Origin of the sequence: Citrobacter braakii, assembly GCF_002075345.1 — a bacterium.
Classification (GTDB): Bacteria; Pseudomonadota; Gammaproteobacteria; order Enterobacterales; family Enterobacteriaceae; genus Citrobacter; species Citrobacter braakii.
In genome coordinates, this window is record NZ_NAEW01000002.1 from 458,918 (window position 1) to 572,722 (window position 113,805).

Consider the following 113,805-nt stretch of genomic DNA (forward strand, 5'->3'; position numbering starts at 1 on the left):
CACCGCCCACGTTGTGCGCACAGTTCCAGACGGAGACAATGCCCCCACGCTCTTTCTGCGACCACCAGTGCACCATGGTACGACCACACGGCGGCCAACCCATTCCCTGGAACCATCCGCAGAGGAACAGCAGCACAAACATAACCGCAATGCTCGAAGTCGCCCACGGCACAAAGCCCATGAACAACATGACTGCGGCGGCCAGAATCAGACCCGCTGGCAGGAAAACGCGCGGATTCGAGCGATCCGAAACGGACCCCATGATGAATTTCGAAAATCCGTAAGCAATGGAGATACCGGATAACGCAAAACCCAGATCGCCACGCGAGAAACCTTGCTCAACCAGATACGGCATCGCAAGGGCAAAGTTCTTACGTACCAGATAGTACGCGGCATAGCCAAAGAATATCCCCAGAAAGATCTGCCAACGTAATCGACGATATGTCGGGTCGATCTCCGCTGCAGGCAAACGCGCCGTGTGTGACGCTGGTTTAAAAATGCTCAACATAGTGTAGCCTCCGTGGCCGTCTTTCATTCGAAGTAAACACTGCAGTTCGTCATTACTACCCTACCGCTCCCAGTGTGGCCGCGATGTTAAGGAAAGATACATAACAAAAATGTGAAACGCTGCACATATTGTTACAGATTTATGACAAATGTTCATAAAGGCGCACGAAATCACGTTTCATTTTCGAATAATGAGCGATTATGCGCGAAATCAAACAATCCATGTTTTTTATGTGGCTAAATGATAAAAAACGAACTGTGAGGAAAAACAATGAAAATTCGCGACTCGCAAACAAGTGACGTGATTATCATTGGTGGAGGAGCAACAGGTGCAGGGATCGCACGCGATTGTGCGCTGCGCGGGTTGCGCGTCATCTTAGTGGAACGCCACGATATCGCCACAGGGGCGACCGGACGTAACCACGGTCTGCTGCACAGCGGTGCACGCTACGCCGTCACCGACGCTGAATCTGCCCGGGAGTGCATCAGCGAAAACCAAATTCTCAAACGTATCGCCCGTCATTGCGTTGAGCCGACGGATGGTCTGTTTATTACCCTGCCGGAAGATGAACTCTCCTTCCAGGCAACCTTTATTCGCGCCTGTGAAGAGGCCGGTATTCGCGCAGAAGCAATTGACCCTAAGCAGGCGCGCATTATCGAACCTTCCGTCAACCCACAGCTGATTGGCGCGGTAAAAGTGCCGGACGGCACGGTTGATCCTTTCCGCTTAACCGCCGCCAACATGCTGGATGCGCGTGAGCATGGCGCAGTAATCTTAACGGCGCATGAAGTGACGGGACTGATTCGTGAAGGGGCAACGGTTTGCGGCGTGAACGTACGCAATCATCTGACGGGTGAGATGCAGTCTCTGCATGCACCGGTAGTCGTCAACGCCGCCGGGATCTGGGGCCAGCGCATTGCGGAATATGCCGATCTGAGCATCCGTATGTTCCCGGCCAAAGGTTCGCTGCTGATTATGGATCACCGCATTAACCAGCATGTCATCAACCGCTGTCGTAAGCCGTCTGACGCCGATATCCTGGTGCCCGGTGATACCATTTCGCTGATTGGCACCACCTCACAGCACATTGATTACGATGATATCGACAGCAACCGCGTCACCGCAGAAGAGGTCGATATATTGCTGCGTGAAGGCGAAAAACTGGCGCCGATTATGGCGAAAACGCGCATTTTACGCGCCTACTCCGGCGTGCGTCCTCTGGTAGCCAGCGACGACGATCCAAGTGGCCGTAACGTCAGTCGTGGGATTGTACTGTTCGATCACGCCCAGCGTGACGGACTGGACGGGTTTATCACCATTACTGGCGGCAAATTGATGACCTACCGCCTGATGGCAGAGTGGGCCACCGATGCCGTTTGCCGTAAGCTGGGCAATACCCAACCTTGCACAACGGCAGACACGGCGCTGCCTGGCTCACAAGAATCGACCGAGCATACGCTCAAACGCGTGATCTCGTTGCCCGCGCCACTGCGCGGCTCAGCGGTCTACCGTCACGGCGATCGCACCCCTGCGTGGCTTAGCGAAGGTCGTCAGCACCGCAGCCTGGTCTGTGAATGCGAAGCGGTCACTGCAGGTGAAGTGCAGTACGCCGTCGAGAATTTGACCGTCAACAGCCTGCTGGATTTGCGTCGCCGTACCCGTGTTGGAATGGGGACCTGCCAGGGCGAATTGTGTGCCTGCCGCGCCGCAGGTTTGCTGCAACGTTTTAATGTCACCACCGCCGCGCAATCTATCACCCAGCTTTCCGATTTCCTCAATGAACGCTGGAAAGGCGTGCAGCCTATCGCCTGGGGAGATGCGCTGCGCGAAAGCGAATTCACACGCTGGGTCTATCAGGGATTGTGCGGTCTGGAAAAGGAGCACCAGGATGAAATTTGATACCGTCATTATCGGCGGCGGCCTGGCCGGACTGCTGTGCGGCCTGCAACTGCAAAAAAGCGGTTTACGCTGCACGATTGTCACTCGCGGCCAAAGCGCCCTGCATTTCTCCTCCGGCTCACTGGATTTGCTCAGCAACTTACCCGATGGCCAACCGGTGACGGATATAGAAGCAGGCCTGAATGCGCTGCGCACTCAGGCACCCGCGCACCCGTACAGCACCATCGGAACGCACAACGTCCTGGAGCTGGCCCAGCAGGCGCAAAATCTTCTCGAAGAATGCGGAACTCATTTGCAAGGCAAGGTACATCAGTCACATCAACGCATCACCCCGCTGGGAACGCTGCGCTCAACCTGGTTAAGTTCCCCGGAAGTTCCGGTCTGGCCGCTGTCCGCGCAGCGTATCTGCGTTGTAGGTATTAGCGGTTTACTGGATTTTCAGGCACATCTCGCCGCGGCGTCGCTGCGTCAACGCAATCTCAGCGTCGAGACGGCAGAAATCGATCTGCCTGAGCTGGATGTCCTGCGTGATAACCCGACCGAGTTTCGCGCCGTCAATATTGCGCGCCTGCTGGATAACGAAGATAAATGGTCGCTGCTCTATGACGCTTTACTGCCAGTAGCAAAAACCTGCGACATGATAATTATGCCGGCCTGCTTCGGTCTGGCGGATGAACAGCTCTGGCAATGGCTTAACGAGCGCCTCCCCTGCTCGCTGACGCTGTTACCGACTCTCCCGCCTTCGGTACTGGGTATGCGTTTGCATAACAAATTGCAGCGCCAGTTTGTGCGCCAGGGCGGCGTCTGGATGCCGGGTGATGAAGTGAAGAAAATCACCTGTCAGGACGGCGTAGTCAGCGAAATCTGGACCCGTAATCATGCCGATATTCCTTTGCGGCCACGTTTCGCCGTGCTCGCCAGCGGCAGCTTCTTCAGCAGCGGACTGGTCGCCACGCGTGAGGCCATCTACGAACCTATCCTGGGGCTGGATGTACAGCAAACCGCCACCCGCGCCGAGTGGTATGAGCGTGACGTATTCGACCCACAACCGTGGCAGCAGTTTGGCGTTACGACCGATGCCGGGCTGCGCCCGTCGCTGGCGGGACAAACGGTAGAGAACATGTATGCCATCGGTTCCGTTCTCGGCGGATTCGACCCTATCGCCCAGGGTTGCGGAGGCGGCGTGTGCGCTGTTAGCGCCTTACACGCCGCACATCATATTGCGAAACGTGCAGGAGGCCAGCAATGAGCGACACACGTTTTGAAAGTTGTATCAAATGCACGGTGTGCACCACGGCCTGCCCGGTAAGTCGCGTCAATCCGAACTACCCTGGTCCTAAACAGGCCGGACCGGACGGTGAGCGTCTGCGCCTGAAAGATGGCGCGTTATATGACGATGCGCTGAAATACTGCATCAACTGTAAGCGTTGCGAAGTAGCCTGTCCGTCAGATGTGAAGATTGGCGATATCATCCAACGCGCGCGCGCCAAATACGACACAACGCGTCCGTCGCTGCGTAACTTTGTCTTAAGCCATACCGATTTGATGGGTAGCGTGTCCACACCGTTCGCCCCGATAGTGAATACCGCCACCTCACTCAAACCGGTGCGTCAGTTGCTGGATTACGCGCTAAAAATCGACCATCGCCGTACGCTGCCGAAGTACTCTTTCGGCACCTTCCGCCGCTGGTATCGCAGCGTTGCCGCTCAGCAAGCGCAATATCAGGATCAGGTTGCCTTTTTCCACGGCTGTTTTGTGAATTACAACCATCCGCAGCTCGGCAAAGACCTGATCAAAGTGTTGAATGCGATGGGAACCGGGGTGCAACTGCTGAGCAAAGAGAAATGCTGCGGCGTACCGCTGATTGCCAACGGTTTTACCGATAAAGCGCGTAAGCAGGCGGTGAGCAACGTGGCCTCCCTCAGAGAAGCAATTGACGGTAAAGGCATTCCGGTGATCGCCACCTCATCAACCTGCACCTTTGCACTGCGTGATGAATATCCGGAGGTGCTGGACGTCGACAACTCAGGTCTACGCGAACACATTGAACTGGCAACCCGCTGGCTGTGGCGCAAGCTGGATGAAGGCAAAACGCTGCCGCTGAAAACGCTGCCGCTGAAAGTGGTCTACCACACGCCATGCCACATGGAGAAAATGGGCTGGACGCTCTACACGCTGGAACTGCTACGACAAATTCCAGGGCTGGAGCTAACGGTGCTGGACTCGCAATGCTGCGGGATTGCCGGGACATACGGCTTTAAAAAGGAAAACTACCCGACATCGCAGTCCATTGGCGCACCGCTGTTCCGCCAGATTGAAGACAGCGGCGCTGATATCGTCGTCACCGACTGCGAAACCTGTAAATGGCAGATTGAGATGTCGACAAGCAAACGTTGCGAACATCCCATCACCCTGCTTGCCAAAGCGTTAGGTTAATTCTGTTGCCCGGTGGCATTTGCTACCGGGCATTTTTGCGAATGCCGTTGTATATAACTGAATACGTTGCAAGCGGACGTATTTATCTCTGACCCCTCCACGCAAAAAATCAATTCCACGAATGCAGCCCACGTCATCCGTGGGTACCGTCACGCCATCTTCTTCCTCTGGTGACGGACTACCATGGCTAAATCAGCAACATCAACACCGCATGATGCGGTTTTTAAAAAGATAATTTCTTATCCTGAGATGGCTCGCGATTTTCTTGAAATTCACCTTCCCGTCGCATTACGCGAGATATGTGACCTGCAAACGCTGAAGCTGGAGCCTACCAGTTTTATCGAAAAGGATCTCCGTGCTTACTATTCCGACGTATTGTGGTCGTTAAAAACCCGCGAAGGTGAAGGCTACATCTACTGCGTTATCGAACATCAGAGTACAGCGGTACAACACATGGCATTTCGCCTGATGCGTTATGCCACTGCCGCCATGCAATATCACCTGGATGCCGGATACAGAACGCTACCTCTGGTTATCCCCATGCTTTTTTATCACGGGCAACAGAGCCCGTATCCGTGGTCGCTCAACTGGCTGGACGAATTTGATTACCCACAACTGGCGCGCAAGCTTTACTCAGAAGCATTTCCGCTAGTGGACATCACTGTGGTATCTGACGACGAGATTATGCAGCATCGGCGTATCGCTCTACTTGAACTGATGCAAAAACATATCCGCGATCGCGATTTGATGGGACTGGTGGACAGGCTGGTCGCGCTTTTAGTTACTCGTACCGTTAATGACAGCCAGTTGCAAACGCTGTTTAATTATCTGCTACAGCGCGGTGAGGCTTCTCATGTCAGCGAATTTATCCGTGAAATTGCCGGGCGCTCACCCCATAACAAGGAGAAATTGATGACGATCGCAGAGAAACTACGCCAGGAAGGCCATCACAATGGATTGCAGGAAGGCTGGCTAAAAGGAACACGAGAAGAAGCATTACGTATTGCCCGCATGATGCTGGAGCGAGGCATCGATCATGAGACAGTCCTGACCATTACCGGATTTTCTGCTGACGACGTGACAGAACATCACCATTAGGAGCTATTTCAGGCCCGATGGCACTACACCACCGGGCCCGATATTAATAACTGCTTTTCAACGTTTGCGTACTCTGGCCTGGCTTAAACATTGCCAGCCTGCGATCCAGCGCTTCGGTATAAAGCATGGTATCCACGCCTACCGCGACAAAATTTGCTCCCCATTGCAGACATTTCTGCGCCATTGCTGGGTCAACAGCGAGGAAACCGGCTGCTTTTCCGGCTGCGCGGATACGGCGAATGCTTTGCTCAATGATCCGCTGCACCTCCGGGTGTCCGGCATTATCCGGATAGCCCAACGACGCAGAAAGATCCGCCGGGCCAATAAAGACACCGTCAATACCGTCAACGTCCAGAATGGCATCCAGATTATCCAGTGCCGCTTTGCTTTCGACCTGTACCAGCAGGCAGAGTGATTCATTAGCCTGGGCCATATAATTGTCGATACGCCCCCAGCGCGCCGCCCGTGCCACGCTGGCGCCGACACCACGCTCGCCGAGCGGTGGATAACGAGTCGCGGAAACCACCTGAAGCGCCTGCTCTGCGCTGTCGACCATCGGGACAAGCAGCGTCTGCGCGCCAATATCCAGCACCTGCTTGATCAACGCTTTACTGCCCTCCACCGGGCGAACCACAGGCTGGCTGGCATAAGGCGCTACCGCCTGCAGCTGATGGTAAAGATCCTGCACCGTGTTCGGCGCGTGTTCTCCATCAATCAGCAGCCAGTCATAGCCCGACGTCGCGGCAATCTCCGCCATGTAAGAGGTGGTCGAACTAAGCCACAGGCCGACCTGGACTTCCCCTTTGCGTAATCCTTCTTTGAAGGGATTTGATAACAATGCGTTCATAACGATCCTTACAACGTAGATAAGATTAATGATGCGCAGCGCCTGCTTGTGAAACTGAACGGTTCACACTCAGCGTAAAGATGATTAGCGAGCCAATAATCGCGACGCCCGCGAGGACCAGCAGGCCCGCCGCATCGCTGGCAAACACCGTTTCGGCTTTGACGCGCAGAATGGGAGCAATAAAGCCGCCGACGGCACCAAACAGGTTGACGAAGCCGATCCCCGCCGCCAGAGCAGTCCCGGAAAGAAGTTGCGTTGGCATCGTCCAGAACACCGGCTGTACCGCAATGAAACCGACCGCCGCGACGCAGAGCGCCACAATCGCCAGTACCGGTGAAACCAGCCCGGAAAGGCCAATGCCGATTCCTGCCGCCAGCAGCGTCAGCGCGGCAACATTACGCCGGTCGCCGGTGCGATCGGAGTAGCGGGGAATAAGCCAGGTACCAAACAGCGCCGCCACCCACGGTATTGCCGCCACGACCGAAGCCGTAAAGCCCACTTTTGTCCCTAACAACGCAGCAACCTGAGTTGGCAGGAAGAAGATCAGGCCATACACCGCCACCTGGATCGTCAGATAGATAATCGCCAGTTGCCAGACACGGCCATTACGCAGCGCATCCGACAGGCGCGAAGTGACCTTTTTCTCCTCTTCACTCGCCAGTTGGCTAATAAGTAACGCCTTTTCCTCCGCGCTCAGGAAACGTGCCTGCTGCGGGGTATCATCCAGCCAGAAGAAGGTGAAAATACCCGCACCTACCGCCAGTAAACCTTCGATAACGAACATCCAGAACCATCCCGGATGCCCCATAAACCCGTGCATCTCCAGCAGCGCACCGGAAAGCGGCGATCCCAGGGTTAACGCCAGCGGCGCCCCCATGTAGAACAGCCCCATGATGCTGGCGCGGTTACGCTGGGGGAACCACTGGGACGTCAGGTAGATCATACCGGGGAAGAAGCCCGCCTCTGCCGCCCCCAGCAGAGTACGGATAATCAGGAATTTCGATTCAGTATCCGCCCATGCCATCGCCGCAGAGAGGAATCCCCAAAGCAACGTGGTGGTACCAATCCAGGTTCTGGCACCAAATTTACGCATCAACAGGTTGGCAGGAACCCCCAGAAAGGCGTAAACCACAAAGAAAATCCCCGCGCCCAACGCATAAGCTTCGTTGCTCAGACCGGTATCAATCTGATAGGTCTCTTTGGCAAAACCGATGTTCGAGCGGTCAAGAAACGCCAGCACATACAGCGCCAGCATAAAGGGAATCAAACGGGCGCGGTTTTTCTTCACCACACCATCAAGTAACGTGGTACTCATAGCAAGATCCTCAAAGAAATGAGGGCGTTGCCGTGGTATTGGCAACGCACTGGTCATTAGTGGCTATAAGGGCGCTTCAGATTGCAGTCGCGGTTAAGCTCGACGCCAAATCCTGGTTTGTCGAGCACCGACTTATGAATGCGGCCATTGACGGGTACCGGTTCGTCCAGAAGGATCGGATCAAACTGTGGACGCATCGTTGAACAATCCGGGCTGGTCATCAAAAACTCGCTGAACGGGGTATTGGTGAACGTGATCACCGCATGGTGCGAGTAAACCGAGGAACCATGCGGCACCACCAGCTGTCCGCGCGATTTAGCAATAGCGGCAATTTCCACCAGCGTGGTTAACCCACCGCACCAGCCCACATCCGGCTGCATGATATCGATGCCGGTTTCTGAGAGTGTGCGGAAGGACTGCAGCGTCCCGTGGTGTTCACCGCTGGTGACCATCATCCCCGCCGGAGCGTTACGTTTCAGCTCGCGATAACCTTCATACTGCTGCGGCGGCAGACACTCTTCGATCCACTTCAGATTAGACGGTGCGCAGGCATGGGCCAGTTTGGTGGCATAGTTCACGTCCTGACTCATCCAGCAATCGAGCATCAACCAGAAATCCGGACCGCATTTCTCACGCATGTCGGCTACCATTGCCGCATCTTTGCGGATCCCCGCATCCCCGTCATGCGGCCCCCAGTGGGTCGGCATTTTGCCGCCAATAAAGCCCATTTCTTTCGCCAGATCAGGGCGCGCACCGGTCGCGTAGAATTGAATTTCGTCGCGTACCGCGCCACCCAATAGTTTGTAGACCGGTAAACCCACCACCTTGCCAAACAGATCCCACAGCGCCAGATCCACGCACGAGATGGTGTTCATCACCAGACCGCCGGAGCCGGAGTAGTACATCGTTGCGCCCAGCATCTGGTCGTGAATGAGTTTGATATCACTGACGCATTTCCCTTCAATAAAACGATTGAGATGCTTTTCCACAATAAAGCACCCCATCTCCCCTGCCGTGGAAACAGCAAAACCGGTCTGTCCGTTTTCAGCTTCCACTTCAACAATCAGTGTTCCTAATACGTTGATGCCAAAGGACTGGCGCGATTGCTCATATTCACGATATTTGCTCATTGGCGTGGCGATATGATCGTCAATCCAGTGGTTAGCGCCCTGATCGTGATAGTCGCCGCCGCCAGCGCCTTTATCCGCCGTAGCACCACCGGTAAACCAGGCACGAACGTGTTTAATTTTAGGTAGGGTCATGGTGTTCTCCTTTTTATGAAGCGAGTGAGTCGAAGGGACTTTTCCATCCCAACAGGCGTGAAATATCCCTGGCGCAGGCAATCGCTTTACCGGCCAGATAATCACGGTTCTCTTCGTTAATTTGCAGACGAGTGCCGACCACTGAAATCGCGGCGGTCAGTTCATTGTTAGCGTTAAAAACAGGCGCTGCGACGCAACGAACATCGGGATAATCTTCGCCATTATCAAAGCTCCATCCACGCTGTCGAATACGCTCCAGCTCGTCATTCAACTGCTGTGGCCTGGTGATAGTGGTCGGCGTTGCCTGTTCCCATATCAGCTGTTCAATAATGGCTTTTCGTGCGGCTGCCGGTTGCCAGGCCAGCAGGCATTTGCCGATACCCGAGCGATAGAGCGAAAGACTTTTCCCTTCGTGGGAGCGCACGCTGATAGTGGATGACGATTCCACTTTCAGAATGTAATACGCGCTTTCGTGGTCGATGATCCCGAGATGGCAAAGTAACCCTGTCTCATCCATCAGTTGTGTCAGCCGCGGACGCGCCAGTTCACGTAAATCCATCTTGCTCAGCGCATGCCCGGACAACTCAACCAGCTTGGTCCACAGGCAGTAATTTTCCTGATGATCAATGCTAATAAAGCGCTGACGCTTCAGTTCGTTAAGTAACAGGTATGCGGTGCTTTTTGGAATACCCAGTGCCTCTATGATGGTGGCGGCGCTACATGGGCCGATACGCGCAATGAGATTGAGTATTTCGATCGCCCTGGTGAGCGCGGGAACTTTGCTTGATTCCAACATACTGGACTCCAGTCTGAGATACTGGAATCAGTGTGGTAGGTTAAGGGGGTTAAAATTGTGAAGCGCATCAAATCCTCTCGTTCTTCCAGCTGGCTGGAGAAAAAACGAGCATAATTGTGAACTAACGCACGGATTTTTTTACAGAGAGTACAACAGGTTGGACTGATAACGGGAAGGCCAGTATGCCTTCCCATAACAAGCGCGTGAGAGAGTGCAAGTCAGGAAGGCAGCGTCAGGGATTCAACCACTTCTATCCAACCGTGTTCGCTGGCAATATCCTGCCCGTTGAGCCAACGGCGCAGCATATTGAGCGCCATCATTGCGCACACTTCCTGACGCACCGACAAACTATAACGATTAGCGTTCAGCCGTACGCGTAAGGCATGCGTTCCATCAGGCGTTGCCAGCGCAAAGTTAATATGTTCGTTTTCGAAAGCCGATACCGCCAACGCCAGCCCGGCATAATGGTTGCCGCGTCGTTCGGTTATCCAGTGTGCCGTTTGCGCCAGCGTTTCTTCCTGGGGCGGAACCACTTCGCTCGCCAACAGCGGAGCATTCGCGCGCGAAAGCTGCAGCGCCACCAGACCACCAGTGAATTGTTCGCTTAGCGTCAGGCTGTATTGCCGTTCCTGCAACGTGCGGGCGATTTGCGCGGGTAAACCTTCCGTACCTTCGAAAATCATATTCTGCCCGGCAACCCGCTTAACTTCTGGCCACAGCGCCAGCATCGCTTCCCGTTGGGAATCCGGCCCGGTCAGCTTCAGTTCGATAATCGGCATTGACGAGCGGTAGCCCATTGTCACTCCCGGAGGCAATTGCAGCGGATCCAGGCTCTGCGCCAGCTCGCTTTCAGAACGACCAAAGGTGGTTAATCGCAGGCATAGCGGGGGTTGAGACAGCGAAAAACGCTCACGCAAACGCGGCAGGATCTCATGCTCAACCATAACTTTAAATTCTGATGGCACTCCTGGGGTAAAGAACATCAGGCAGCGGTTAAGCTTCAGGGCAAACCCACACGCGGTTCCTACCGGATTATTGATGAATTCCGCGCTGGCAGGTAGCTCAGCCTGTTTGCGGTTACTCGGTGCCATCACGCGTCCACGATCGCGGAAATAACGCGTCATCTCGGCGAGCCATGCTTCATGCAGCACCAGCCCTTCACCTTTTGCCGTGGCCGCCGCCAGCGCGCTCAAGTCATCGCTGGTTGGTCCCAGACCGCCGTTAACGATCAGTACATCGGCATGTTCGCTACGCTCACGCAAAACGGCGACCAAATCGTCAAGATTGTCACCTACCGTGTTGCGACGGGTTAGCGGTAACCCCTGATTAAAGAAAAAATCGGCCAGCCAGGCGGCATTCGTGTCGACGATTTGTCCGTGCAACACTTCATCCCCGGTGGATAGCATCTCCACGTTTAACATCGTGTTCTCCTGCTTTTATGATGAAAACACTATAACGCATGGAGGGGGGAAGGCGCGACTGAACGCCGCGCCGGAAAAATCAGAAACTCGCGTTAACCCCAACGTACGGGCCGTCAGCAATCGCGTTATCGCGGTTACCGTCTTTGCCTGCCAGGTTCAGGTAGCGATAACCGGCTTCAATGCTCAGCGGACGCATAATGGTCAGACGCGCACCTGCATTCGCTTCTTCATAGCTGTCGATACCGCTGGAAAGAGAATCGGGAGAGTAATAATACTCGCCAAACAGGCGGAGGCTGTCGCCAATCGGCCACTGCAAACCGCCACCGACCGCCGCCGCGTAACCCTCGTCACCATCATTCGGGTTAGTATAAATGCCTTTCCCACCGACCGTTGCCAGCAGCGGACCGAGAGGAATATTCAGACCCAGTCCCAGACCGGCCGCATCGCCGTCGTCATCGTTATGCATCCAGTTACCGCTGACGGCCAAACCGGTGGTCTCAGTACCCATACCGAACCCCAGGTTGGTGTAGTCTTCGCCAGCCTGGCCGCTGATGCTAATCGCGCTCGCCGACGCGGAAACAAACAGCATTCCGGCAAAACCCAACATTAAACTTTTTTTCATTTTCTATCCTTTCCAGCAAGAATCAAAACATAGCCCCAAAACCGGTGAATTGTACTGTCAGATCACGAGGAATCAATGCACTAAAAAAGCGATGCAATAACATATTGTAAGCAAATACTACTCACAAGATTTAGATAAGGTTAAATTCTTGTAGCAATTACGCCACTGATGGCAGCAGAACGCCATTTTCTACAAACATCCTGTTTTCCCTGCCAAAGCGGCGTTATTCGTCGATGAAGCGTTTTTTCTACCGCCAGCAAAAGGTAAGATGCGTGCACGATGGAATTTTCTATACCTCCCCCTACAAGGATTCGACTTATGCGCCAAAGAACAATTGTTTGCCCATTAATTCAAAACGATGGCTGTTATTTACTGTGCAAAATGGCTGACGACCGCGGTGTGTTCCCCGGTCAGTGGGCGCTTTCTGGCGGCGGCGTTGAACCGGGTGAACGTATTGAAGAAGCTTTGCGCCGTGAAGTAAGAGAAGAGCTGGGCGAACAACTGGTGTTATCAGATATTACGCCATGGACCTTCAGTGACGATGTTCGCACCAAAACGTACGCCGATGGCAGTCAGGAAGAGATTTATATGATTTATCTCATCTTCGATTGTGTGGCGGCTAATCGTGAAGTGAAGATTAACGAAGAATTCCAGGCATTCGCCTGGGTTAAAGCGGAAGATCTCGGCTCTTACGATTTAAATATCGCCACGCGTAAAACGTTAACCTTGAAAGGGTTACTGTAAATCATCATTTTAATAACGGCATATAATTAGCATTCTTAATAGCGGCATTGCGCTCATCAGTCTGCAGATAACGGCAATGTCGCCCAAACTACTCAAGAACCTACATGATCTTTTTTTCATTAAGATAAATAAAAAACACACTATTCCTCTATCTGTCCCAAACCTTAAACTCTTAAGGATAAATTAACCTTCCGTCATTACCCTTTGAAGCCTGATGAAATAATTAACGACGCCCCTGTTTATCACTAAAAATAAAACGTCGGTGGCGTTAAATGGCTTGAAGGAATAATGATGCCTGACTTTTTGCCTTTCTCTCGCCCGGCAATGGGGGTTGAAGAACTTGCTGCTGTGAAGACGGTTCTGGACTCTGGATGGATAACCACCGGCCCGAAAAATCAACAGCTGGAAGAAGCCTTCTGCCAGCTCACGGGAAATCAACACGCCGTCGCCGTCTGCTCCGCTACGGCAGGAATGCACATCACGCTGATGGCGCTGGACATCGGTGCAGGCGATGAGATTATTACACCGTCAATGACGTGGGTTTCTACCCTCAACATGATTGTCCTGCTGGGTGCGACGCCAGTCATGATCGACGTTGACCGCGATACGCTCATGGTCACACCGGAGCAAATTGAGGCCGCCATCACCCCGCGAACCAAAGCCATTATTCCGGTACATTACGCAGGCGCCCCCGCCGACCTGGACGCGATTTATGCCATTGGCGAACGCTATGGCATTCCGATTATAGAAGATGCGGCCCACGCCGTAGGGACGTTGTATAAAGGTCGTCATGTCGGCGCGCGCGGCACGGCAATATTCTCGTTTCACGCCATCAAAAATATTACCTGCGCCGAAGGCGGGTTGATCGTTACCGACGACAGCCAGCTTGCCCAACGGCTTCGCAGCCTGAAGTTTCATGGTCTGGGCGTTGATGCCTTTGATCGACAAACCTATGGCCGGGCGCCGCAGGCCGAAGTGCTTGCGCCAGGGTACAAGTACAACCTCACGGATATCAACGCCGCCATTGCGTTGGTACAGCTAAATAAACTGGAACACCTGAACTCACGCCGGGCGCAAATTGCCCGCGAGTATCAACAGGCGCTGGCCGATACGCCATTTCAACCACTGAGTCTGCCCCAGTGGGCGCACGTTCACGCCTGGCACCTGTTCATCATTCGCGTTGACGAAGCCCGCTGCGGTGTGAGCAGAGATGCCTTAATGGAAGCGTTAAAGGCCAAAAATATCGGCACCGGTCTGCATTTTCGTGCGGCCCATACGCAAAAATATTACCGCGAACGCTTCACTACCCTTTCGCTCCCCAATACAGAATGGAATAGCGCGCGCATTTGCTCACTGCCGTTATTCCCCGACATGACCGCCGATGACACCCAGCGGGTAATTACGGCACTTCGCGAGATTGCAGGACAATAACCATGTTTGAAGCAGCACCGATCAAAAAAGTCTCGGTGGTCATTCCCGTTTTTAATGAACAGGAAAGCTTGCCAGAGTTAATCAGACGCACCAGCGCTGCCTGCGAAAAATTGGGCAAAGACTATGAAATTCTGCTAATTGATGACGGCAGCAGCGACCATTCCGCTCAGCTGATGATGGACGCTTCCCAGGTACCGAACAGCCATATTGTTTCTATTTTATTGAATCGCAATTACGGGCAACACTCGGCGATTATGGCCGGTTTCAGTCATGTCACCGGCGACGTGATCATCACACTGGATGCCGATTTGCAAAACCCGCCGGAGGAGATCCCACGGCTGGTCGCCACCGCAGATGAAGGCTTCGATGTGGTCGGCACGGTACGTCAGAACCGTCAGGACAGCGTATTTCGTAAGACCGCATCGCGAATGATTAACCATCTGATTCAGCGCACCACCGGTAAAGCGATGGGCGACTACGGTTGCATGTTACGCGCTTATCGCCGCCACATCGTCGATGCCATGCTGCATTGCCAGGAGCGCAGTACCTTTATCCCGATTCTGGCCAACATTTTTGCCCGGCGCGCTACGGAAATCCCGGTACACCATGCAGAGCGAGAATTTGGTGACTCCAAATACAGCTTTATGCGTCTGATCAACCTGATGTATGACCTGGTGACCTGTCTGACCACAACGCCACTTCGTATGTTGAGCCTGTTGGGCAGCGTAATCGCCGCCACTGGCTTTACCTTGTCTATCCTGCTTGTGGTTCTGCGTCTGACGCTCGGTCCACAGTGGGCCGCGGAAGGGGTATTCATGCTGTTTGCCGTCCTGTTTACCTTTATCGGCGCACAGTTTATTGGCATGGGTTTACTCGGCGAATATATCGGTCGCATCTATAACGATGTCCGCGCCCGCCCCCGCTATTTTGTTCAACACGTTATCCGCCCACAAACCACACAGTCAACCGAGGAAAACCGCGCATGAAAGCCATCGTATTTGCCTATCACGATATGGGATGTCAGGGTGTCCAGGCTTTGTTGGATGCAGGTTATGAAATCGCTGCCATTTTCACGCACACCGATAATCCGGGCGAAAAAGCATTTTTTGGATCGGTTTCCCGCCTTGCCGCCAGCGCCGGAATTCCGGTTTACGCCCCGGACGAGGTCAATCATCCCTTGTGGATTGAACGCATTAGCCAACTGGCGCCGGATGTTATCTTCTCGTTCTACTATCGTCATTTACTGAGTGATGAGATCCTCAGTCTTGCACCTGCGGGAGCTTTTAATCTGCACGGTTCGTTGCTGCCGAAATACCGTGGTCGCGCGCCGCTGAACTGGGTATTGGTCAATGGCGAAACCGAAACCGGCGTCACGCTTCACCGCATGGTCAAACGCGCGGATGCTGGTGCCATTATTGCCCAGCAGCGCGTCGCTATTTCGCCGGATGACGTGGCGTTAACGCTGCACCATAAATTGTGCCAGGCTGCGCGTCACCTGCTGGAACAGGCACTGCCCGCGATTAAAACCGGGGATTATGCAGAACGCCCCCAACAGGAAGCAGATGCTACCTGTTTTGGTCGCCGTACACCGGAAGATAGCTTCCTCGACTGGAACACATCTGCCGCGGAGTTGCATAACCAGGTCCGCGCCGTCAGCGATCCGTGGCCGGGCGCATATAGCTATGTCGGTACACAAAAGTTCACCGTCTGGTCATCGCGCGTTTGCGTAAATGACTCAGCGACCCAACCGGGTACCGTCATCTCCGTTTCTCCTTTGCTGATCGCCTGTGGCGATGGCGCCCTGGAAATTATTACCGGACAAGCTGGCGATGGTATTGCAATGCAAGGGTCGCAACTGGCGCAGGTTCTGGGCCTGGTTCCAGGCTCCCGCCTGAACAGTCAATCAGTTACCACCACTAAACGTCGTACACGCGTGCTGATCCTCGGCGTCAATGGCTTCATTGGTAACCATCTGACCGAACGCCTGCTGCAAGAAGATCATTACGAAGTGTATGGGCTCGATATTGGCAGTGACGCCATTGGACGTTTTCTGCAGCATCCGCGATTCCACTTCGTCGAAGGCGACATCAGCATTCACTCCGAATGGATTGAATACCATGTTAAAAAATGCGACGTCGTGCTGCCGCTGGTGGCGATCGCAACGCCAATCGAATATACCCGCAACCCGTTGCGCGTATTTGAGCTCGATTTTGAAGAGAACCTGAAAATCATTCGCTACTGCGTGAAATACCGTAAGCGCATCATTTTCCCGTCAACATCCGAAGTCTACGGCATGTGTACCGACAAAGTCTTCGATGAGGACAGCTCGAATCTGATCGTCGGTCCGGTGAATAAACCACGCTGGATCTACTCCGTTTCCAAGCAGTTGTTAGACCGCGTAATCTGGGCGTACGGCGAAAAAGAGGGATTGCGTTTCACCCTGTTCCGGCCATTTAACTGGATGGGGCCGCGTCTGGACAGCCTTAACGCCGCGCGTATCGGCAGCTCACGCGCCATTACCCAACTGATCCTCAATCTGGTGGAAGGTTCACCGATTAAGCTGATTGAAGGCGGCAAGCAAAAACGCTGCTTTACCGACATTCGGGATGGTATCGAAGCCCTGTACCGCATCATTGAAAACGAAGGCGGACGCTGCGACGGTGAGATTATCAACATCGGTAATCCGCAGAACGAAGCGAGTATTCAGGAACTGGCAGAAATGCTGCTTACCTGCTTTGAAAAACATCCATTGCGTAACCACTTCCCGCCGTTTGCCGGTTTCCGTGACGTCGAAAGCAGCAGCTACTATGGTAAAGGTTATCAAGACGTTGAACATCGTAAGCCCAACATCCGCAATGCGAAACGCTGCCTGAACTGGGAGCCCACCATTGAGATGCAGGAAACGGTAGAAGAGACGCTGGACTTCTTCTTACGCAGTGTGAATATCACGGAACACACATCATGACCCAAGTCGGCTTGCGCATAGATGTCGATACTTTCAGGGGGACGCGCGAAGGCGTACCCCGCCTGCTGGAGACATTGAATCGACATAACGTGCGGGCAAGTTTTTTCTTTAGCGTTGGACCGGACAACATGGGACGCCACCTCTGGCGTCTTGTGAAACCACAATTTCTGTGGAAGATGCTGCGCTCAAACGCCGCATCACTTTACGGATGGGATATATTGCTGGCGGGAACCGCCTGGCCGGGAAAAGAGATCGGCCAGGCCAACGCGGCGATCATTGCGCAAACCGCCCTGATTCATGAAATCGGTTTGCATGCCTGGGATCACCATGCCTGGCAGGCGCGAAGCGGAAACTGGAATGACAAACAGCTGATTGATGATATTTCACGAGGCATCACAGCCCTTGAAACTCTTATCGGACAACCCGTCACCTGCTCTGCCGTTGCCGGATGGCGTGCCGACGATCGCGTCATCCACGCCAAAGAAACGTTCCATCTGCGTTATAACAGCGACTGTCGGGGAACGTCGTTATTCCGTCCGGTGCTGACGTCCGGGAAAACAGGTACGCCGCAAATTCCCGTCACGCTACCCACCTGGGATGAAGTGGTTGGTCAGGAAGTCCAGGCGGTGGACTTCAACGCTTACATTCTTTCCCACATCCAGATGAGCAGAGGAACACCGGTGTATACCATTCATGCGGAAGTTGAAGGCATCGCCTTTCAGCAGAATTTTGACGAGCTGCTTACTCGCGCCGCAGACATGGGGATAACATTTTGCCCGCTCGGCGACCTGTTACCGGACGATGTCAGTTCGCTGCCAACAGGGCAGATCGTGCGTGGCAAAATACCCGGCAGAGAGGGATGGGTCGGCCGCCAACAACCAGTGAGTGTGACAAGATGAAACATACTGTCCGCTACACCCTGGCATTTATCGCTTTTATTGCGCTGTATTTTATTCTCCCCATCAACAGTCGCCTGCTGTGGCAGCCTGATGAAACGCGCTATGCCGAAATCAGTCGGGAAATGCTGACCTCTGGCGACGGGATCGTTCCGCACTTTTTAGGGCTGCGATATTTTGAAAAACCGATTGCCGGATACTGGTTAAACAGCATCGGGCAATGGCTGTTTGGCACCAATAATTTCGGCGTCAGAGCAGGAGCCATTTTTGCCACTTTGCTGACGGCGCTAATGGTAGCCTGGCTAGCCATGCGGTTGTGGCGGGATAAGCGCACCGCCGTACTCTCTTCGGTTATCTTTTTAACGTTTTTTTCGGTTTACAGCATCGGCACCTACGCGGTACTTGATCCCATCATTGCGCTCTGGCTAATGGCGGGCATGTGCTGCTTTTGGGAGGGGATGCAAGCCACCAGCAGAACGCGCAAAATTACCGCCTTTCTGCTGTTAGGGTTAACCTGCGGCATGGGCGTGATGACCAAGGGTTTCCTGGCACTCGCCGTTCCTGTGCTCAGCGTACTGCCGTGGGTTTTCGTACAAAAGCGCTGGAAAGATCTCATTATCTACGGTCTGCTGGCAGTAGTCGGTTGCATCGTGACTGTGCTGCCTTGGGGAATAGCGATTGCCCGGCGTGAGCCGGATTTCTGGCATTACTTCTTCTGGGTTGAACATATTCAACGCTTCGCGCAGGAGGATGCCCAACATAAGGCCCCCGTCTGGTACTACATTCCGGTATTGGTGGCTGGCGCATTACCGTGGCTCGGGCTGCTCCCCGGCGCGCTGCGTACGGGCTGGCGTGAACGGGATGTTCCGCGCAGTGCACTGTACCTGTTAAGCTGGATTATCATGCCAATCCTGTTTTTCAGCATCGCGAAAGGAAAACTGCCGACCTATATTCTTTCCTGCTTCGCGCCGCTGGCAATATTGACGGCGCGTTTCGGCCTGCAGGCCGCGGAAAAAGGCGCAACCGCGTTGCGCGTGAATGGCTGGATCAACGTTCTGTTCGGTGTAACCGGCATTGTCGCCACGTTTATTGTTTCTACACTGGGTCCATTAAAGACGCCGGTCTGGTCGCATATCGAAACGTATAAGGTGTTTTGTGCGTGGGGCATTTTTATCATCTGGACGCTCTTTGGCTGGTATACGCTAAATAACCGCGAGAAGAACTGGACGTTCGCAGCGCTGTGTCCATTAGGCCTGGCACTGTTGTTTGGCTTCTCCATTCCTGACCGGGTGATGGAATCTAAACAGCCACAATTTTTTGTCGAGATGACCAAAGAGTCGCTGGAGTCGAGCCGTTATATTCTCACCGACAGCGTTGGCGTCGCCGCGGGGCTGGCCTGGAGCCTGAAGCGTGACGACATCATAATGTACGGACAAACGGGCGAGTTAAAATATGGCCTTAACTATCCGGATGCCCAGGGGCGTTTTGTCGGTCGGGGGAACTTTGCCGAGTGGTTAGCGCAACATCGTCAGCAAGGAAACATTACGCTCGTGCTTTCAGTCGATAAGGATGAAGATATTAATCGACTTGCTATCCCTCCCGCTGACTATATCGATAATCAGGGGCGTCTGGTCCTGATTCAGTATCGGCCGAAATGATCTGGATAGCCTTAGTTCTCGCCAGCCTGCTCAGCGTCTGCGGTCAGTTATGCCAGAAGCAGGCGTCGCGACCCGTTCCCGTTCGAGCGCGAAAACGCCACATTACGCTATGGATTGGGCTTGCTCTGGCAAGTCTCGGTCTGGCCATGCTGCTATGGCTGGCGGTGCTGCAGAACATTCCGGTCGGCATCGCCTACCCCATGCTGAGTCTTAATTTTGTATGGGTGACTCTGGCTGCCTGGAAAATCTGGCGCGAACCCGTCACCCCGCGCCACTGGCTGGGAGTGGGGTTAATCATCACCGGCATCTTTATTCTTGGGAGTGCGGTGTAATGGGCATCTTTTGGGGATTATGCAGCGTTATTATCACATCAGCCGCCCAGTTGAGTCTCGGCTTTGCGATGGATAATCTGCCGCCAATGCTGCAGCCGCAGCAATTCATTTCCGCCGTATTCTCTCTTAGCGTCGGCGCGTTTGCTCTGTATGCCGGACTGGCAGGGTATTTACTGTCGGTGATTTGCTGGCATAAAGCGCTGCACCAGCTCGCACTGAGCAAAGCGTATGCCCTGCTCAGCCTGAGCTATGTACTGGTGTGGGTTGCATCAATGATCCTGCCCGGCTGGCAGGGAATATTTTCAGCGAAAGCGCTCGCCGGAGTGCTGTGCATCATGGCAGGGCTACTGACGATTTTTTTACCTTCACACCAGCGCCAACCCTGAGATTATTTATCTTCAGACAGTCGTAACAGGCGTTCCCATTCGTCGCACATGTACTGTCTGGCATCAACTATTTTGATTAACCGTGAGGTATCGCGATTAATGCAATACAGTGCATCTTTCAGCGGTGAAAGGAGGTCTCCGGGCTTAACCCACTCGGAAGATTGCGCCTCAGCCAGCATCTTTAGCGAACCGCCGCTATCACAAAGTACGATATAGAGCCTGCCTGCTTTTTTGTGACAGCAAGACTTCTTCACATGCCATTCCATAGCGCACCTTTTGTTAAAAAATTTCACAACAGGTTACACTTTAGCAGATAAACAAAATGACAATAGCGACTCAATGGCGAAAGTGAGAAATGTAATTACTGTTTGCTTAATTTTAACAATGAAGCACTTACCCAATCTGACAGCGCACGACGAGAGATTTTAATCCCTCCGGATTTTAGTTCGGGTGGCAATGTCAGCCAGCATACCGGTTGCTGAAAGCGGGCCAGCTTATCTTTCACCCACTCTGCCAGATTTGTGTCACCCGCATTGGTGTCATACTCAACGACCGCCACCGGGCGATGACCAAACTCTTTGTCTTCTATCGGCACAATGAAGGCTTGCAGAACATGCGGATGTGCAGCAATCACGCGTTCCACCTCTTCCGGCTGTATGCCTTCCCCGCCGCTAAAGAACAGATTGTCCATCCGACCGACAATGGTTAACTTGCCGTCCTTCAACACCCCGCGATCGCGGGTGGCAAACCAGCCTTCCGCATTTACTAAAGGAATCAGCTGCCCGTTACGCCAGTAACCTTGTGCCATGCTGGCGGCACGCAGCCAGACTTCACCATCAACGATTCTGACTTCTCTGCCTGCCAGGGGCGACCCCACATCCGCCAGGCCATCCGCCTCTTTCGCACAGACTGTAGAAGCAAACTCCGTTAAACCGTAACCGCACCAGCAGCGAATCCTTTGCTCGCGCGCCTGTTCCGTCAATTCAACAGGAATTGCCGCGCCACCCAGGAGCACTGCTTTGAGCGTTACCGCCGTTTTGTTGACCAGCAGGCGCCACAGCTGCGTGGGCACCAGCGAAGCATGAGTGCATCCAGCCAGCATTTGCTCCAATGGTTGCTTGTCGCGCACGGTCATTCGTGCCCCGGCAAACAACCAACGCCACAAAATACCCTGGCCGGAAACATGAAACAGCGGCAGCGAGAGCAGCCAGTCATCTTCAGCGTCAAACGGCATTAATGACAACACGCCCTGCGCGCTTGCCAGATGAGCCTGACAGGTATGCACCGCTGCCTTTGGCAATCCGGTAGAACCTGAGGTTAACGTCATCGTGCTCAACCGCTGGGGTAACCACGCGGCGGCATGCTTGCCTGGCACTGCCTGCATCTGCAACGGATGGAGTCCCGTGAGAACATTAGCTGCCTCAAGATCCAGCGCAAAACGCAGCGTTAAGCCCGGGACCAGCGCGTCAAGCAGCGATTGAGGCAGCTGTGGGTTCACAGGTAAAACCCGCGCCCCACATTGCAGCAATGCCAGCCAGGCCAGCAAAGCACGTGGATGATTCCAGGCGCGAAGCAGGACACCATCGCCCTCTTCCACGCCCTGAGCGGCAAAACCGCTGGCCAGATGGTCAACGCGCGTGCAGAGCTCGCTCCAGCTTAATACTTCATCGTTGAGGCGTAGAGCAGGCACCTCTGCACGAACCTGTCGCCAGTGACGCCACGGCCAGTCATCGGGTTGTACCAGGCCCGATATGCTTACGCTATCGGGCATTTCCCGCTGGGTCATAGCAGGCGTTCCAGCGCATCAACATCGATACACGGCAATGCGCTACCCGGCCAGGTGCGTACCTGCTGGCACTGCATCAGGCTCAGGGTATCCAGCCCCGGAATGGTCTGCGGCGTCAGCCAGGCGGCAATTCGCGCCAGTTGGGTTAAGCCCAGGCTCGACTCGATCGACGAACTAATAACAGCGGTGAGACCAAGCGCATGCGCCGCTGCCACCTGTTCGCGCACTTTATCGAGACTGCCCGTCAGCGTAGGTTTGATAACCACTGCCTTGACGCCCTCTTCGGCTTCGAAGATGAAATCCGCTTCACGCAGGCTTTCATCCCAGGCAATGGCAATGCCGGTTTCACGCGCAAAAGCACGAGAGTCATCGCGGGTTTTGCATGGCTCTTCGAGAAAAGCGATGCGCCCGCGGTACTCTGGATTAACGTACTTCGCGAACTGCTGGGCTTTCAACGGCGTCCAGGCTCGGTTGGCGTCAAGTCGCAAATGCAGCTCCGGGATAGCCTCAAGCAGCAGGTTGGCGACCATACCGTCGCGAACCGCTTCATACAGTCCGACCTTGATCTTCGCTACTTTTTCACCCGGCATGTCCGCCAGTTGCAGTACCAGATCATCAGGATCGCCCGTACACAGCGGCGCTGCACGGTAGTCTGCGTCCTCTGGCAATACGCCAGCCAGTTCGGCCAGCGCACAGCTTGCGCCAAAGGCGACCGAAGGCAGCTGCGGTAAGGAAGAATCCCCCTGTAGCCAGCCGTTGACCCAGGCCAGCAGCTCGGTTTGCGCCTCTTCCCAGCTCTCCTGACTGAAGCCCGGCAGCGGGGAGATCTCTCCCCACCCTTCGCGCTCGCCGTCACAAAGGCGAACGTACAGCCCATCACGCGTTTTTAACCGCCTGTCGCGCAGAATCACCCCCGCGTCCATGGGGATCTGCCAGCGGTATACCTGCGCGCTACGCATTACGGATTCCGTTTAAATTTGCTGAAATCCGGCTGACGTTTCTGGTTAAAGGCGTTACGGCCTTCCTGACCTTCTTCCGTCATGTAGAACAGCATGGTGGCGTTACCCGCCAGTTCTTGCAGACCAGCCTGACCATCGCAGTCGGCGTTCAGTGCAGCTTTCAGGCAGCGCAACGCCATCGGGCTGTTTTGCAGCATTTCACGACACCAGCGTACGGTCTCTTTTTCCAGATCGGCCAGCGGAACCACGGTGTTTACCAGGCCCATATCCAGCGCTTGCTTCGCATCGTACTGACGGCACAGGAACCAGATTTCACGCGCTTTTTTCTGACCGACAATACGCGCCATGTAAGAGGCACCCCAACCGCCATCGAAGGAACCAACTTTCGGACCGGTCTGGCCGAAGATGGCGTTTTCAGCCGCAATGGTCAGGTCACACATCATGTGCAGCACATGGCCGCCGCCGATGGAAAAGCCTGCAACCATCGCCACTACCGGCTTCGGACAGGTACGAATCTGGCGCTGGAAGTCCAGTACGTTCAGGTGATGCACACCGGAATCATCCTGGTATCCGCCGTAGTCACCGCGCACTTTCTGATCGCCACCTGCGCAGAACGCTTTGTCGCCAGCACCGGTCAGAATAATCACGCCAATGTTGTCATCGTAGCGAGCATCCGCCAGCGCCTGGATCATCTCTTTCACGGTGACCGGACGGAAGGCATTGCGTACCTGCGGACGATTAATGGTGATTTTTGCGATACCGTCGGTGGATTTCTCGTAGAGAATGTCGGTGTAGCCTTCAGAGCAATCGTGCCATTCTACCGGTGCGTAAAGCATTGTTTCATCAGGATAGATCATAAAATGTCCTATAGTCAGCGATGCAGAATCTGAGCCAGACAGTCCACTACGCCAGCGGGATTGTCCCGATGCGCGTTGTGTCCGGCATTACGAATCACATGGCTTGGTACGGATATTTCCGCCGCCAGAGCGCGGAATTTATCGTCACGTTCACCACATAAATAATAAAACGGAAATGTGCGCGTAGTGAGTTGCGCACGTAAATCAGGTTGTACGGCTAGCGAGGTGGCATCCAGCATCGCTGCCAGCGTATGCCCGTTATTCTGGCTACGCAGTGCGACCAGCGCTTCCCTTTGCGCCGCATTCAGCGAGGAAAAAACCGGCTGTTGATACCAGTCAATAAACACCTCGCACAACGGCTCAGCGCGAAAACGCGCAGCCCAGCGACCATCAGAGAGACGACGCTGAACGCGCGCCTCCTCACTTTGCAAGCCTGGATGTCCACCTTCAACCACCAGACCGCACAGTCCTGGCATCTCCTGACAAGCCGCCATCATCGCGACTCTGCCGCCAAGAGAGTAGCCTACTAGCCAGTATTTAAGTATGTTGTAACTAAGCAACGTGTTACGCAGCAAAGCGCTTACGTCGTCGAATCCGCTCACGCTGATGTCAGCGGAGCCACCATGTCCCGGCAGGTCGATATACAGCCGCGAATAATTCTTAAACGCTTCGCCAACCGTCTGCCATTCCCGACAATCACCGGAAAAACCGTGCAGGAAAACCAGCCAGGGAAATCCCGTCTGGCCCACTTTCGCCTGCGCGTGCAGGATCATAGATGGCTTACCTGCGCCAGCAGTTGCTGCAGGGTTTGCGCCCCATCAGTTTCGTTTACCACCAGCTCAATCACCGTTGCCGCCGGAGTACGCCAGGCGTTAGTCAGCGCGCTCTCCAGTTGCTCCCAGTTTTCCGGGCGCTGGTATTTAAGGTTAAACATGGCGGCAGCATGCTCAAAATGCACGTTCTGCGGCATCAGGTAGAACCGTTCGCGTTCGCTTGCTGGCGTCGGCAACAGGGAAAAAATTTGCCCGCCGTTATTATTGACCACTATCAGGACAAACGGCGCGGAAACCTGGCGCAATAACGCCAGCGCATTGAGGTCATACAGCGCAGATAAATCGCCGACGATAGCCAGCGTCGATTTCGCGCTGGCGCGCTGTACGCCTGCTGCCGTTGACAGCAGGCCGTCAATGCCGCTCGCGCCACGGTTGCTATAGACCGGGTAACCCGCCGGAAGCTGCGACAGCGCATCAATCAGGCGCACCACCAGACTGTTGCCCACGAACAGTTGCCCCTGCTCCGGCAAGTATTCGCGGATACGGTGGGCTAATTGCGCTTCACCAAACGCGTCGCGACGGGCTTCTACCGCCTGCCAGGCCAGTTGCGCCAGGCGTGGGATCTCCACGCACCAGGGCTGACGTTTCTCCGCCGGATGCAACTCCAGCCAGTCGCTAACCGTCGCTACCAGTCTGCGCCCACGATGGTGAGCCGGATCGAGGCGGCCTTCGATATTATCGACAATCCAGTATTCCTGCGGATCGCAGCTGGCCTGCCATTGCAGGAGCCGTTTTCCGGTCAGGCTACTGCCAAGCTGCACCACAATCTGCGCCTGCTGTAATTCAGTGACCGCTTTCGCATTCCCCAGCCACAGGTCGGCGCACGGCAAAGGTTGTCCGGTTTGCGACAGAACATCGCCAATCAGCGGCCAGCCTAGCATCTGCGCCCACTGCGCAACCTTTTTGCCCTCTTCCGCGCTCATGCGGCCTGCAACAACAACGCCGCGTTTTTGTCGCCAGAAAAACCAGTCACGCTGTTTGTCGCTTTCCAGTCGACGCGCTTCACGCAGCCAGGGTTTATCATCCTGCCACCAGTCGCCAAGGCGCTGCTGCCAGTCAATCCCCGTTTCGTCCATGTCGCCATACAGCGGTTCCGCAAATGGGCAATTGATATGAACCGCCCCGCTATGCAGCGCAGCTAAGGCGTTATCAATGGTGGATACCAGCCAACTAGCCGGAATGTTCTGGGTCGGGCGCGGTAAAGAGAGCGTTTGCGATGGATGCGAGGCAAACATTCCGGCCTGACGAATCGCCTGGTTAGCGCCGCAGTCGATAAGCTCAGGAGGTCTGTCAGCCGTGAGTAGAATCAGCTTTTCACCGGTCAGGCCCGCTTCAATCAACGCGGGATACAAATTTGCCACCGCCGTACCGGACGTCACAATCACAGCGACAGGCTGCCGGCTGACTTTTGCCAGACCTAAGGCCAGATGCCCAAGGCCACGCTCATCAAAATGAGTATGGTGAATAAAAGCGGGGTTTTCCGCAGCCGCCAGAGTCAACGGTGTAGAACGAGAGCCAGGGGCAATGCAGACATGCCTGACGCCGTGGCGAGTGAGTGCTTCCAGAATGACCGCCGCCCAGCGTCGGTTAAATGCGCTTACTGACATGAGATTGTCCGGTATCAATATTGCGACACAGTATAAAGAATCGAATAAATGGATTTTTGATATGAGTCGGTAATATACAACTCATTACCCTTCCATCTGTAATAAAGTGCGCAGTCCTGCCGCTTTATTGTCTATTTCTTGCCATTCCTGTTCAGGATCTGAACCACGCACGATCCCTGCCCCGGCATACAGGCGTATCACATTTTCACTAATTTTCGCCGACCGTAATGACACGCAAAACTCGCTTTGGCGCAGAGAAAGGTAACCCGCAGAACCGGCATACCACTCGCGTTCAAACGGTTCATTTTGTTGGATAAATTCACGCGCCAGCTCACGCGGAATACCTGCGACTGCCGCCGTGGGCTGGAGCTGCATCAGACAAAGCGTATCATCAGCCTGATTCAGTTCCGTCCAGATACAGCGGCGCAGGTGCTGCACTTTGCGCAGTCTAAGCACCTGTGGCGGCAGCACATCAAGAGTTTGCGTACAGCCTTGCAGACGCTGGCAAATATCTTCGACCACCAGCATATTCTCGCGCTGGTTTTTATCATCTTTCATTAGCCATTCCCCCAACTGCCAGGCCCGATGATCCTCAGGGTGGTTGGCAACGGTTCCCGCCAGCGCCTCGGTGCGCAGCGCCGTGTCACGCCGCCGATACAGACGTTCAGGGGAAGAACCAAGAAACGCACACTTTGCGGAGAACGCCATAAAGAAATGGTAGCAGTTCAGGTTTAGACGACGACTGGAAGCCATCACGGCCGCGGCGTTAACCGACTGAGAAAACTGTAAATCGGTCGCCCGCGCCAGCACGACCTTATCGAGCTGTTCCCCATTGATCGTTTGCGTGGCGAGCTTTATCAGGTCTGTCCAGCCAGTTTTATCCGGCCAGTTCTGTTCTCCCGTCAAACGCAGACGCAATGCGGGCAGCGGCTTTACGTTGGCGAGCGATGAGATAAACGCCACCGCCTGCGCGGCGTCTTCACGCAGCGACACGTCGCTAAAAAGATGTAAGCGTAAGCTCGCCACCCCCGCGCAACGTCGCCACTCCAGCCGTGGCAATAACAAATGGCCGCGCTGAGGCTCAAAGGCATTCAGGCCCCAGATACGCAGGTCAGGATTATCATTATGCTGATGTAAAAAATGCTGGGCTAATTCGAGCGAGGAAAATGTAGCAACAGCGCCCAGTACGGCGGCTTCTTCATCGCCATTACGCTGTTGCCAGTAAAACTGGGGCCAGACAGGTTGACTGGCCAGCCATCCTAAAGCGTCAAACGCATCATTCAGTGGGAAAGGGATATCGTAAATACGAATTCCAGGTGCTGCTGGTATCTCTTGCGACAAATGACGCATCAGACTTTCCAGCGCAGTAGTAATTGAATGCACGCGGACCTCTCCCTGTTAAAAACCTCACATTATACGGGGTACTGAGCAGAAAAAGCAGTACCCCCAGTTAGGGAGTACGTACAAATGCGCTGACGGAATGGAATTTATCGCCGTGCTAACAATAATCCCATCACTAAACCGACCGTGGCGCCAACGCCGATTCCGCGCCAGGGTTTTTCATGCACATAATCATCCGCCCGGCAAACGGCTTTCTTCGCGCGGTAATAGTAGCTGTCAGAGGCGTGGCTGACGCGATTTCTCACCTCTTCTAACGCCCGCTCTGCCCGCGCTTTTAACTCAAGGTATTTTTGATCGGCTGGATCGCCGGAAGAACGCAGCACCTCCTCCAGCGTTTCACTCAATAATTCCAGATCGTCATCGATACGTGATTCATAAGAATGAAAAGACATTTTATTCTCCCTTTCTATTGACGTACCCGCTAACTATAGACAATCAGGCGTGTTTGCGCCTGTTTACGCCTGATGTGCTTCCCGCGCCATTCCGACGTGTGGAATACCGTCTTCGTCATAAATATCCGTGACCGGCACAAAGCCAAAGCGCGCATAGAATGATTGCAAATGTGCCTGCGCCCCCAGATACAGCGCCTTGTGCGGCCAATGCTGCGTACAGGAGGCCAGCGTCTGAGTCATTAGCTGTTGCCCCAATTTTTCACCCCGCAGCGCTTCGCTTACGATCACCCGCCCAATGACGACCGGCTCAAGCTCATCATCGCTTTTCAGAATCCTCGCATACGCCACCAGTTCATCGTTATGCCAACCCAGAATGTGCCGATTTTCACCACTCAGGTCATCACCATCCACATCCTGATACGGACACCGTTGCTCAACAACAAATACCGCACAGCGAAGCTCAAGAATGGCGTACAGCTGCTGTGTATTGAGCTTTGCATGGTGGAGATCTTGCCAGTGAATCATAGTCTGCCCCTTTGTTGTGATAACCTGAACACCCTGCCTTATTGATGGCGAAAAGTGTAACGCGAAGATGGAATTACTATTTTTAGGCACGTCTGCGGGAGTCCCCACGCGCTCACGCAATGTAACGGCAATTTTACTGAATCTGCAACACCCGACTCAGGCGGGGCTGTGGCTTTTCGATTGTGGTGAAGGAACGCAGCATCAGATGCTGACCACGCCATTTAACCCAGGAAAACTCGAACGTATTTTTATCAGCCATCTACACGGCGATCACCTGTTTGGTTTACCGGGGCTGCTGTGCAGTCGCTCAATGGCCGGGAACGTCCAGCCACTGACGCTTTACGGACCAAAGGGATTGCGAGAGTTTACCGAAACGGCTTTGCGTTTGAGCGGCTCCTGGACCGATTATCCGCTGGATATTGTCGAAATCACCGCGGGTGAAATTGTTGATGACGGCCTGCGTAAAGTAACGGCGTACCCGCTGGAGCATCCGCTGGAGTGCTACGGTTTTCGTGTTGAAGAACACGACAAACCGGGGGCACTTGACGCCAGCGCCTTGAAGGCGGCTGGTGTTAAAGCGGGCCCGTGGTTCCAGGATTTGAAAGCCGGGAAAACCATCGTGCTGGAGGATGGTCGAGCGATTAACGGTGCCGATTTTCTCGCCCCTGCCACCAGAGGAAAATCTGTGGCTATTTTCGGCGACACAGGACCTTGCGCGTCCGCCATTGAACTGGCACGCGGTGTGGATGTGATGGTACATGAAACCACACTGGACTCCTCAATGGAGGAAAAAGCCAACAGCCGCGGTCACAGCTCGACCCGACAAGCCGCCCAGTTGGCGCTTGAGGCCGGAGTGGGACGCCTGATCATGACCCACGTTAGTTCACGCTACGATGAAAAAGGCTGTCAGCGATTACTCGAAGAGTGCAAAGCGATATTTCCAGACACTGAACTGGCTCACGATTTCGCCATTTTCACCGTTTAATGCTCCATTTTTCCGCCTCAGTGCCGATAACAGTGGAAAGGCTGGCTTTCACACTGAGGACAGGATGAACAATTTCCAGAAAGATATTGATGACAGGACAAACCTAACCCTGTCTAACCGTTTTGAACTGCTGCTGTTTCGCCTTGGCAAATCCGTCGAGGAGCAGAAATCAGAACTGTTTGGCATCAACGTATTCAAACTGCGTGAAATCGTACCGATGCCGACCTTTACGCGTCCCGCAGGTATGAAAGCCCCGTTGCTGGGTATGGTTAACATTCGCGATCAGGTGATCCCGGTGATTGATCTGCCTGCCGTCGCGGGCTGTAAGCCAGAGACCGGACTCAACATCCTGTTGATCACGGAATATGCCCGCAGCGTTCAGGCGTTTGCGGTAGAGTCGGTAGAAAACATTATGCGTCTGGACTGGCAACAGGTGCATACCGCCGAGAAAGCCGTCAATGGTCGCTACATTACCAGTATCGCCTGTCTGGACGACAACAAAGAGACTAACAATCTGGCGCTGGTGCTCGATGTCGAACAGATCCTGTACGACATCGTACCGTCGAACCACGACCTGCGCGCAACAGAGCTGAAAACCAATAAGTTCAACATTACGCCGGGTGCGGTGGCGATTGTGGCTGATGATTCCAAAGTGGCTCGCGCGATGCTGGAAAAAGGGCTTAACGCCATGGAGATCCCACACTTGATGCATGTGACGGGCCAGGATGCGTGGGAAAAGATACAACAGCTATCTGAAGAAGCAGAAGCGGAAGGTAAACCAATCAGCGAGAAGATTGCGCTGGTGCTCACCGATCTGGAAATGCCGGAGATGGACGGTTTTACGCTTACCCGTAAGATAAAAACCGACGAACGCCTGAAGAAGATCCCGGTCGTTATCCACTCCTCACTTTCCGGTAGCGCCAATGAAGATCACGTACGCCGAGTGAAAGCTGATGGTTACGTGGCCAAATTCGAAGTCAATGAGCTGTCTTCAGTAATTCAGGAAGTGATGGATCGCACAGCGAAAGGCATCAGCGGCCCGCTGGTGAGCCGTCAACTTTCGGCCTGACGCTCCAGCAACTTGAAGTATGACGAGTATAGACAGGTAAAAAAAAGAGTCTGGACATTGTCCAGACTCTTTTTCGATCACAGCATGATGAATTACATCAGCGGAGCCGCTAACTGCACGATGCTGATCAACGGTTGCGGGTAGATACCCAGCACCAGTACCAGCAGGGCAGAAATCAGCACCACAATACCGCCCGCGCTGTACTGCCAGTTGGACGGCGCATCGCGATTCAACTGCTGCGGTGCGCTCAGGTACAGGCTCACGGCAACGCGCAGGTAGTAGTACAAACCAATCGCGGAACCCACCACCACGGCGGCAACCAGCCACCACAGATTAGCCTGCACACCCACCGCCAGTACGTAGAACTTACCGATAAAGCCCAGCGTCATCGGAATACCCGCCAGAGACAGCATCATCACCGTCATCACCGCCGCGAGGATTGGACGATGCCAGAACAGACCACGGTAGGAGAACAGAGAGTCTGCATCCGGACCGCGGTACGGGCTGGACATCAGGCTGACCACACCGAAAGCACCGAGGCTGCTGAACAGATAACCGGCCAGGTAAACGCCAACCGCTTCCATCGACATCTCGCCGCTCTGCAGGGCAATCAGCGCCACCAGCAGGTAACCGAGGTGAGAGATAGAAGAGTAACCAAGCAGACGTTTGATGTTGGTCTGGCTCAGCGCCATCAGGTTACCGAAGATAATGGAAGCAAAGGCAATCACACCCAGCACGATCCGTACCGCTTCGCTATCACCTACCGGTGCGTACAAGAACAGACGCATCACCACGCCGAAGATAGCGATTTTGCTCGCCGTCGCCAGGAAGGTGGAAACCGGAGCCGGAGCGCCCTGGTATACGTCTGGCGTCCACAGGTGGAATGGAACCAGCGAGAGTTTAAAGCCGAGGCCAACAATCATCAGACCGAAGCCCGCCAGCAGCAGCGGTTCTTGCAGCATACCGTCGCCGAGGCTCTTACCGAGCGCAACAAACGACAGGTTGCCAGACTGCGCGTACACCAGCGCCATACCAAACAGCAGGAAGGAAGACGCTGCGGCAGACAGAATGGTGTATTTGATACTGGCTTCCAGCGAACGTTTCTGACGGAACGCATAGCCAACCAGACCAAACAGCGGCAGAGAGATAAGCTCAATACCAAGGAACAGCGCCGCCAGATGGTTAGCGTTAGCCAGCAGAATACCGCCGAGCGCGGCAATCAGCACCAGCAGATAGAACTCTTCCCGGTTGTCGTCGTAGCCTTCCAGCCACGGGTAAGCGAAGGTACAGGTGGCAAGACTCGCCAGCAGCACCAGCCCGGTGTAGAGCATGGCGAAACCGTCAACCCGCATCAGCGGGGTGACGTCCATAGCGCCCGCCTGGCCAACAAACCAGAGCGAAACCAGTGCGGCGTTAAGCCCAATGACCGACAGCGTGGCATTGAGGAAGTGATTGCGTCGCCACGCAATGGAGAGCATCACAACCACCACCGTCAAGCCGACGATCAGCAGCGGTAGCAGCGCAATCAGGTGTTGTGGAGTTATTGTCATGGCGATTTACGGCCTTGTAGTAGTAACGGAATTAACAAACCACTGCTGGATGTTGCTCATCGCAGAATGCGAGGTATCCAGAATCGGCTGCGGATAGAAGCCAAGCAGTACCAGAAGCACGACCAGCAACAGGATGATAAACAGCTCACGCAGCGACATCCCTGGCAGTTCAACACTGGCAATCTGGCTCTTCGCCTTACCAAAGTAAGCGCGATGCAGCATCGCCAGCGAGTAAACAGAAGCAAACACCAGACCAAATGTCGAGATCACGGTAATAACCGGAACCACCTGGTAGCTGCCGAACAGAATCATAAATTCGCCAACGAAGTTACCTGTACCCGGCATACCCAGCGTACACACTGCAAAGAACATTGACAGCGCAGGCAACCATTTCATTTTGCCCCACAGGCCGCCCATCATACGCATATCACGCGTGTGCAGACGTTCGTACAGCTGACCACACAGGATGAACAGACCGGCTGCGGACAGGCCGTGCGCGATCATCTGAATCACCGCACCCTGGTATGCCAGCTGGCTGCCGGTGTAGATAGCAATCAGAACGAAGCCCATGTGGGATACGGAGGTGTAAGCAATCAGACGTTTGATGTCGTACTGATTAAAGGCCATCCACGCGCCGTAGAAGATGCCGATGACGCCAAGCCACATTGCGATAGGTGCAAACTCCGCTGACGCATTCGGGAACAGCGGCAGGGAGAAGCGCAGCAGACCGTAGGCTGCGGTTTTCAGCAAGATACCTGCCAGGTCAACGGAACCTGCGGTCGGTGCCTGGGAGTGAGCATCCGGCAACCAGCCGTGCAGCGGAACCACCGGCATTTTCACCGCGAAAGCGATGAAGAAGCCCAACATCAGCAGGTATTCCACGCCGTGGGACATCGGAGTATTCAGTAATTCTTCATAGTTGAAAGTCCACACGCCGGTCGCTTTGTAGTGCACAAACACCAGCGCCAGGATGGCAATCAACATCACCAGACCACTCGCCTGGGTATAAATGAAGAACTTGGTTGCTGCCGTGATACGCGTTTTACCGTCAGAGGCTTTATGCCCCCATAGCGCGATCAGGAAGTACATCGGCACCAGCATCATTTCCCAGAAGAAGAAGAACAGGAACATGTCGATGGCAAGGAACACGCCGATTACGCCGCCTAAGATCCACATCAGGTTCAGGTGGAAAAAGCCCTGGTATTTTTCGATTTCATTCCAGGAGCAAAGTACCGCCAGAACACCGAGCAGGCCGGTCAGCACCACCATCAGCAGCGACAGACCGTCGATAGCAAGATGAATCGAGATGCCAAAGCGTGGGATCCACGGCAGGACAAACTCAGACTGCCACTGCGGAATGCCAGTGGATTGCGTCAGTGAATAGCCGCCCTGCAACCAAAGTTGCAGGCCAAGCGCCAGCGTCAGTCCCATGGTAATCAGCGCGATCCAACGCGGCACCTTCACGCCAAAGCGTTCGGTCTGCCAGCACAGGAAGCCACCGATAAAGGGAATCAATATTAGCCAGGGTAGTAACATGGCGATTTTTATTCCTTTTTAAGGCCCCTAATAGAGGCCTGATTTTCAACGAATTTGGATAAAATTCACTTTACGATCAACGCAGTACCATCAACAGAGCCAGCACAACGACGGCACCGATGCTCATTGATGCTACATACCAACGCAGATAGCCGTTCTCGCTTAACAACAGGCCTTTACCTGCAAAGCGGGAAAGGATCGCCGGAATGTTCATCATTGCGTTCAGCGGATCGCGTTTCAGCAGCCATGCAACGCCCAGGAACGGCTTGACGAACACTTTGTCGTACAGCCAGTCGAAGCCCCAGGCGTTATACCACCAGGTACCCAGCAGACGGCCTGGCGCACTGTTGGCAATCGACGTCACCAGAGTACGTTTACCCAGCCACAGCCATGCAGCGATCAGAATGCCTGCAATCGCGACGATACCGGAGGTAATTTCCAGGGTCATCACGCGACCATGCTCAAGCTCGGTCGTCGCAGGCAGTACACCCTGCAGCGGTGGCACAATCAGTGCGCCAACGAAGGTGGACAGGATCATCAGCACAATCAGCGGCAGATGATGTGTAATCCCCTTCCCTGCGTGAGCGTGAATTTGCTCTTTACCGTGGAACACGATGAAAATCATACGGAAGGTGTACAGAGAGGTCATGAACGCACCGACCAGACCTGCAACCATCAGATTAATATGACCGTTCGCCATCGCACCGGCCAGAATCTCATCCTTACTGAAGAAGCCTGCGGTAATCAGCGGCAGAGCCGACAGCGCCGCGCCACCGATCAGGAAGCAGAGATACACCAGCGGAATAGACTTACGCAGACCGCCCATCTTGAAGATGTTCTGTTCGTGGTGACAGGCCAGGATAACCGAGCCGGATGCCAGGAACAGCAGCGCTTTAAAGAAGGCGTGCGTCATCAGGTGGAAAATCGCCGCGTCCCACGCCTGAACCCCGAGAGCCAGGAACATATAACCAATCTGGCTCATGGTGGAGTACGCGAGAACGCGTTTAATGTCGGTCTGTACCAGCGCGGCGAAACCAGCCAGTACCAGAGTGATAGCCCCGATAATCCCCACCAGATGCAGGATTTCCGGCGTCATCAGGAACAAGCCGTGAGTACGTGCAATCAGGTAGACACCGGCGGTAACCATCGTCGCGGCGTGGATCAGCGCGGAGACAGGCGTCGGACCTGCCATCGCGTCAGCAAGCCATGTCTGCAACGGCAACTGCGCGGATTTACCCACCGCACCGCCCAGCAGCATCAGGGTTGCCCACATCAGCATGTTGTTACCATCTGCAAAGTGAGCAGGTGCCAGTTCCACCATTTCGCGGAAGTTCAGCGTGCCCAGCTCGTTGTAAAGGATAAACAATGCGAAGGCGAGGAACACGTCACCCACACGGGTCACCACGAAGGCTTTCATTGCCGCAGCGCCATTCTTCGGATCGGTGTAATAGAAACCGATCAGCAGATAGGAGCACAGGCCCACGCCTTCCCAGCCGAGGTACATCAGCAGCAGGTTATCCGCCAGTACCAGAACCACCATGCTGGCGATAAACAGGTTGGTGTAGGCGAAGAAACGGGAGTATCCCTCTTCACCGCGCATATACCAGGAGGCGAACATGTGGATCAGGAAACCCACACCGGTCACCACACTGAGCATGGTCAGCGACAGGCCGTCCAGCACCAGGTTAAAACCGATATTGAAGTCACCGACAGACATCCACGTCCACAGCGGCTGGCTGTAGGCCTGTTGACCATTAGCAAAGAAGTCAACGCCAACAAACGCGGTCACCAGCGCCGCCAGGCCAATCGACCCGACGCCCACGGTCGCGGACAGATTTTCTGACCAACGACCGCGAGAGAACGCCAGTAATACAAAGCCAATAAATGGCAGAATAATGGTTAAGGCAAGCATGTTCATCCACGCATCTCACTTACTGAATCGATGTTCAGGTTCTGGCGACGGCGATGAAGTTGCAGCAACAGCGCAAGTCCAATGCTCGCTTCAGCAGCCGCAAGGCTGATGGCGAGAATATACATCACCTGACCATCGGTCTGGCCCCAGTAGCTTCCGGCGACCACGAAGGCCAGCGCGGAGGCGTTAATCATGATTTCCAGCCCGATCAGCATAAACAGCAGATTGCGGCGGATAACCAGACCGGTTAGGCCCAGTACGAATAAGACAGCCGCGAGGATCAGTCCATGTTGTAAGGGGATCATGCGTGCTCCTCCGTTTTTCTTTTCGCGCGGTCATCGGTGCGATTGCTCAGCACTTCACCAGAACGCTCTTCGCGCCCTACGTGGAAGGCCACAACCAGACCTGCCAGCAGCAGCATCGAAGCCAGCTCGACCGCCAGTACATACGGTCCGAACAGGGAAATACCGACAGCTTTCGCGCTAATCGGCGTCCCGTCGATGCCCTGATCGTTAACACCCAGAATGGCATAAACAATAACCGCCAGCATGATGGCCGACAGAATCGCCGGTCCAATCCACACCTGCGGTTTCAGCCACTGGCGTTCCTGTTCAATTTCAGAACCACCGAGGTTGAGCATCATGACCACGAACACGAACAACACCATGATGGCGCCCGCGTAGACGATTATTTCCAGCGCCCCCGCGAAGTAAGCACCTAACGAGAAGAACACCCCTGAAATCGCCAGCAGCGAAATAATCAGGTACAGCAGTGCGTGTACCGGATTGGTGTGGGTGATCACCCGCAAGGTTGCGAGAATGGCTATCAGGCCACAGATATAAAAAGCGAACTCCATTGCCCCTCTCCTTACGGTAACAGGCTCTTGACGTCGATAGGCTTGGCTTCGTTCTCTGCTTCGCCCTTATCTTTGCCGTCGATTGCCATACCTGCCATCCGGTAGAAGTTATATTCCGGGTATTTACCCGGACCGGAGATCAGCAGATCCTCTTTCTCGTAAACCAGGTCCTGGCGCTTGTACTCACCCAGCTCGAAATCTGGAGTCAGCTGAATAGCCGTTGTCGGACAGGCTTCTTCGCACAGGCCGCAGAAAATGCAGCGTGAGAAGTTAATGCGGAAAAACTCCGGATACCAGCGGCCATCTTTGGTCTCTGCTTTTTGCAAAGAGATACAGCCTACCGGACACGCTACTGCACACAGGTTACAGGCAACGCAGCGTTCTTCGCCGTCCGGGTCACGGGTCAGAACGATACGACCACGAAAACGGGGCGGTAGATAGACTGGCTCTTCCGGATACATCTGCGTTTCGCGTTTCGCGAACGCATGCAGGCCGATCATCCAGATACTGCGTACCTGGGTGCCGAAACCTACTAACAATTCTTTTAAGGTCATGGTCTTTGTGTCCCTTATTGCGCCTGCCAGAGAATGACAGCCGCCGTTACCAGCAAGTTGACGAGCGTCAGCGGCAGACAGACTTTCCAGCCGAAGGACATTACCTGGTCATAACGAGGACGCGGTAACGACGCACGAATCAAAATGAACATCATCATGAAGAACGCGGTTTTCAGCGCGAACCAGACGAATGGCGGTAAGAACGGACCATGCCAGCCACCGAAGAACAGGGTAACCATCAGTGCAGAAATGGTGACGATGCCGATGTACTCACCCACGAAGAACAGACCGAATTTCATACCGGAGTATTCAATGTGGTAACCGTCGGCCAGTTCCTGCTCGGCTTCTGGCTGGTCAAACGGGTGACGGTGACACACCGCCACGCCCGCGATGGCAAAGGTGACAAAACCAAAGAACTGCGGAATAACGTTCCAGATATCAGCCTGGTTGTTGACGATGTCGGTCATGTTAAATGAACCGGCCTGCGCCACCACGCCCATCAGGGAAAGTCCGAGGAATACTTCGTAGCTCAGCGTCTGCGCAGACGCGCGCATCGCACCGAGCAGCGAGTATTTGTTGTTACTGGACCAGCCTGCGAACAGCACCGCGTATACCGCGAGGCCTGCCATCATCAGGAAGAACAGGATCCCGATGTTCAGGTCAGCAACCACCCAGTTCGGACTCACCGGCACGATGGCGAAAGCCAGCAGCAGCGAGGTGAAGGCGATCATCGGTGCCAGGGTAAAGATGACGCGATCCGAGAATTTCGGGATCCAGTCTTCTTTAAAGAACATCTTGATCATGTCCGCAACCAGCTGGAGCGAACCGCCCCAGCCAACACGGTTCGGTCCGTAACGGTTCTGGAACAGACCGAGCAGACGACGTTCGCCAAAGCTCATGAATGCCCCGCAGGTGACCACCACCAGCAGAATCACGACCGCTTTGAGAACGCTCAGCAGGATCTCAATCAGATCGGGTGTAATCCAACTCATTGTTGTGCCTCCTGCAGATCCTCAAGACGTGCACCAGCCAGAACCGGCGCGATGCCAGGCATACCCATTGGCAAACCAACCTGCCCTGCCGTTAATCCTTCAGCGATTTCAACCGGCAGCGTAACCGTGTTGCCATCGTAGCTAAAAGATACGCGCGTACCGGCATTAACACCCAACTTCGCGGCATCAGCCGGGTTGAGTTTGATGTACGGCTGCGGCATACGGGTCTGGAAGACAGGCGCACGCTGGGACATTTCGTCACTACCAAACAGATGATAGTAAGGCGCGACACGCCACTGACCATCCTGAGCCTGGAAGCTCGCCGGAACGGTTGTGAAGTAATCCAGACCATCTGCAGAAGCTTCGATCAGACGCACGCCCGGATCGCCATGACGCAGTTTACCGCCCACTTCATCCTGGAACTTGTTCCACGCCTGTGGGGAGTTCCAGCCCGGAGCCCAGGCAAACGGAATTTGTGAACGCGGCGCAGACGGCTGGTTGTTCCCTTCCATAGAGAAAGCGAACATGGTGTCTTTGTCCTGCGGCTGGCGCGGTTCGTGGACGCTGATGTTGGCGCGCATTGCGGTACGACCACTGTAGCGGTGCGGTTCACGTGCCAGTTTCTGTCCACGGATACGGAAGCTTGCATCCGGCGCGGCATCTTTAATACCCGCCAACTGCGGTAACTTCTCAACGACCGCGTCGATAACATGGTCGAGCTGCGTCCAGTCCACTTCACGACTCTGCACGGTACTGTGCAGCGAGTGCAGCCAGCGCCAGCTTTCCAGCATTACGGTGTTGCTGTCGTAGTAGGATGGGTCATAGACCTGGAAGAAACGCTGGGCGCGCCCTTCGTTGTTAATTACCGTACCATCGCTTTCGGCGAAGCTAGCGGCGGAAAGCACCAGATGGGCATTTTCCATAATAGCCGTGCGCTGATGGTCAACGACCAGTACCAGCGGCGCTTTCGCCAGCGCGGCGTTCACACGCATTGCTGAAGCATGGCGATGCAGGTCATTTTCCAACACCACAACGGCGTCAGCACGACCTGTTTCCAGTTCGGTCAGCGCGTCGTCGAGGGAACCACCGCCAATCATACCCAGCCCCATACTGTTGACAGAGCGAGCAATCATGGTGATCCCGACGTCTGCGCCACGGCCTTTCAGCGCCTTCGCCACGTTGGCAGCAGCCTGAATCACGTCGGCGCTACCGGCGTTGGTACCGGAAATAATCAGTGGTTTCTTCGCCCCGGCAAGAGCCTGAACGATGACGTCAATTTTGTTTTGCAGGTCACGGTCGATACCGTCAACCGCCGGTGCGTTGTTATCCAGTGCATGGGCGATAGCGAAACCTAAACGCGCCTGATCTTCAACCGGCGCACGGTAGGTCCATGCCGCGATATCATCCAGACGGGTGTTATCGACGTTGGTAACGAACAGCGGATGCTTGGCGCGCTGGCCGATGTTGAGGATTGCCGCAATCTGCCAGTCGGCCACTTTCTGCGCCGCCGCCATTTCACGCGCTTTACCTTTCACCGCCTGACGCACTGCCAGCGCAACGCGCGCGCCGGTTTGGGTGACATCTTCGCCCAGGACCAGAACCGCATCGTATGACTCGATTTCGCGCAGTGCCGGGGTATGAATACCGCCGTCACGCAACACGCTCAGAGCCAGTTGCAGACGTTCCTGCTCGCCCTGGGCAATACCGGTATAGAAGTTATCCGCACCGACCAGTTCACGCAGCGCGAAGTTACTTTCAACGCTGGCACGCGGGGAGCCGATACCAATCACTTTCTTCGACTGACGCAGAATATCTGCCGCGCCCTGCATCGCCTGTTCGGCGTTCAGCGTGATCAGGTCATCGCCACGACGCTGTACCGGCTGACGCGGACGGTCTTTCAGGTTCACGTAACCATAGCCAAAACGACCACGGTCGCAGAGGAAGTAGTGGTTAACGGTACCGTTGTAGCGGTTTTCGATACGACGCAGTTCACCGTAGCGCTCGCCCGGGCTGATGTTACAACCGATAGAACACTGCTGGCAGATGCTCGGCGCAAACTGCATGTCCCATTTACGGTTATAACGCTCGGAGTGCGTTTTATCGGTGAAGACGCCGGTCGGGCAAATTTCCACCAGGTTACCGGAGAATTCGCTTTCGAGCGTACCGTCTTCCGGACGACCAAAGTAGACGTTGTCATGCGCGCCATAGACGCCCAGATCCGCGCCATCGGCGTAATCTTTGTAGTAACGTACGCAGCGATAGCAGGCGATGCAGCGGTTCATTTCGTGAGAGATGAACGGCCCCAGGTCCTGGTTGCGGTGAGTACGCTTCGTGAAGCGGTAGCGACGGAAGCTATGACCGGTCATGACGGTCATATCCTGAAGGTGGCAGTTACCGCCCTCTTCACAGACCGGACAGTCGTGCGGGTGGTTAGTCATCAACCACTCCACTACGCTTTCGCGAAACTGCTTCGCTTCTTCGTCATCAATTGAAATAAAGGTGCCTTCGGTGGCCGGTGTCATACAAGACATCACCAGGCGACCACGCGTGTCTTCCGCGTTTTGATATTGCTTCACCGCACACTGGCGGCAAGCACCGACGCTTCCCAGCGCCGGGTGCCAGCAAAAGTACGGAATATCAAGGCCGAGAGACAGACAAGCTTCCAGCAGGTTGTCCGCTCCGTTGACCTCATATTCTTTGCCGTCTACATGAATCGTAGCCATAGTCAGCATGCTTCCAGTTGGCTCGGTCTAAAACCGAGCGTTAATCGAATTTCTGATCGCGATTCAGGGTTACCCTGCTATTACCAGCGCTCTTTCAGCAGGTTCGGCTGAATACCACCAATCTGATGGGTATTGCTGAAGGACTGCTTGATGCCAGCTTCGAATTCTTCGCGGAAATATTTAATGGCGCTCTGCAGCGGCTCCACCGCACCCGGTGCGTGTGCACAGAAGGTTTTACCCGGGCCGAGGAAACGACACAGTTGCTCAAGCGTCTCGATATCCCCAGGCTGGCCTTCGCCACGCTCCAGCGCGCGCAGAATTTTCACACTCCACGGCAGACCGTCACGGCACGGCGTACACCAGCCGCAGGACTCGCGGGCAAAGAACTCTTCGAGGTTACGCACCAGAGGAACCATGCCAATCTCGTGATCGACGGCCATTGCCAGCGCGGTGCCCAAACGGCTACCGGCTTTACCAATGCTTTCGAATTCCATCGGCAGATCGAGGTGCGCTTCAGTCAGGAAGTCAGTACCCGCGCCGCCCGGCTGCCAGGCTTTGAATTTCAGGCCATCACGCATGCCGCCCGCGTAATCTTCGAGGATCTCGCGCGCGGTAGTACCGAAAGGCAGTTCCCACAGGCCAGGGTTCTTCACGCGACCTGAGAAGCCCATCAGCTTGGTGCCAGCGTCTTTGCTCTGCGAAATGTTCTGGTACCACTCCACGCCGTTCGCGAGGATAGCTGGTACGTTACACAGGGTTTCGACGTTGTTAACGCAGGTCGGCTTACCCCAAGCGCCAGAGCTTGCCGGGAACGGCGGCTTAGAGCGTGGGTTAGCACGACGACCTTCAAGGGAGTTGATCAGCGCCGTCTCTTCACCGCAGATATAGCGCCCTGCCCCGGTGTGGACAAACAGTTCGAAGTCGAAACCGGTGCCCATGATGTTTTTGCCAAGCAAGCCGGCTTCGGTTGCTTCGGCAATCGCGCGACGCAGATGCACAGCCGCTTCGATATATTCACCACGCAGGAAGATGTAACCACGGTACGCTTTCAGCGCAAACGCGGAGATCAGCATGCCTTCCACCAGCAGGTGCGGCAGTTGTTCCATCAGCAGACGGTCTTTATAGGTACCCGGCTCCATTTCATCGGCGTTACACAGCAGGTAACGGATGTTCATGGATTCGTCTTTCGGCATCAGGCTCCACTTCAGACCGGTGGAAAAGCCCGCACCGCCGCGCCCTTTCAGGCCAGCGTCTTTTACCTGATTAACGATTTCGTCCGGTGACAGCCCGGTCAGGGCCTTACGTGCACCTTCGTAGCCGTTCTTGCTACGGTATTCGTCCAGCCAGACCGGCTGTTTGTCATCACGCAGACGCCAGGTCAGCGGATGCGTTTCGGGAGTACGGATAATGTCTTTCATTTATACCGCTCCAGCAGTTCGGGAATGCCTTCCGGGGTCAGGTGAGCATGAGTATCCTCATCGATCATCATGTTCGGCCCTTTATCGCAGTTCCCCAGGCAACAGGTCGGGAGCAGCGTAAAACGACCGTCAAAGGTCGTCTGCCCCGGCTTGATGTTGAGTTTTTTCTCAAGCGCAGCCTGGATCCCCTGATAGCCGTTGATATGGCACACCACGCTGTCGCAATAGCGGATCACGTGGCGACCTACCGGCTGGCGGAAGATCTGGCTATAGAACGTGGCAACACCTTCTACGTCGCTTGCCGGGATCCCCAGCACATCAGCGATCGCATAGATCGCCCCATCCGGCACCCAGCCACGCTGTTTCTGAACGATTTTCAGCGCTTCAATGGACGCCGCACGCGGGTCTTCGTAGTGGTGCTTCTCGTGCTCAATCGCTTCACGCTCAGCCGCACTCAGCTCAAAAGCCTCGGTTTGTGGTTGTTGATTCTCGTGCATAATTAGCGGTCCACATCTGACATAACAAAATCGATACTACCCAAGTGGACGATAAGGTCGGACACCAGGCTGCCACGTACCGCTACCGGGATCTGCTGCAGGTGCGCATAGCTCGGGGTACGGATACGGGTACGGTAACTCATGGTGCTGCCATCGCTGGTCAGGTAGTAACTGTTAATACCCTTGGTCGCTTCCACCATCTGGAAGGACTCGTTTGCCGGCATAACCGGTCCCCACGAAACTTGCAGGAAGTGGGTGATCAGGGTTTCGATATGTTGCAACGTGCGCTCTTTCGGCGGCGGCGTAGTCAGCGGGTGATCCGCTTTGAACGGGCCTTCCGGCATGTTGTTGAGGCACTGCTCAAGGATGCGCAGACTCTGGCGCAGCTCTTCAACTTTCAGCATCACGCGGGTATAGCAGTCGGACACGCCGCCGCCAACCGGGACTTCAAAGTCAAAGTTTTCGTAGCCGGAGTATGGACGCGCTTTACGCACGTCAAAATCAATACCGGTCGCACGCAGCGCAGCACCGGTACAACCCCAGTCCAGCGCTTCTTTCTTACCGTAAGCGGCAACGCCTTGCGAACGGCCTTTCAGGATGGTGTTACGCAGTGCGGCTTTCTCGTAGGAATCCAGACGTTTTGGCATCCAGTCGAGGAAGTCACGCAGCAGTTTGTCCCAACCGCGCGGCAGATCGTGTGCCACACCGCCGATACGGAACCAGGCCGGGTGCATACGGAAACCGGTGATCGCTTCCACTACGTCATAGATTTTCTGACGGTCGGTAAAGGCGAAGAAGACCGGCGTCATCGCGCCGACGTCCTGGATGAACGTGGAGATGTACAGCAGATGGCTGTTGATACGGAACAGTTCAGACAACATAACGCGAATCACGTTGACGCGATCCGGCGTGGTGATGCCAGCCAGTTTCTCAACGGCCAGTACGTAAGGCATTTCGTTAACGCAGCCGCCGAGGTACTCGATACGGTCGGTGTACGGAATGTAGCTGTGCCAGGACTGACGTTCACCCATCTTTTCAGCGCCACGGTGGTGGTAGCCGATGTCAGGCACGCAGTCGACGATTTCTTCGCCATCAAGTTGCAGCACAATACGGAAGGCACCGTGAGAAGACGGGTGGTTAGGACCGAGGTTGAGGAACATGAAGTCCTCGTTTTCGGAACTACGCTTCATGCCCCATTCTTCTGGTTTGAAGGTCAGTGATTCCATTTCCAGATCCTGTTTGGCTTTGGTCAGCTCAAACGGATCGAATTCGGTCGCACGCGCCGGGTAGTCTTTACGCAGCGGATGACCTTCCCAGGTATGCGGCATCAGCAGACGCGTCAGGTGCGGGTGACCTTCGATGTCGATGCCAAACATTTCCCAGGTTTCACGCTCATACCAGTTGGCGTTCGGGAACAGTTTGGTGAACGTCGGTACGCGCAGGTCGTTTTCAGACAATGCCACCTTGAGCATGATATCGCGATTGCGTTCAATGGAGATCAGGTGATAGAAAACGGAAAAATCCGCGGCAGGTAACCCTTCGCGGTGCGTACGCAGACGTTCGTCCATGCCGTGTAAGTCAAACAGCATGACGTAAGGTTTCGGCAGTCTCTTTAAGAAATCGCCAACTTCCAGTAATTGTTCACGCTTGACCCAAACAACAGGTACCCCGGTGCGAGTCGCCTGAACGGTAAAGGCATCCGGCCCAAAACGGTTGCGCAGTTCGCCAATGACCGGGTCATCAAGGTGATCCCGTGTTTGCCATACAGCGTCTTGCGCGGTTAAGTCGGTCATATTGTTCACCATTGCAAATGGTCCGTGGTAGTCGGCAGTGCTTCGCGCTATTTATGTAGTGATAAGCGAAGGAAGTGCTGCTGCCGACAGGCGCAAATTAAATCTCGTCTGGTGTACGAAGATTCGTTACAGCAATACGTTCGCCGCGTTTACGCTCGCGTTCTGACTGCATATTGGCGCGATAAACGCCCTGATCGCCAACCACCCAGGAGAGCGGACGGCGTTCTTTGCCAATGGAATCTTGCAGCAGCATCAGAGCCTGCATATACGCTTCCGGACGCGGCGGGCATCCCGGGATGTACACATCGACCGGAATAAATTTATCAACGCCCTGCACCACAGAATAGATGTCGTACATACCGCCGGAGTTGGCGCATGCGCCCATGGAAATAACCCATTTCGGTTCCAGCATCTGATCGTAGAGGCGCTGAATAACCGGCGCCATTTTGGTAAAGCAGGTTCCGGCGACGACCATCAGGTCAGCCTGACGCGGCGATGCACGCAGTACTTCCGCACCAAAACGGGCCACATCGTGCACAGCGGTAAACGAGGTCACCATCTCAACGTAGCAGCAGGAAAGGCCAAAGTTATATGGCCAAATTGAGTTTTTACGGCCCCAGTTAACCATGTCATGCAGCTTGCCCATGAACACGTTTTTGTTAACTTCTTGCTCCAGGGGGTCGGTTACGATCTCCTGTTTTTGCAGGGGGTAACGGTCGTTCTCACCGTTAGGATCTATGCGGGTGAGCGTATAATCCATCTTAATGCCTCGCGGTTAGCGTTGACGATTAGCGATACTGTTCGTTTCCGGGTTCATACGCTCGCGGCGTGAACGCGCGGGCGTCCAGTCCAGCGCGCCAATACGCACCAGATAAACCAGACCTGCCAGTAACACAAAAATAAAAATTGCAGCTTCCACAAAGCCAATCCAGCCGCTTTCACGGATAGAAGTTGACCATGCGAACAGATACAGCGCTTCAACGTCGAAGATAACGAAGAACATGGCTACCAGATAAAACTTGGCAGACAGGCGCAAGCGGGCGGTGCCGACCGAGTCGATACCTGATTCAAACGGCACGTTTTTAGATCTCGCGCGCGCGCGACCACCTAAAAACCAGCCGCCGACGAGCATCAGGCAGCACAGGCCAATGGCAACAATAAGAAAGATAGCGAATGCCCAGTGATGAGCGATGATTTCAGTGGATGTTGACATACTCATTGCTTACTCATCAAAAGTAGCGCCAAATTCTCTGCTCTTTTCGGCAGATGAACGCCACATCGATTCATGGGGAGGAATAAAAAAAACCTTACAATCACTGTGAAAAACCATTTTATACAGCTAATTGATGGGGTTTTTTACTCCTTTCTATAACCTTTTGTCAACTTTAACAAAAGTTTCCTCACATTATTTTACACCGCTCCAACTTCATTAACATAAAGTGCTATTTAGACCAATTTCGATCGCATCATCGGTCATTTTTAATGTTGTTGAATCGTGTCCGTAGTGAAGTAAAAAAGATAATACTCACCTATTTTGACAGGAATTCACCCAGATGCCTCCCCCTAAATGGGAGTATTTTCTTGATCTGTGACACGCTTTTGTTAATTCACCATAAAAAACAGCAACAATTTCTCTAGTTTTTTAACATGGAAACAATTAGTAACGCTGCTGCTTATTTTTCAGCCAAGTGTCAGGCCGTTTTTTTACCTTCTGATTTTGTTAAGTTTTAGTATAGCAAATGACATAAAGCGGCAATATTTACATAAAAAAAGAGCCGCTGGATGTTTTTTCATCACCAGAGGCTCTTTTTTACACTAACATTTTAAAACGATTTTTTGTGACGGATTACTCAAAGTCGCCTTCAACAATCAGCGAGTCATCTCCCCCTTCCGGGGTAAACTGATTGTATTGCCAAGGATTTTGATACGTTTGCATCGACTTAAAGATAACTTCTGCCAACTCATTTTGCGTGGACGGATCGCAGCACAACAAATACTCAGTATCAGGCAATGGCGGTAATCCGTCGGCGGCGCCCAGTACGCGTAAATCCGGACTCATCATTTCAACAGGCCGTGCAGTGACGCCGAGCCCTGCTTTTACCGCCGCGCGAACCGCAGGTAAGGTTGAAGCAACATAAGCCAGACGCCACGGGATCTGAGCAGCGTTTAATGTCGCCAGCACGATATCGCGAAACGGGCTCGGATCGTCCAGCAGAACCAACGGTACCGGCTCACCTTTTTGCAGAATATATTCGGCAGCACAGTACCAATGCGTTGGCGAGGTACGCAGATTCAGACATTCAAAATCGCCAGGACGGTTGGTAGTCACAACCAAGTCCACTTCTTGCGACTTCAGCATATCCACCATGTAGGCGTTACGCTTGACCCTCACATCCAGCGCAAGCTTCGGATAAACCGAACTTATTCGGTTGAGCAGGAAAGGCAGTATGGTATCGGCTGATTCATCAGAAGCACCGATAGTTAACACTCCCTGAAGATTATTAAACATTAATGATGAGCATGCCTCATCATTAAAGCGCAGTATTTTTCTGGCGTAACCCAACAGTTGTATACCATGTTCGGTCAGTAGTTTGTTGCGTCCATGGCGCGCGAACAACTCTTTCCCCACGAGTTGCTCAAGACGCTGCATTTGCTGACTCACCGCAGACTGAGTTCGACATACCGCAGCTGCCGCAGCCGCAAAGGTATTCAGGTCGGCAACAGCAACGAAGGTTCTCAGCAGATCGAGGTCGAGGTTAATTATCGGACGATTTGCATTTATCATAGTTTTTCACTTACTCGCGGGTCATACCGGGTTAATGCTGTGCATTTGGAATCAAACAACTCCATTTGTAATGTGCCTCCCTCGCAGTTTCGCTTAGTGTAACCAAGTGAAAATAAGGATGTATTTGGTTTAACAAACGAAACAATTCTCTTTCCTGGCTATTTTAATTCCCGTGACATTCATCGGAATATAGCAACGAGAAAGAGCCGAATTTTTAGCTGCTGGATGATTCTGACTTAGGGAAAACATGTAAATTTTGTAAATTTAAAAAAAAGTTAACGAACAATAATTTACACATTAAAAACTAACTTTTCAGTGTGTTAGGAACAACCAACAAACATTTGAATTATCTTAAAATTCAGACTACTTACCATTTCATGAGACTTATCTTAACCTAAAACCACTATATTTATAAGTGTTATCGTGAATAATTCCAGGCTACCAGGTGTTATGTCAGAGCAGCGGTTTTGCTATTATTGGCCCATTCAATTTAATGTCGTTTAAATATTAAATAATAATTAATTAAGAATTCTTCAATTCATTAATTCTGCTTAACAATGAATTCACACCGTATCACGTACGGATCAGGCCGATAACAGGTCCCGCAGTTAAAACCTCAGTATTTTCGAATTACCTCATCCAGCTTAGACACCCGTGACATTTCGCTTTACAGGCTTAACTTTTTTTGACCAAACAATTCACCACAACCAAACCAATAAAACAAAACATACTACCAACAAAACACATCCAGATAGATTATTATCTCATAATATTTACATTATTTAGTTGTTAACAGTTAATTATCACTTCATAGCTTTTCAAAATCTTCTACTAAAGACCCTTCAAAACTCACCGCCGTGGGAGTACATTGTGCTGGGCTGACTTCCATGGCAGGGAGTGGCATTCACAGCTAAAAAGGTCAACGTTCATGTCCCCCATTGAAAAATCCAGCAAATTAGAAAACGTCTGTTATGACATTCGCGGCCCGGTTCTGAAGGAAGCAAAGCGCCTGGAAGAAGAAGGCAATAAGGTTCTGAAACTGAACATCGGCAACCCGGCGCCATTCGGGTTTGAAGCGCCAGATGAAATACTGGTGGATGTGATCCGCAATTTGCCAACAGCGCAAGGATATTGCGACTCCAAAGGCCTTTATTCCGCCCGTAAAGCGATTATGCAGCATTACCAGGCCCGTGGTATGCGCGACGTAACCGTGGAAGATATTTATATCGGCAACGGCGTTTCTGAATTAATTGTGCAGGCTATGCAGGCATTGCTGAACAGTGGGGACGAAATGCTGGTTCCTGCTCCTGATTATCCGCTGTGGACGGCGGCGGTATCGCTCTCCGGCGGTAATGCCGTGCACTACCTGTGTGACGAATCATCAGACTGGTTCCCGGACCTGGATGATATCCGCGCCAAAATCACGCCGCGTACGCGTGGAATCGTCATCATCAACCCAAACAACCCAACCGGCGCTGTTTACTCTAAAGAGCTGCTGATGGAGATTGTTGAGATTGCTCGCCAGAACAACCTCATCATCTTTGCGGATGAGATTTACGACAAAATTCTCTACGACGACGCTGAACACCACTCCATCGCTGCAATGGCGCCGGATCTGCTGACCATCACCTTCAATGGCCTGTCAAAAACCTATCGCGTTGCCGGTTTCCGTCAAGGCTGGATGGTGCTGAACGGGCCGAAGAAACATGCTAAAGGGTATATTGAAGGTCTTGAGATGCTGGCCTCTATGCGTCTGTGTGCCAACGTTCCGGCGCAACATGCCATTCAGACCGCGCTGGGCGGATACCAGAGCATCAGCGAATTTATCATGCCTGGTGGGCGTCTGTATGAACAACGCAACCGCGCCTGGGAACTGCTCAATGACATTCCTGGTGTCTCCTGCGTAAAACCGCGCGGCGCGCTGTATATGTTCCCGAAAATTGATGCTAAACGCTTCAACATTCATGACGACCAGAAGATGGTACTCGACTTCCTGCTGCAGGAAAAAGTACTGCTGGTTCAGGGAACAGCGTTCAACTGGCCGTGGCCGGATCATTTCCGCATCGTCACGCTGCCGCGTATTGACGATATTGAAATGTCGCTGAGTAAATTTGAGCGTTTCCTGTCAGGGTATCACCAGCTGTAATTAAACAAAGGCTGTCGGATGAATGACGAGTATTTGCATCTGACAGCCTTCTCTGCGCAAAATGACTCTTAGGTTGCCATCATATAAGGGTCGTTATGAAGCAGAGCCATTTTTTTGCCCACCTCTCCCGTCTGAAGCTCATTAATCGCTGGCCGCTGATGCGCAACGTGCGCACCGAAAACGTGTCTGAACACAGTCTGCAAGTTGCCATGGTTGCCCATGCGCTGGCCGCGATCAAAAACCGCAAATTTGGTGGTCAGGTTAATGCTGAGCGTATTGCTCTGTTGGCGATGTATCACGATGCGTCAGAAGTGCTGACCGGTGATCTCCCTACCCCGGTGAAATATTTCAACTCGCAGATTGCGCAGGAATATAAAGCGATAGAGAAAATTGCCCAGCAAAAACTGGTCGATATGGTACCTGATGAACTGCGCGATATTTTTGCGCCGCTCATTGATGAACATGCCTTAAGTGAAGAAGAGAGATCGATTGTTAAACAGGCCGATGCCCTGTGCGCGTATCTGAAGTGTCTGGAGGAACTCTCTGCCGGTAATAACGAATTTCTGCTTGCCAAGACGCGTCTGGAAAAAACGCTGGAGTCGCGACGCAGCGAAGAGATGGACTACTTTATGGACGTGTTTGTCCCGAGTTTTCACCTCTCATTAGATGAAATCAGCCAGGATTCTCCGCTATAAACGCATGACCCGGTGGCGGCGAAGATATCTCCGTCGCCATCCGCCAACAAAATCAAAACGGAAACAGCATCGGGATCATCACCACGCACACCGCCATCACAATGATGGTAAACGGTACGCCAATCTTCACGAAATCGCTAAAGCTGTAGTTGCCAGGTCCGAGCACCAGAGTGTTTACCGGGGAAGAGACAGGTGTCATAAAGGCTGCGGATGCTGCCATCGCAATCCCCATCGCAAAAGGATACGGTGAAACGCCCATCGACTTTGCAGCCGCCAGCGCGATTGGCGCCATCAGCACCGCCGTCGCGGTGTTGGAGATAAATAGCCCGATAGTCGCACACAGCACGAACAGGCAGCCCAACATCACATACGGGCCATACCCGCCACCGACATCCATCAGCCCTTTCACCACCAAGTCGACACCGCCGGTTTTTTGTAAAGCCAGCGCGAAGGGCATCATCCCGACAATCAAAATAATGCTTGGCCAGTGAATCGCTTTATAGGCACTTTCGGCATCAATACAGCGAAATTTCCCCATCAGTAGACAGGCGATGATCGCAGCCACCGTATTGGGAATTTCATCAGTGAGCATCAGAGCGACCATCAGCACCAGACAGAAAATCGCATGCGGTGCCTGGCTGTGCGCCGGAGAAGCTTCACTGACTTCCTCGGGCATATTCAGCACGACAAAATCACGCCCTTTTTGTCCCAACAGTGTGATGAGCTTCCAGTTGCCCACCACTAATATGATATCGCCCATCAGCAATGGCTCATCCACCACCGCTCCAGCCAGAGCCGCACCATCGCGCTTCAGCCCAACGACATTCAGCCCGTAGCGGGTACGAAAAGCGATTTCCCGTACCGTTTTGCCGATCAATTCCGATTCAGGGATCAGAGAGATCTCGGCCATCCCCACATCAAGCGCCTGCTCGGAGAAGTATTCGCCGCGCAGTACCATTGGTTCCAGAAACTGTTCACTGCAAAATTCACGCAGGTCGACATCGGCCGCGGACATATCAATCAGCAATACGTCACGGGCGCGAAACTCAGAAACCCCGTTAACGTCGACTATTACGCGACGAAAGCGACGCCAGCGTTCCACGCCAATCACGTTTGCCCCGTAGCGCTCACGCAACTTCAGATCATCCAGACGCTGGCCAATCATAGGAGAACCGGGACGAATCGCCAGCCGACGCGCGCGCCCGGTCAGGCGATATTCTTTAATCAGATCGCGAAAGGTCCGGCGTTTCCAGCCGTCTCCCGGCTGCCTGGAATCTTCCCCCTTGAGCATAAAGCGCATCAGCAGCATATAAATTATGCCGAGAACCAGAACCACCAGCCCCAGCGGGGTAACGCTAAAAAAGCTGAACCCGTTAAGTCCTTCACGTAACAGTTCACTGTTGACGACCAGGTTCGGCGGCGTCGCCACCAGCGTCATCATGCCGCTTATCAAGCCGGCAAAGCTCAGCGGCATCATCAGGCGTGAAGGGGAAATTTCCATGCGCATGGAAACGCTTAAGACCACCGGGATAAAGATGGCGACCACGCCGGTCGAACTCATAAACGCCCCGAGCCCGGCAACGGTAATCATCAGCAACACCAGCATTTTGACTTCACTGCTGCCAGCCACCTTCACCAGCCAGGCACCCATTACCGTCGCCACCCCGGTACGCACCAGGCCGTCGCCGATAATGAATAATGCCGCAATCAAAATAACGTTAGGATCGCTGAATCCGGAAAAGGCTTCTGTGATGCTCAATGTTCCGCTCAGAACAAAGGCAATGATGACCAGCAAAGCGACCGCGTCCATACGCACTCTGCCAGTAACAAACAAGACGACGGCAATCGCCAGCAATGAGAGAACCCATATCAATTCACCGTTCACAACATATCCTTGTTAAATGAGAGGGATGGATCGATTCTGCCATAAAAAAGCCCCAACAATCTGGGGCTAAATCATGTTCAGGTATTTCTTACCACGACCACATTTCCGTTAGGCTGTTTGGTCACAGAAATATGTTCCAGACTGGTCAGCGAAAAATCGACCTCATCCAGACGCGGCGTGTCCACAGGCGCGTTGACCGCTATCACATGACACCCTGCAGCCAGTCCTGAAAGCACCCCAGCGGGCGCATCTTCCACCACCGCGCATTCCTGTGGCGCAAGACCCAGAAGCTGGGCGCCTAACAGATAGGCGTCAGGCTCGGGCTTGCCTCTTTTTACCCGCTCGGCGGTGACAAACACTTCAGGAGCAGGCAGCCCCGCGACACGATGACGCGCTCGTGCGACCGGCATGGATCCGGAGGTCACAATCGCCCATGGAATACCCGCTTTATTGAGGTGGTTGAGTAAATCAACCGCTCCCGGCAGCGCTGTGATCCCCGCGGTTTCCGTCGCTTCGATCTGCTCCAGGCGGGTGAATTCCGCGGCGATCTCAGCCTCAGATTTGCCCACCATAAAGTGTCGCAGGGAGGTAATGGCCTGCTTGCCATGAATAAAGCCGAGCACCTCGGCGTGATCGAGGCCAAAACGATCGGCCCAGTTGCACCACGCGCGTTCTACTGCGGGTAAGGAATCGACCAGCGTTCCATCCAGATCAAACAGAAAACCTTTGCACTGCACGCTCGCCCCCTCAGGCATTAATGATTTGGTTAATTTCATTCGCACTCAGGTGATACTGGCGCGGGCAAGAGTGCCAGACATTCAGCATACGCTGATATTTTTCCCACATCGGGGTCTGGGCGTTGAAGCCATGCGTACCCGCATCAAAGTGGGTATAACGACCTTCTACATTAACCATAAAACGTACGTACCCGAGGTAACGGGCTTCCGTTGCGGCGTCAAAGCCAAGGAAGGTCACGCGACGCTCATCAATTGCCTGCGCGTCCTTAAGATTAGTCCAGGACACATGTAATGCGTGATACATCTCCATAATATCGATAATCGTACGACAGGTTTCTTCCGTCAGCTCACCAAACTCACGATCCAGCTCGCGCATCTGCAAGCCGTAACCGCGTTCAATAATCGTCTGCAAACGACGATAACGCTCGGCGTTAGTGGGATCGAGCATAGTCATCATTTTGTACTGATTAGACAAAATCAGACGTTGAGCGTTGGTCATTTCCATTTGGGACTCCTGTATCACTACTACTGCGATGAAAAAAAAGAAGGCATCTTGTGCCTTCTTTTATATGCGTAATCAGGGGTCAATTACAAATCATCAAGGAAAGTTTTATCCAGTTGTTTGAAGGCGCGCTTAAGCGTGTCAGCCAGCGCCTGATAATCAGGCTTTCCTTCTACCGGAGTGAGCGCCTGCCCGGCTTCTTGCAATTTACCCCGAACTTCGTAGAACCAGTTGAGTATTGAAGGCGGCAGCGGCGTTACAGAACGTTTACCCAGCCACCACATGCCCTGCATCGGCAGGCTGAGCGCAAACAGCGCAGTCGCCACGGCCGGTCCCAACTGCCCCCCTAACGCAATTTGCCAGCATAAGGTGAAGACGGCGATAGGCGGCATAAAACGGATCGCGTAACGCGTCATGCGGATCACGCGGTTCTCTACAAACACAGGTGCGAGGCGCTTTTCCATTGGCCACGTCTTCGCATAGTGCTGCCCCCGGCGAAACAAGCTAAAAAAATTGACGGAACGATTATCCGGTGTCGACATGGCGGTTACCTCAACTTCACATATAAAAATTAAAAAATTTGTGCAAAACAACAACTACAAAGGACATCGTTCAAAACATTTTGTCTTTAATACCCACATTCAGGTATCCTGTGCCGGCCTGTAAGGCCTTTAGTCCAAAATCATTGAGTCGTCAAATTGACACATAGTATGCCATTGGCTGAAAAATACGCAAAATGACATAGACTCAAAGGTATTTATTCCATCGTGCCCAAAAAGACTATGGCGCATGATGTTAATCATAAACGTCGGTGTCATCATGCGCTACGCTCTATGACTTCCTGACGTTTTTTTAGCCACGTATCATAAATAGGTACTTCCATGTCGAGTAAGTTAGTACTGGTTCTGAACTGCGGTAGCTCCTCACTGAAATTTGCCATCATCGATGCAGTAAACGGTGAAGAATACCTCTCTGGTTTAGCCGAATGTTTCCATCTCCCAGAAGCACGTATCAAGTGGAAAATGGACGGCGGTAAACAAGAAGCGGCTTTAGGTGCAGGCGCCGCTCACAGTGAAGCGCTGAATTTTATCGTTAATACTATTCTGGCACAAAAACCAGAACTGTCTGCTCAGCTGACTGCGATTGGTCACCGTGTTGTTCACGGCGGCGAGAAATACACCGGCTCTGTGGTTATCGACGATTCTGTTATTCAGGGTATCAAAGACGCAGCCTCTTTTGCACCGCTGCATAACCCTGCACACCTGATCGGTATCGCAGAAGCGCTGAAATCTTTCCCGAATCTGAAAGACAAAAACGTGGCTGTGTTCGACACCGCGTTCCATCAGACCATGCCGGAAGAGTCTTACCTCTATGCTCTGCCATACAGCCTGTACAAAGAACACGGTGTTCGTCGTTACGGCGCGCACGGTACCAGCCACTTCTTCGTAACTCAGGAAGCGGCAAAAATTCTGAACAAACCGGTTGATGAGCTCAACATCATCACTTGCCACTTGGGCAACGGCGGTTCTGTTTCTGCTATCCGTAACGGTAAATGTGTTGATACCTCCATGGGTCTGACCCCGCTGGAAGGTCTGGTGATGGGTACGCGTTCCGGTGACATCGACCCGGCGATCATCTTCCACCTGCACGACACCCTGGGCATGAGCGTTGACCAGATCAACAAAATGCTGACCAAAGAGTCCGGCCTGCTGGGTCTGACCGAAGTCACCAGCGACTGCCGTTATGTTGAAGATAACTACGCGACTAAAGAAGACGCTAAACGTGCAATGGACGTTTACTGTCACCGTCTGGCGAAATACATCGGTTCTTACACTGCGCTGATGGATGGTCGTCTGGATGCAGTTGTCTTCACCGGTGGTATTGGTGAAAACGCAGCGATGGTTCGTGAACTGTCTCTGGGCAAACTGGGCGTTCTGGGCTTTGAAGTTGACCACGAACGTAACCTGGCCGCACGTTTCGGCAAATCTGGTTTCATCAACAAAGAAGGTACCCGTCCTGCGGTGGTTATCCCAACCAACGAAGAACTGGTTATCGCGCAAGACGCGAGCCGTCTGACTGCCTGATTTCACACCGCCAGCCTAGCTGGCGGTGCTGTTTTGTAACCCGTCTACATCGACGGTAACGAAAGAGGATAAACCGTGTCCCGTATTATTATGCTGATCCCTACCGGAACCAGCGTCGGTCTGACCAGCGTCAGCCTTGGCGTGATCCGCGCAATGGAACGCAAAGGCGTTCGTCTGAGCGTCTTCAAGCCGATCTCTCAACCGCGTGCCGGTGGCGATGCGCCAGACCAGACTACCAGCATCGTCCGTGCTAACTCTTCTCTGCCAGCCGCTGAGCCGCTGAAGATGAGCCACGTTGAATCTCTGTTGTCCAGCAATCAGAAAGATGTGCTGATGGAAGAGATCATCGCGAACTACCACGCGAACACTAAAGACGCTGAAGTTGTACTGGTTGAAGGCCTGGTCCCAACCCGTAAACATCAGTTCGCGCAGTCTCTGAACTACGAAATCGCGAAAACGCTGAACGCAGAAATCGTCTTCGTAATGTCTCAGGGTACCGATACCCCGGAACAGCTGAACGAGCGTATTGAACTGACTCGCAGCAGCTTCGGCGGCGCGAAAAACACCAACATCACCGGCGTAATCGTTAACAAACTGAACGCACCGGTTGATGAGCAGGGCCGTACTCGCCCGGATCTGTCCGAGATTTTCGACGACTCTTCCAAAGCGAAAGTGATCAAAGTTGATCCGGCTAAACTGCAAGAATCCAGCCCGCTGCCGGTTCTGGGCGCGGTGCCATGGAGCTTCGATCTGATCGCAACGCGTGCAATCGATATGGCGCGTCATCTGAACGCCACTATCGTTAACGAAGGTGATATCAATACCCGTCGCGTGAAGTCTGTGACTTTCTGCGCACGCAGCATTCCGCACATGCTGGAGCACTTCCGTGCCGGTTCTCTGCTGGTGACTTCCGCCGATCGTCCTGACGTGCTGGTTGCAGCATGCCTGGCAGCCATGAACGGCGTGGAAATCGGTGCCCTGCTGCTGACTGGCGGCTACGAAATGGACGCGCGTATCACTAAACTGTGCGAACGTGCATTTGAAACCGGCCTGCCGGTATTCATGGTGAACACCAACACCTGGCAGACCTCTCTGAGCCTGCAGAGCTTCAACCTGGAAGTTCCGGTTGACGATCACGAACGTATTGAGAAAGTTCAGGAATACGTTGCTAACTACATCAACGCTGACTGGATTGAATCCCTGACCGCGACCTCTGAGCGCAGCCGTCGTCTGTCTCCGCCAGCGTTCCGTTATCAGCTGACCGAGCTGGCACGTAAAGCCGGCAAGCGCGTTGTTCTGCCGGAAGGTGACGAGCCGCGTACCGTTAAAGCGGCGGCTATCTGTGCTGAACGCGGTATCGCAACCTGCGTACTGCTGGGCAACCCGGATGAGATCACCCGCGTTGCGGCCTCTCAGGGCGTTGAGCTGGGTGCTGGCGTAGAAATCGTTGATCCAGATGTGGTTCGCGAAAGCTACGTTGCTCGCCTGGTCGAACTGCGTAAAAACAAAGGTATGACCGAAACCGTTGCCCGCGAACAGCTGGAAGACAACGTGGTTCTCGGTACCCTGATGCTGGAACAGGACGACGTTGACGGTCTGGTTTCTGGTGCAGTTCATACCACCGCGAACACCATCCGTCCACCGCTGCAGCTGATCAAAACTGCACCGGGTAGTTCCCTGGTGTCTTCCGTGTTCTTCATGCTGCTGCCGGATCAGGTTTACGTATACGGCGACTGCGCGATCAACCCGGATCCGACTGCAGAGCAACTGGCAGAAATCGCGATTCAGTCCGCTGAATCCGCCATTGCTTTCGGTATCGAACCGCGTGTAGCAATGCTCTCCTACTCCACCGGTACTTCTGGTGCAGGTAGCGACGTAGAAAAAGTTCGTGAAGCCACGCGTCTGGCGCAGGAAAAACGTCCTGACCTGATGATCGACGGTCCGCTGCAGTATGACGCCGCCGTTATGGCTGACGTAGCAAAATCCAAAGCGCCGAACTCTCCGGTTGCAGGTCGCGCTACCGTGTTCATCTTCCCGGATCTGAACACCGGTAACACCACCTACAAAGCGGTACAGCGTTCTGCCGACCTGATCTCCATCGGGCCGATGCTGCAGGGTATGCGCAAGCCTGTGAACGACCTGTCTCGTGGCGCGCTGGTTGACGACATCGTCTACACCATCGCTCTGACCGCGATCCAGTCTTCCCAACAGCAGCAGTAATCTGTCAAGTCTGCCGGATGTCTTATCCGGCAACACTTCTGCTTATTAAACCGGAAATAGCTTATATTTCCGGTTTTTTTATACCTGTTTTTCCCGTTGGCATATTCTGAAACATTTGCCAGGATGCGCTGCATCAATGAATAACTATTCTCCTGTTTGCATACTTATCCTCTTTTGCATTGCAACAGGGATAGTCTTTCATGTCAGCAGTAACAGAAACACAGCCAGCTAAAAAATGGGCGATGCCCGATACGTTGGTGATTATTTTTTTCGTTGCCATTTTAACCAGTCTGGCGACATGGGTTGTTCCCGTCGGGATGTTCGACAGTCAGGAAGTGCAGTATCAGGTTGATGGACAAACCAAAACCCGTAAGGTGGTCGACCCCCACTCTTTTCGAATTCTGACCAACGACGCGGGCGAAGAGCAGTATCACCGGGTGCAGTTTTTCACCACCGGTGATGAGCGCCCGGGCCTGATGAATTTTCCGTTTGAAGGGTTAACCTCCGGCTCTAAATTCGGCACTGCCGTCGGCATTATTATGTTTATGCTGGTGATTGGCGGCGCATTCGGCATCGTTATGCGTACCGGTACCATCGATAACGGCATCCTGGCGCTCATCCGCCATACGCGAGGAAACGAAGTCCTGTTTATCCCGGTGCTGTTTGTTCTCTTCTCATTAGGCGGCGCGGTGTTTGGCATGGGGGAAGAGGCGGTCGCCTTTGCCATTATTATCGCACCGTTAATGGTACGGTTAGGTTACGACAGTATCACCACCGTTCTGGTCACCTATATTGCGACTCAAATTGGATTCGCCAGCTCATGGATGAACCCGTTCTGCGTGGTCGTCGCGCAGGGGATTGCGGGCGTGCCGGTGCTCTCTGGTTCCGGTCTGCGTATCATTGTGTGGGTGGTTGCGACCCTGATAGGTCTGACCTTCACGCTGGCCTATGCGGCGCGCATCAAAAAGAATCCGCTTTTGTCCCGGGTACATGAATCCGACCGTTTCTTTCGCGAACAGCAGGACGACGTTGTGGAACGACGCTTCACGCTGGGCGACTGGCTGGTGCTGCTGGTGCTGACCGCGGTAATGATTTGGGTTGTCTGGGGCGTGATCGTCAACGCGTGGTTTATTCCTGAGATCGCCAGTCAGTTCTTCACCATGGGCCTGGTAATTGGCATCATCGGCGTGGTCTTTCGTCTCAACGGCATGACGGTCAACATCATGGCCTCCTCATTCACTGAAGGCGCACGAATGATGATTGCCCCTGCCCTGCTGGTCGGTTTTGCCAAAGGCATATTACTGCTGGTCGGTAATGGAGAGGCGGGTGAAGCCAGCGTGTTGAACACGCTGCTGCACAGCATTGCCAACGGCATCAGCGGGCTGGATAACGCCATCGCGGCGTGGTTTATGCTGCTGTTCCAGGCGGTGTTTAATTTCTTCGTTACTTCCGGCTCTGGTCAGGCTGCATTGACCATGCCGTTATTAGCACCCTTAGGCGATCTGGTTGGCGTAAACCGTCAGGTCACCGTACTGGCCTTCCAGTTTGGCGACGGATTCAGTCATATTATCTATCCTACGTCTGCATCGCTGATGGCAACGTTAGGCGTGTGTCGGGTGGATTTTCGTAACTGGCTGAAGGTAGGCGCCACGCTGTTGGGACTGCTGTTTATTATGTCCAGCGTGGTGGTAATTGGCGCGCAGATAATGGGTTACCATTAAAAAACGATTGCCCGGCCTACACGATTTCTCGACGCTGTAGGCCGGATGAGCAGATTTTACTCAGCCTCTTCCTGCTTTTCGGCTTTCGCCCCTTCATTCTTAGCGTTGCGGGTCATCCACAGCGCCAGGGCTTTCAGTGAGTCCGGCGTAAATTCGTCGCAGCGCGCGGTAATTTCTTCCGGCGTCAGCCAGCAAACTTCACTAACCTCTTCTTCCTGAAGCGCAAACGGTCCGTGGGAAACACAGCTAAACAGCCCACCCCATACGCGACAGTTCTGGTCTTCAAAATAAAACTGCCCATGCTCGGCAAACGGCACGCCCGCAATCCCCAGTTCCTCTTCCGCTTCACGGCGCGCTGAGTCCAGTAGTTGCTCGTCAGCCTGCACAACACCGCCAGCGGTGGCATCCAGCATGCCGGGCAAAAAATCTTTTGTCTCAGTACGACGCTGAACCAGAATTTTGCCCATACCATCATGCACGACGATATACGTTGCACGATGGCGTAAGCGTTGCGCCCGCATTTGTTCCCGGCTGGATTGTGCAATGACTTCGTTGTCTTCATTCACAATATCCACCCATTCCGTACTTGCCAAACGACGCTGTTCCACCATCAGGAAACCTTCTTTTTTCTTGCGCTCTTACGGCGCGTTTATGTTTGTGGGGTAAATTACGGATTAATCTCGACCTGTGCAATAACACTTTGATCATTGAGTGCCATTACGCTGAGAACATTATCATCCAGAATCCCGTAACTTGCCGCAAAGCCCCCTTTCGGGATGCTTACCGAGCCGGGATTGAAGTGGTAAACATCCCCTTGACGCTCAGCCACGGGCAAATGTGTATGCCCATAAACCAGCACATCTCCCACGTTGAGCGCCGGCATATTTTGCGGGCCAAAAAGATGCCCGTGCGTCAAAAAGAGTCGCTGGTTTTCTGTCAGAATTTGCTGCCACGGCGCGGTCATCGGAAAATGCAGAAGCATCTGATCCACTTCGCTGTCACAATTGCCACGCACCGCGATAATCCGCGCTGCCAGCGCATTCAACCGCTCAGCAACCTGCGCAGGCGCATAGCCTTCCGGGAGCGCATTACGCGGTCCGTGGTTTAAAACATCACCCAATATCACCAGCCATTGCGCACCGCTTGCGGCAAACCGTTCAAGTACGCGTTCCGTGGCTGGCAACGAACCATGAATGTCCGATGCGAACATCAGTTTCATCACTCACTCCTCGTTGAAAAGTACCTTGTAATGATACTGGATTACGCCCCGTTTTTCAGCAGGAACGCTTCGCTGAAAGCGCGATAAAACGCTGGACTGAAGCGCGCTGCCACTGGAAGGCGGCATATTCTGCAAGCGCTTCGGGAACCTCATCGCCGTTAAGGACCAGACGATTCAGCATTAGCGCTAAATCGCAGTCGGCAATACACCATTCGCCAAATAAATTCTGCTTCCCGTTGCTCAATAAATGGCTCGCAGTGGCGAACAATTTCTCCGCACTGACTTTTCCCGCTTCGCTTAACGGACCTTTTTTCACGCCAGCAAAAACCACGTCCGTTGAGCGTTCTTCACGGATAGGCATCAGATCGCTGCGGATCCACGCCTGAACCTGGCGCGCCCGCGCGCGCTTTTGCACATCGTGTGGGTAGATACGCTCCCACTGCGGCGGCGCAAAACTCTCTTCCAGGAACTCAGTAATCGCTGATGATTCGCTCAGCTCGAAACCGTCGATTTCAAGCACCGGTACGCGCCGCGTTAACGCATACCCTTGCCATGAAGGTTGCAAGTGTTCGCCGCTGTTGAGATCAACGGTTTTCAGCGTAAAAGGCAGTCCTTTCTCTTGCAGAGCGACATAAACAGACAGCACGTAAGGGGAGAAAAAATTGGTATCTGACCACAGCGTAATTGCAGATTTGCTCATAATGTCCTCTGAAATGTATTGGCTTGCCTTCAAAATATAGAGTCTTTCTCTCACTGTCACTTGATGAAAACTCACGCACGCCAACAGGCTCTATACTTGTTATGACCCGGTTCATGACAAAACGGACGCTGAAAATGATCGATCTCTATTACACTCCATCGCCAAACGGTCACAAAATCACGCTGTTTCTTGAAGAGGCGCAGCTGCAATACCGTCTGATTCATGTCGATATCAGCAAAGGTAGCCAGTTTCACCCTGATTTTCTGCAAATCTCACCAAACAATAAAATCCCGGCCATTATCGACAGTGCCCCGGTAGACGGCGGAAAGCCCATCAGCCTGTTTGAGTCCGGAGAAATTTTACTCTATCTGGCAGAAAAGAGCGGTAAGCTGCTGAGCGGTGAGTTACGTGAACGCCACACTACGCTGCAGTGGTTGTTCTGGCAGGTCAGCGGCCTCGGACCCATGCTGGGTCAGAATCATCATTTTAGCCACTACGCCCCACAAACGATTCCCTACGCCATTGAAAGATACCAGGTTGAAACCCAGCGCCTGTACAACGTGATGAATAAACGTCTGGAAACGTCCCCCTGGCTGGGAGGCGATCACTACAGCATTGCCGACATTGCCTGCTGGCCGTGGATCCACGCCCATCAGCGTCAGCGCATCGACCTCGACAACTACCCGGCGGTCAATAACTGGCATGAACGCATCCGTACGCGTCCCGCAACGGAACGCGCCATGCAACAAGCACAAAGTGAGAAGCGGTGACGCGATTCGGTTCTCGTGTATCATGCAAAGGTTCATACATGGAGGAAACCTGCAATGTCACAACCTGACGCAATTATTCGTATAAAAAACCTTCGTCTGCGCACTTTTATCGGCATCAAAGAAGAGGAGATCCTTAACCGCCAGGATATCGTCATCAACATTGCCATTCACTATCCGGCAGACAAAGCCCGTACCAGCGAAGATATCAACGACGCGCTGAATTATCGCACTATCACCAAGAGCATCATTGCCCACGTGGAGGGTAACCGCTTCTCATTGTTAGAAAAATTAACTCAAGATGTGCTCGATATCGCACGCGAACATCACTGGGTCACTTATGCTCAAGTAGAGATAGATAAACTTCACGCATTACGTTACGCCGACTCAGTCTCTATGACGCTGAGCTGGCAGCGCTAAAACATAACCCGGGAGGCGACATGCAGATTCTGATTACCGGCGGTACTGGCCTGATTGGACGTCATCTGATCCCCCGCTTGCTGGAGCTGGGGCATCAGATAACCGTAGTGACCCGTTCTCCTGATAAGGCCCGTCAGATTCTCGACTCCCGGGTTACGCTGTCCAAAGGGCTGGAAGAGCGGCAAAATCTCAATGACATTGATGCCGTCATTAACCTTGCCGGAGAGCCGATTGCGGACAAGCGCTGGAGTGCCCAGCAAAAGGAACGCCTGTGTCAGAGCCGCTGGGTCATTACGCAGAAGCTAGTCGATTTAATCAATGCCAGCGAGACACCGCCCGCAGTGCTAATTTCCGGTTCCGCTACCGGTTACTACGGCGATTTAGGCGAAGTGGTGGTCACAGAAGAAGAGCCGCCGCATAACGAATTTACCCATAAGCTGTGCGCACGCTGGGAGCAAATTGCCAGCACCGCGCAAAGCGACAAAACCCGCGTGTGTATGCTGCGCACCGGCGTGGTACTGGCCTCTGCTGGCGGCATTCTGGCGAAAATGGTCCCGCCGTTTCGTCTTGGCTTAGGCGGACCAATTGGCAACGGACGCCAGTATATGGCCTGGATCCATATTGATGATATGGTCAACGGAATTCTCTGGCTGCTGGATAACGATCTGCGCGGTCCCTTCAATATGGTTTCACCGTACCCGGTGCACAATGAGCAGTTTGCCCACGCGCTGGGCCACGCCCTGAACCGTCCTGCCATTCTGCGCGTTCCCGCCACCGCAATGCGGTTGCTGATGGGCGAATCTTCAGTGCTGGTTCTCGGCGGGCAGCGAGCGTTGCCAAAACGCCTGGAAGCGTCCGGTTTCGCGTTTCGCTGGTACGATTTAGAAGAAGCGCTGGCGGATGTCATCCGATAACCCCTAAGCGCTATTCACGGTCGCCGTTGTGGTGGTAAGGTTATAGGCCAGATTTCTGCAATGGCGACGTTATGGCGATAATTTCGACTCCCCGACTTACCCTCTCTTTGTTTCAGTTTTCTGACTGGTCATTTTTCCAGAAACTACGTGAATGTCCTGAAGTCATGCGCTATATGGGCAACATCGCCCCGGTGAAAGATACGCGTCTGTTATTCGCCAGACGCCTTGCCGCACAGCACACTTTTGTCATCCGCGAGCACAACAACCCGACGCCGCTCGGCGATATTGGTCTGCAAATCAGCCATCTCTACCCGCACGAAGCCGACCTCGGCTACGCCATCATGCCACAGGCGCAGGGGAAAGGTATTGCCAGCGAAGCCGTACGCGCGGTGTGCCAGTACGCCTTCGAGCACGCGGCGGTCACGGCGATAAATGCTTACGTACTGGCGGATAATAAGGGCTCAATACGGATTCTGGAAAAAACGGGGTTCGTGCGTACGCAGGTGCTGGAAAAGGCGTATGAGATTGATGGTATCGCCTACGACGACTGGGTTTATCGTCTGGAGTGCGACGCGCTAAAATCCCAGGCCCGGAAAGCGTAGCGCCTCCGGGCAGGTGACTTACTTCAACGAACCTTTGAGGAACTGCTGCAAACGCGGACTTTGCGGATTACCAAATACCTGCTCCGGATCGCCCTCTTCTTCAATCTTCCCCTGATGCAGGAAAATCACGTGCGTGGAGACATGACGGGCAAACCCCATTTCGTGGGTCACGACCACCATGGTTTTTCCCTCTTCGGCCAGTTGTTGCATAATGCGCAGCACTTCGCCCACCAGCTCCGGGTCAAGCGCCGACGTGGGTTCATCAAACAGCAACACTTCTGGTTCCATCGCCAGCGCACGAGCAATGGAGACACGCTGCTGCTGACCACCGGACAGATGCACCGGATATTTGCCCTGAGCGCGCTCATCAATACCCACTTTCGCCAGATACTTCACCGCACGTTCGCGAGCTTCCTGCTTGCTCAGCCCCAACACCTGGATCGGCGCTTCCATCACGTTTTCCAGCACCGTCATGTGGCTCCACAGATTAAAGTGCTGAAAGACCATCGTCAGTCGCGTGCGCAGCAAGCGCAGCTGATTTTTGTCTGCAACCTTAAGCTGGCCGTCTTTGTCGCGTACCAGACCAATGTTCTGACCACTGACGACAATCGACCCGGCGCTCGGTTTCTCGAGAAAGTTAATGCAGCGCAGGAAGGTACTTTTACCGGAACCTGACGAGCCAATAATACTGATAACATCACCCGCATTGGCCTGCAGCGATACCCCTTTCAGCACTTCATGTTCACCGTAGTGCTTATGTAAATCGATAACGTTTAATTTATTTTCAGACATCGTGTTACTCGAATCATTTAGAGGATACATGCTGCAACCAGCGTTTTTCCGCTTTACGGAACAGACTGATCAGGACATACGAAATAATCAAATACAGAACAGCGGCAATACCGAAGGCGGTAAACGGCTGATACGTTGCCGAGTTGATATCGCGGGCGATTTTCAACAAATCAGGCACCGTTGCGGTAAATGCCAGCGCCGTGGAGTGCAGCATTAAAATAACTTCATTGCTGTAAGCCGGCAGCGCAATACGCAGCGCGGAAGGCAAAATAATGCAGCGATACAGTTTAAACGACGAGAAACCGTAAGCGCGCGCGGCTTCAATCTCACCATGGGGTACGGAACGAATAGCCCCGGCGAAAATCTCCGTGGTATAGGCGCAGGTATTCAGCGTCAGCGCCAGCACGGTGCAATTTAGCCCACTGCGGAAAAACGCGTTGAGGAAGTCCGTGCCTTTGACTATCTCCAGCGTATACATCCCGGAATAAAACACCAGCAACTGGACGTACAGCGGCGTCCCACGAAAAATATAGGTGAACAGCCAGATAGGAAACTGGATAAATTTATTACTGGAAACACGACCAATTGCCAAAAACAGCGCCAGTATCCCGCCCATCACCACCGACGAAATCAGAAGCCACAGGGTGATAGCCACGCCGGTGTAGCGATATCCGTCGGTCCACAGCAGGGACTTCCAGTATTCCTGAATAATCTCAATCACAGGTCAGCCCTCTTCACACCCACAGAATAGCGGCGCTCAAGGTACAGCAGCACACCATTAGAAACAGTGGTAAACACCAGATAGATGACCCCGCACACTACGGCAAAATAGAACGGCTCCCAGGTACTTTTTCCGGCAAGCTGAGTGGCTTTCACCACGTCTTCCAGGCCGAGCAACGATACCAGCGCCGTGGCCTTAAGAATGACCTGCCAGTTGTTGCCAATTCCCGGTAAGGCATAGCGCATCATCGCCGGGAACATAATGCGGCGAAATATTTGTGAACTGGTAAAACCGAATGCCGTCGCGGCTTCAATATGGCCTTTTGGCACGGCCATAAATGCGCCACGAAATGTTTCGGTAAAATAGGCTCCGTAGATAAACCCGAGCGTAATAATACCCGCGACCATCGGATCGATATCAATCTGGCTGATACCAATTGCATCGGTAAGGGTATTCAGCGCGATTTGTAATCCGTAAAAGATGAGCAGCATTAAGACCAGATCGGGCACGCCGCGGATAAGCGTTGTGTACCCTTCGAAAATAAGCGCCAGCGCCCGGCTTTGCGACAGCTTTGCTGCCGCGCCGACAAGGCCTATCAGAACCGCCAGTACCACCGAGCTAAGTGCCAGCTCCAGCGTAACAATTGCGCCCTGTAAAATAACACCTGAAAAGCCATACAACATGCTGCCTGTCCTGTCGTGTGTGGTGGAGTAATAAGCCTCTTTTGATTTCAGACAAACTGTTAAATGCGGGATGGCGGCTTTGCCTTATCCGGCCTACAAAATCACTGTAGACCGGATACGCGCAGCGCCATCAGGCATAAATTCAACACGTCAAAAATCTACGGGCTTTATCAGCACCTGCGGTGATTAACCGCCATAAACATCAAAATCGAAGTACTTTTTCGCCAGCTTCTCGTAAGTACCGTCAGCTCGCATCTCGGCAAAGGCTTTGTTCAGTGCTTCGCGCAGTTCGTTATCATCTTTGCGCAGCCCCATACCGGTACCCACGCCGAATAACTTCTCATCTTTTACAGATGGGCCGCCGAATTTGTAATCTTTACCGACCGGCTGTTTCAGGAAGCCTTCGCTGGCCGCGACTTCATCCTGGAAAGCAGCATCAATACGCCCGGCAGTCAGGTCAGAATAGATATTGTCTTGCCCCTGATAAGAGACAATTTCAATGCCTTTTGGCGCCCAGTGCTCGTTGCCGAAGGTTTCCTGAGTCGTGCCCTGCAGCACGCCAACACGTTTACCTTTCAGCGACTCAATGGTTGGCTGAATAGCAGAATCTTTAGCGACAACCAGACGCGAGTCGGCTGCATAAAGCTTGTCGGTAAAGGCGATTTCCTGCTGACGTTTTTCAGTGATGGAAAGCGAGGACATAATCGCATCGATTTTCTTCGCTTTTAACGAAGGGATAAGCGCGTCCAGCGGGTTTTCCACGAAGGTACATTGTGTATTGATACGTTTGCACAGCTCTTTAGCCAGATCGATATCAAAACCGACTAATTCACCCTGTGCATTTTTCGATTCGAACGGCGCATAAGTAGGATCGGTACCGATACGAATTTTTTGCGGAATGGCTGCAAATGCTGCGGTAGCACTGGAGAAAGCCAGGACCAGAGAAAGAGACAACACCAGTTTTTTCATAACTATCCTCAACAGACTGTCTTTTATAGGGGATCTTTACAGGACCAGGTGCAGTTATCGTGCCATTAATCGGGCCGACAAGGCAAAGCATTCTACCCTGTCGACGGTATTTATTTGCATGAAAAGCGCTTAAGTATGCACTCATGCTTATTAAGACAGCGACAAAAGCACCAAAACAGTGCACTGAATTTATTATGCACCGTAATGGTTACCCGCAATGGTGCAGTCCATTCCCCGTTGCGCCGTATTAATCGCCGTAGACATTGAAGTTAAAATACTTGCTCGCCATTTTGTCGTAGGTGCCGTCTTTGCGCAGTTCGCCCAGCGCTTTATCGAAAGCAGCTTTCAGCTCTGCATCATCTTTGCGCAAGCCAATCCCGGTGCCGTCACCAAAGTATTTTTTATCTTTCACCGATGGACCAGCAAAAGCGTAGTCCTTACCGGCAGGCTGCTTCAGGAAGCCTTCGCTGGCCGCGACTTCATCCTGCAACGCCGCGTCCAGACGACCCGCTGTCAGGTCAGAATAGATAAGGTCCTGGTTCGCATAGGCCACCACATCTACGCCTTTGCTGCGCCAGTTGTCATTAGCATAGGCTTCCTGAGTCGAGCCTTGCAGTACGCCAACATGTTTACCTTTGAGGGAATCCAGAGTTGGTTGAATTGGGGAACCTTTCGCGGCGATCAGACGTGAGTCTGCTGCGTAAAGCTTGTCTGAGAACGCAATCTCTTGCTGACGCTTCTCAGTGATTGAAAGCGAGGAGATGATGGCATCAATCTTTTTCGCTTTCAGCGACGGGATCAGCGCGTCAAAGTCGCTGGCTACCCAGGTACATTTGATCTGCATGCGCTTACACATCTCATTTCCCAGATCGATATCAAAGCCGACAAAGTCGCCTTTGGCATCTTTAGAGGAAAAAGGTGCGTACGTTGTATCTGTACCAATACGAACCGTCTGCGGAAGTGCTGCGTAGCTGGCCGCGGTGGCGGAGAGTCCTACCAGCAAAGACAAAGCAAGAACCGTCTTCTTCATACATAACCCTCAAGTGGCGTAATTTTATTATGTTTTACGTTGTGTTGTGTGTTTGCAGACTTTTTCATGCAGGTCTTATGCCATTTTCGCGTCGATGAGGATATTCGACGTTAAATATGTTAATAAAACGTTGCAATAATGTCCTGATTTTGAAGATAGCAGGTCTGACGGTTGAACCGCAGCGTTTCGTTGAGTTTTAACGAATTAAATGTTGAGGATATGATCGCGGTTACAAAATTGCCCTGAAACAGGGCAACGGATGTTTCTTTGCACGCTGATGGAACGGTTTTACGCCCCTTGCCAGCGGGTGAACAGATCCTGTGGAAGGGAGATATCAAACTGGTCGAGTACGCGGTTAACTGTTTGATTAATCACATCATCTAGCGTTTGCGGGCGATGATAGAATGCCGGGACTGGCGGCATAATCACCGCGCCAATTTCTGCCGCCTGCGTCATCAGCCGCAGATGCCCCAGATGCAGGGGCGTTTCACGCACGCACAGCACCAGCGGGCGGCGTTCTTTCAACACCACGTCTGCCGCACGGGTAAGCAGCCCATCGGTGTAACTGTGGACGATGCCTGAAAGCGTTTTGATTGAACAAGGTAATATTACCATTCCGGCGGTCTGAAAAGAGCCGGAAGAGATACTGGCGGCGATATCGCGCGTATCGTGATTTACATTCGCCAGTGCCTGCACGTCGCGTACAGAGAGGTCTGTTTCCAGCGCCAGCGTCTGTCGGGCAGCAGCACTCATCACCAGATGGGTTTCCACATCAGTAACGTCACGCAAAACCTGCAGCAGGCGCACGCCATAAATCGCGCCACTGGCACCGCTAATCCCTACAATGAGTCGTTTCATTTTTTCGCCCTTACTTGCTTCAGGGCTGACTTTGCAGGTTTTTATGCGCAGTTGCAAGTCAGTCCACTCTATGTGTCCTGACCTGCAACAGAACATTACCCTTCGTTATGCATCTCGAGGTTTTCCGCTTCGTTCTGACGCAAAATTGCTTTGGCATCGTCATTACGCAGGGAGTCAAGGAAATCGAGATATTGCTGGTCGACGTCTTTGGTGACGTACACGCCATTAAACACTGAACATTCAAACTGCTGAATGTCCGGGTTCTCAGCGCGGACCGCTTCAATCAGATCGTTCAGATCCTGGAAGATAAGACCGTCTGCACCGATTATCTGGCGAATCTCGTCCACTTCGCGACCATGAGCAATCAGCTCCGTCGCCGTAGGCATATCGATACCATAAACGTTCGGGAAGCGAATTTCCGGGGCTGCAGAGGCAAGATACACTTTCTTCGCTCCGGCTTCACGCGCCATCTCGATAATCTGTTCCGAGGTGGTACCGCGCACGATGGAGTCATCCACCAGCAGCACGTTTTTATCACGGAATTCCGCACGGTTGGCGTTCAGCTTACGGCGCACGGATTTACGGCGCAGCTGCTGGCCGGGCATGATAAAGGTACGTCCCACGTAGCGGTTTTTCACAAAACCCTGACGGTACGGCTTACCGAGAATACGGGCAATTTCCAGCGCGATATCGCAGGAGGTTTCCGGAATCGGGATCACCACGTCAATGTCCAGATCTTCCCACTCGCGAGCAATTTTTTCGCCAAGCTTGGTACCCATATTTACACGGGCGCTGTAAACGGAAATCTTGTCGATAAAGGAGTCAGGACGTGCGAAGTAAACGTATTCAAACAGGCACGGATTGCTGACCGGGTTATCGGCACACTGGCGAGTAAACAGCTGACCTTTTTCGGTGATATACACCGCTTCGCCAGGTGCAACATCGCGCAGGAATTCAAAGCCCAGCGTATCCAGCGCCACGCTCTCGGAGGCTACCATATACTCGGTACGACCATCCCCGATATCGCGTTTACCCAGTACCAGCGGACGGATACCGTTAGGATCGCGGAAGGCAACCATACCGTGGCCGATAATCATCGCCACGCAGGCATAGGCGCCGCGGATCTGGCGGTTGGTTGCCGCAATAGCAGCAAAAATATTATCGGCTTCCAGCGGATAATGGCGGAAGTTATCCAGCTCGCTGGCGAAAATATTCAGCAGAATTTCAGAGTCTGAAGTGGTATTGATGTGGCGGCGCTTTTCTTCAAACAGCTTTTTACGCAGCTCATGCGCATTGGTCAGGTTGCCATTATGGGCAAGCGTGATGCCATACGGTGAGTTGACGTAAAAAGGTTGAGCTTCGGAGGCGCTGGAGCTGCCAGCCGTTGGGTAACGCACATGACCGATGCCCATATTGCCCTGCAAACGCTGCATATGGCGCGCTTCAAAAATATCGCTCACCATTCCGTTTGCTTTACGCAAGCGGAAGCAGTTGTTGGCATCAATGGTGATGATGCCTGCGGCATCCTGACCACGATGCTGGAGCACCGTTAACGCGTCATAAATCGACTGGTTTACCGGCATAACACCGGCGATACCGACAATACCGCACATACGTCTTTTCCTCGTTCAGCAACAACCCAAAGTTTATACTTTGGGCAAGAAACTTGACGAGCTTTGCAGATAGTCAAAGAACCATCTGATGATGAAACTGAACTGCGGGATCAGCTGCGACTTGCTCCAGTCTTCACTTTTCGACAGACCTGTAAAGGTATCGAGAAAGAACAGTATGGCGGCGACGATCAGCGCTCCTCGCAGAGCACCAAAGCAGATCCCCAACACCCTGTCGGTACCCGACAGGCCTGTTTTCTCTACCAGTTGGCCTATCACAAAGTTAACGATAGCGCCGACGATAAGTGTCGCGATAAACAGTATCGCGATAGCAATCCCATTTCGAACGAGTTCGTCTTCAAAGCCCGTAAACCAGACAGACAGGTAAGTGTAGTAATGGCTGGCGACAAAGAAAGCACAACCCCAAGTCACCAACGATAATGCTTCACGAACAAAGCCACGGATCAGGCTAACCAGACAGGAAAAACCAATCACCGCGATAATGGCGTAATCAATCCAGACCATAAGTGTCCCACGATTTAACGCCCTGTCGTCCTGTTCGGGGCGCATTCTAACAGAAAAAGAAAACGTTTGCGTAGGGATTTCCTTTCCACGCGTAAATAAAAATGGCGCTGAAAAAATCTTCAACGCCATACCGTTTTATGCCTCTTCGGGCACTGCCGGATAGCGGTAAAAACGCCCTATCCGGCCTGAATTAAGAGCAGCGCCGTGAACAGCGCAATCCCTTAATTAGGGGTGTACCCCATCACTACGCCACTCAGACCGGAGATCTTCTGCAGCTCGCCCAGCGAGTTCTTCAGCTTATCTTTGGAGGCGTCAGGTCCTACGAGAATACGGGTTATTTTACCCTGCACCGGCGTTGACGGGGAAGTATATACCCGGAAGCCCGCGCCACGAAGTTTACCCACGATCTCATTGACCTTATCCGCATTTTTCAGCGCACCGAGCTGTACAACGTACGCTTTGCCGGTTGGAGCTGGCGGTTCCACCGCGGCCGGTTTCGGCGCTGGAGCCGGTGCTGGCGTCGGAGCGACGGCAACCGGCTGCGGCTTCGGTTTGGGTTTCGGCTGTTCTACAGGCGCGGGGACAGGATCTAACTCCGCGCTGTTTGCCGTCGTCAAACGTGACGGATCCAACGATGGCGCGGCAGCATCGCCCGCGCGCACCTCTTCAGCCGCCCCTTCCGGTGGCTGCGTCGGCAGCGCCTGCGTGGCTGCAGGCATCATGTCTGGTTCATCGCGATCGCCGGGTTTCGGCACCAGCGGGATCGCCGCAAACTCATCCTGATAATGCTTTTTCTGCCCGTCAAGCAGCCCGGGGAGCACAATCACCCCCAGCGCGACCAGCACAATTGTGCCGACTAATCGATTCTGAAACTTACTCGCCACCGCTTCTCCCCACGTCTATCACTTCCATGACATGTGCGACAGTGTGAAACGATCCACACACCAACACGGTATCTTCTGGCTTCGCCTCAGCTAGCGCCGCAGACCATGCCTGCGCCACGCTGTCATAGGCGTAGCCTTTGCCCAGATGCTCCAGCAGTTGTTCTGCAGTAGCACCACGCGGCCCTTCCAGGGGCGCACAGTACCAGGCGTCAACCACGCTTTTTAACCAGGCTAACGTACCGGCAATATCTTTATCATGTAGCATACCGATAACCGCAAGTACACGCCCGCTTTTCACTAATTTTTTCAGACGGCCGGTCAGATACTCCGCCGCATGCGGGTTATGGGCAACATCAAAAATCACCCGCGGCGACTCGCTCACAATCTGGAAGCGCCCCGGTAAAATCGCCTGTTCAATACCGTCACGAATGGCCTGCTCGCTGACGTTCAGCCCGCTTGCGCGCAGTGCTGCCAGTGCGGTCGCGGCGTTAGGTTGTGGGACCTGCGGCAACGGCAGGTGCGCCAACGTGCCGTGATCGTCCGTAAAGGACCAGTCGTTCTCCGTGACCACATAGCGCCAGTCCACGCCGCAGCGTTGCAAAATCGCCCCGCTCTCTTGCGCAACATCGGCGATGGTGTAGGGCATTTCCGGCTCGCCGACGATAGCCGGTTTCTCTGCACGGAAAATTCCCGCCTTCTCACGACCAATGCTTTCGCGATCCGGGCCCAGCCAGTCAGTATGGTCAAGCGCAATGCTGGTGACCACCGCAACATCGGCATCCACGATATTGGTCGCGTCAAGGCGACCGCCTAACCCAACTTCCAGGATGACGACATCCAGTTGGGCCTGTTTAAACAGCCAGAGCGCCGATAACGTGCCGTATTCAAAGTAGGTCAGGGAAATATCGCCACGCGCGTCTTCAATCTCAGCAAACGAGGCGGTATGCGCTGATTCCGGCAGTTCACGTCCCTGCACGCGTACGCGTTCCGTGTAGCGTACCAGATGCGGCGAACTGTAAACGCCAACTTTATAACCTGCTGCGGTCAGCACAGATTCCAGCGTACGGCAGGTTGTGCCTTTCCCGTTGGTTCCCGCCACCGTAAAAACAAATGGCGCGGGTTTCAACACACCCAGTTTGCGCGCCACCTGACTTACGCGTTCCAGGCCGAGATCGATGGTTTTACTGTGCAGGTTTTCCAGATAAGAAAGCCACGATGCCAGGGGCGACGCGGCTTGAGGAATACGTTTATTGTCCATGATGGCTGTAGATTCTTTACGTTGAGAAAAGCAAAAGGGCAGCACCAACCGGCCTGCCCTTTTTTACACGTTGTTTTTCACATTGCAGATGCGTTGGCTGTGCTCGCTCACCCGAATCACTTACCTGTGTAAGCTCATCGGGATCAACTCTCTTATCGCCTGCCTGCAACCCGAAACCCATAGAGTAAACTATCAGGCCTCTGATTCCTGATCGGGAACCGGAGGTACCACCTCGCCTTCACGCGGCTCATCCGGATTCGGCGTAGGAAGATTCATCAGCTTCGCCAGAATGCTTGCCAGTTTCAGGCGCATTTCCGGACGGCGGACGATCATATCGATAGCGCCTTTTTCAATCAGGAACTCGCTACGCTGGAATCCCGGCGGCAGTTTCTCACGTACGGTTTGCTCGATAACACGCGGACCAGCAAAGCCGATCAGTGCTTTCGGTTCTGCAATATTGAGATCGCCCAGCATCGCGAAGCTAGCAGAAACACCGCCCATTGTTGGGTCGGTCAGTACAGAAATATACGGTAAACCGCGTTCCTGCATTTTCGCCAGCGCAGCAGAGGTTTTCGCCATCTGCATCAGAGACATCAGCGCTTCCTGCATACGCGCCCCGCCAGAAGCGGAGAAGCAGATCAGCGGACAGTTATCTTCCAGCGCCTGCTCAACGGCACGGACAAAACGCGCGCCGACCACAGAGCCCATGGAGCCGCCCATAAACGCGAACTCGAATGCAGCAGCAACGACCGGCATACCGTGCAGCGTGCCTTTCATTACCACCAGCGCATCTTTCTCGCCAGTTTCTTTCTGCGCAGAAGCCAGTCTGTCTTTGTACTTTTTGGAGTCACGAAACTTCAGCACATCTTTCGGCTCAAGCTCGCTACCCAGTTCCACAAGAGAACCTTCATCTAACAGGCTATGCAGGCGATTGCGCGCCGACATGCGCATATGATGGTCACACTTCGGACAGACCTCAAGATTACGTTCCAGCTCAGCACGGTATAAAACCTGACCGCAGCTATCACACTTGGTCCACACCCCTTCAGGAATGCTTGCCTTGCGGGTGGGAGTAATGTTGCTTTTAATTCGTTCAATCCAGCTCATTGGTGACCTTTCTGCCTGAACCCTAGTCAGCTTTGTTATAAGGGGCGCATAATGCCATTTTTGCCCCTAACAGACCATGAATGTTGCACATTAAAACATAACAGCCCGAAACTTTGGATAAAAAAGTGGTCGAACCGCTGAGTTACTTTCTATTTTGCAGCCCGTGACGCAGCGCGTTTATGGCGAATCACTTCAATTATGCCCGGCAATACGGAAAGGACGATGATCGCCACAATCAGTAATTTCAGGTTTTCCTGAACGATCGGCAGATCGCCGAACAGATAGCCTGCATAGGTGAACAGCAATACCCACAGCAGCGCGCCTGCGACGTTATACATCGCAAAATGACGGTAGGACATGTGCCCCATACCGGCAACAAACGGTGCAAATGTACGCACAATAGGTACGAAACGCGCGAGGATAATCGTTTTGCCGCCATGACGCTCGTAGAACGCATGGGTTTTATCCAGGTAACTGCGACGGAAAATTTTAGAGTTCGGGTTACTGAAGAGTTTTTCACCGAACAAACGGCCAATCGTGTAGTTCACCGCATCGCCGATAATCGCCGCCACAATCATCAACATCACCATCAGATGAACATTGAGATCGTTAGTTGGCAGCGCAGAAAGCGCGCCAGCGACAAACAGCAGCGAGTCTCCCGGCAGGAACGGCGTCACCACCAGCCCGGTTTCGCAGAACAGGATCAGAAACAGAATCGCGTATACCCAGATACCGTATTCCGCAACCAGCTCCGCCAGATGCACATCAATGTGCAGGATAAAATCGATAAGAAAGTAAATCAGGTCCATAGTTTTGCCTTTATACGACTCAAATTAGTCCGCCAGAAATAGCGGGCCCATAGGCGGTTTTGGCAGGTCGAACCGTTCCGGGTAATCTACTGCAACCAGATACAATCCTTCCGCTTTCGCCGTTGCCGCTGCCAGCGTTCTGTCCTTCGCCGCTAGCAGTTCTGCTATCCAGCTCTCCGGCTGGTTGTTGGCACCTACTTCCATCAGGCTGCCGACAATATTCCTGACCATATGATGTACAAAGGCATTCGCTTTAATATCCACCACCACATATGCACCAAAACGTTCAACGTTAATGTGCATCACGTTACGCCACGGTGTGCGCGACTGACACTGCACCGCCCGAAACGAAGTAAAATCATTTTCGCCAATCAAACACTGGGCCGCACGATGCATACGCTCAGCGTCCAGCGGTTCATAGTAATGGGTTACCCCTTTACCTAAAACCGCAGGGCGCAACCGATGATTGTAGATGATGTAGCGATAACGGCGAGCCGTGGCGCTAAATCGGGCATGGAAATCATCGGGTACAGCTTTCACCCAGCGCACAGCAATGTCACCAGGTAAATTCGCATTTACCCCCAGTGTCCAGGCTGCATCTTTACGCTGGGCAGTCGTTTCAAAGTGCACGACCTGCCCTGTGCCATGAACGCCCGCATCCGTGCGTCCCGCACAAAAGACAGTGATGCGTTCATTCGCCACCTGAGAGAGCGCTTTTTCCAGTTTTTCCTGAACGCTACGCACTTCGTTCTGGCGCTGCCAGCCATAATATTTGCTGCCGTCATACTCAATGCCCAGCGCAATTTTATGGGTTGACGGCTGTTGCAGGTCAGACATTAGTACAGGTACTCCTGCACCAGTTTTTCCGCAATTTTTACCGCCATCAACGCACCGCCAAAGCGTACGTTGTCTGCCACAGACCAGAACTGAACCTGTTCCGGCATCCCATAATCGTTATGCACACAGCCAACTGAAAGGTGCGGAGTACCTGACGCATCGCCAACCTGCGTCGGGATATAGGTCTCTTCTGACAACACTACGTCCTCACCGCGTGAAAACGCATCGCGTGCTTCTTCCGCCGCCAACGGACGCAGAGCTTCAAAATTCACCATCTGTGCGTGGCCATAAAATACCGGCGACTGCACGATGCTGGCGGAGATAAGTAGCCCGTCGTCCTGCATAATTTTGCGCACTTCATCGACGATACGGCGCTCTTCGCGCACGCTACCTTCGCGATCCGGCAGCAGCGGCAGCATGTTGAACGCCAGCTGACGGCCAAAGAAATCGTCATCGTCAATCGGGATGCCGTTCAGTAGTTTCGCGCTCTGTCCGGCAAGCGCATCTACGGCTTTTTTACCGTGAGCGGAAGCGGAAATAATATTGGTCACCGTAATACGTGACAGCCCGCCGTCATCAATTAGCGGCTTCAGCGCAGACAGCAGTTGGCTGGTCAGGCTGGAAGGGACCGCAATCACATTGCGGTTGCGGTAATCCGCCAGTACGAACGGGTTAACGTCCGGAACCACCAGCGGAACGTCCGGCTCAAGCGCGAACAGGCCACTGCTGTCGATAACCAGGCAACCGGCATTGGTCGCTTCTTCCACCCATGCGGCGGTGGCTTCAGCGCCCGCAACAAAAAATGCCAGTTGCGCCTGCGTCCAGTCAAAGTCTACAACGTCCTGAACAAGGACCGATTTACCGTTAAAACGCAGATGCTCACCTGCGCTTTCATTACGCGCCAGCGCATAAATTTCACCGACCGGGAACTGGCGTTCAGCCAGCGTATCGAGCAGGGCTTCGCCTACGGCGCCCGTTGCGCCCAGAATGGCAATATTCCAGCCTTCAGACATGGTGATTTACTCCAGAAATACGTAAGCGTCCCTGTCGCATTATTCGACAGGGAGCATTAAGAAGACATTAATGTGCCGGGTGATAAACAGCGTTAAAACCCAGCTTACACAGCAAGGCAGCAGCCGTTGCGTCGTCACACATCACGTATAAAGACGACCATTCACGGCGCTCAAGATAATTTTTACGCAGCTTATCAAACTCACCCGGAATTCCAGCGACTTTACGCAGCGGCGCATCATCGCGGCGCACATCATACACTAAATGCACCAGCCTTTTCAGCGTTGGCTGATCTAACGGGCCATGCAGAGTGATACGACCAAATTCCGGCGCAGGTAACAGGGTATTGAGCGCAACGTGTTGTTCGCGACCAATAAACTTGCTAAAAGCCTCAAAGACCTGCGTGGTGCCGCGCGCTTTTCCTTCCAGGGTATACCCGGCAATGTGCGCCGTGCCGATATCGGCTTTCTCCAGCAATGCCACATTGAGATCCGGCTCCCCTTCCCAGACATCCAGCACGACGCTCAGCGACTGCCCGGCATTCAATCGGTTCAGCAATGCCGTATTGTCGATGACCGGCCCGCGGCAGGCGTTGATCACAATGGTGCCCGGCTTCAGCCGGCTAATCAGCGCATCATCTGCCAGGTGCAGCGTTTTGTACGGTCCGTCTTTAAACAGCGGCGTATGGAAAGTCAACACATCGGCTTGCTCTACCAGTTCGTCCAGCGAGCGGAAATCTCCCTCGTCACCGCGATCGGCTCGCGGCGGATCGCACAGCAGCGTGCGGATCCCCAGTGCTTCCAGACGTGCCTGCAAACGGCCGCCCACATTGCCCACGCCTACGATGCCTACGGTACGATCACGTAACGCAAACCCGTCGCGCTCCGCCAGCATCAGCAACGCTGAAAAAACATATTCTACGACCGCAATCGCGTTACAGCCGGGCGCTGCGGAAAAGCCGATCTTCGACTGCGCAAGCCAGGCTTCATCCACATGGTCCGTGCCTGCGGTTGCCGTGCCGACAAATTGAACCGGTTTTCCGCTAAGCAGTGATTCATTTACTTTCGTCACCGAGCGCACCATTAAGGCATCCGCATCATCCAGTTCGGCAACGGGAATCGGGCGACCGGGAACCGCTTTGACCTCCCCCAAACGACTGAACAGTTCGCGGGCATAGGGCATATTTTCATCAACGAGGATTTTCACGTCTTTCGCACCTGTTTGAGAACGAGAGTTAACCGGGCAAGTGTGCCATAATCTCGCCGCCAGGCATACTGCGAGACCTGGTCAGCACAGATTTAAGGAACAGAGATGATGCAGCCCATTTCAGGTACACCCGCACGCCCTCCCGGCGAAGGCCAAAATGCCCCTTCTGCTGCGGGTGAACAACCGTTATCCACACAACAACGTACCGTGCTGGAACGACTGATTACCCGTCTGATTTCACTCACCCAACAGCAAAGCGCCGAGGTGTGGGCCGGAATGAAGCACGATCTGGGCGTCAAAAGTGATACGCCGCTGCAATCACGTCACTTTCCTGCCGCGGAGCAAAACCTGAATCAGCGGCTGGGTGTTGCTCAGCAAAATCATGCTAATCGTCAGGTTCTCTCACAGCTCACTGAATTACTGAGTCAGGGAAATAACCGCCAGGCGGTAAGTGATTTTATCCGTCAGCAGTATGGGCAAACGGCGCTCAGCCAGCTCACGCCTGAGCAGTTGAAGAACGTGCTCACGCTGCTGCAACAAGGGCAGCTTTCTATACCGCAACCGCAACAGCGCCCGGCCACCGATCGTCCGTTATTACCCGCAGAGCACAATACGCTGAACCAGTTGGTTACCAAACTGGCGGCGGCTACGGGAGAGTCAGGTAAGATGATCTGGCAGTCAATGTTAGAGCTGTCTGGCGTAAAAAGCGGTGAGCTGATCCCCGCCAAACAGTTTACTCATCTGGTCACCTGGCTGCAGGCGCGCCAGACGCTCAGCCTGCAAAGCGCCCCGACGCTACAAACGCTCCAGGCGGCCCTGAAGCTGCCATTAGAGCCGAATGAGCTGACGGCAATAAAAGAGTACGCGCAGCAGACGTATCAGATCCAACCGCAAACGATTCTGACCACAGTGCAAGTGCAGGACTTGCTGAATCAAATCTTCCTGCGCCGCGTAGAACGGGAACGCGAGCTTAACGATCCGCGCCATCTTCAGCCTATTTACAGCCCGTTCGCGCCGATGATTGAAACGGTAAAATCTCTGTCGGCACGACCGGGACTGCTGTTTGTCGCGTTAATGATCGCATTAGCCATTTTCTGGCTGGCCGCTTAACCTTTGCGCAGCGTAAGCAGCGTCACGACAATCCCCACCACGGCGGATATCGCTCCGGCAAGGAATACCGAGGGATAACCGTACGCGGTGGCCAGCACCCCGGCGACCGGGCCGCTTATGCCGTAGGAGATATCCTGAAACGCGGCGTAACCGCCCAGCGCCGTACCGCGAACCTGCGCGGGCACTCGCTTCACAACCTCTACGCCCAATGCCGGGAAGATAAGCGAACACCCTGCCCCGGTTAGTGCCGCCCCGAGCAGCGCAATCCATGCTGATGGGGCCTGCCACAGCAGAATCAGTCCCGCGGTTTCAACCAGTAAGGAGACAACGGCTACCTTCACGCCTCCGAACCGATCCGGCATCCAGCCAAACAGAATGCGCATCAACACAAACGCCCCGCCAAACGCGGTCAGGGTGAACCCCGCCATCGTCCAGCCGTTGCTGACAAAATAGAGTGAAATAAACGTACCGATCACCGCAAAGCCAACGCCCTGCAGCGCCAGGCCCAGGCCCGGTTTCCAGATAAGCCCTACCACGCTCCATAACGAAGGGCGTTCTCCTGCATGAGCAGGCACTTTGCGAACGGTGCCGTTGAATGCCCATGCCAGCAGCGGTAATACCATTGTCGTTCCCGCCAGCGCCGCGAAGCCAAAGTGGCTATGGATCAGCAAGCCCAGCGGCGCACCGGCGGCCAGCGCACCGTAAATCGCCATCCCGTTCCACGACATCACCTTACCCGAGCGTGTTGGACCGACCAGCCCAAGCCCCCAGGTCAGCGTTCCGGTGAGCAGTTGGCTTTCGCCAAAACCAAGGATCAAACGCCCGACGATTAACAATGCAAATTTTACAGGGACAGAAACAGGCAATAGCGCGGCTAACAGCCACGCCGCGCCCGCCAACCCACAGGCAAACATCCCCTGTAGCGCCGAACGTTTGGCGCCATATTGATCGGCTAAGCGCCCAGCGTAGCCGCGCGTTAATACCGTTGCCAGAAACTGTACGCCTACGGCGATACCAACCATGGTGTTGCCATAGCCCAGCTCCTGATGCACAAACAGAGGAATAACGGGCAAAGGTAGACCGACCGTCATATAGGTCAGGAAAACTGCAAAAGCGATACGAAACAGCGAAAAGTTCGCCGAAGGTGTTTTTTCTTGTTGGGTTACAGCTGTCATGCGTTACTCCAAAATGCAGAGTAAGGCGAGGAATGTCCACGCCCCCTCTACCTGACTTTCAGGATTAAGGTGCGTTGGATAACGTTAAACGCTTACGCATTATCAGATAGATAATGTTGAGTGCGAAGTCTGCCTGTGAGCCACTAAATTTGTCAACCCTGAAATCTCACCAGGTTGGTTCACGGTAAAGACGACTTTTCGTCTTTACCGTGAACCAACCTTTTGCCATTAATTTCTTTCCTTTCTGCCTGTGGAATAAAAAATTTTTCCTTTTGCGCGAAATTTCAGTTTTATTCTGGCAATATTCCAGTGACAAAAAAGAAAGTTACGTTATTTTGTTACTCTGGTTTATACCCTGAAAAAAAATATCGGCACCGATAACACATTAACTTAGGTTTACAGAATGGAACACAAAAGCCAAGACTGGCATCGTGCAGATATTGAAAGTGCACTGGAAAAAAAGAATCACGCTCAGAGATCTTTCTCGTGCGGCTGGATTATCACCCGATTCACTGCGCAATGTATTTACACGAAGCTGGCCCAGAGCGGAACAGTTCATTGCGCAGGCGCTCGAAACCTCGCCAGACGTGATTTGGCCATCACGCTATCCACGCCAGCAGCCAGAGGATAAAACAAGTAATACTGAATATTAAATAGATCACTCGTAATTTATCGAGCATATAAATCAATAAATATCCCAGCTTAATATATTGAGAATATTAATAGCACTATTTGCCATTTCCAATTGCGTAAATACTGTTAAAGCATCACGTAATTGTTATTACGTATGTTATTAACAGGAGTCGTTATGAGTTGGGATAAAAAGGTGGCGGTCAATTACACCAAATCGCACGCGAGTTCATATTCACAAGGGCGCGGTGCGGAATATACCTGCAAAGCCGTCATACACCATTTACAGGAAGAAGTAATGAAAGCCTTTCCACTGATTGTTCTCATCCTGCTGATTTGTGGCTGTACCCCTTCTCACCGTGACAGCACGCAGGATGTGAAACAGTTCTATCTTTCGTGGATGAAGAACTACACTCAGGATCCGGATACGCCCCGCGAAACATCAGCATTACTGCAACGCTATGTCGCAAAAGAGGTTATCGGGCGTCTGGCGCTGATTGATACGCTTTATGAGCAGGAGATCGTGCAAGCGGACTACTTTATGTATGTGCAGGATTACGCACCGGCATGGATCCCGCTGTTGCGGGTTGGACAGGCGCAGCCATTCCTCGGCGGTGAAAAACTGAACCTGCAGTTAGGCACTGAGTCAGCCCCTATTCAACTGGAGGTATATACCCGTTGGGAGGAAGGACGGTGGAAAATTTATCGTGTCCGGGACGCGGGTCGTCATTACGAGCAGCCTATTTACAATGCCGGAGAGATTACGCGAGCCAGAGCATGGTCCGCTGAGATCGCGCCGGAATACGAAAAAATGCCGAAGTAAACACAGTAAAAAGGGAGCCTGTTGGCTCCCTTTTTTCGTATTCAAGCTGAGACTTACGCCTTCAGCTTACGCATAACCAGCGTAGCGTTGGTGCCGCCAAAGCCGAAGCTGTTGGACATCACGGTGGTCAGCGCCTGCTCGGTCGGTTTGGTCACGATGTTCAGACCTGCCGCCTGCTCATCCAGCTCTTCAATGTTGATGCTTGGCGCGATAAAGCCATGTTCCAGCATCAGCAGAGAGTAGATAGCTTCCTGCACGCCAGCCGCGCCCAGTGAGTGACCGGTCATCGCTTTGGTTGCGGAGATTGCCGGGCTGTTGTTGCCAAACACTTCGCGGATTGCGCCCAGTTCTTTCACGTCGCCAACCGGAGTCGAGGTACCGTGAGAGTTCAGGTAGTCGATCGGCGTGTCTACACCGTGCATCGCCATCTGCATGCAACGTACTGCGCCTTCGCCAGACGGAGCAACCATGTCTGCGCCATCGGACGTTGCGCCGTAACCGACGATTTCCGCATAGATGTGCGCGCCACGTGCCAGAGCGTGCTCCAGTTCTTCAACCACGACCATACCGCCGCCGCCAGCAATAACGAAACCGTCGCGGTTTGCGTCATAGGTACGGGAAGCTTTTGACGGATCGTCGTTGTATTTGGTAGACAGCGCACCCATGGCATCGAATTCACACGCCATTTCCCAGCAGAGCTCTTCGCCGCCGCCAGCAAAAACGATGTCCTGTTTGCCCAGCTGAATTTGTTCTACCGCGTTGCCGATGCAGTGCGCAGATGTCGCACAGGCAGAACTGATGGAGTAGTTTACGCCGTGGATTTTGAACGGCGTTGCGAGGCAGGCAGAAACGCCGGACGCCATCGCTTTGGTGACCACATACGGGCCAACCGCTTTCAGACCACGTGGGCTACGCATTGCGTCAGCGCCGAACACCTGAAAACGTGGGGAGCCGCCGCCGGAACCTGCAATCAGGCCAACGCGCGGGTTGTTCTGGTAATCTTCTGCAGCAAGGCCGGCATCAGCCACTGCCTGCTCCATTGATAGGAATGCATAGATGGATGCGTCGCTCATGAAGCGCACTACTTTGCGGTCAATGAGGCCAGTGGTATCCAGTTTTACGTTGCCCCAAACGTGGCTACGCATGCCGGAGTCCTTCAGCTCCTGAGAGAAAGTGATCCCTGAACGTCCTTCACGCAGAGATGCCAGGACTTCCTGCTGGTTATTACCGATGCTGGAAACGATGCCCAAGCCAGTAATCACTGCACGTTTCATTCAATACCTCTGTAAGTCGCACTATTTTAAAGTTTCGAGTGGCACAATAGCGTACACTTGTACGCCGAACAAGTCCGATCAGCCATTTTATGTGGAAATTTGCGCAGCCAGGCACTCATCGCTAAGATCGGGGCACAGCCTGTCAGACGAGTAACTTACGTGAAACAATACGCTATACAACCTGCCAACCTTGAATTCAACGCTGAGGGTACACCTGTTTCCCGAGATTTTGACGATGTCTATTTTTCTAATGATAACGGGCTGGAAGAGACACGTTACGTCTTTCTCGGCGGTAACCATCTCGCACAACGATTCCCTGCGCATTCACGTCCCCTCTTCGTGGTGGCAGAAAGCGGGTTTGGCACTGGACTTAACTTCCTCACGCTCTGGCAGGCATTTGCCGATTTTCGCGATACCCACCCTGAAGCTACCCTGGAAAGATTACATTTCATCAGCTTTGAAAAATATCCGCTGACGCGTGAAGATCTCACCTTAGCCCACCAGCACTGGCCAGAACTTGCCCCGTGGGCCACGGCACTGCAAGAACAATGGCCGATGCCGCTGGCGGGATGTCATCGCCTGCTGCTTGATGATGGGCGCGTCACGCTGGATCTGTGGTTTGGCGATATTAACGAACTGACCAGTACGCTGGATGACTCTCTGAATCAAAAGGTGGACGCCTGGTTCCTGGACGGTTTCGCACCGGCAAAAAACCCGGATATGTGGACGCCAACGCTGTTTAACGCGATGGCCCGACTGGCTCGTCCCGGCGGGACGCTGGCAACCTTTACATCGGCAGGCTTTGTACGTCGGGGGTTGCAAGAAGCCGGATTTACAATGCAAAAATGCAAAGGCTTTGGGCGCAAACGCGAAATGCTCTGTGGCGTGATGGAACAGACTCAGACGCTCACGTCCTCGGCGCCATGGTTTGTGCGTACGGGAACAGATAAGCGCGAAGCCGCCATTATTGGTGGAGGAATTGCCAGCGCATTGCTGTCACTGGCGTTATTGCGCCGCGGCTGGCAGGTCACGCTGTATTGCGCCGACGATAAACCTGCCGGGGGCGCATCCGGTAATCGCCAGGGGGCGCTCTACCCCCTACTTAGCAAACATGACGCAGCCATTAATCTCTTTTTCCCCACTGCGTTTACCTTCGCCCGTCGACTGTATGACGCCCTCCCCGTTGAGTTCGCGCATGACTGGTGCGGCGTGACGCAACTCGCGTGGGATGAGAAAAGCCAGCAAAAAATCACCCAGATGCTGTCCCTTGAACTGCCCGCTGCGCTCGCCGTCGGGGTTGACGCACAGCAGGTTTTACAAACAACAGGTGTGGAAACCGGATGCGGCGGGATTCAGTATCCGGCCGGAGGATGGCTGTACCCGGCGCAGTTAACCGCCGCGGTACTGGACTATGCAACAACCCTGGGATTACGCACCCGCTACCAACATACGCTGGCCTCACTGACTCGCCAGACAGCAAGCTGGCAATTGCAGTTTTCCAGTGGAGAAACCGCCTCTCACGCAGCAGTCGTTCTGGCTAACGGTCATCTCATTAGCCGCTTTGAGCAAACGCAGCCGCTACCGGTGTACTCCGTGGGCGGTCAGGTGAGTCATATCCCCACCACACCTGCACTTTCAGCGCTACGTCAGGTGCTGTGCTATGACGGCTACCTCACGCCGCACAACCCGCAAAATCAGCAGCACTGCATTGGCGCCAGCTATCATCGTGGGAGTGAAGAGGCAGCATATCGCGAGGACGATCAGCAACAAAACCGCCAACGCTTAATCGACTGCTTCCCGAACGCTGTGTGGGCAAAAGAGGTAGACGTTAGTGACAATGCCGCCCGCTGCGGGGTGCGCTGCGCCACGCGCGATCACATGCCAATGGTCGGCAACGTCGCGGACTATGACGCCACGCTCAGCCAGTACACCACACTTGCTGCAGACAAAGAGCACGCCGTAAGCGCGCCGGTTTATTCCGATTTATTTATGCTGGGCGCGCTGGGATCGCGCGGGCTGTGTACTGCCCCGCTGTGTGCAGAAATTCTGGCTTCGCAAATGAGCAATGAACCGATTCCCATGGATGCCAGCACGCTGGCGGCGCTAAATCCAAATCGTCTGTGGGTCAGGAAGTTATTGAAGGGTAAAGCGGTGAAATAAAAGAATGGCCTGATGACGCTACGCTGACCAGGCCTACAAACACCCCAACAAGGTAGGCCGGATAAGACACCAGAGCGTCGCCATCCGGCACAATTTACCGCAATTATTGTGCAGTAGCCTTCTGGAACAGAGTGTCCCACATTTCTTTCACTAACGCCTGGTCACGCGGCGATAGTTCGCCTGCGCTGATGGCTTTTTCCAGGCTGCTGGTCACATTGGCGTACAATGCCTCAGCGGAATGGTCCTCGCCAGCGTCCAGTTCGGCCACGGCCAGCGTCAGGTGTCCACGCAAATAGCCACTGGCAAACAACTCATCATCGCTGGCGTGCTCTACCATATCGTCGATTAATGCCAGAATGCGTGATTCAAACTCTGCGATCATCTTCTTTCCTCATTGTAAACGTGGCAGCGACTTCAGTTGAGCGCCTCGGGCCACGGGAATTGTTCCGCCTTAAGTTCAGGCGTGTGATAATAATTCTGTAACGCGTTAATGAAGCGCGCCGGACGTTCAGGGATCCCCTTTTCCAGGTACTCCATCACCTGAGCATGAACACGGCGCTGGAATACCACGCGATCCGGTTCAAAGTCCCCTTCAAGGTTGTCGCAACTGACGTTAAACGGGTAGCCCGCCGCCATGCAAAACAGCCAGTCAAACGCCTGCGGCTTCACTTCCACATCTTCAAACTGGCATTGCGTCTTCGCGTCGCGTCCGTCCGGACAGTACCAGTAACCGAAGTCGACCAGTTCACGCCGCGCCTTACCGGCGATGCACCAGTGTGAAATTTCGTGTAACGCGCTGGCGTAATAGCCATGCGCAAAAACAATACGGTGATACGGTAATTCCGCATCTGCAGGAAGATAGATCGGTTCGTCATCGCCTTTAATCAGACGGGTATTAAATTCATCGGCAAAGCAGCCGTTAAAAATCTCAATTAACTGTTCGTAGTGATGGGTATTATTCATTAGTTCATCCCCAGCCAGTGGAGAATCTCCTGTCCATGATTATCATAAAGTAGCTTGGCGCTCATCACGGCGGAGACAATGACGATCATTGGCCGAATGAGTTTTTGTCCTTTACTGAGCACCAGCCGTGAGCCCATCCGTGCGCCAATAAACTGGCCAATGAGCATCACAAATCCGGTCGCCCAAATCACTTTGCCGCCGAGGGCAAACAGCAACAGCCCGCCGATATTCGATGTGGCATTTAATACTTTGGCGTGGGCCGTCGATTTCGCCAGGTTGTAGCCGCACAGCATGACAAAAGCCAGCGCGTAGAACGACCCCGCAGCCGGACCAAAAAAGCCATCGTAAAAGCCGACGCAGCCCCCGGCCACCAGCGCGAAAGGCAACCCATGCAACCGACGCTGTCGGTCCTCCTCCCCCACTTTCGGCATCAACAGAAAGTAAAGGCCAATACAGATAACCAGAACCGGCAGGATCTGGCGCAGAATATCTGACTGCACGTGCTGAACCAACAGCGCGCCGCTCATTGAGCCGATAAAAGTCATGAAGATATTGAGCTTCTGATCCGCCAGATTAACCACGCCCCGGCGAATAAAATAGAGGGAGGAAGAGATAGATCCTCCACAGGCCTGTAGCTTATTGGTGGCCAGCGCTTGCGCGGGTGGCATCCCGGCCGCCATCAATGCCGGGATAGTGAGTAAACCACCGCCTCCGGCCAGAGAATCAATAAAACCTGCCAGCATCGCCACGAAAAAAAGCACACCTAACAGCAGTGGCGACACCATAAACAGAGAGGCAAAATGATCCATTAGAGTACATGCTCGTCCAGTAGCGCCTGGCAGGAAGGCGGCAACGGCGGCGGTGTCTTCTTCTCAGGCTTGGTGGTTCCAGGTTTCGGAGGTTCGAACCAGCTTTGCAGCTCCGCGCCGCAGCCGTCACCCGGTGGTGGTAACGGTTGATCTTCGCACTCAAGACTGTCGGCAGGACAACGCAACCGTACGTGCATATGCGCACGATGCTGGAACCATGGCCGCACTTTACGCAACCAGTCCCTGTCGGTCCCTGCATCCAGACAAAGTTGCTGCTTAATCGCCGGATTCACGAAAATACGCGTGACTTCATTATCTTTTGCCGCCAGCCTGATCAGGCTGAAAATCTCCGGCTTCCAGAGTGACGGCACGACACGTTTGCCATCCTGTGAGACCAGATCTAACGCCTGCGGCCGCAGCAGTTGCGACTGGGTCCAGCGGGTTTTCGGCAGTTGCAGGAAAATATCTACATCCAGTCCCGTCTGGTGGCTGGCGTGACCGCCATTGAATCGCCCACCGGCCGGCATGCCCATATCGCCGATTAACACCGTACCCAGCCCCAGATTGTTGGCCTGATTACTCAGACGCTGGATAAACATCACCAGATCCGGATGGCCAAAGTAACGGCGCTGATCGGTGCGCATCACCTGATAGTGTTCTGACTGTACAGGCAGCGTATCTGCGCCAACAATACAGCCGTTGGAGAACGCGCCAATAGACTGCGCGCTGCCTGCAACCGGATGGGTAATTTTCTGCCAGGGCGTCGCCGCCAGACAGGCGGTGCTGGCAAAAAGAGCCAGCGCCGCAAGTGCCGTTTTTTTCATCTCTTACCAGCGTGGAATATCGGTCTTCACGTCCGCATTTTGCGCCCGCTGACGCAGCAGGTGATCCATCAACACGATCGCCAGCATCGCTTCGGCGATTGGCACGGCGCGGATCCCAACACACGGATCGTGACGACCTTTGGTGATCATTTCGACTTCTTCACCAAAGCGATTAATAGTGCGCCCTGGAACGGTAATACTCGAGGTCGGTTTCAGCGCCATATGAGCAATGATTTGTTGCCCACTGCTGATCCCACCAAGAATGCCGCCCGCATGATTACTCTGGAAACCTTCTTTGGTGATTTCATCACGGTTCTGGCTGCCGCGCAGTGCAACAACGTCAAAACCGTCGCCAATCTCAACGCCTTTAACGGCGTTAATGCTCATCAGCGCGTGAGCGATATCAGCATCCAGGCGGTCAAATACAGGTTCGCCGAGACCCGCTGGTACGCCGCTTGCAACCACGGTCACCTTCGCCCCGATGGAGTCGCCCTCTTTCTTCAGCCCACGCATCAGTTCGTCCAGCGCCTCGAGTTTATCCGGATCTGGACAAAAGAACGGGTTAAGTTCCACCTGGGACCAGTCTTTGATCTCCAGCGGAATATCACCCATCTGCGTCAGACAGCCGCGAATTTCAACGCCGAACTTTTCCGCCAGATATTTTTTGGCAATCGCTCCGGCCGCAACGCGCATCGCCGTTTCACGTGCGGATGAGCGTCCGCCGCCACGGTAGTCACGCAGGCCATATTTCTGCTCATAGGTATAGTCGGCGTGTCCTGGACGAAAAACGTCCTTAATCGCGCCGTAATCCTGTGAACGCTGATCGGTATTTTCGATCAACAGGCCAATACTGGTGCCGGTGGTAACGCCCTCGAACACACCGGAGAGGATTTTCACCTGATCCGGCTCACGACGCTGCGTAGTGTAGCGCGATGTGCCCGGACGGCGTCTGTCGAGATCGTGCTGCAGGTCAGCTTCTGTCAGAGAAATGCCCGGCGGAACACCATCGACAATACAACCGAGCGCCAGCCCGTGTGATTCACCGAAAGTGGTTACGCGAAAGAGTTGCCCAATTGTGTTTCCTGCCATCACGGCTCCGTTATGAGTGTTGTGTATGTGCGCGTGTATTTAGTCTTTATAAATGCTGAAGTGCTCGCGAGCAGCAACTAACTGCTCTTTGGTCAGCATGAATACACCGTCACCGCCGTTGTCGAACTCCAGCCAGGTGAACGGTACATCCGGGTATTGCTCTATCAGATGTACCATGCTGTTTCCGACTTCACAAATCAGAATACCGTTATCTGACAGGTAGTCCGGAGCGTTACCCAGAATGCGACGGGTAAGTTTTAGTCCATCGCTGCCGGACGCCAGACCCAGCTCAGGTTCATGACGATATTCGTTTGGCAGATCGGACATATCTTCCGCATCGACATACGGCGGATTGGTCACAATCAGGTCATACTGGACTTTCAGCAGATCGCGGAACAGATCGGAACGGATCGGCGTAACATGATGGATCAGGCCGTGCTCTTCAATATTGTGTTCGGTCACCGCCAGCGCGTCGGTGGAAATATCCACCGCATCCACTTCGGCCTCCGGGAAAGCATAGGCGCAGGCAATGGCAATACAGCCGCTGCCGGTACACATATCCAGGATATGCTGCGGCTGCTCATTAATAAGGCCCGCAAAGCGGTTATTAATAAGCTCGCCAATCGGCGAACGTGGCACCAGCACGCGTTCATCAACATAAAACTCATGCCCGCAGAACCAGGCTTTGTTGGTCAAATAAGCGACCGGAATGCGCTCGTTGACGCGGCGAATCACGCGTTCAACAATGCGATGGCGCTCGCTGGAAGTCAGACGCGCGGTACGCATATCTTCTGGAATATCCAGCGGCAGATAAAGTGACGGCAGCACCAGTTGTACGGCCTCGTCCCATGGGTTATCCGTGCCATGGCCATACCAGATGTTCGCCGCGCTAAAACGGCTGACCGCCCAACGCAACATGTCCTGAATGGTATGCAGTTCACTCACTGCTTCATCGACGAAAATTTTATCCACGTATTCCTCCAGGGCATGCTCGTATTAATTTCGGCGGCTAGTTTGCCACGAAGACGGCGATAAATCAGCATTCACACAGGGCCTGAGCGCGAAAATTGCGTTTTAAGCGATCGGATGCCCTCCGAGTCGGGTTAAACTAACGAAAAATAAAAGATGAGACTCTCGAATGAAAAAGAAAACATCGCTCAGCGAGGAGGATCAGACGCTGTTTCGCCAGCTGATGACCGGCACGCGTAAAATTAAACAGGACACCATTGTTCACCGACCGCTACGTAAAAAAATTACCGAGGTTCCGGTTAAAAGGCTGCTGCAGGAACAAGCTGATGCCAGTCACTATTTCTCGGACGAGTTTCAGCCGCTGCTGAATACGGACGGCCCGGTAAGATATCTGCGTGCCGACGTCAGCCATTTCGAACTGAAGAAAATGCGCCGTGGCGATTACTCCCCGGAGCTGTTTCTCGATCTGCACGGGCTGACCCAGCAGCAGGCCAAACAGGAGTTAGGCGCGCTGATTGCCGCCTGTCGTCGTGAGCATGTGTTTTGCGCTTGCGTAATGCATGGTCACGGAAAACATATTCTTAAGCAGCAAACGCCGCTCTGGCTGGCGCAGCATCCGCACGTGATGGCCTTTCATCAAGCGCCAAAAGAGTACGGTGGCGACGCCGCGCTGCTGCTGCTGATTGAAGTGGAAGAGTGGCAACCGCCCGAACTTCCCTGATGCAGAAAAACAGAAAGAGCCGCATTTGCGGCTCTTTGATTTTCCGGATGACGGCTGTGCCTTATCCGATTCCAGGCTTTTTAAATCGCTTTTGCCATTTTCAGGTTACACGGGCTCATCTGCCAGTTAAAAGTACCCTTCCCGCTCTCATCAAGCGTTACGCTGGCAATCGCTGATGTGGTAAACATCGGCGGTGTTTCGCCTGGGCAAAGTTCAGACACCAGATACCCCACTAAAGGTAAGTGAGAGATGACCAGCGCCGTGGCTATACCTTCATTGGCCAGAGCCTGTAAATAGGCGCTGACCAGACCGACATCGCCGCAGGGAGTCAGCTCCGGCAAAACATCCACACCGGTTGGCAGGTTCATACACTCCCCCACCACATCCAGCGTTTGTTCGGCTCGTAGGAACGGGCTCACCAGAACACGTTCGATATCCACTTTTTGACCTTTCAGCCAGTTCGCCATCAGGCGAGATTCGTCACAACCACAGGAGGTTAAGGGACGAACCGAATCACTGGCGGCATCGAGGGCTGCGTCGCCGTGACGCATGATAAAAACTTGCATATTGCACCGCTTTTGTTAACCAGAATCACCGACACCTTTATCCACAGCCCCTATTGACCGTGGTAACGATGTGGTGGCCGGCATTGTGCCTTATCCATTCACCGAATGAAACGCTGTTTTTTACCTCAACGGCGTAAGTATAGTCAATCTCTGTTTACATTTTGAGCGCGACCCATACATTCAGTGCGGATTCATCCTACCTTTGACCTCATGAATTCAGGTCAGTTTCCCCATTACTCCAGAATCTTTCACCGCGTTCCGCCATCTGCAATAACTGCTCACACGGCGTAAACCGCGAGCCGTATTGCGTGGTCAGTCGTTGCAGAGCAGCAACCACTTCACCCGCGCCGAGCGAATCCATATACCGGAACGGGCCGCCGAGGAAGGGCGGAAAACCAATACCAAATACAGCGCCGATATCACCATCACGCGCGCTGCGGATAATCCTCTCATCAAAACAGCGTGCTGCTTCATTGAGCATTAACATGACGCACCGCTCGGCTATCTGCGCGGCGGTGAGTCGGCCCTGCCCCTGGACGCCAATAAGCGTATAAATTGCAGGGTCGACCTGTTTTTTGCTTTTACGCCCTTTCGCTCCATAAAGATAGAAACCCCGACCATTTTTTCTACCTTTGCGATCGTCATTCAAAATTGAAGCAACAACATTTGCAGGCGCGCTAAAACGTTCTCCATATGCAGCCTCAAGCACTGGTATAATTTTAGTGCCCGTATCAATTCCGACCTCATCCAAAAGTTGGATTGGCCCGACCGGAAAACCAAACTTAACCAGCGCGGCGTCAATGGCTTCAACCCGCTCGCCTTCGGTCAGCATACGAATAGCTTCGTTAATGTATGGCGCTAAAATGCGGTTAACATAAAATCCGGCCTTATCTCTGACCACTATCGGCGTTTTGCCCTGCTTTTTCGCCAGTTTAACGGTTGTGGCAATTGTCTGCTCAGAGGTCGTGGCATGCGGGATAACCTCGACCAGCGGCATTTTTTCCACCGGGCTAAAGAAGTGCAAACCTATTACTTGTTGAGGCCTGGCAGCGTTCGCCGCAATATCGCCAATCGGCAAAGATGAGGTGTTAGAGGCAAAAATGGTATGAGATGCGCAATTTTGCTCAACTTCTGCCACCATCTGTTGTTTTAACGCCAGATCTTCAAATACGGCTTCAATAACCAGATCGCGATGAGCGAAGCCACGGTAATCGGTTGATCCCGAAATCAGCGCCAGCTGTTTATCACGCTCGCTGGCTTTGATATGACGGCGGCGAACCTTCGTTTCAAGCTGATCCCAGCTGTACTTCAGCGCGTGGTTGATTCCCTTGGCATTTATATCTTTGATACGCACTGGCAAGCCGCCTTTACAGGCCGTCACATAGGCAATACCGCCCCCCATCAGACCGCCGCCCAAAATGCCTACACTGTTTAGCGGGCCGGGCTTCACATCACTTCCGGGATCCTTTTTCACATCGGTGTTGGCAAAAAAGATGTGCCGCAGCGCCTGAGACTGAGATGTCATCGCCAGTTCGCCAAACGCGCGGGCTTCGGCGTCGTAACCGCTGCTGCTGCCTTGCGCCAGGCCGGTTTCGATGACCTCAAGGATACGTTCTGTTGCAGGGTAGTTGCCCTGCGTTTTTTGCGCCGTCTTTTTACTGGCCATGCGGAATAACAGCGCCCGCCCCAGCGGCCCCGCTAGCACACGCTCTCGCACCGGCAGAGTTCGGTGTGCGGGACTGTCCTTTTTGGCCAGTTCTACGGCCGCTTCCAGCAAAATGGTATGCGGTACAACTTCATCCACTAAACCCACTTTCAGCGCCTGTTTTGCGCGTAGTTGTTTTCCGGTGAGGATCATATCCAGCGCGGTACTGACGCCAATCAGACGGGGCAACCGCTGGGTACCGCCAGAGCCAGGCAGCAGACCAAGCTGCACTTCCGGTAAACCCAGTACGGTTTTAGCATCATCGGTACAAATACGATTGTGGCACGCCAGCGCCATCTCCAGGCCACCGCCGAGACAGGCGCCATGAATTGCGGCGATAACGGGGATCGGCAAGGCATTAATTTCCGCCATAATCTGCTGCCCCTGGCGTGCCAGCGTTTCAGCTTCCTGCGCGCTGCGACAGCGACCAATCATGTTGATATCCGCCCCGGCAATGAAGTTATCGGGTTTCGCCGAAATGAACACCACGCCGCGTAATGCTTTGTTATCGCGAATTTGTTTCAGAATGACCCGAACCTGGGAGGCAAATTCCGCCTTCAGGGTATTCATTTTCTCTCCGGGCACATCAATGGTGACAACAGCGACGTTATCCAGACGTACGTTTAGCGTAAAAGCCGATGCCATTTCCATTATTCCGCCTCCAGAACCATTGCCGCACCCAGACCACCTGCTGCACAGGCTGTCACTAAACCAAAACCACCACCACGACGTCGTAACTCATGGAGAGTTTGGGTGATCATGCGAGCACCGGTGGCGGCGAAGGGGTGTCCATAGGCAATCGATCCGCCCAGCACATTAAATTTACTGTCATCGACCTCGCCCGTGGCATGCGCCCTGCCCAGCACTTCGCGGGCAAAACGTTCGCTACCCAGCAGTTGAAGATTCGCCAGCGTTTGTGCGGCAAATGCTTCATGCATATCGATCAGGGTTAAATCAGCCATGGTCAGACCCGCTCTCTCCAGGGCAAGCGGCGTTGACCACGCAGGCCCCAACAGCATGTCCTGCCAGACATCGATGGCGGTAAAGGCAAAACTACGCAGGTATCCCAGCGGCACCAGCCCCAACTCTTTCGCACGCGATTCCGTCATCATAATTACGGCGGCTGCGCCGTCCGTTAGCGGGGTACTGTTCGCCGCGGTAACGGTGCCGTGCTTTCGGTCAAAAGCCGGACGCAGTTTGGCGTAATCGGCCAGCGTAGAGTTACCGCGAATATTGTTATCTTCTGAAAAAGGATCTTTGAAAGGTGGCGCGTAGGTGGTCATCACCTCATCTGCCAGTTTGCCTTCAGACCACGCCTGAGCGGCGCGCTGATGAGAACGGTGCGCCAGGGCATCCTGTTGCTCTCGCGTAATCCCATAAGTTTTGGCCATTTGCTCGGCCGTATCCCCCATGCGTAAACCGGTGGAATACTCGGCGACGGCTGGCGGTACGGGCATCAGGTCACGTAAGCGCAGTCGGGAGAAAAGCTTAAGACGCTGACCGGTGGTCCGGGCCTTATTGACATCCACCAGCACCCGCGCCAGCTTTTTGCTAACGCCAATAGGCAGAACTGACGAGGAGTCCGCACCGCCGGCAATTCCTGCGCGAATAGTCCCCGCCATCAGGCTTTCCGCAACATTCGCCACCGCCTGGAAGCTGGTGGCGCAGGCTCGGCTTACGCTGTAGGCATCCGTGTGCACATTCATCCCGGTTCCCAGCACGATTTCACGAGCAATATTTGGGGCTTCGGGCATTTGCACCACCTGGCCAAAGACCAGTTGCTCAATCACATCAGCAGAAATTTCGCTGCGCGCCAGCAGCTCGCCAACGACCATTTTCCCCAAATCTACGGCGGGAATGCCATGAAACGCGGTTGCCTGGCGGGCAAATGGCGTACGCAATCCGCTTACGATGGCGATGCGATCGCCCTGGCGGGTAACCAGCGGTAAAGCCTGACTCATAACACTCCCCTGTAAAAAATAAAAATAAGTGGTCTGACCTGATCACAGTCTTAACCAATTTTTTACATTTAGCCAAGCAGGGAGAAAAGAAAGTGGGAGCTAAGACACAGTGAATAATCACTGACAGTGACGAAAAAGCCCTTGCTACCGGGTAACAAGGGCTTTTAAAGAAGGGATTAACGCAGACCCAGTTGGAAGATCAGCGTTTCAGCTTCACAGGCAAAAACAAAGTCGATATCCAGACGCACACCTTCAGACTCTTCAGTAAAGGTCGAGGTGATTTGGCAAGGCTCAGATTCCACGCCACGCGCCTTCTCAGTCAGAGCGGCCAGCGTTTCTTCTGCCTCTGCACGATTCGCGAACACACGGCTGTATGACGCGGTGCAATCGGAGTTGTCCATGATGGTGCCAACATCCATACAGCAGCAAACCGGGGTTTCATCAGCACTGCATTTACTCATTGTAGATTTCCTCTGTATTCGCACCTGTGGTGCCAGATAAACGATGGGGATATTTTACGCTCCCATTATTCGCCTCTCCAGTCGTTAATTGTATGAAATGGGATAAGTGACCGAAATCACACTTAAAAATGATCTAAAACAAAAATCACCCAAACAGGTGAGTGTGCATACCCGCAATTTTGCCAGCTGGATCGCGTTTCTGAGATCAGAATTGAAAATATTTATAAACATACTTGCAACATTTCATCTGGTCAGACCTATACTCTCGGCACTGGTCTGATTTCTAAGTTGTACCTCAGACCCTACACTTCGCGCTCCTGTTACGGTATGTAACATTGTTTGTATAAAAATAAATCAATGAGGTTATGGTCATGAGCCAGAAAACCCTGTTTACAAAGTCTGCTCTCGCAGTCGCAGTGGCAATTATCTCCACACAGGCCTGGTCTGCAGGCTTTCAGTTAAACGAATTTTCTTCCTCTGGCCTTGGCCGGGCATATTCGGGTGAAGGCGCTATTGCAGATGATGCAGGTAACGCCAGTCGTAACCCGGCGCTGATTATGATGTTTGACCGCCCTACTTTTTCAGCGGGTGCGGTGTATATCGATCCAGACGTGAATATTTCCGGTAAATCGCCATACACCGGTCGCAGCACCGATGCGGACAACATCGCGCCTACGGCGTGGGTTCCCAATGCTCACTTCGTGATGCCGATCAATGAACAGTTTGGTTGGGGGGCTTCTGTCACGTCAAACTATGGCCTGGCAACCGAATTTAACGACAGCTACATCGTCGGCGAATACGGCGGGAAGACCGATCTTAAAACGGTCAACCTGAACCTGAGCGGTGCCTACCGTCTGAATGATAGCTGGAGCTTTGGCGTTGGTTTTAATGCCGTCTATGCCGATGCAAAAATTGAGCGTTATTCCGGTGAACAAACTGCTGCATTGCCAAAAGTCAGCCAGAAAATTGCCAGCCTGAAAGGCGACGAATGGGGTTACGGCTGGAACGCCGGTATTTTGTACGAGCTGGATAAAAATAACCGCTACGGTTTAACGTATCGGTCTGAAGTCAAAATCGACTTCGATGGCGATTACAAGAGCGGCATCCGCACCCAGGCCAACGCGTTACCTGGCGCAGGCACGGTGTTCCCTTGGGGAACCACCAACGCCACCGTCCCAGGTTCTCTGACGCTTAACCTGCCGGAAATGTGGGAACTGTCGGGTTACAACCGCGTTGCACCACAGTGGGCTATTCACTACAGCATGGCTTACACCAGTTGGAGTCAGTTCCAGGAGCTGAAAGCAACCGGCACCAACGGGCAGACGCTGTTCTATAAAGAAGAAGGGTTCAAAGATTCTTACCGCATCGCGCTGGGTACGACTTATTACATGGATAAAAGCTGGACCTTCCGTACCGGTATCGCCTATGACGATAGCCCGGTTCCTGCGAGCAAGCGTTCCATCTCCATTCCGGACCAGGACCGTCTGTGGCTGAGTGCGGGTACCACTTACGCCTTCAATGATGACGCGTCCATTGACGTAGGCGTTTCTTATATGCACGGCCAGAAAGTGACCGTCAAAGAAGGCCCATATACTTTCGATTCTGAAGGTAAAGCCTGGCTGTTCGGTACCAACTTCAACTACGCATTCTGATTTTCTTCAGATATAAAAAAGGTGAGCTTTTTAGCTCACCTTTTTATTTTCATCCTTCCTTACTCGGAATCGATCTCTTTTAAATCGTCCTGAATATCTTTCGCGTTCGGGTTTTCTTCTGGTTTGAGTTTCCCACCGTTCGCAATAAAGTCATGACGCTGGAAGTAAGCTTCTCGCACCATGATGTAAGGGTCGGAAGACTGACGCAGCAGACCGTCGGAATCAAGCAGTTGCGCGCGGGTTTCAATCCCTTCAACCGTCCATTTACCTATCGACAACGGCCAGGTCAGCCAGGACAGTACCGGATACAGCGTATCCACCATGTCGCCGCCATCATCACGCAGCGTGAAGCTGCCGTAGAATGGAAGCTGCATATACGGTCCGTAACCAACGTCATAGTGGCCTAACGTACTACCAAAACGGTGTGGTTCAACGCGCTGTAACTTCGGATTAGCCATACCCGCCACGTCGATAAATCCGCCCATACCTAACAGGGTGTTCAGGAAGAAACGGGTGAAGTGCACCATCCCCTGATAGGGGTCGCCTTGCAGGAAGTAGTTGACCATCACGGCCGGCTCTTCAAGGTTGCCGGTAAAATTGCTCAAACCGTTACGCGCCGGCTGCGGGACATAATCACGCCAGGCAACTGCCACCGGTCGAACAACGTATGGATCTAAAACATTAAAGTTGAAGTTGTACATGGTGCGGTTGAACCCTTCAAATGGGTCCGAACGCCCCTGCTGTTCAGTACCAGAGCTCGCACACCCCACCAAAAGTGTGGTTCCCAGCGCAAGCGCCGACAGGCGAAGCTTCATAAGTGTCTCCCTGTGTATTATGGCTATCGCTGATTGCCATCCATGACGGAACGATGACGTATCCGCCTGTTTAGATGTGAGCGATTGTAACAGCACGTCAAATGATGTCTATATACCCTGTGTTACTGATTTGATCATAGCCTGGTAATGCGTACTCCGCGGCGGCTCTATTCTAGCTACCCCAATAAAAACAAACGTTACCATTTTTGCTATCTCAGACTTTCTCCCGCTGATTTTCGGACAAAAGCCGCTACGCTTTAGCAATACGTGCTAATTCAGGATTCGGCTATGAATGACATTGAGAACGAAAAGATTGATCGGCACAGCGACGAACTCCAGGTCGACAGTGACGAAAAGCTAGAGGGTAAAAAGATTGAGGTCGATGAGGACAGACTCCCCTCCCGCGCCATGGCGATCCATGAACATATCCGCCAGGATGGGGAGAAAGAAATGGAGCGCGACGCGATGGCGCTACTGTGGTCAGCCATCGCTGCGGGACTCTCGATGGGCGCCTCGCTACTGGCTAAAGGAATTTTTCATGTGCAACTGGAAGGTGTGCCTGGGGGATTTTTGCTGGAGAACCTCGGTTATACCTTCGGCTTTATAATTGTCATTATGGCCCGCCAGCAACTGTTTACCGAAAATACCGTCACCGCCGTCCTGCCGGTAATGCAAAACCCTACGCTCGGCAATTTTGGCCTGCTGATGCGCCTGTGGAGCGTGGTTCTGCTGGGTAATATTATTGGCACCGGGGTTGCCGCATGGGCGTTTGAGCATATGCCGATTTTTGATGAAGAAACCCGCGATGCTTTTGTCAAAATCGGCATGGATGTGATGAAAAACACGCCAACGGAGATGTTTTCCAACGCCATCATTTCTGGCTGGTTAATTGCCACAATGGTATGGATGTTTCCCGCCGCCGGTGCGGCAAAGATTGTGGTTATTATTCTGATGACCTGGCTGATTGCGCTGGGCGATACCACGCACATCGTCGTCGGTTCGGTGGAAATTCTCTATCTGGTCTTTAATGGCACGCTGCACTGGAGTGATTTTTTCTGGCCCTTTGCGCTACCAACGCTCGCCGGAAATATCTGTGGCGGAACGTTTATCTTCGCGCTGATGAGCCACGCGCAAATCCGCAATGATATGAGCAATAAACGCAAAGAAGAAGCCAGGTTGCAAGCCAGGCGGGATGAGCAAAAGCAGAAAAACCAGAAAAAACAGGCTTGAATGGTGACGGTTTGAGCAGTTGGGCGGCCTGAGGCTTACCGTTGTGAGTAAAAAACGCTATACTCGTGCCGCTTCGTCCCCTTAGTTAAATGGATATAACGAGCCCCTCCTAAGGGCTAGTTGCAGGTTCGATTCCTGCAGGGGACACTTTTAATTAAATGCATCCGGCTAAATCCTTTCATTTACCTGTCAGTTCATCCCTGAGCCAGGCGATAAAACGGCACATTCCTCACCGTTGCAGTAAGATTATCGGACACCATTGTCTGCTCAGTAGCTATCCGCATCCCTGATTTTCTCAGCCTCAGTACGTCAGCAGCAATACGTTGGCTGCCAAACCAGAAAAGCCCGTCCAAAGCAGTGACATCAAGGCCTGATTCCAGTGCCAGCTTCAGACGCTCACGCGGTGCTTTCACCGTTTTAGCAATTTGCTGATATGGCGCTTCGCTTGAACCTGCACGATTAATGCGTCGAATACGATGCGACAGGCGGTACTGAAATTCATCCGGTATCCCGCAGAGACTCGCTTTCAGGCTGTAAACACAACCAAAGCGTTTGCCGTTAAAGATTACGTTTTTCTGACTAAGCTGTAGCTCTTCACGAACGCTGGCAATCAGTTGCGGGGTACGGAGTAATAACAAACGGAAAGGCAGCTCAAAGCTGGTCACATAGTCCACATTCAATAAAGCAATACGCAGACGCTCTTCCGGACCCGCCTTCATTTCCCGACATTCAGCAATAACATCAGCCCACTGGCCAGCCAGACGGGAACTTTCAGTCGCCTCAGTAAAGCTGTATTTTTCAGTCTGATAATCAATACGTTCGGTCACTCGGAATTCCCTTCTGGCCACATCTCGGTATTGGTTGCTCACTTTACCAGCGACAGACTGCAACCGGAAGCCTGCGAGTATGGTCAGTGGAATGATAGAAACTTCTGCGGAAACGCTTCATTTATTGATAAATCAATCATTAAAAATATATTTTGACTAAAATCAATTAACCAAAATTATGGTTATTGAAGTATAGCCATGATTAATCTTTAGCCAGTTTGTCAGGAATAAGTTCTCCATAAACAGGCTGATTAATACCGGTAATGAGAAACATTATCGGAAATGATTCATCACTCAGAAAAAAGGAATTTATTCATATGTTCAGAATCAAGACCAGTATCGCTACTTTGACCCTTTGTACCTTACTGACAGCTCCCGCATGGGGAGACGCGCAATCGCCGATAAGGCTGGTGATCCATGGTGGTGCCGGTACCATTACAAAAGATACCATCACACCAGAACAGGAAAAGCAGTATACAGAAAAACTCACTGAAGCTCTGAATGCAGGTTATACGGTTCTGAATAAAGGCGGTAGCAGCCTGGAAGCCGTTCAGAAAGCGATTAATGTGATGGAAGATTCTCCTCTCTTCAATGCAGGTAAAGGTGCCGTGTTTACCCACGATGGCCGCAATGAACTGGATGCGTCCATTATGGATGGGAAAACCCGAAAAGCCGGTGCCGTTGCCGGTGTAACCACGGTTAAAAACCCAATTAATGCGGCGTATGCCGTTATGACTCAAAGCCCGCACGTACTCATGGTCTCGACAGGCGCGGATAGCTTTGCAAAAGAACAGGGACTCGCAACCGTTGATCCTGCTTATTTCAAAACAGATTTTCGCTGGCAGCAATTACAGAATGCAATCAAAAAAGAAAAAGTGCTCCTTGATCACGATGGAAAGAGCGCTGCCCTGTTCGCTGATCCAATGATGTATGACTATAAATATGGCACTGTCGGCGCTGTTGCTCTGGATAAAGACGGTAATCTCGCTGCCGGAACGTCTACAGGCGGAATGACCAACAAACGTTACGGACGTGTGGGGGATTCACCTATCATTGGCGCAGGAAATTATGCCGACAATGAAACCGTGGCGGTATCCGCAACCGGCTCAGGAGAAATGTTTATCCGCACGCTGACCGCGTATAACATTGCAGCCCAGGTGAAATACCGCAATACCCCTTTAAAAGACGCAGCGCAGAATGCTCTGGATGAAGTTAAGGCGCTGAATGGCAGCGGTGGAGTAATTGTGCTTGATAAAGCCGGTAATTACACCATGTCCTTCAACTCTGAAGGTATGTACCGGGGAACCATAGGCGATGACGGAAAACCCGTTGTAGCCATTTATCGTTAATACTATTTCCCCGCCAGGGGATGAACCGACCCGGTATGTTGTCCGGGTCGGTTAAACGGCGTCAGGTCAGACAACAAAACGATTGACCAGATCCTTCATGGTGACAGACAGATTGTCCAGGCGCTGGCTGTCGCTTGCGGCCTGAGAAACCAACGCCGCGTTTTGCTGCGTGACCTGCTCCATAGGTCGCAGTGCCAGGTTAATCTGAGTTACCCCTTGCGATTGTTCCGTCGCTACACGAGCGATATCCGCAATATATTGCTTCATGCTGGTGGTATTGTCCGCCGCGGCTTCTAGCGCGGTAGCGGACGCCGTAACCCGCTCAACACCCTCACTAATTTTTACCATATTCTGCGCGACCAGCTCGCGGATCTGATTAGCTTCTTTGGCACAACGCTGCGAAAGATTCCGCACTTCACTGGCCACAACCGCAAACCCCCTGCCCATCTCTCCTGCCCGTGCAGCTTCCACTGCCGCATTCAGCGCCAGCAAGTTAGTCTGAAACGAAATATCGTCTATCGAGGTCACAATATTCGAGATTTTCTCACTGGAAGAACGAATATCCCCCATGCTCTGATTTGCCGCACTGGCGACGTTACTGGCCTGGCGGACCTCTTTTTCCAGCCTGATTGTCAGATGCTCCGCTTCGCGGGCATTGTCCGCCGTTTGCGTAATCGTCGTGGAGAGCTGTTCCATACTGGCCACCGCTTGTACTATTGATGCTGCCTGTTCATCCGTGCGTTGGGCCAGGTCCTGATTACCCGCCGTAATACTGCTGCTGGCATCGGATAAAACCACGGAGCCTTGTTTAATCTCCTGGACGATATGCTGAATACTTTCCAGCATCGTGTTATAGGCGCGATTAAGTGAGGAAAGCTCATCTTTCCCCGGGGTCGCCAGTCGTTGAGTCAGATCGCCGTTCATACCCGCAATCTTGCGGAGCGTGTCACTAAATTGACGATGCATATTGATAGCGATTGCCCCTGCGAACGCCAATGATGCCAGGAGCGCTAACAAGCTGACAATCATATATATTTGCCAGTTTTTTCGTGCATCCTGCGCGAGTTTTTCCGCATTCGCTAACAGAAGATTCGCCGTCACATCTTCTATCTGCCGCATCACTTCAATACGCTGGGTTTGAACCTTGAACCAGACAGTAGGATCGACATCAAATCCACCGTTCGCGGCATGACTAAACGCGGTTTCGCGTAATGAGAGGGCTTTTGACGCTTCTGTGGACTGTAAGCGGCTTTCCAGCATGGCCGCCTGTTCCGGAGGGCTCAGACGCAACGATTGTGCCAGCCAGACGTTCTGTTTACTGACGACATCACTGAGTTGATGTAACTGCCCCTCGGCGAAATGACCGGAGGAAAAGATATTTGACAGCAGCGCGCGTTCAATACCTGCTTGTTCTTTCAAATTCAGCAAGTTGTAGTAGGCGGCGAATGCGTTCGCCATCTCGCCTGAATCCGTCAACTGTCCCAACCTGCCCACAAAACTCAGCACATCAGCAATGACATTAGTATAAAACTTAACGACATCGGAGGCCGGAAGCCCCAATCGCGTGACGTTTTCCCGGATGGTGGCAAGCGACAGAATGTTTTTCTTGAACGTGGTGACAGAATTGGCGGCATCCCCTTCTGGCAATGCAGTATCGGACAGTGAACGCACAAAGACCTCGATCTCGCGATCGGTTAAAGCCCGCTGTGCGGTTAACTCATCTTTGAACGTCTTCCCTTCAGCCCCCAGAAATCCGACGCTCATTCCCCGTTCTTTTTGCAGCTCATGCACCACATTTCCGGCACTACGCGCGAGCGCTGTCAGTTGAGCAATATTCTCCATCTGCCGTTCTGTCTCAATGCGCGTCAATATTCCTGAACCAGCAAACCAACATAACGCCAATAATAGTGGTTGTAGCGCGATTATTAACTTCATTTTCATCGGCATTCGATAAACCCACCACATGCCACTTCCCTCCATTGTCCATATTTTCATTATGGTTATCGGCGCAATGAGGCTGCACTTTAAATTTGATCAAGAGACAACTGATTGTTTTTTAGATTAAATACCTGCCAAAATAACTCTATTTGATTATGATAATCAGGATAAATCACTGAAATATTTATTTTTATGATATCTATTCTCAAGATAGTTAAATCATTCAGCATATTATTTCTTATTAAAAAACGAGTTAACTATCAACACGATTCGGAAAGGGAGTAAGACACAGAACGGTGACGCCTACTGGAGATAACCGTCGTGGCACGGCCATTTTCTGGCATCCCGCCGAACGTTAAGGTTATAATCCTGACAACGATTTTATTGGATTAGAAGCGACGATGACAAAACTTACCCTACAAGAACAGATGCTTAAGGCAGGTCTGGTCAGCAGCAAAAAAATGGCCAAAGTGCAAAGAACGGCGAAGAAATCGCGCGTTCAGGCTCGCGAAGCCAGAGAAGCGGTTGAAGAGAATAAAAAAGCGCAAATTGAGCGCGACAAGCAGCTCAGCGAACAGCAGAAACAGGCCGCGCTGTCTAAAGAATATAAAGCCCAGATCAAGCAACTGATTGAAATGAATAAAATCACCATTACCCGTGGCGATATTGGTTACAACTTTACTGATAATAACCTGATCAAAAAAGTCTATGTTGATAAGGTGACTCAGTCTCAGCTGATCAAGGGCCGTCTGGCCATTGCCCGACTCACGGCTGAAAGCGGCAACGATAGCGAATACGCCATTATCCCGGCTGTCGTCGCCGACAAGATTGCGCAGCGCGATGCAAGTTATATTGTTTTAAATTGCGAGCTGAGCCAGGAAGCGAAGGACGAAGACGATCCGTATGCTGATTTTGTCATCCCTGATGATTTGATGTGGTAAGAAAAACAACCAGATAATCACCCGGACTTCCGTTGCCTATTTCGGTGAACGCCAACGCCGCCACCGAAATACTCTCGACGTCCCTTCTCCCCCAATCCTGGCGACTAAAACTTATAGTGTTCTTTGCTCAGCCCGTATTTTCTCATGCGTAAATACAATTTTTTACGCGGGATTTGTAAATACTCCGCCACTTCATTAATGCGCCCCTGATGAATATTTAGCGCTTCAGTAATGATCTGTCGCTCGTACTCTTCAACCCGCCGATCGAGCGGTGTTGGTTCAGGCAGATGCAGCTGCGGATTCGCGGTTTCAGCCAGCGGGAGTAGCCCAACGGCAAAAAGCTCGGCGGCATTCGCCAGTTCTCGAACATTACTTAACCACACGCGACGCCGCATGCCTTTCAGTAACTCCCCTTCAACCTCGGGCACGGGATGGTTCAGGCGCAGACAGGCTTTCTGCAGGTAATGACGAAACAGCGGCTCAATATCATCCGGACGCTGTGACAGCGGCTGACAACCGATTTGCGTCATCGCAAAACAGTAGTAGAGTTCGGCCACAATCTGGTTGGTTGCCGCCAGTTCCACTAACGATGTGTCACCAATGCCTATCAGACGAAACGGACGCCGCTCCTGACTTTGCAGATGCACCAGATGGTGCTGCTGTTCACGTGTCAGGCACTCAATATGGCTCAGGACCAGCGTTCCTCCTTGCGCCTGTGCAATAAGGTCATTGAGTAGTCCCGCGTTCCCGGGCGTTAGTTCACCGCGGATAAACGGCCCATCAGCGCTGCGCCCAAGCTGATGCAAATACCGGGCTCCGGTCATACGTCCTGTCCCCGGCTCGCCATAAAACCAGACGGCAATATCCGTTTCCGCCAGGTGTTGCAGACGTTGACGATACTGATTGACCCAGTCACTGTAGCCGAGCAGTTCAACCTGAAGCTTTTGCTGGCAATAATGGCGACGGGCAATCACGGATTGTCTCTGACGCAGCGCATCCTCTACCAGCGACAGCAGTTTGCCGGGGTCGACCGGTTTTTGCAGAAAGTCCCATGCGCCTTTCTTTACTGCCTCCACCGCCATCGGGACATCGCCATGCCCGGTGATAAGCAGGATTGGCAACTGATTATCATCCTGATGAAACAACGTCATCAGGTCTATTCCATTGCAGCCAGGCATACACACATCGCTCAGAACAATCCCCGGCCAGTCGGCCTGCAGCCAGTTTCGGGCATCAAAAGGGTTATTGCATGCGTAGACGCGGTACCCCTCTTGTTCAAGCAACAGAGTGTAAGCGTCGAGAACATCGGCATCATCATCAATCAGCAGAACAGAATAGTCATCACACAACATCTTTTACATCCGTCAGATTAAATTGCAGAACGACGCAGGCATTACGCCCCGGTGTCGACGCCAGGCGCAGTTCGCCGTTCATTTGCCCCATTAACGATACACAAATCGATAAGCCAATACCGAGCCCCACATCCTTACTGGTGGTAAACGGCTTTAACAGTGATGGCAATAACGCCTCAGGCCAGCCGGGGCCGTTATCGCAGACAAAGACGCACAATCGGCTGCCCTCAGCCTGCCAGTGAACCTCTATTTGCGCGCCAGTCGGACTGGCATCCAGCGCATTTGCCAGTACGTTTACCAGCACCTGCTGAATACGCACTTCATCACCTGTCACCCATACACTCTGGGCTGGAAGCGTCAGCGTACCTTGCTGTGGCTTATGCCGCATGGCCAACAGTTCCCAGGCGGCGCTGAATGTTTGTCGCAGATCGACCGGATGCAAAGGCGCGCCCGGCTCAGCCCGACGTGCAAACTGACGCAGCGAACGGATAATGGCATCAATACGGGTAATCAGCCCCTCCGCTTTGGTTAACGTACTTCTGGCCTGAGCGGATTGTCCTTGTTCAATTGCCCTTCCCGCCGTAAACAGGTACATCGACAGCGCATTCAGCGGTTGGTTAATCTCGTGCGCCAGCGTGGTCATGGTCTGTCCAACCACTGCCAGTTTTGCCGTCTGGATCAGTTCATCCTGCGTTGCCCGGAGATCGGACTCTATCTCCTTGCGCTCTGTCACTTCCTGCTCCAGCTGATTTTTTTGCGCACTCAACTGGCCCAGAGTATGGCGCAGCAATCCTGCGATGCGCCCGAGCTCATCGCGCCCATAAACCGGGATGGTGGCATCCGTTCTGCCAAGACCAATTTGCACCACGGCCTGGTTGAGTGCGGTAAAACGCTTTACCAGACGCGAACGAATAAAGTAATGGTTGAGCCCCCAGGCGAGAAGTAGCGCCAGCAGCGTCGCCAGCAGAATAAGTCCACCGCTGACGCGAACAATTTGTTCCAGTCGCTGGTTAAACATCTGCATTTGCTGATGGCTACTCCCCAACTGCGCCTCAAGCAGTGTCCGAAAGCGCCCGAGCGTTGCCTCTCTGGCATGGTTAGCATCAACGAGCGCTTTTTGCGCGGCGACATAATCGCGCATGGTATCGGGCATTTTATTTTTCATCATCCCGATTTCCAGTAACTCATCAATGGTTTGCCGCAGGGTGATAGTACTGGGCCAGTCATCGAGGGTACGGATATTTTCATCCGCCGTTTTCTTCAGGTTCTCCAGATAGCGGATATGATTCTCCACCAGCATCCCGTCGTCGCTACCCGACTTCAGTTCATTGAGCCTGTCGCGTAAATCATCCACGATCTGATTTTCAATTCTTGCCAGGGTGTAGACCTGCTGCTGCTCGTTTTGTACCTCTCTGGCACGTTTGAGATACTGCGCCGCATCGCCGTTTTTGGCCTCAATTTGATCCAGCAACGTCCCCTGCTGCCAGGTAAAATCCTGCACCAGCGAATTCAGCTCGGTAGTAAAATCATCATGTAGCCAGTCGATGCGCGCGGAGAGTTCACTCACCTTTTCGCGCACGAGGAACATGTTGTAGAGCACCCGGTCCAGCTCCGCCATCAGCGCCCGACTGTCTTGCAAAATCACCGCCAACTGCTGTTGTTCTGCCGATTGTAATCCCCGGCTCAGCACCTCAATTTTGTCCAGATGAGAAATAATTTGATTGCGCAGTTGCAGCCTCACCGTGGTGTTGGGGGCCAACAGGAATTCATTAAGCTGATCCACAACCAGGTTGAGATTTCCTTCTATCAAAAAAGCGGAATGTACGCGCGGGAAGTAATCATCAAGTGAATAGCGTATCTGCGAGCTCTGCTCATGCCAGGAGTACAAACTGACGCAGCTTACGCTCAACGTCAGTAATGCGCCCGTCAGAAACGCTCCCCGCAGGCTGCTGCTGATGCTGAGCTGGCGCAGGCGTTGCAGTATCGAACCACCTTTCATTTTAACTCTTCCAGTTTGGATATCGCCTGACGCTGATTTTTAAGAAACCAGAGCTGCCACTCCATCATCTGCTGTTCGGCTACGCTTTTATTCTCAAATTGCGCAAGCCAGGCCTCATCTTCACTACTTCTGGCATCTATCGGGACGCTGGTCAGTAATGCTCTGATTTCGGGTAGCGGGCGTTTCAGGCGCGCTTCCGCACTGTATAGCGCCCGCCAGGCATCTTTCAGCTGCGCGAGTCGAAAACTGATGGCGGTATCAAACATCCGCTGCACCAGCTGTTGCCGCTTAAGGATCAGCCGATAATTAAGCGCGGGCTGGCTCATCAAAATAGCCTGCTGAGCGGCGCGCGGGTTATCAGGCGCGAGCTGCGTGACCGGATATTTCCCCGTGTTCGCATCCGCAAGGATCCGCTGTCCTTCCGGGCTTAACAGATAGCGGATAAAGCGACGCGCTTCGTTGGGGTGCTGGCTATTCTTGAGTACGGCAACATAGGTGGGTGACACCGCCGAGCGAGGGAAATAGGTAAAAGTAAGGTGCGGATCGTTAAGCAACAGGTTGGCATAGTTATCAATAACCGGCCCCGCCACGCCCAGACCGCTCTTAATTTTGTCGGCCACGCCAAAACTGCGTGATGAAATCGTTACCAGATTACCGGCGCTGGCCAACAGCGTCGCCCAGCCCTCTTCCCACCCTTTCTGTTGCAGCAGCGACTCAACCATCAGGTGGTTGGTATCGGAACGCGACGGGCTACTCATCAACAGCGCGTTCTGATATTTAGGCTGCGTTAAATCCCCCCAGTCGGCAGGCGGCGGAAGATGCCGCGCCGCCAGCGCAGAACGATTAATCAACAGGCCAAACCCTGATATCGCCACAGCCACGGAGGTCGAGCGAATCGAGTCTGGCACCAGCCGCTGGCTTTCAGGCAGCGCATTATCGAAAGGCGCCAGCTTCTGGTGCTCCTGAAGATGCTGCAACAGCATGGGTGATGAGGTCAAAATCAGATCGACGTTTTCTGCATTCGCAGTATCCAGCAACTGTTCCAGCGAACCGCTGGTCCGGTTTAACGTGCGAATCATCACTGACCCTGGCTCCGTCTGCCAGCGCTGGATAATCCAGGCTGTGGCCCCTGGGGAAAAGGTGGTCGCCATCACCAGCTCTTTACCCAGGACCTGGCAGCTCACCGACAGCGACATAAAACAGAGCAAGAATGCCCAAAAACGCCCCCGGCCCAACAGTCTGTTTGTGATCCCGTTCATAAATACCAACATGTACTAAAAATAATATTGAGACAAAACTTACCCGTTTATCACCGCTGGGGGGAAGAATAAGGTTATTCGTAGAATAACCAAACGGAAAGTGACGACATCAGTAAAGAATACCCGAAAATGCAGCCTGAATTTGTTAATACCCGCACACGCCGATGATAAAAATTCCCGTGAAAGAATAGAATTGAAAATCCATTATTAAAAAAGAGTCAAAATCTGCCACGCCGCCCGAAAATTGAGTCAATAGTGACACATTTCATCAACTTGAGTTTCTTCGCCGTCTATTTCACTCTTCACTGCGAAAAATCCTGATATTCACATCAATAAAAAATTAGGTGATGATATGTTATCAATATTTAAGGCAGGACCAGCGGCGAATAAAGTCCCGGCGGAGAAAGTCCAGGCAACTTATGGCCGATACCGCATTCAGGCATTACTCAGCGTATTTCTTGGCTATCTTGCGTACTATATTGTGCGCAATAACTTCACGCTTTCGACTCCATACCTGAAGGAGCATCTGGATCTCAGCGCTACGCAGATTGGTTTACTCAGCAGCTGCATGCTTATTGCCTATGGGATCAGTAAAGGCATTATGAGCAGTCTGGCAGACAAGGCCAGCCCGAAAGTCTTCATGGCATGCGGCCTGATCCTGTGCGCTATCGTCAACGTAGGCCTGGGGTTCAGTACCGGATTCTGGATATTTGCCGCGCTGGTCGTTTTCAACGGTTTGTTTCAGGGGATGGGCGTTGGCCCTTCATTTATTACCATCGCTAACTGGTTTCCACGTAAAGAACGTGGACGCGTTGGCGCATTCTGGAATATCTCACACAACGTTGGCGGTGGTATTGTCGCCCCGATTGTTGGCGCCGCTTTTGCCATTTTGGGGAGCGAACACTGGCAAAGCGCCAGCTATATTGTTCCGGCCTGTGTTGCCGTACTGTTTGCTTTTATTGTGCTGATGCTGGGGAAAGGTTCACCGCGTCAGGAGGGCTTACCGGCTCTGGAACAAATGATGCCGGAAGAAAAAGTCGTATTAAATTCCCGACACGTTGTCCAGGCGCCAGAAAATATGAGTGCCTTCCAGATCTTCTGCACCTATGTATTGCGTAATAAGAATGCCTGGTATGTTTCACTGGTAGACGTCTTTGTCTATATGGTGCGTTTTGGTATGATTAGCTGGCTGCCAATTTATTTATTAACCGAAAAACATTTCTCGAAAGAGCAAATGAGCATAGCTTTTCTGTTTTTTGAATGGGCGGCAATTCCTTCCACATTACTGGCGGGTTGGCTCACCGATAAACTGTTTAAAGGCCGTCGCATGCCGCTGGCCATGATCTGTATGGCGCTGATTTTCGTCTGCCTGATCGGTTACTGGAAAAGTGAATCGCTGCTGATGGTCACTATTTTTGCCGCCATCGTGGGCTGCCTGATTTATGTTCCGCAGTTCCTGGCCTCCGTTCAGACCATGGAAATCGTCCCCAGCTTCGCAGTAGGTTCTGCGGTAGGGTTACGCGGATTCATGAGCTACATTTTTGGCGCATCGCTGGGAACCAGCCTGTTTGGCGTGATGGTCGATAAAATGGGATGGCATGGCGGCTTCTATCTGTTGATGGGTGGGATTGTCTGCTGCATCCTGTTCTGCTACCTCTCCCATCGCGGCGCGCTGGAACTCGAACAACAACGGAAAAACGCTCAGCAAGAGGAAGCGTCACTCCAGTTGGCTGATGCCCGGTAACCGATTTGAGTCTCGCAAAAAGTGCCAGCGATGCTGGCACTTCAATACATTCAGATAAAGAATAAATAGCTCAACGTGATAGTTTATTGCTTACCGTAACCCACCATAAAGCGGATGATCAAACCGCATGCTGGGGCAAGAAAAAGGAATAATCCGGTAACCATCTCGTTACCATTGGTCAACTGCATAGTAAAAACGTAAATTAATGCCGTGAGTATGGCCATGCCGATAAAAGCACTTATTGACGCCGCAGCCCCCATAACCTGCCAGATATAGCAACTGACGCTCAGAATGCTCAACGCGAGAAAGATCCAAAAATAGAACATAGCGATACCTCCTGTTTGCCGTAAAAATTTACGTAAGTCCTTACACTCCCTTGAGTTTATATTCTAAGACAATTCCCAATAGTTCGCAATTTAAGCAACATTTTCGTTACAAAAATCACTCAATCGCTGACTAATAATTTATTCGACTGCCGTTTATTTAATCGTCATAAAAACAACGCATTATATATCGACTCATTTTTGACCTTAATCGCCGTAAAAACATTTACGCATCTTGAGTAATTATTTCTGGCTGACATTAATATTCGGGTGTACATTGAGCGTCCGATCATTCATGCCCCTTCCTGGTTTTGTCCTGACTCAGTTTTACACTCTTTACAGGAACCAATGTCGTTCATGGCGGCCTAACGATCAGTACAGACTGTAAAGCGGCAGACTAAAGAATCTTCGCGATACACCTATTTCGTATCAACAACAGGTGCTTATGTTCCCCCAATGTAAATTTTCACGCGCGTTTTTGCATCCGCGCTACTGGCTCACATGGTTTGGCGTCGGTGTGCTCTGGTTACTGGTACAGCTTCCCTATCCGGTATTGTGTTTTCTTGGTACCCGTACAGGAACGCTGGCTCGTCCATTTTTAAAGCGCCGTGAATCTATTGCTCATAAAAATCTCGAACTCTGTTTCCCAAATCTGTCGCAAGAAGAAAGAGACAAACTGGTCGATGAGAACTTCCGTTCACTCGGCATGGCCCTGCTTGAAACGGGTATGGCCTGGTTCTGGCCGGATCGCCGGGTACGCAAATGGTTTGATGTAGAAGGGCTGGACAACCTGCAACGCGCACAGATGCAAAACCGTGGCGTGATGGTGGTAGGCGTACACTTTATGTCACTCGAATTGGGTGGTCGCGTAATGGGACTTTGCCAACCGATGATGGCAACCTATCGCCCGCACAACAATAAGTTGATGGAGTGGATCCAAACCCGCGGTCGTATGCGCTCCAACAAGGCCATGATCGGCAGAAATAATCTGCGAGGTATTGTCGGCGCCCTGAAAAAAGGGGAAGCGGTATGGTTTGCCCCCGATCAGGACTACGGTCGTAAAGGGAGTTCATTCGCCCCCTTCTTCGCAGTCAAAAACGTCGCGACCACCAACGGTACTTACGTGCTGTCACGCTTATCGGGCGCAGCGATGCTGACCGTAACCATGGTGAGAAAAGCAGATAACTCCGGTTACCGCCTGTACATCACGCCAGAAATGGAAGGTTATCCAACAGATGAAAGCCAGGCAGCGGCGTATATGAACAAAATTATCGAAAAAGAGATCATGCGCGCACCCGAGCAGTATCTCTGGATCCACCGTCGCTTCAAAACTCGCCCGATGGGTGAAGCCTCGTTATATATCTAAAAAGAAAGGCCGAAAGGCCTTTTTTTTTTCTGCGCCTGAATTACTTCACGCCCCACTTGTTCTGTAATTCAGCCATTCGCTCATTGTAGTTACGGGCTATACACGCTGGCTTATCCTGATCTTTCCAGCATTCGTTACGCCCTTTCACCCAGCCGCGTTGCTCTGCTTTGAGCGTCGGGTTATTACTCGATTTCACCAGCGCCTGCTTGTAGGCCCCGTTCATTGCCAAATCCATGGCTGAGAGCGAAGGACTTTGACAGATAACCTCTTCGATACTGCCCTTTGCTACCGCAGAACAGGAAAAAGAAGGCCCGTTGCTGGTCGATTTCTTTGCCCCTGAAAAGTCGATATTGTCTTCAGGCAGGCAAATCCCGTGCTTACGATTAGGCCCGGTCCAGGAAACGTCCGGATTCCCGTCATCTTTACGGGAGATAGACACGGTATTGTTACCGCTTTTTGCTTCCCAGTAATTTTCATTGAAGGCCTTTACCGTCGCCTTAGTGCCATCAATCCAGATATTGCCTTTACCATCACTATTCACACCACCAATACTTGCGCAGCTGAAATTGAATGCCATCGGCGAGGCCGCCATCGACGTCACTGGCGTAAGAACGAGTGCTAACATCATTAATCTGGTCATTTTTAACCTTTTCATAATCTCATTCCGCGAAAAATTAACCGCATTAACATCATGGAGATATGAGAATTCTCCGAGTAAACATTTCGTCGCTCAATAGCAATTTATTACCGACAGAAATTAAACTGTCGCCGAATCACGACACTTGTAAGTTATTAAAATTAAATAAAAAAATGCCTCTTGTTTCACCTCATTTTTAGGCGTACATTAGCGCCGTCTGGAGCATAAAAGCTCAGAATTCTGAGGTGATGCAGACAAGCAAACGAAGGGAATTCTCCATTTCGTTTACGCGTGCATCAGCTCTCTGTCAGGTTAGCATATGTTCATTTAGACGTACCTCAGGTACGCGGAGAGATGAAAAGTGAAATATTTCTTTATGGGCATTTCTTTTATGGTCATCGTTTGGGCCGGTACTTTCGCCCTGATGATCTAAATTAAAAGACGCAGCAATAAATATCCTCCGGCATAGCCGGAGGTTTTTCGGATGCGCCTATAAGGCTCTGTTACCAGCCGCGCCCTAACAGGCGCATACGATCTGACATTTGCATCAGACTTCGTTACTTACGGCCCGTAAA

Annotated in this window: 106 protein-coding genes, 1 tRNA gene and 2 pseudogenes (1 of these 109 running past the window's edge); 37 read left to right on the forward strand and 72 right to left on the reverse strand. The window is 53.0% G+C overall.

Going from position 1 to position 113,805, the window contains the following annotated elements:
• On the reverse strand, nucleotides 1-508 hold the 5' portion of the coding sequence (gene glpT, locus BZK42_RS06635) for a glycerol-3-phosphate transporter (RefSeq protein WP_016153802.1). 851 nt of this gene lie to the left of the window's left edge; 508 of the gene's 1,359 nt are visible here — the first part of the coding sequence; the start codon lies at nucleotides 506-508; the stop codon falls past the left edge of the window.
• Nucleotides 509-778: 270 nt separating this feature from the next.
• On the opposite strand from glpT, the gene glpA reads away from it, so the two are divergent.
• From glpA to BZK42_RS06655, 4 genes are all read left to right on the forward strand, one after another.
• The gene (glpA, locus tag BZK42_RS06640; protein WP_016157025.1) at nucleotides 779-2,407 is read left to right on the forward strand and encodes an anaerobic glycerol-3-phosphate dehydrogenase subunit A; all 1,629 of its coding nucleotides are present in this window, start codon (nucleotides 779-781) and stop codon (nucleotides 2,405-2,407) included.
• On the forward strand, nucleotides 2,397-3,656 hold the full coding sequence (glpB, locus tag BZK42_RS06645) for a glycerol-3-phosphate dehydrogenase subunit GlpB (protein ID WP_080858927.1): 1,260 nt from the start codon (nucleotides 2,397-2,399) through the stop codon (nucleotides 3,654-3,656). The genes glpA and glpB overlap by 11 nt, the downstream gene beginning before the upstream one ends.
• Nucleotides 3,653-4,843 carry an anaerobic glycerol-3-phosphate dehydrogenase subunit GlpC gene (gene glpC, locus BZK42_RS06650; RefSeq protein WP_016153805.1) on the forward strand — a complete coding sequence of 397 codons (1,191 nt, stop codon included), beginning with the start codon at nucleotides 3,653-3,655 and terminating at the stop codon, nucleotides 4,841-4,843. The genes glpB and glpC overlap by 4 nt, the downstream gene beginning before the upstream one ends.
• A gap of 183 nt (nucleotides 4,844-5,026) precedes the next feature.
• The gene (locus BZK42_RS06655) at nucleotides 5,027-5,941 is read left to right on the forward strand and encodes an Rpn family recombination-promoting nuclease/putative transposase (RefSeq protein WP_016153806.1); all 915 of its coding nucleotides are present in this window, start codon (nucleotides 5,027-5,029) and stop codon (nucleotides 5,939-5,941) included.
• Nucleotides 5,942-5,984: 43 nt separating this feature from the next.
• Here BZK42_RS06655 and yfaU read toward each other — a convergent pair whose 3' ends face one another.
• The 6 genes from yfaU to BZK42_RS06685 all read right to left on the reverse strand — a co-directional run bounded on the left by yfaU (nucleotide 5,985) and on the right by BZK42_RS06685 (nucleotide 12,204).
• Nucleotides 5,985-6,788: a 2-keto-3-deoxy-L-rhamnonate aldolase gene (gene yfaU / locus BZK42_RS06660; protein WP_080858928.1), complete on the reverse strand. Its 804-nt coding sequence runs from the start codon at nucleotides 6,786-6,788 to the stop codon at nucleotides 5,985-5,987.
• 25 nt (nucleotides 6,789-6,813) lie between these two features.
• On the reverse strand, nucleotides 6,814-8,103 hold the full coding sequence (locus BZK42_RS06665; protein WP_047359210.1) for an MFS transporter: 1,290 nt from the start codon (nucleotides 8,101-8,103) through the stop codon (nucleotides 6,814-6,816).
• 56 nt (nucleotides 8,104-8,159) lie between these two features.
• Nucleotides 8,160-9,365, reverse strand: coding sequence for an L-rhamnonate dehydratase (gene rhmD / locus BZK42_RS06670; protein ID WP_016153809.1), 1,206 nt, complete (start codon nucleotides 9,363-9,365; stop codon nucleotides 8,160-8,162).
• A 13-nt stretch (nucleotides 9,366-9,378) separates the two neighbouring features.
• Entirely contained in the window at nucleotides 9,379-10,161 is a 783-nt protein-coding gene (locus tag BZK42_RS06675) for an IclR family transcriptional regulator (RefSeq protein WP_016153810.1), read from the reverse strand.
• A 218-nt stretch (nucleotides 10,162-10,379) separates the two neighbouring features.
• The gene (locus BZK42_RS06680) at nucleotides 10,380-11,582 is read right to left on the reverse strand and encodes a nicotinamide mononucleotide deamidase-related protein YfaY (protein ID WP_080858929.1); all 1,203 of its coding nucleotides are present in this window, start codon (nucleotides 11,580-11,582) and stop codon (nucleotides 10,380-10,382) included.
• 79 nt (nucleotides 11,583-11,661) lie between these two features.
• Nucleotides 11,662-12,204, reverse strand: coding sequence for a YfaZ family outer membrane protein (locus BZK42_RS06685; RefSeq protein ID WP_016153812.1), 543 nt, complete (start codon nucleotides 12,202-12,204; stop codon nucleotides 11,662-11,664).
• 318 nt (nucleotides 12,205-12,522) lie between these two features.
• Between BZK42_RS06685 and nudI the strand changes: the two genes are divergently transcribed.
• The 8 genes from nudI (at nucleotide 12,523) to arnF (ending at nucleotide 20,616) form a co-directional block, all read left to right on the forward strand.
• On the forward strand, nucleotides 12,523-12,948 hold the full coding sequence (nudI, locus tag BZK42_RS06690; RefSeq protein WP_016153813.1) for a nucleoside triphosphatase NudI: 426 nt from the start codon (nucleotides 12,523-12,525) through the stop codon (nucleotides 12,946-12,948).
• 291 nt (nucleotides 12,949-13,239) lie between these two features.
• On the forward strand, nucleotides 13,240-14,379 hold the full coding sequence (arnB, locus tag BZK42_RS06695) for a UDP-4-amino-4-deoxy-L-arabinose aminotransferase (protein ID WP_080858930.1): 1,140 nt from the start codon (nucleotides 13,240-13,242) through the stop codon (nucleotides 14,377-14,379).
• Nucleotides 14,380-14,381: 2 nt separating this feature from the next.
• Nucleotides 14,382-15,365 (forward strand): undecaprenyl-phosphate 4-deoxy-4-formamido-L-arabinose transferase, encoded by a 984-nt coding sequence (gene arnC / locus BZK42_RS06700; protein ID WP_080858931.1) that lies wholly within the window; start codon nucleotides 14,382-14,384, stop codon nucleotides 15,363-15,365.
• On the forward strand, nucleotides 15,362-17,344 hold the full coding sequence (arnA, locus tag BZK42_RS06705) for a bifunctional UDP-4-amino-4-deoxy-L-arabinose formyltransferase/UDP-glucuronic acid oxidase ArnA (protein ID WP_080858932.1): 1,983 nt from the start codon (nucleotides 15,362-15,364) through the stop codon (nucleotides 17,342-17,344). Before arnC ends, arnA begins: the two co-directional genes overlap by 4 nt.
• On the forward strand, nucleotides 17,341-18,243 hold the full coding sequence (arnD, locus tag BZK42_RS06710; RefSeq protein WP_080858933.1) for a 4-deoxy-4-formamido-L-arabinose-phosphoundecaprenol deformylase: 903 nt from the start codon (nucleotides 17,341-17,343) through the stop codon (nucleotides 18,241-18,243). Before arnA ends, arnD begins: the two co-directional genes overlap by 4 nt.
• Nucleotides 18,240-19,898, forward strand: a complete 1,659-nt coding sequence (arnT, locus tag BZK42_RS06715; protein WP_080858934.1) for a lipid IV(A) 4-amino-4-deoxy-L-arabinosyltransferase — start codon at nucleotides 18,240-18,242, stop codon at nucleotides 19,896-19,898. Before arnD ends, arnT begins: the two co-directional genes overlap by 4 nt.
• The gene (arnE, locus tag BZK42_RS06720) at nucleotides 19,895-20,230 is read left to right on the forward strand and encodes a 4-amino-4-deoxy-L-arabinose-phosphoundecaprenol flippase subunit ArnE (RefSeq protein WP_016153819.1); all 336 of its coding nucleotides are present in this window, start codon (nucleotides 19,895-19,897) and stop codon (nucleotides 20,228-20,230) included. The genes arnT and arnE overlap by 4 nt, the downstream gene beginning before the upstream one ends.
• Nucleotides 20,230-20,616, forward strand: a complete 387-nt coding sequence (gene arnF / locus BZK42_RS06725; RefSeq protein ID WP_016153820.1) for a 4-amino-4-deoxy-L-arabinose-phosphoundecaprenol flippase subunit ArnF — start codon at nucleotides 20,230-20,232, stop codon at nucleotides 20,614-20,616. Before arnE ends, arnF begins: the two co-directional genes overlap by 1 nt.
• 2 nt (nucleotides 20,617-20,618) lie before the next feature.
• Here the strand turns inward: arnF and pmrD are convergent, their stop codons facing one another.
• The 9 genes from pmrD to BZK42_RS06770 all read right to left on the reverse strand — a co-directional run bounded on the left by pmrD (nucleotide 20,619) and on the right by BZK42_RS06770 (nucleotide 28,976).
• The gene (gene pmrD / locus BZK42_RS06730) at nucleotides 20,619-20,882 is read right to left on the reverse strand and encodes a signal transduction protein PmrD (RefSeq protein ID WP_016153821.1); all 264 of its coding nucleotides are present in this window, start codon (nucleotides 20,880-20,882) and stop codon (nucleotides 20,619-20,621) included.
• A 95-nt stretch (nucleotides 20,883-20,977) separates the two neighbouring features.
• Nucleotides 20,978-22,402: an o-succinylbenzoate--CoA ligase gene (gene menE / locus BZK42_RS06735; protein WP_046275932.1), complete on the reverse strand. Its 1,425-nt coding sequence runs from the start codon at nucleotides 22,400-22,402 to the stop codon at nucleotides 20,978-20,980.
• Complete coding sequence (menC, locus tag BZK42_RS06740; RefSeq protein WP_016153823.1) at nucleotides 22,399-23,361, reverse strand: o-succinylbenzoate synthase; 963 nt, start codon at nucleotides 23,359-23,361, stop codon at nucleotides 22,399-22,401. Before menC ends, menE begins: the two co-directional genes overlap by 4 nt.
• Nucleotides 23,361-24,218, reverse strand: a complete 858-nt coding sequence (gene menB / locus BZK42_RS06745; RefSeq protein ID WP_003027671.1) for a 1,4-dihydroxy-2-naphthoyl-CoA synthase — start codon at nucleotides 24,216-24,218, stop codon at nucleotides 23,361-23,363. The genes menC and menB overlap by 1 nt, the downstream gene beginning before the upstream one ends.
• Before the next feature lie 14 nt (nucleotides 24,219-24,232).
• Entirely contained in the window at nucleotides 24,233-24,991 is a 759-nt protein-coding gene (gene menH / locus BZK42_RS06750) for a 2-succinyl-6-hydroxy-2,4-cyclohexadiene-1-carboxylate synthase (RefSeq protein WP_075847724.1), read from the reverse strand.
• Nucleotides 24,988-26,658 (reverse strand): 2-succinyl-5-enolpyruvyl-6-hydroxy-3-cyclohexene-1-carboxylic-acid synthase, encoded by a 1,671-nt coding sequence (gene menD / locus BZK42_RS06755; RefSeq protein ID WP_080858935.1) that lies wholly within the window; start codon nucleotides 26,656-26,658, stop codon nucleotides 24,988-24,990. Before menD ends, menH begins: the two co-directional genes overlap by 4 nt.
• Nucleotides 26,659-26,742: 84 nt before the next feature.
• Nucleotides 26,743-28,041 (reverse strand): isochorismate synthase MenF, encoded by a 1,299-nt coding sequence (gene menF, locus BZK42_RS06760; protein ID WP_080858936.1) that lies wholly within the window; start codon nucleotides 28,039-28,041, stop codon nucleotides 26,743-26,745.
• Nucleotides 28,042-28,145: 104 nt separating this feature from the next.
• A complete protein-coding gene (gene elaB, locus BZK42_RS06765) occupies nucleotides 28,146-28,451 on the reverse strand; it encodes a stress response protein ElaB (protein WP_003027683.1) in 306 nt (101 codons plus the stop codon).
• 63 nt (nucleotides 28,452-28,514) lie between these two features.
• A complete protein-coding gene (locus tag BZK42_RS06770; RefSeq protein WP_016153827.1) occupies nucleotides 28,515-28,976 on the reverse strand; it encodes a GNAT family N-acetyltransferase in 462 nt (153 codons plus the stop codon).
• Between the two features lie 67 nt (nucleotides 28,977-29,043).
• Here BZK42_RS06770 and rbn point away from each other — a divergent pair, with 67 nt between their 5' ends.
• A complete protein-coding gene (rbn, locus tag BZK42_RS06775; RefSeq protein WP_047359224.1) occupies nucleotides 29,044-29,961 on the forward strand; it encodes a ribonuclease BN in 918 nt (305 codons plus the stop codon).
• Nucleotides 29,962-30,025: 64 nt separating this feature from the next.
• On the forward strand, nucleotides 30,026-31,030 hold the full coding sequence (locus BZK42_RS06780; protein WP_016157041.1) for a chemotaxis protein: 1,005 nt from the start codon (nucleotides 30,026-30,028) through the stop codon (nucleotides 31,028-31,030).
• Between the two features lie 92 nt (nucleotides 31,031-31,122).
• Here BZK42_RS06780 and nuoN read toward each other — a convergent pair whose 3' ends face one another.
• The 14 genes from nuoN to lrhA form a co-directional block, all read right to left on the reverse strand.
• Nucleotides 31,123-32,580, reverse strand: coding sequence for an NADH-quinone oxidoreductase subunit NuoN (gene nuoN / locus BZK42_RS06785; RefSeq protein WP_016153830.1), 1,458 nt, complete (start codon nucleotides 32,578-32,580; stop codon nucleotides 31,123-31,125).
• 6 nt (nucleotides 32,581-32,586) lie between these two features.
• A complete protein-coding gene (gene nuoM, locus BZK42_RS06790; RefSeq protein WP_016153831.1) occupies nucleotides 32,587-34,116 on the reverse strand; it encodes an NADH-quinone oxidoreductase subunit M in 1,530 nt (509 codons plus the stop codon).
• Between the two features lie 76 nt (nucleotides 34,117-34,192).
• The gene (gene nuoL / locus BZK42_RS06795; RefSeq protein WP_016153832.1) at nucleotides 34,193-36,034 is read right to left on the reverse strand and encodes an NADH-quinone oxidoreductase subunit L; all 1,842 of its coding nucleotides are present in this window, start codon (nucleotides 36,032-36,034) and stop codon (nucleotides 34,193-34,195) included.
• On the reverse strand, nucleotides 36,031-36,333 hold the full coding sequence (gene nuoK / locus BZK42_RS06800; protein WP_006683663.1) for an NADH-quinone oxidoreductase subunit NuoK: 303 nt from the start codon (nucleotides 36,331-36,333) through the stop codon (nucleotides 36,031-36,033). Before nuoK ends, nuoL begins: the two co-directional genes overlap by 4 nt.
• The gene (gene nuoJ, locus BZK42_RS06805) at nucleotides 36,330-36,884 is read right to left on the reverse strand and encodes an NADH-quinone oxidoreductase subunit J (protein ID WP_016153833.1); all 555 of its coding nucleotides are present in this window, start codon (nucleotides 36,882-36,884) and stop codon (nucleotides 36,330-36,332) included. Before nuoJ ends, nuoK begins: the two co-directional genes overlap by 4 nt.
• 11 nt (nucleotides 36,885-36,895) lie before the next feature.
• On the reverse strand, nucleotides 36,896-37,438 hold the full coding sequence (gene nuoI / locus BZK42_RS06810; protein WP_005129470.1) for an NADH-quinone oxidoreductase subunit NuoI: 543 nt from the start codon (nucleotides 37,436-37,438) through the stop codon (nucleotides 36,896-36,898).
• Nucleotides 37,439-37,452: 14 nt separating this feature from the next.
• On the reverse strand, nucleotides 37,453-38,430 hold the full coding sequence (nuoH, locus tag BZK42_RS06815) for an NADH-quinone oxidoreductase subunit NuoH (protein WP_016153834.1): 978 nt from the start codon (nucleotides 38,428-38,430) through the stop codon (nucleotides 37,453-37,455).
• Nucleotides 38,427-41,153, reverse strand: coding sequence for an NADH-quinone oxidoreductase subunit NuoG (gene nuoG / locus BZK42_RS06820; protein WP_046275945.1), 2,727 nt, complete (start codon nucleotides 41,151-41,153; stop codon nucleotides 38,427-38,429). Before nuoG ends, nuoH begins: the two co-directional genes overlap by 4 nt.
• 80 nt (nucleotides 41,154-41,233) lie before the next feature.
• Nucleotides 41,234-42,571, reverse strand: a complete 1,338-nt coding sequence (gene nuoF / locus BZK42_RS06825) for an NADH-quinone oxidoreductase subunit NuoF (RefSeq protein ID WP_016153836.1) — start codon at nucleotides 42,569-42,571, stop codon at nucleotides 41,234-41,236.
• Nucleotides 42,568-43,068 (reverse strand): NADH-quinone oxidoreductase subunit NuoE, encoded by a 501-nt coding sequence (gene nuoE / locus BZK42_RS06830; RefSeq protein ID WP_003028069.1) that lies wholly within the window; start codon nucleotides 43,066-43,068, stop codon nucleotides 42,568-42,570. Before nuoE ends, nuoF begins: the two co-directional genes overlap by 4 nt.
• A gap of 2 nt (nucleotides 43,069-43,070) precedes the next feature.
• A complete protein-coding gene (gene nuoC, locus BZK42_RS06835; protein WP_016153837.1) occupies nucleotides 43,071-44,873 on the reverse strand; it encodes an NADH-quinone oxidoreductase subunit C/D in 1,803 nt (600 codons plus the stop codon).
• Between the two features lie 85 nt (nucleotides 44,874-44,958).
• On the reverse strand, nucleotides 44,959-45,621 hold the full coding sequence (gene nuoB, locus BZK42_RS06840; protein ID WP_003028075.1) for an NADH-quinone oxidoreductase subunit NuoB: 663 nt from the start codon (nucleotides 45,619-45,621) through the stop codon (nucleotides 44,959-44,961).
• 15 nt (nucleotides 45,622-45,636) lie between these two features.
• Complete coding sequence (gene nuoA, locus BZK42_RS06845) at nucleotides 45,637-46,080, reverse strand: NADH-quinone oxidoreductase subunit NuoA (protein ID WP_003028077.1); 444 nt, start codon at nucleotides 46,078-46,080, stop codon at nucleotides 45,637-45,639.
• Nucleotides 46,081-46,707: 627 nt separating this feature from the next.
• Complete coding sequence (gene lrhA, locus BZK42_RS06850; RefSeq protein WP_016153838.1) at nucleotides 46,708-47,646, reverse strand: transcriptional regulator LrhA; 939 nt, start codon at nucleotides 47,644-47,646, stop codon at nucleotides 46,708-46,710.
• A 928-nt stretch (nucleotides 47,647-48,574) separates the two neighbouring features.
• Here lrhA and alaA point away from each other — a divergent pair.
• Both alaA and yfbR read left to right on the forward strand, forming a co-directional pair.
• Nucleotides 48,575-49,792, forward strand: coding sequence for an alanine transaminase AlaA (gene alaA / locus BZK42_RS06855; RefSeq protein ID WP_005129483.1), 1,218 nt, complete (start codon nucleotides 48,575-48,577; stop codon nucleotides 49,790-49,792).
• 95 nt (nucleotides 49,793-49,887) lie between these two features.
• On the forward strand, nucleotides 49,888-50,487 hold the full coding sequence (gene yfbR, locus BZK42_RS06860; RefSeq protein WP_003028083.1) for a 5'-deoxynucleotidase: 600 nt from the start codon (nucleotides 49,888-49,890) through the stop codon (nucleotides 50,485-50,487).
• Nucleotides 50,488-50,539: 52 nt separating this feature from the next.
• On the opposite strand, the gene BZK42_RS06865 is transcribed toward yfbR, so the two are convergent.
• The 4 genes from BZK42_RS06865 to yfbV form a co-directional block, all read right to left on the reverse strand.
• Nucleotides 50,540-52,372 (reverse strand): SLC13 family permease, encoded by a 1,833-nt coding sequence (locus BZK42_RS06865; RefSeq protein ID WP_019077293.1) that lies wholly within the window; start codon nucleotides 52,370-52,372, stop codon nucleotides 50,540-50,542.
• A gap of 77 nt (nucleotides 52,373-52,449) precedes the next feature.
• Nucleotides 52,450-53,127: a sugar phosphatase gene (locus BZK42_RS06870; RefSeq protein WP_085951065.1), complete on the reverse strand. Its 678-nt coding sequence runs from the start codon at nucleotides 53,125-53,127 to the stop codon at nucleotides 52,450-52,452.
• A complete protein-coding gene (locus BZK42_RS06875; protein WP_016153841.1) occupies nucleotides 53,120-53,614 on the reverse strand; it encodes a YfbU family protein in 495 nt (164 codons plus the stop codon). Before BZK42_RS06875 ends, BZK42_RS06870 begins: the two co-directional genes overlap by 8 nt.
• A gap of 83 nt (nucleotides 53,615-53,697) precedes the next feature.
• Entirely contained in the window at nucleotides 53,698-54,153 is a 456-nt protein-coding gene (gene yfbV, locus BZK42_RS06880) for a terminus macrodomain insulation protein YfbV (RefSeq protein WP_016153842.1), read from the reverse strand.
• Nucleotides 54,154-54,492: 339 nt separating this feature from the next.
• Between yfbV and ackA the strand changes: the two genes are divergently transcribed.
• The 3 genes from ackA to yfcC all read left to right on the forward strand — a co-directional run bounded on the left by ackA (nucleotide 54,493) and on the right by yfcC (nucleotide 59,636).
• Complete coding sequence (gene ackA / locus BZK42_RS06885; RefSeq protein WP_016153843.1) at nucleotides 54,493-55,695, forward strand: acetate kinase; 1,203 nt, start codon at nucleotides 54,493-54,495, stop codon at nucleotides 55,693-55,695.
• A 75-nt stretch (nucleotides 55,696-55,770) separates the two neighbouring features.
• A complete protein-coding gene (gene pta / locus BZK42_RS06890; protein WP_016153844.1) occupies nucleotides 55,771-57,915 on the forward strand; it encodes a phosphate acetyltransferase in 2,145 nt (714 codons plus the stop codon).
• 200 nt (nucleotides 57,916-58,115) lie between these two features.
• Entirely contained in the window at nucleotides 58,116-59,636 is a 1,521-nt protein-coding gene (gene yfcC, locus BZK42_RS06895; RefSeq protein ID WP_016157044.1) for a putative basic amino acid antiporter YfcC, read from the forward strand.
• Between the two features lie 56 nt (nucleotides 59,637-59,692).
• On the opposite strand, the gene yfcD is transcribed toward yfcC, so the two are convergent.
• From yfcD to yfcF, 3 genes are read right to left on the reverse strand one after another with little or no spacing between them, the layout of a single operon-like run.
• Nucleotides 59,693-60,247: an NUDIX hydrolase YfcD gene (gene yfcD, locus BZK42_RS06900; protein WP_006683645.1), complete on the reverse strand. Its 555-nt coding sequence runs from the start codon at nucleotides 60,245-60,247 to the stop codon at nucleotides 59,693-59,695.
• Nucleotides 60,248-60,303: 56 nt separating this feature from the next.
• Entirely contained in the window at nucleotides 60,304-60,855 is a 552-nt protein-coding gene (gene yfcE / locus BZK42_RS06905; RefSeq protein WP_016153846.1) for a phosphodiesterase, read from the reverse strand.
• 55 nt (nucleotides 60,856-60,910) lie between these two features.
• On the reverse strand, nucleotides 60,911-61,555 hold the full coding sequence (gene yfcF, locus BZK42_RS06910) for a glutathione transferase (protein ID WP_080858937.1): 645 nt from the start codon (nucleotides 61,553-61,555) through the stop codon (nucleotides 60,911-60,913).
• 134 nt (nucleotides 61,556-61,689) lie between these two features.
• Between yfcF and yfcG the strand changes: the two genes are divergently transcribed.
• The 4 genes from yfcG to BZK42_RS06930 all read left to right on the forward strand — a co-directional run bounded on the left by yfcG (nucleotide 61,690) and on the right by BZK42_RS06930 (nucleotide 64,258).
• Nucleotides 61,690-62,325 carry a GSH-dependent disulfide bond oxidoreductase gene (gene yfcG, locus BZK42_RS06915; RefSeq protein ID WP_016153848.1) on the forward strand — a complete coding sequence of 212 codons (636 nt, stop codon included), beginning with the start codon at nucleotides 61,690-61,692 and terminating at the stop codon, nucleotides 62,323-62,325.
• 54 nt (nucleotides 62,326-62,379) lie between these two features.
• Nucleotides 62,380-62,742: a dihydroneopterin triphosphate 2'-epimerase gene (gene folX, locus BZK42_RS06920; RefSeq protein WP_016153849.1), complete on the forward strand. Its 363-nt coding sequence runs from the start codon at nucleotides 62,380-62,382 to the stop codon at nucleotides 62,740-62,742.
• A gap of 20 nt (nucleotides 62,743-62,762) precedes the next feature.
• Nucleotides 62,763-63,656 carry a TIGR01777 family oxidoreductase gene (locus BZK42_RS06925; protein WP_016153850.1) on the forward strand — a complete coding sequence of 298 codons (894 nt, stop codon included), beginning with the start codon at nucleotides 62,763-62,765 and terminating at the stop codon, nucleotides 63,654-63,656.
• Between the two features lie 71 nt (nucleotides 63,657-63,727).
• Nucleotides 63,728-64,258, forward strand: a complete 531-nt coding sequence (locus BZK42_RS06930; protein WP_072161057.1) for a GNAT family N-acetyltransferase — start codon at nucleotides 63,728-63,730, stop codon at nucleotides 64,256-64,258.
• An 18-nt stretch (nucleotides 64,259-64,276) separates the two neighbouring features.
• Here BZK42_RS06930 and hisP read toward each other — a convergent pair whose 3' ends face one another.
• The 15 genes from hisP to pdxB form a co-directional block, all read right to left on the reverse strand.
• On the reverse strand, nucleotides 64,277-65,050 hold the full coding sequence (gene hisP / locus BZK42_RS06935; RefSeq protein WP_043017062.1) for a histidine ABC transporter ATP-binding protein HisP: 774 nt from the start codon (nucleotides 65,048-65,050) through the stop codon (nucleotides 64,277-64,279).
• A gap of 13 nt (nucleotides 65,051-65,063) precedes the next feature.
• A complete protein-coding gene (hisM, locus tag BZK42_RS06940) occupies nucleotides 65,064-65,771 on the reverse strand; it encodes a histidine ABC transporter permease HisM (RefSeq protein ID WP_003028116.1) in 708 nt (235 codons plus the stop codon).
• Nucleotides 65,768-66,454: a histidine ABC transporter permease HisQ gene (locus BZK42_RS06945; protein WP_016153853.1), complete on the reverse strand. Its 687-nt coding sequence runs from the start codon at nucleotides 66,452-66,454 to the stop codon at nucleotides 65,768-65,770. Before BZK42_RS06945 ends, hisM begins: the two co-directional genes overlap by 4 nt.
• A 186-nt stretch (nucleotides 66,455-66,640) precedes the next feature.
• Nucleotides 66,641-67,423 carry a histidine ABC transporter substrate-binding protein HisJ gene (gene hisJ, locus BZK42_RS06950; protein WP_003028120.1) on the reverse strand — a complete coding sequence of 261 codons (783 nt, stop codon included), beginning with the start codon at nucleotides 67,421-67,423 and terminating at the stop codon, nucleotides 66,641-66,643.
• Between the two features lie 247 nt (nucleotides 67,424-67,670).
• Nucleotides 67,671-68,453 carry a lysine/arginine/ornithine ABC transporter substrate-binding protein ArgT gene (argT, locus tag BZK42_RS06955; protein ID WP_006683634.1) on the reverse strand — a complete coding sequence of 261 codons (783 nt, stop codon included), beginning with the start codon at nucleotides 68,451-68,453 and terminating at the stop codon, nucleotides 67,671-67,673.
• A 288-nt stretch (nucleotides 68,454-68,741) separates the two neighbouring features.
• Nucleotides 68,742-69,311 (reverse strand): UbiX family flavin prenyltransferase, encoded by a 570-nt coding sequence (locus BZK42_RS06965; RefSeq protein ID WP_019077299.1) that lies wholly within the window; start codon nucleotides 69,309-69,311, stop codon nucleotides 68,742-68,744.
• A 95-nt stretch (nucleotides 69,312-69,406) separates the two neighbouring features.
• Entirely contained in the window at nucleotides 69,407-70,924 is a 1,518-nt protein-coding gene (purF, locus tag BZK42_RS06970; RefSeq protein ID WP_005129677.1) for an amidophosphoribosyltransferase, read from the reverse strand.
• 33 nt (nucleotides 70,925-70,957) lie between these two features.
• On the reverse strand, nucleotides 70,958-71,446 hold the full coding sequence (cvpA, locus tag BZK42_RS06975; protein WP_005129678.1) for a colicin V production protein: 489 nt from the start codon (nucleotides 71,444-71,446) through the stop codon (nucleotides 70,958-70,960).
• Between the two features lie 221 nt (nucleotides 71,447-71,667).
• Nucleotides 71,668-72,330: a cell division protein DedD gene (gene dedD / locus BZK42_RS06980; RefSeq protein ID WP_016153857.1), complete on the reverse strand. Its 663-nt coding sequence runs from the start codon at nucleotides 72,328-72,330 to the stop codon at nucleotides 71,668-71,670.
• Nucleotides 72,320-73,588 carry a bifunctional tetrahydrofolate synthase/dihydrofolate synthase gene (gene folC / locus BZK42_RS06985; protein ID WP_032931705.1) on the reverse strand — a complete coding sequence of 423 codons (1,269 nt, stop codon included), beginning with the start codon at nucleotides 73,586-73,588 and terminating at the stop codon, nucleotides 72,320-72,322. Before folC ends, dedD begins: the two co-directional genes overlap by 11 nt.
• 192 nt (nucleotides 73,589-73,780) lie before the next feature.
• A complete protein-coding gene (gene accD, locus BZK42_RS06990; protein ID WP_016153859.1) occupies nucleotides 73,781-74,695 on the reverse strand; it encodes an acetyl-CoA carboxylase, carboxyltransferase subunit beta in 915 nt (304 codons plus the stop codon).
• Between the two features lie 149 nt (nucleotides 74,696-74,844).
• A complete protein-coding gene (locus tag BZK42_RS06995) occupies nucleotides 74,845-75,504 on the reverse strand; it encodes a DedA family protein (RefSeq protein WP_016153860.1) in 660 nt (219 codons plus the stop codon).
• Nucleotides 75,505-75,528: 24 nt separating this feature from the next.
• Nucleotides 75,529-76,341 (reverse strand): tRNA pseudouridine(38-40) synthase TruA, encoded by an 813-nt coding sequence (gene truA, locus BZK42_RS07000; protein ID WP_016157050.1) that lies wholly within the window; start codon nucleotides 76,339-76,341, stop codon nucleotides 75,529-75,531.
• Nucleotides 76,341-77,354: an aspartate-semialdehyde dehydrogenase gene (locus tag BZK42_RS07005; protein ID WP_016157051.1), complete on the reverse strand. Its 1,014-nt coding sequence runs from the start codon at nucleotides 77,352-77,354 to the stop codon at nucleotides 76,341-76,343. Before BZK42_RS07005 ends, truA begins: the two co-directional genes overlap by 1 nt.
• Nucleotides 77,355-77,421: 67 nt before the next feature.
• Entirely contained in the window at nucleotides 77,422-78,558 is a 1,137-nt protein-coding gene (pdxB, locus tag BZK42_RS07010; RefSeq protein ID WP_016153863.1) for a 4-phosphoerythronate dehydrogenase PdxB, read from the reverse strand.
• A 108-nt stretch (nucleotides 78,559-78,666) separates the two neighbouring features.
• Between pdxB and flk the strand changes: the two genes are divergently transcribed.
• Nucleotides 78,667-79,668, forward strand: a complete 1,002-nt coding sequence (gene flk / locus BZK42_RS07015) for a flagella biosynthesis regulator Flk (RefSeq protein WP_053389555.1) — start codon at nucleotides 78,667-78,669, stop codon at nucleotides 79,666-79,668.
• On the opposite strand, the gene BZK42_RS07020 is transcribed toward flk, so the two are convergent.
• A complete protein-coding gene (locus tag BZK42_RS07020; protein WP_016153865.1) occupies nucleotides 79,665-80,843 on the reverse strand; it encodes an MFS transporter in 1,179 nt (392 codons plus the stop codon). The genes flk and BZK42_RS07020 overlap by 4 nt on opposite strands.
• Before the next feature lie 403 nt (nucleotides 80,844-81,246).
• Between BZK42_RS07020 and BZK42_RS07025 the strand changes: the two are divergent.
• The 3 genes and pseudogenes from BZK42_RS07025 (at nucleotide 81,247) to BZK42_RS07030 (ending at nucleotide 82,296) form a co-directional block, all read left to right on the forward strand.
• A pseudogene (locus BZK42_RS07025) lies at nucleotides 81,247-81,496 on the forward strand (helix-turn-helix domain-containing protein).
• 155 nt (nucleotides 81,497-81,651) lie between these two features.
• Nucleotides 81,652-81,747, forward strand: a pseudogene (locus BZK42_RS29565) (hypothetical protein); the annotation flags it as partial.
• Nucleotides 81,748-81,771: 24 nt separating this feature from the next.
• On the forward strand, nucleotides 81,772-82,296 hold the full coding sequence (locus tag BZK42_RS07030; RefSeq protein WP_019077303.1) for a YqhG/Tai3 family protein: 525 nt from the start codon (nucleotides 81,772-81,774) through the stop codon (nucleotides 82,294-82,296).
• A gap of 53 nt (nucleotides 82,297-82,349) precedes the next feature.
• Here BZK42_RS07030 and fabB read toward each other — a convergent pair whose 3' ends face one another.
• Nucleotides 82,350-83,570, reverse strand: coding sequence for a beta-ketoacyl-ACP synthase I (gene fabB / locus BZK42_RS07035; RefSeq protein ID WP_016157055.1), 1,221 nt, complete (start codon nucleotides 83,568-83,570; stop codon nucleotides 82,350-82,352).
• Between the two features lie 159 nt (nucleotides 83,571-83,729).
• Between fabB and mnmC the strand changes: the two genes are divergently transcribed.
• On the forward strand, nucleotides 83,730-85,730 hold the full coding sequence (mnmC, locus tag BZK42_RS07040; RefSeq protein WP_080858938.1) for a bifunctional tRNA (5-methylaminomethyl-2-thiouridine)(34)-methyltransferase MnmC2/FAD-dependent 5-carboxymethylaminomethyl-2-thiouridine(34) oxidoreductase MnmC1: 2,001 nt from the start codon (nucleotides 83,730-83,732) through the stop codon (nucleotides 85,728-85,730).
• 103 nt (nucleotides 85,731-85,833) lie between these two features.
• On the opposite strand, the gene BZK42_RS07045 is transcribed toward mnmC, so the two are convergent.
• Genes BZK42_RS07045 through prmB form a run of 6 tightly spaced genes read right to left on the reverse strand, consistent with a single transcriptional unit; the run spans nucleotide 85,834 to nucleotide 90,387 of the window.
• The gene (locus BZK42_RS07045; protein ID WP_016157057.1) at nucleotides 85,834-86,112 is read right to left on the reverse strand and encodes a YfcL family protein; all 279 of its coding nucleotides are present in this window, start codon (nucleotides 86,110-86,112) and stop codon (nucleotides 85,834-85,836) included.
• Between the two features lie 32 nt (nucleotides 86,113-86,144).
• Nucleotides 86,145-86,693 (reverse strand): elongation factor P hydroxylase, encoded by a 549-nt coding sequence (locus tag BZK42_RS07050; protein ID WP_016153873.1) that lies wholly within the window; start codon nucleotides 86,691-86,693, stop codon nucleotides 86,145-86,147.
• A complete protein-coding gene (locus tag BZK42_RS07055; protein WP_016153874.1) occupies nucleotides 86,693-87,502 on the reverse strand; it encodes a sulfite exporter TauE/SafE family protein in 810 nt (269 codons plus the stop codon). The genes BZK42_RS07050 and BZK42_RS07055 overlap by 1 nt, the downstream gene beginning before the upstream one ends.
• Complete coding sequence (gene mepA / locus BZK42_RS07060) at nucleotides 87,502-88,326, reverse strand: penicillin-insensitive murein endopeptidase (RefSeq protein ID WP_016153875.1); 825 nt, start codon at nucleotides 88,324-88,326, stop codon at nucleotides 87,502-87,504. Before mepA ends, BZK42_RS07055 begins: the two co-directional genes overlap by 1 nt.
• A 3-nt stretch (nucleotides 88,327-88,329) precedes the next feature.
• A complete protein-coding gene (gene aroC / locus BZK42_RS07065) occupies nucleotides 88,330-89,415 on the reverse strand; it encodes a chorismate synthase (RefSeq protein ID WP_003028170.1) in 1,086 nt (361 codons plus the stop codon).
• A 39-nt stretch (nucleotides 89,416-89,454) separates the two neighbouring features.
• The gene (gene prmB / locus BZK42_RS07070; protein WP_003028173.1) at nucleotides 89,455-90,387 is read right to left on the reverse strand and encodes a 50S ribosomal protein L3 N(5)-glutamine methyltransferase; all 933 of its coding nucleotides are present in this window, start codon (nucleotides 90,385-90,387) and stop codon (nucleotides 89,455-89,457) included.
• A gap of 166 nt (nucleotides 90,388-90,553) precedes the next feature.
• Between prmB and smrB the strand changes: the two genes are divergently transcribed.
• Nucleotides 90,554-91,105 carry an endonuclease SmrB gene (smrB, locus tag BZK42_RS07075; RefSeq protein ID WP_016157059.1) on the forward strand — a complete coding sequence of 184 codons (552 nt, stop codon included), beginning with the start codon at nucleotides 90,554-90,556 and terminating at the stop codon, nucleotides 91,103-91,105.
• 80 nt (nucleotides 91,106-91,185) lie between these two features.
• Here the strand turns inward: smrB and sixA are convergent, their stop codons facing one another.
• The 4 genes from sixA to BZK42_RS07095 all read right to left on the reverse strand — a co-directional run bounded on the left by sixA (nucleotide 91,186) and on the right by BZK42_RS07095 (nucleotide 95,798).
• On the reverse strand, nucleotides 91,186-91,671 hold the full coding sequence (sixA, locus tag BZK42_RS07080; protein WP_003028179.1) for a phosphohistidine phosphatase SixA: 486 nt from the start codon (nucleotides 91,669-91,671) through the stop codon (nucleotides 91,186-91,188).
• Nucleotides 91,672-91,879: 208 nt separating this feature from the next.
• Nucleotides 91,880-94,027 (reverse strand): fatty acid oxidation complex subunit alpha FadJ, encoded by a 2,148-nt coding sequence (fadJ, locus tag BZK42_RS07085; protein WP_049268954.1) that lies wholly within the window; start codon nucleotides 94,025-94,027, stop codon nucleotides 91,880-91,882.
• On the reverse strand, nucleotides 94,027-95,337 hold the full coding sequence (gene fadI / locus BZK42_RS07090; RefSeq protein WP_016153879.1) for an acetyl-CoA C-acyltransferase FadI: 1,311 nt from the start codon (nucleotides 95,335-95,337) through the stop codon (nucleotides 94,027-94,029). The genes fadJ and fadI overlap by 1 nt, the downstream gene beginning before the upstream one ends.
• A 176-nt stretch (nucleotides 95,338-95,513) precedes the next feature.
• A complete protein-coding gene (locus BZK42_RS07095; RefSeq protein ID WP_003834838.1) occupies nucleotides 95,514-95,798 on the reverse strand; it encodes a YfcZ/YiiS family protein in 285 nt (94 codons plus the stop codon).
• 371 nt (nucleotides 95,799-96,169) lie between these two features.
• Between BZK42_RS07095 and fadL the strand changes: the two genes are divergently transcribed.
• Nucleotides 96,170-97,450, forward strand: a complete 1,281-nt coding sequence (fadL, locus tag BZK42_RS07100; protein ID WP_053389553.1) for a long-chain fatty acid transporter FadL — start codon at nucleotides 96,170-96,172, stop codon at nucleotides 97,448-97,450.
• A gap of 59 nt (nucleotides 97,451-97,509) precedes the next feature.
• Here the strand turns inward: fadL and mlaA are convergent, their stop codons facing one another.
• Nucleotides 97,510-98,265 (reverse strand): phospholipid-binding lipoprotein MlaA, encoded by a 756-nt coding sequence (gene mlaA, locus BZK42_RS07105; protein ID WP_003028190.1) that lies wholly within the window; start codon nucleotides 98,263-98,265, stop codon nucleotides 97,510-97,512.
• Nucleotides 98,266-98,553: 288 nt separating this feature from the next.
• Between mlaA and BZK42_RS07110 the strand changes: the two genes are divergently transcribed.
• Nucleotides 98,554-99,495, forward strand: coding sequence for a formate/nitrite transporter family protein (locus BZK42_RS07110; protein WP_047416338.1), 942 nt, complete (start codon nucleotides 98,554-98,556; stop codon nucleotides 99,493-99,495).
• Nucleotides 99,496-99,570: 75 nt separating this feature from the next.
• A tRNA-Arg gene (locus BZK42_RS07115) sits at nucleotides 99,571-99,642 on the forward strand.
• Nucleotides 99,643-99,689: 47 nt separating this feature from the next.
• On the opposite strand, the gene BZK42_RS07120 is transcribed toward BZK42_RS07115, so the two are convergent.
• Nucleotides 99,690-100,322 (reverse strand): ECs1377 family protein, encoded by a 633-nt coding sequence (locus tag BZK42_RS07120; RefSeq protein ID WP_080858939.1) that lies wholly within the window; start codon nucleotides 100,320-100,322, stop codon nucleotides 99,690-99,692.
• A 317-nt stretch (nucleotides 100,323-100,639) separates the two neighbouring features.
• On the opposite strand from BZK42_RS07120, the gene BZK42_RS07125 reads away from it, so the two are divergent.
• Nucleotides 100,640-101,671, forward strand: a complete 1,032-nt coding sequence (locus tag BZK42_RS07125) for an isoaspartyl peptidase/L-asparaginase family protein (protein WP_080858940.1) — start codon at nucleotides 100,640-100,642, stop codon at nucleotides 101,669-101,671.
• Nucleotides 101,672-101,737: 66 nt separating this feature from the next.
• Here the strand turns inward: BZK42_RS07125 and BZK42_RS07130 are convergent, their stop codons facing one another.
• Complete coding sequence (locus tag BZK42_RS07130) at nucleotides 101,738-103,636, reverse strand: methyl-accepting chemotaxis protein (RefSeq protein ID WP_016153885.1); 1,899 nt, start codon at nucleotides 103,634-103,636, stop codon at nucleotides 101,738-101,740.
• Between the two features lie 374 nt (nucleotides 103,637-104,010).
• On the opposite strand from BZK42_RS07130, the gene BZK42_RS07135 reads away from it, so the two are divergent.
• Nucleotides 104,011-104,550 carry a DUF2058 domain-containing protein gene (locus BZK42_RS07135; protein ID WP_016153886.1) on the forward strand — a complete coding sequence of 180 codons (540 nt, stop codon included), beginning with the start codon at nucleotides 104,011-104,013 and terminating at the stop codon, nucleotides 104,548-104,550.
• 104 nt (nucleotides 104,551-104,654) lie between these two features.
• Here the strand turns inward: BZK42_RS07135 and pgtA are convergent, their stop codons facing one another.
• Genes pgtA through pgtC form a run of 3 tightly spaced genes read right to left on the reverse strand, consistent with a single transcriptional unit; the run spans nucleotide 104,655 to nucleotide 109,097 of the window.
• Complete coding sequence (pgtA, locus tag BZK42_RS07140) at nucleotides 104,655-105,902, reverse strand: two-component system response regulator PgtA (RefSeq protein ID WP_016153887.1); 1,248 nt, start codon at nucleotides 105,900-105,902, stop codon at nucleotides 104,655-104,657.
• On the reverse strand, nucleotides 105,892-107,886 hold the full coding sequence (gene pgtB, locus BZK42_RS07145) for a two-component system sensor histidine kinase PgtB (protein ID WP_172864456.1): 1,995 nt from the start codon (nucleotides 107,884-107,886) through the stop codon (nucleotides 105,892-105,894). Before pgtB ends, pgtA begins: the two co-directional genes overlap by 11 nt.
• A gap of 11 nt (nucleotides 107,887-107,897) precedes the next feature.
• Nucleotides 107,898-109,097, reverse strand: a complete 1,200-nt coding sequence (gene pgtC / locus BZK42_RS07150) for a phosphoglycerate transport regulator PgtC (protein ID WP_141244110.1) — start codon at nucleotides 109,095-109,097, stop codon at nucleotides 107,898-107,900.
• A 415-nt stretch (nucleotides 109,098-109,512) separates the two neighbouring features.
• Between pgtC and pgtP the strand changes: the two genes are divergently transcribed.
• Nucleotides 109,513-110,904 (forward strand): phosphoglycerate transporter PgtP, encoded by a 1,392-nt coding sequence (gene pgtP, locus BZK42_RS07160; RefSeq protein ID WP_080858942.1) that lies wholly within the window; start codon nucleotides 109,513-109,515, stop codon nucleotides 110,902-110,904.
• 83 nt (nucleotides 110,905-110,987) lie between these two features.
• On the opposite strand, the gene BZK42_RS07165 is transcribed toward pgtP, so the two are convergent.
• The gene (locus tag BZK42_RS07165; protein WP_016153891.1) at nucleotides 110,988-111,230 is read right to left on the reverse strand and encodes a DUF2545 family protein; all 243 of its coding nucleotides are present in this window, start codon (nucleotides 111,228-111,230) and stop codon (nucleotides 110,988-110,990) included.
• A gap of 442 nt (nucleotides 111,231-111,672) precedes the next feature.
• Between BZK42_RS07165 and lpxP the strand changes: the two genes are divergently transcribed.
• Nucleotides 111,673-112,593, forward strand: a complete 921-nt coding sequence (gene lpxP, locus BZK42_RS07170) for a kdo(2)-lipid IV(A) palmitoleoyltransferase (RefSeq protein ID WP_047358777.1) — start codon at nucleotides 111,673-111,675, stop codon at nucleotides 112,591-112,593.
• Between the two features lie 40 nt (nucleotides 112,594-112,633).
• Here the strand turns inward: lpxP and BZK42_RS07175 are convergent, their stop codons facing one another.
• Nucleotides 112,634-113,248, reverse strand: a complete 615-nt coding sequence (locus BZK42_RS07175; protein WP_080858943.1) for a lysozyme inhibitor LprI family protein — start codon at nucleotides 113,246-113,248, stop codon at nucleotides 112,634-112,636.
• A gap of 343 nt (nucleotides 113,249-113,591) precedes the next feature.
• On the opposite strand from BZK42_RS07175, the gene ypdK reads away from it, so the two are divergent.
• On the forward strand, nucleotides 113,592-113,663 hold the full coding sequence (gene ypdK, locus BZK42_RS28250; protein ID WP_010723117.1) for a membrane protein YpdK: 72 nt from the start codon (nucleotides 113,592-113,594) through the stop codon (nucleotides 113,661-113,663).
• Nucleotides 113,664-113,805 lie beyond the last annotated feature (142 nt).

What these genes read in the sequence shown, in the direction of transcription:
- glpA (WP_016157025.1), top strand. Translation starts at nt 779, where the DNA reads ATGAAAATTCGCGACTCGCAAACAAGTGACGTGATTATCATTGGTGGA.
- glpB (WP_080858927.1), top strand. Translation starts at nt 2,397, where the DNA reads ATGAAATTTGATACCGTCATTATCGGCGGCGGCCTGGCCGGACTGCTG.
- glpC (WP_016153805.1), top strand. Translation starts at nt 3,653, where the DNA reads ATGAGCGACACACGTTTTGAAAGTTGTATCAAATGCACGGTGTGCACC.
- BZK42_RS06655 (WP_016153806.1), top strand. Translation starts at nt 5,027, where the DNA reads ATGGCTAAATCAGCAACATCAACACCGCATGATGCGGTTTTTAAAAAG.
- yfaU (WP_080858928.1), bottom strand. Translation starts at nt 6,788, where the DNA reads ATGAACGCATTGTTATCAAATCCCTTCAAAGAAGGATTACGCAAAGGG.
- BZK42_RS06665 (WP_047359210.1), bottom strand. Translation starts at nt 8,103, where the DNA reads ATGAGTACCACGTTACTTGATGGTGTGGTGAAGAAAAACCGCGCCCGT.
- rhmD (WP_016153809.1), bottom strand. Translation starts at nt 9,365, where the DNA reads ATGACCCTACCTAAAATTAAACACGTTCGTGCCTGGTTTACCGGTGGT.
- BZK42_RS06675 (WP_016153810.1), bottom strand. Translation starts at nt 10,161, where the DNA reads ATGTTGGAATCAAGCAAAGTTCCCGCGCTCACCAGGGCGATCGAAATA.
- BZK42_RS06680 (WP_080858929.1), bottom strand. Translation starts at nt 11,582, where the DNA reads ATGTTAAACGTGGAGATGCTATCCACCGGGGATGAAGTGTTGCACGGA.
- BZK42_RS06685 (WP_016153812.1), bottom strand. Translation starts at nt 12,204, where the DNA reads ATGAAAAAAAGTTTAATGTTGGGTTTTGCCGGAATGCTGTTTGTTTCC.
- nudI (WP_016153813.1), top strand. Translation starts at nt 12,523, where the DNA reads ATGCGCCAAAGAACAATTGTTTGCCCATTAATTCAAAACGATGGCTGT.
- arnB (WP_080858930.1), top strand. Translation starts at nt 13,240, where the DNA reads ATGCCTGACTTTTTGCCTTTCTCTCGCCCGGCAATGGGGGTTGAAGAA.
- arnC (WP_080858931.1), top strand. Translation starts at nt 14,382, where the DNA reads ATGTTTGAAGCAGCACCGATCAAAAAAGTCTCGGTGGTCATTCCCGTT.
- arnA (WP_080858932.1), top strand. Translation starts at nt 15,362, where the DNA reads ATGAAAGCCATCGTATTTGCCTATCACGATATGGGATGTCAGGGTGTC.
- arnD (WP_080858933.1), top strand. Translation starts at nt 17,341, where the DNA reads ATGACCCAAGTCGGCTTGCGCATAGATGTCGATACTTTCAGGGGGACG.
- arnT (WP_080858934.1), top strand. Translation starts at nt 18,240, where the DNA reads ATGAAACATACTGTCCGCTACACCCTGGCATTTATCGCTTTTATTGCG.
- arnE (WP_016153819.1), top strand. Translation starts at nt 19,895, where the DNA reads ATGATCTGGATAGCCTTAGTTCTCGCCAGCCTGCTCAGCGTCTGCGGT.
- arnF (WP_016153820.1), top strand. Translation starts at nt 20,230, where the DNA reads ATGGGCATCTTTTGGGGATTATGCAGCGTTATTATCACATCAGCCGCC.
- pmrD (WP_016153821.1), bottom strand. Translation starts at nt 20,882, where the DNA reads ATGGAATGGCATGTGAAGAAGTCTTGCTGTCACAAAAAAGCAGGCAGG.
- menE (WP_046275932.1), bottom strand. Translation starts at nt 22,402, where the DNA reads ATGACCCAGCGGGAAATGCCCGATAGCGTAAGCATATCGGGCCTGGTA.
- menC (WP_016153823.1), bottom strand. Translation starts at nt 23,361, where the DNA reads ATGCGTAGCGCGCAGGTATACCGCTGGCAGATCCCCATGGACGCGGGG.
- menB (WP_003027671.1), bottom strand. Translation starts at nt 24,218, where the DNA reads ATGATCTATCCTGATGAAACAATGCTTTACGCACCGGTAGAATGGCAC.
- menH (WP_075847724.1), bottom strand. Translation starts at nt 24,991, where the DNA reads ATGATCCTGCACGCGCAGGCGAAAGTGGGCCAGACGGGATTTCCCTGG.
- menD (WP_080858935.1), bottom strand. Translation starts at nt 26,658, where the DNA reads ATGTCAGTAAGCGCATTTAACCGACGCTGGGCGGCGGTCATTCTGGAA.
- elaB (WP_003027683.1), bottom strand. Translation starts at nt 28,451, where the DNA reads ATGTCTTTTCATTCTTATGAATCACGTATCGATGACGATCTGGAATTA.
- BZK42_RS06770 (WP_016153827.1), bottom strand. Translation starts at nt 28,976, where the DNA reads ATGATTCACTGGCAAGATCTCCACCATGCAAAGCTCAATACACAGCAG.
- rbn (WP_047359224.1), top strand. Translation starts at nt 29,044, where the DNA reads ATGGAATTACTATTTTTAGGCACGTCTGCGGGAGTCCCCACGCGCTCA.
- BZK42_RS06780 (WP_016157041.1), top strand. Translation starts at nt 30,026, where the DNA reads ATGAACAATTTCCAGAAAGATATTGATGACAGGACAAACCTAACCCTG.
- nuoN (WP_016153830.1), bottom strand. Translation starts at nt 32,580, where the DNA reads ATGACAATAACTCCACAACACCTGATTGCGCTGCTACCGCTGCTGATC.
- nuoM (WP_016153831.1), bottom strand. Translation starts at nt 34,116, where the DNA reads ATGTTACTACCCTGGCTAATATTGATTCCCTTTATCGGTGGCTTCCTG.
- nuoL (WP_016153832.1), bottom strand. Translation starts at nt 36,034, where the DNA reads ATGAACATGCTTGCCTTAACCATTATTCTGCCATTTATTGGCTTTGTA.
- nuoK (WP_006683663.1), bottom strand. Translation starts at nt 36,333, where the DNA reads ATGATCCCCTTACAACATGGACTGATCCTCGCGGCTGTCTTATTCGTA.
- nuoJ (WP_016153833.1), bottom strand. Translation starts at nt 36,884, where the DNA reads ATGGAGTTCGCTTTTTATATCTGTGGCCTGATAGCCATTCTCGCAACC.
- nuoI (WP_005129470.1), bottom strand. Translation starts at nt 37,438, where the DNA reads ATGACCTTAAAAGAATTGTTAGTAGGTTTCGGCACCCAGGTACGCAGT.
- nuoH (WP_016153834.1), bottom strand. Translation starts at nt 38,430, where the DNA reads ATGAGTTGGATTACACCCGATCTGATTGAGATCCTGCTGAGCGTTCTC.
- nuoG (WP_046275945.1), bottom strand. Translation starts at nt 41,153, where the DNA reads ATGGCTACGATTCATGTAGACGGCAAAGAATATGAGGTCAACGGAGCG.
- nuoF (WP_016153836.1), bottom strand. Translation starts at nt 42,571, where the DNA reads ATGAAAGACATTATCCGTACTCCCGAAACGCATCCGCTGACCTGGCGT.
- nuoE (WP_003028069.1), bottom strand. Translation starts at nt 43,068, where the DNA reads ATGCACGAGAATCAACAACCACAAACCGAGGCTTTTGAGCTGAGTGCG.
- nuoC (WP_016153837.1), bottom strand. Translation starts at nt 44,873, where the DNA reads ATGGTGAACAATATGACCGACTTAACCGCGCAAGACGCTGTATGGCAA.
- nuoB (WP_003028075.1), bottom strand. Translation starts at nt 45,621, where the DNA reads ATGGATTATACGCTCACCCGCATAGATCCTAACGGTGAGAACGACCGT.
- nuoA (WP_003028077.1), bottom strand. Translation starts at nt 46,080, where the DNA reads ATGAGTATGTCAACATCCACTGAAATCATCGCTCATCACTGGGCATTC.
- lrhA (WP_016153838.1), bottom strand. Translation starts at nt 47,646, where the DNA reads ATGATAAATGCAAATCGTCCGATAATTAACCTCGACCTCGATCTGCTG.
- alaA (WP_005129483.1), top strand. Translation starts at nt 48,575, where the DNA reads ATGTCCCCCATTGAAAAATCCAGCAAATTAGAAAACGTCTGTTATGAC.
- yfbR (WP_003028083.1), top strand. Translation starts at nt 49,888, where the DNA reads ATGAAGCAGAGCCATTTTTTTGCCCACCTCTCCCGTCTGAAGCTCATT.
- BZK42_RS06870 (WP_085951065.1), bottom strand. Translation starts at nt 53,127, where the DNA reads ATGCCTGAGGGGGCGAGCGTGCAGTGCAAAGGTTTTCTGTTTGATCTG.
- BZK42_RS06875 (WP_016153841.1), bottom strand. Translation starts at nt 53,614, where the DNA reads ATGGAAATGACCAACGCTCAACGTCTGATTTTGTCTAATCAGTACAAA.
- yfbV (WP_016153842.1), bottom strand. Translation starts at nt 54,153, where the DNA reads ATGTCGACACCGGATAATCGTTCCGTCAATTTTTTTAGCTTGTTTCGC.
- ackA (WP_016153843.1), top strand. Translation starts at nt 54,493, where the DNA reads ATGTCGAGTAAGTTAGTACTGGTTCTGAACTGCGGTAGCTCCTCACTG.
- yfcC (WP_016157044.1), top strand. Translation starts at nt 58,116, where the DNA reads ATGTCAGCAGTAACAGAAACACAGCCAGCTAAAAAATGGGCGATGCCC.
- yfcD (WP_006683645.1), bottom strand. Translation starts at nt 60,247, where the DNA reads ATGGTGGAACAGCGTCGTTTGGCAAGTACGGAATGGGTGGATATTGTG.
- yfcE (WP_016153846.1), bottom strand. Translation starts at nt 60,855, where the DNA reads ATGAAACTGATGTTCGCATCGGACATTCATGGTTCGTTGCCAGCCACG.
- yfcF (WP_080858937.1), bottom strand. Translation starts at nt 61,555, where the DNA reads ATGAGCAAATCTGCAATTACGCTGTGGTCAGATACCAATTTTTTCTCC.
- yfcG (WP_016153848.1), top strand. Translation starts at nt 61,690, where the DNA reads ATGATCGATCTCTATTACACTCCATCGCCAAACGGTCACAAAATCACG.
- folX (WP_016153849.1), top strand. Translation starts at nt 62,380, where the DNA reads ATGTCACAACCTGACGCAATTATTCGTATAAAAAACCTTCGTCTGCGC.
- BZK42_RS06925 (WP_016153850.1), top strand. Translation starts at nt 62,763, where the DNA reads ATGCAGATTCTGATTACCGGCGGTACTGGCCTGATTGGACGTCATCTG.
- BZK42_RS06930 (WP_072161057.1), top strand. Translation starts at nt 63,728, where the DNA reads ATGGCGATAATTTCGACTCCCCGACTTACCCTCTCTTTGTTTCAGTTT.
- hisP (WP_043017062.1), bottom strand. Translation starts at nt 65,050, where the DNA reads ATGTCTGAAAATAAATTAAACGTTATCGATTTACATAAGCACTACGGT.
- BZK42_RS06945 (WP_016153853.1), bottom strand. Translation starts at nt 66,454, where the DNA reads ATGTTGTATGGCTTTTCAGGTGTTATTTTACAGGGCGCAATTGTTACG.
- hisJ (WP_003028120.1), bottom strand. Translation starts at nt 67,423, where the DNA reads ATGAAAAAACTGGTGTTGTCTCTTTCTCTGGTCCTGGCTTTCTCCAGT.
- argT (WP_006683634.1), bottom strand. Translation starts at nt 68,453, where the DNA reads ATGAAGAAGACGGTTCTTGCTTTGTCTTTGCTGGTAGGACTCTCCGCC.
- BZK42_RS06965 (WP_019077299.1), bottom strand. Translation starts at nt 69,311, where the DNA reads ATGAAACGACTCATTGTAGGGATTAGCGGTGCCAGTGGCGCGATTTAT.
- purF (WP_005129677.1), bottom strand. Translation starts at nt 70,924, where the DNA reads ATGTGCGGTATTGTCGGTATCGCCGGTGTTATGCCGGTAAACCAGTCG.
- cvpA (WP_005129678.1), bottom strand. Translation starts at nt 71,446, where the DNA reads ATGGTCTGGATTGATTACGCCATTATCGCGGTGATTGGTTTTTCCTGT.
- folC (WP_032931705.1), bottom strand. Translation starts at nt 73,588, where the DNA reads ATGGACAATAAACGTATTCCTCAAGCCGCGTCGCCCCTGGCATCGTGG.
- accD (WP_016153859.1), bottom strand. Translation starts at nt 74,695, where the DNA reads ATGAGCTGGATTGAACGAATTAAAAGCAACATTACTCCCACCCGCAAG.
- BZK42_RS06995 (WP_016153860.1), bottom strand. Translation starts at nt 75,504, where the DNA reads ATGGACCTGATTTACTTTCTTATCGATTTTATCCTGCACATTGATGTG.
- truA (WP_016157050.1), bottom strand. Translation starts at nt 76,341, where the DNA reads ATGTCTGACCTGCAACAGCCGTCAACCCATAAAATTGCGCTGGGCATT.
- BZK42_RS07005 (WP_016157051.1), bottom strand. Translation starts at nt 77,354, where the DNA reads ATGTCTGAAGGCTGGAATATTGCCATTCTGGGCGCAACGGGCGCCGTA.
- flk (WP_053389555.1), top strand. Translation starts at nt 78,667, where the DNA reads ATGCAGCCCATTTCAGGTACACCCGCACGCCCTCCCGGCGAAGGCCAA.
- BZK42_RS07020 (WP_016153865.1), bottom strand. Translation starts at nt 80,843, where the DNA reads ATGACAGCTGTAACCCAACAAGAAAAAACACCTTCGGCGAACTTTTCG.
- BZK42_RS07030 (WP_019077303.1), top strand. Translation starts at nt 81,772, where the DNA reads ATGAAAGCCTTTCCACTGATTGTTCTCATCCTGCTGATTTGTGGCTGT.
- fabB (WP_016157055.1), bottom strand. Translation starts at nt 83,570, where the DNA reads ATGAAACGTGCAGTGATTACTGGCTTGGGCATCGTTTCCAGCATCGGT.
- BZK42_RS07045 (WP_016157057.1), bottom strand. Translation starts at nt 86,112, where the DNA reads ATGATCGCAGAGTTTGAATCACGCATTCTGGCATTAATCGACGATATG.
- BZK42_RS07050 (WP_016153873.1), bottom strand. Translation starts at nt 86,693, where the DNA reads ATGAATAATACCCATCACTACGAACAGTTAATTGAGATTTTTAACGGC.
- BZK42_RS07055 (WP_016153874.1), bottom strand. Translation starts at nt 87,502, where the DNA reads ATGGATCATTTTGCCTCTCTGTTTATGGTGTCGCCACTGCTGTTAGGT.
- mepA (WP_016153875.1), bottom strand. Translation starts at nt 88,326, where the DNA reads ATGAAAAAAACGGCACTTGCGGCGCTGGCTCTTTTTGCCAGCACCGCC.
- aroC (WP_003028170.1), bottom strand. Translation starts at nt 89,415, where the DNA reads ATGGCAGGAAACACAATTGGGCAACTCTTTCGCGTAACCACTTTCGGT.
- smrB (WP_016157059.1), top strand. Translation starts at nt 90,554, where the DNA reads ATGAAAAAGAAAACATCGCTCAGCGAGGAGGATCAGACGCTGTTTCGC.
- sixA (WP_003028179.1), bottom strand. Translation starts at nt 91,671, where the DNA reads ATGCAAGTTTTTATCATGCGTCACGGCGACGCAGCCCTCGATGCCGCC.
- fadJ (WP_049268954.1), bottom strand. Translation starts at nt 94,027, where the DNA reads ATGGAAATGGCATCGGCTTTTACGCTAAACGTACGTCTGGATAACGTC.
- fadI (WP_016153879.1), bottom strand. Translation starts at nt 95,337, where the DNA reads ATGAGTCAGGCTTTACCGCTGGTTACCCGCCAGGGCGATCGCATCGCC.
- BZK42_RS07095 (WP_003834838.1), bottom strand. Translation starts at nt 95,798, where the DNA reads ATGAGTAAATGCAGTGCTGATGAAACCCCGGTTTGCTGCTGTATGGAT.
- fadL (WP_053389553.1), top strand. Translation starts at nt 96,170, where the DNA reads ATGAGCCAGAAAACCCTGTTTACAAAGTCTGCTCTCGCAGTCGCAGTG.
- mlaA (WP_003028190.1), bottom strand. Translation starts at nt 98,265, where the DNA reads ATGAAGCTTCGCCTGTCGGCGCTTGCGCTGGGAACCACACTTTTGGTG.
- BZK42_RS07110 (WP_047416338.1), top strand. Translation starts at nt 98,554, where the DNA reads ATGAATGACATTGAGAACGAAAAGATTGATCGGCACAGCGACGAACTC.
- BZK42_RS07125 (WP_080858940.1), top strand. Translation starts at nt 100,640, where the DNA reads ATGTTCAGAATCAAGACCAGTATCGCTACTTTGACCCTTTGTACCTTA.
- BZK42_RS07130 (WP_016153885.1), bottom strand. Translation starts at nt 103,636, where the DNA reads ATGTGGTGGGTTTATCGAATGCCGATGAAAATGAAGTTAATAATCGCG.
- BZK42_RS07135 (WP_016153886.1), top strand. Translation starts at nt 104,011, where the DNA reads ATGACAAAACTTACCCTACAAGAACAGATGCTTAAGGCAGGTCTGGTC.
- pgtA (WP_016153887.1), bottom strand. Translation starts at nt 105,902, where the DNA reads ATGTTGTGTGATGACTATTCTGTTCTGCTGATTGATGATGATGCCGAT.
- pgtC (WP_141244110.1), bottom strand. Translation starts at nt 109,097, where the DNA reads ATGTCGCTGTCGGTGAGCTGCCAGGTCCTGGGTAAAGAGCTGGTGATG.
- pgtP (WP_080858942.1), top strand. Translation starts at nt 109,513, where the DNA reads ATGTTATCAATATTTAAGGCAGGACCAGCGGCGAATAAAGTCCCGGCG.
- BZK42_RS07165 (WP_016153891.1), bottom strand. Translation starts at nt 111,230, where the DNA reads ATGTTCTATTTTTGGATCTTTCTCGCGTTGAGCATTCTGAGCGTCAGT.
- lpxP (WP_047358777.1), top strand. Translation starts at nt 111,673, where the DNA reads ATGTTCCCCCAATGTAAATTTTCACGCGCGTTTTTGCATCCGCGCTAC.
- BZK42_RS07175 (WP_080858943.1), bottom strand. Translation starts at nt 113,248, where the DNA reads ATGAAAAGGTTAAAAATGACCAGATTAATGATGTTAGCACTCGTTCTT.